The 112,016-nt window shown below is 73.8% G+C and carries 108 protein-coding genes and 1 pseudogene (2 of these 109 cut by a window edge); 60 read left to right on the forward strand and 49 right to left on the reverse strand.

The features are described from left to right. A protein-coding gene (gene leuA, locus Ani05nite_RS04455; RefSeq protein WP_203765374.1) for a 2-isopropylmalate synthase crosses the window boundary here: on the reverse strand, positions 1-1,636 show its 5' portion. Its footprint begins 110 nt before the window's first position; the window shows 1,636 of its 1,746 coding nt (coding positions 1-1,636); its start codon is at positions 1,634-1,636; the stop codon falls past the left edge of the window. A 28-nt stretch (positions 1,637-1,664) separates the two neighbouring features. Next, entirely contained in the window at positions 1,665-2,474 is an 810-nt protein-coding gene (locus Ani05nite_RS04460; RefSeq protein WP_203765376.1) for an AfsR/SARP family transcriptional regulator, read from the reverse strand. Positions 2,475-2,709: 235 nt separating this feature from the next. On the opposite strand from Ani05nite_RS04460, the gene Ani05nite_RS04465 reads away from it, so the two are divergent. The 7 genes from Ani05nite_RS04465 to Ani05nite_RS04495 all read left to right on the forward strand — a co-directional run bounded on the left by Ani05nite_RS04465 (position 2,710) and on the right by Ani05nite_RS04495 (position 8,885). Further along, positions 2,710-3,642 carry a UbiA family prenyltransferase gene (locus tag Ani05nite_RS04465; RefSeq protein WP_203765377.1) on the forward strand — a complete coding sequence of 311 codons (933 nt, stop codon included), beginning with the start codon at positions 2,710-2,712 and terminating at the stop codon, positions 3,640-3,642. 45 nt (positions 3,643-3,687) lie between these two features. Next, the gene (locus Ani05nite_RS04470) at positions 3,688-4,767 is read left to right on the forward strand and encodes a sensor histidine kinase (RefSeq protein WP_203765378.1); all 1,080 of its coding nucleotides are present in this window, start codon (positions 3,688-3,690) and stop codon (positions 4,765-4,767) included. Beyond that, a complete protein-coding gene (locus Ani05nite_RS04475; RefSeq protein WP_203765379.1) occupies positions 4,764-5,429 on the forward strand; it encodes a response regulator transcription factor in 666 nt (221 codons plus the stop codon). The genes Ani05nite_RS04470 and Ani05nite_RS04475 overlap by 4 nt, the downstream gene beginning before the upstream one ends. A gap of 111 nt (positions 5,430-5,540) precedes the next feature. Next, a complete protein-coding gene (locus Ani05nite_RS04480) occupies positions 5,541-6,131 on the forward strand; it encodes a flavin reductase family protein (RefSeq protein ID WP_203765381.1) in 591 nt (196 codons plus the stop codon). Then, complete coding sequence (locus tag Ani05nite_RS04485) at positions 6,128-7,396, forward strand: beta-ketoacyl-[acyl-carrier-protein] synthase family protein (RefSeq protein ID WP_203765383.1); 1,269 nt, start codon at positions 6,128-6,130, stop codon at positions 7,394-7,396. The genes Ani05nite_RS04480 and Ani05nite_RS04485 overlap by 4 nt, the downstream gene beginning before the upstream one ends. Further along, entirely contained in the window at positions 7,393-8,628 is a 1,236-nt protein-coding gene (locus tag Ani05nite_RS04490; RefSeq protein WP_203765384.1) for a ketosynthase chain-length factor, read from the forward strand. Before Ani05nite_RS04485 ends, Ani05nite_RS04490 begins: the two co-directional genes overlap by 4 nt. Then, the gene (locus Ani05nite_RS04495) at positions 8,625-8,885 is read left to right on the forward strand and encodes an acyl carrier protein (protein ID WP_203765386.1); all 261 of its coding nucleotides are present in this window, start codon (positions 8,625-8,627) and stop codon (positions 8,883-8,885) included. Before Ani05nite_RS04490 ends, Ani05nite_RS04495 begins: the two co-directional genes overlap by 4 nt. 69 nt (positions 8,886-8,954) lie before the next feature. Here the strand turns inward: Ani05nite_RS04495 and Ani05nite_RS04500 are convergent, their stop codons facing one another. After that, positions 8,955-9,578, reverse strand: coding sequence for a dTDP-4-dehydrorhamnose 3,5-epimerase family protein (locus tag Ani05nite_RS04500; protein WP_203765388.1), 624 nt, complete (start codon positions 9,576-9,578; stop codon positions 8,955-8,957). A 151-nt stretch (positions 9,579-9,729) separates the two neighbouring features. Between Ani05nite_RS04500 and Ani05nite_RS04505 the strand changes: the two genes are divergently transcribed. From Ani05nite_RS04505 to Ani05nite_RS04540, 8 genes are read left to right on the forward strand one after another with little or no spacing between them, the layout of a single operon-like run. Beyond that, on the forward strand, positions 9,730-10,800 hold the full coding sequence (locus tag Ani05nite_RS04505) for a glucose-1-phosphate thymidylyltransferase (RefSeq protein ID WP_203765390.1): 1,071 nt from the start codon (positions 9,730-9,732) through the stop codon (positions 10,798-10,800). Beyond that, on the forward strand, positions 10,797-11,771 hold the full coding sequence (gene rfbB, locus Ani05nite_RS04510; RefSeq protein WP_203765391.1) for a dTDP-glucose 4,6-dehydratase: 975 nt from the start codon (positions 10,797-10,799) through the stop codon (positions 11,769-11,771). Before Ani05nite_RS04505 ends, rfbB begins: the two co-directional genes overlap by 4 nt. Before the next feature lie 5 nt (positions 11,772-11,776). Further along, entirely contained in the window at positions 11,777-12,949 is a 1,173-nt protein-coding gene (locus tag Ani05nite_RS04515) for a nucleotide disphospho-sugar-binding domain-containing protein (protein ID WP_203765393.1), read from the forward strand. Continuing rightward, positions 12,946-14,394: an NDP-hexose 2,3-dehydratase family protein gene (locus tag Ani05nite_RS04520; protein WP_239129276.1), complete on the forward strand. Its 1,449-nt coding sequence runs from the start codon at positions 12,946-12,948 to the stop codon at positions 14,392-14,394. Before Ani05nite_RS04515 ends, Ani05nite_RS04520 begins: the two co-directional genes overlap by 4 nt. Beyond that, on the forward strand, positions 14,373-15,386 hold the full coding sequence (locus tag Ani05nite_RS04525; RefSeq protein WP_239129278.1) for a Gfo/Idh/MocA family protein: 1,014 nt from the start codon (positions 14,373-14,375) through the stop codon (positions 15,384-15,386). The genes Ani05nite_RS04520 and Ani05nite_RS04525 overlap by 22 nt, the downstream gene beginning before the upstream one ends. Before the next feature lie 23 nt (positions 15,387-15,409). Then, positions 15,410-16,156 carry an NAD-dependent epimerase/dehydratase family protein gene (locus Ani05nite_RS04530; RefSeq protein ID WP_203765395.1) on the forward strand — a complete coding sequence of 249 codons (747 nt, stop codon included), beginning with the start codon at positions 15,410-15,412 and terminating at the stop codon, positions 16,154-16,156. A 33-nt stretch (positions 16,157-16,189) separates the two neighbouring features. Further along, complete coding sequence (locus Ani05nite_RS04535) at positions 16,190-17,290, forward strand: nucleotide disphospho-sugar-binding domain-containing protein (protein ID WP_239129298.1); 1,101 nt, start codon at positions 16,190-16,192, stop codon at positions 17,288-17,290. A 10-nt stretch (positions 17,291-17,300) separates the two neighbouring features. After that, positions 17,301-18,383 (forward strand): MupA/Atu3671 family FMN-dependent luciferase-like monooxygenase, encoded by a 1,083-nt coding sequence (locus tag Ani05nite_RS04540; protein ID WP_203765399.1) that lies wholly within the window; start codon positions 17,301-17,303, stop codon positions 18,381-18,383. 49 nt (positions 18,384-18,432) lie between these two features. Here Ani05nite_RS04540 and Ani05nite_RS04545 read toward each other — a convergent pair whose 3' ends face one another. After that, the gene (locus Ani05nite_RS04545) at positions 18,433-18,705 is read right to left on the reverse strand and encodes a DUF6059 family protein (protein WP_203765401.1); all 273 of its coding nucleotides are present in this window, start codon (positions 18,703-18,705) and stop codon (positions 18,433-18,435) included. A gap of 189 nt (positions 18,706-18,894) precedes the next feature. Here Ani05nite_RS04545 and Ani05nite_RS04550 point away from each other — a divergent pair, with 189 nt between their 5' ends. Next, the gene (locus Ani05nite_RS04550; protein WP_203765403.1) at positions 18,895-20,109 is read left to right on the forward strand and encodes a nucleotide disphospho-sugar-binding domain-containing protein; all 1,215 of its coding nucleotides are present in this window, start codon (positions 18,895-18,897) and stop codon (positions 20,107-20,109) included. A gap of 19 nt (positions 20,110-20,128) precedes the next feature. Here Ani05nite_RS04550 and Ani05nite_RS04555 read toward each other — a convergent pair whose 3' ends face one another. From Ani05nite_RS04555 to Ani05nite_RS04605, 11 genes are all read right to left on the reverse strand, one after another. Beyond that, on the reverse strand, positions 20,129-21,082 hold the full coding sequence (locus Ani05nite_RS04555) for an NAD-dependent epimerase/dehydratase family protein (protein WP_203765405.1): 954 nt from the start codon (positions 21,080-21,082) through the stop codon (positions 20,129-20,131). Positions 21,083-21,101: 19 nt separating this feature from the next. Further along, positions 21,102-22,322, reverse strand: coding sequence for a nucleotide disphospho-sugar-binding domain-containing protein (locus Ani05nite_RS04560; RefSeq protein ID WP_203765407.1), 1,221 nt, complete (start codon positions 22,320-22,322; stop codon positions 21,102-21,104). Beyond that, a complete protein-coding gene (locus Ani05nite_RS04565; RefSeq protein WP_203765409.1) occupies positions 22,322-23,551 on the reverse strand; it encodes a nucleotide disphospho-sugar-binding domain-containing protein in 1,230 nt (409 codons plus the stop codon). Before Ani05nite_RS04565 ends, Ani05nite_RS04560 begins: the two co-directional genes overlap by 1 nt. Positions 23,552-23,584: 33 nt before the next feature. After that, the gene (locus Ani05nite_RS04570; RefSeq protein WP_239129280.1) at positions 23,585-24,019 is read right to left on the reverse strand and encodes a nuclear transport factor 2 family protein; all 435 of its coding nucleotides are present in this window, start codon (positions 24,017-24,019) and stop codon (positions 23,585-23,587) included. Continuing rightward, positions 24,016-24,801, reverse strand: a complete 786-nt coding sequence (locus Ani05nite_RS04575) for a cyclase family protein (RefSeq protein ID WP_203765413.1) — start codon at positions 24,799-24,801, stop codon at positions 24,016-24,018. Before Ani05nite_RS04575 ends, Ani05nite_RS04570 begins: the two co-directional genes overlap by 4 nt. Positions 24,802-24,889: 88 nt before the next feature. Beyond that, positions 24,890-26,104 carry an FAD-dependent monooxygenase gene (locus Ani05nite_RS04580; RefSeq protein WP_203765415.1) on the reverse strand — a complete coding sequence of 405 codons (1,215 nt, stop codon included), beginning with the start codon at positions 26,102-26,104 and terminating at the stop codon, positions 24,890-24,892. 91 nt (positions 26,105-26,195) lie between these two features. After that, positions 26,196-27,212, reverse strand: coding sequence for a methyltransferase (locus Ani05nite_RS04585; RefSeq protein ID WP_203765417.1), 1,017 nt, complete (start codon positions 27,210-27,212; stop codon positions 26,196-26,198). A gap of 31 nt (positions 27,213-27,243) precedes the next feature. Next, positions 27,244-28,833, reverse strand: a complete 1,590-nt coding sequence (locus tag Ani05nite_RS04590) for an FAD-dependent monooxygenase (protein WP_203765418.1) — start codon at positions 28,831-28,833, stop codon at positions 27,244-27,246. Between the two features lie 30 nt (positions 28,834-28,863). After that, positions 28,864-29,160, reverse strand: a complete 297-nt coding sequence (locus tag Ani05nite_RS04595) for an antibiotic biosynthesis monooxygenase family protein (RefSeq protein ID WP_203765419.1) — start codon at positions 29,158-29,160, stop codon at positions 28,864-28,866. Then, complete coding sequence (locus tag Ani05nite_RS04600; RefSeq protein ID WP_203765420.1) at positions 29,154-30,719, reverse strand: class I adenylate-forming enzyme family protein; 1,566 nt, start codon at positions 30,717-30,719, stop codon at positions 29,154-29,156. The genes Ani05nite_RS04595 and Ani05nite_RS04600 overlap by 7 nt, the downstream gene beginning before the upstream one ends. Next, positions 30,712-31,668, reverse strand: coding sequence for an SRPBCC family protein (locus tag Ani05nite_RS04605; protein WP_203765421.1), 957 nt, complete (start codon positions 31,666-31,668; stop codon positions 30,712-30,714). Before Ani05nite_RS04605 ends, Ani05nite_RS04600 begins: the two co-directional genes overlap by 8 nt. Before the next feature lie 198 nt (positions 31,669-31,866). Between Ani05nite_RS04605 and Ani05nite_RS04610 the strand changes: the two genes are divergently transcribed. After that, positions 31,867-32,823, forward strand: coding sequence for an aldo/keto reductase (locus Ani05nite_RS04610; protein ID WP_203765425.1), 957 nt, complete (start codon positions 31,867-31,869; stop codon positions 32,821-32,823). Positions 32,824-32,827: 4 nt separating this feature from the next. On the opposite strand, the gene Ani05nite_RS04615 is transcribed toward Ani05nite_RS04610, so the two are convergent. The 4 genes from Ani05nite_RS04615 to Ani05nite_RS04630 form a co-directional block, all read right to left on the reverse strand. Further along, positions 32,828-33,847 (reverse strand): glycoside hydrolase family 113 protein, encoded by a 1,020-nt coding sequence (locus tag Ani05nite_RS04615; protein ID WP_203765426.1) that lies wholly within the window; start codon positions 33,845-33,847, stop codon positions 32,828-32,830. Positions 33,848-34,098: 251 nt separating this feature from the next. Next, complete coding sequence (locus Ani05nite_RS04620) at positions 34,099-34,500, reverse strand: YccF domain-containing protein (RefSeq protein WP_239129299.1); 402 nt, start codon at positions 34,498-34,500, stop codon at positions 34,099-34,101. A gap of 318 nt (positions 34,501-34,818) precedes the next feature. Further along, complete coding sequence (locus tag Ani05nite_RS04625; RefSeq protein WP_203765427.1) at positions 34,819-35,535, reverse strand: type II CAAX endopeptidase family protein; 717 nt, start codon at positions 35,533-35,535, stop codon at positions 34,819-34,821. Further along, entirely contained in the window at positions 35,532-36,452 is a 921-nt protein-coding gene (locus Ani05nite_RS04630; RefSeq protein WP_203765428.1) for an NAD(P)H-binding protein, read from the reverse strand. Before Ani05nite_RS04630 ends, Ani05nite_RS04625 begins: the two co-directional genes overlap by 4 nt. Positions 36,453-36,519: 67 nt before the next feature. Between Ani05nite_RS04630 and Ani05nite_RS04635 the strand changes: the two genes are divergently transcribed. Further along, positions 36,520-36,942: a DoxX family protein gene (locus Ani05nite_RS04635; RefSeq protein WP_203765430.1), complete on the forward strand. Its 423-nt coding sequence runs from the start codon at positions 36,520-36,522 to the stop codon at positions 36,940-36,942. A gap of 60 nt (positions 36,943-37,002) precedes the next feature. Beyond that, positions 37,003-38,574, forward strand: a complete 1,572-nt coding sequence (locus Ani05nite_RS04640) for a GGDEF domain-containing protein (RefSeq protein WP_203765432.1) — start codon at positions 37,003-37,005, stop codon at positions 38,572-38,574. A 34-nt stretch (positions 38,575-38,608) separates the two neighbouring features. Here the strand turns inward: Ani05nite_RS04640 and Ani05nite_RS04645 are convergent, their stop codons facing one another. Continuing rightward, on the reverse strand, positions 38,609-39,724 hold the full coding sequence (locus tag Ani05nite_RS04645; RefSeq protein WP_203765434.1) for a MerR family transcriptional regulator: 1,116 nt from the start codon (positions 39,722-39,724) through the stop codon (positions 38,609-38,611). A 139-nt stretch (positions 39,725-39,863) separates the two neighbouring features. Here Ani05nite_RS04645 and Ani05nite_RS04650 point away from each other — a divergent pair, with 139 nt between their 5' ends. Genes Ani05nite_RS04650 through Ani05nite_RS04660 form a run of 3 tightly spaced genes read left to right on the forward strand, consistent with a single transcriptional unit; the run spans position 39,864 to position 42,538 of the window. Beyond that, a complete protein-coding gene (locus Ani05nite_RS04650) occupies positions 39,864-40,199 on the forward strand; it encodes an ArsR/SmtB family transcription factor (protein ID WP_203765581.1) in 336 nt (111 codons plus the stop codon). After that, positions 40,196-41,920: a SulP family inorganic anion transporter gene (locus tag Ani05nite_RS04655; protein ID WP_203765435.1), complete on the forward strand. Its 1,725-nt coding sequence runs from the start codon at positions 40,196-40,198 to the stop codon at positions 41,918-41,920. Before Ani05nite_RS04650 ends, Ani05nite_RS04655 begins: the two co-directional genes overlap by 4 nt. Beyond that, positions 41,921-42,538 carry an adenylate kinase gene (locus tag Ani05nite_RS04660; protein WP_203765436.1) on the forward strand — a complete coding sequence of 206 codons (618 nt, stop codon included), beginning with the start codon at positions 41,921-41,923 and terminating at the stop codon, positions 42,536-42,538. A gap of 193 nt (positions 42,539-42,731) precedes the next feature. On the opposite strand, the gene Ani05nite_RS04665 is transcribed toward Ani05nite_RS04660, so the two are convergent. Next, positions 42,732-43,361 (reverse strand): TetR/AcrR family transcriptional regulator, encoded by a 630-nt coding sequence (locus Ani05nite_RS04665; RefSeq protein WP_239129282.1) that lies wholly within the window; start codon positions 43,359-43,361, stop codon positions 42,732-42,734. Between the two features lie 49 nt (positions 43,362-43,410). Here Ani05nite_RS04665 and Ani05nite_RS04670 point away from each other — a divergent pair, with 49 nt between their 5' ends. Beyond that, positions 43,411-44,409 carry a DUF2867 domain-containing protein gene (locus Ani05nite_RS04670; RefSeq protein WP_203765437.1) on the forward strand — a complete coding sequence of 333 codons (999 nt, stop codon included), beginning with the start codon at positions 43,411-43,413 and terminating at the stop codon, positions 44,407-44,409. A 10-nt stretch (positions 44,410-44,419) separates the two neighbouring features. Here Ani05nite_RS04670 and Ani05nite_RS04675 read toward each other — a convergent pair whose 3' ends face one another. Next, the gene (locus Ani05nite_RS04675; RefSeq protein ID WP_203765441.1) at positions 44,420-45,841 is read right to left on the reverse strand and encodes a serine/threonine-protein kinase; all 1,422 of its coding nucleotides are present in this window, start codon (positions 45,839-45,841) and stop codon (positions 44,420-44,422) included. 260 nt (positions 45,842-46,101) lie between these two features. On the opposite strand from Ani05nite_RS04675, the gene Ani05nite_RS04680 reads away from it, so the two are divergent. The 6 genes from Ani05nite_RS04680 (at position 46,102) to Ani05nite_RS04705 (ending at position 54,450) form a co-directional block, all read left to right on the forward strand. Further along, positions 46,102-46,971: a hypothetical protein gene (locus tag Ani05nite_RS04680; RefSeq protein ID WP_203765442.1), complete on the forward strand. Its 870-nt coding sequence runs from the start codon at positions 46,102-46,104 to the stop codon at positions 46,969-46,971. Next, the gene (gene fahA / locus Ani05nite_RS04685) at positions 46,968-48,203 is read left to right on the forward strand and encodes a fumarylacetoacetase (RefSeq protein WP_203765443.1); all 1,236 of its coding nucleotides are present in this window, start codon (positions 46,968-46,970) and stop codon (positions 48,201-48,203) included. The genes Ani05nite_RS04680 and fahA overlap by 4 nt, the downstream gene beginning before the upstream one ends. 145 nt (positions 48,204-48,348) lie before the next feature. Next, entirely contained in the window at positions 48,349-49,263 is a 915-nt protein-coding gene (locus Ani05nite_RS04690) for an esterase/lipase family protein (RefSeq protein WP_203765444.1), read from the forward strand. A 161-nt stretch (positions 49,264-49,424) separates the two neighbouring features. Beyond that, a complete protein-coding gene (locus tag Ani05nite_RS04695) occupies positions 49,425-51,164 on the forward strand; it encodes a sensor histidine kinase (protein WP_203765445.1) in 1,740 nt (579 codons plus the stop codon). Further along, complete coding sequence (locus Ani05nite_RS04700) at positions 51,155-51,799, forward strand: response regulator transcription factor (RefSeq protein WP_203765446.1); 645 nt, start codon at positions 51,155-51,157, stop codon at positions 51,797-51,799. The genes Ani05nite_RS04695 and Ani05nite_RS04700 overlap by 10 nt, the downstream gene beginning before the upstream one ends. Positions 51,800-51,999: 200 nt before the next feature. Then, on the forward strand, positions 52,000-54,450 hold the full coding sequence (locus Ani05nite_RS04705) for a glycoside hydrolase family 94 protein (protein ID WP_203765448.1): 2,451 nt from the start codon (positions 52,000-52,002) through the stop codon (positions 54,448-54,450). Positions 54,451-54,531: 81 nt separating this feature from the next. Here Ani05nite_RS04705 and Ani05nite_RS04710 read toward each other — a convergent pair whose 3' ends face one another. The 3 genes from Ani05nite_RS04710 to Ani05nite_RS04720 form a co-directional block, all read right to left on the reverse strand. Next, a complete protein-coding gene (locus tag Ani05nite_RS04710; protein WP_203765451.1) occupies positions 54,532-56,238 on the reverse strand; it encodes a cellulose binding domain-containing protein in 1,707 nt (568 codons plus the stop codon). Between the two features lie 151 nt (positions 56,239-56,389). Next, positions 56,390-57,616 carry an RNA polymerase sigma factor gene (locus tag Ani05nite_RS04715; RefSeq protein WP_203765452.1) on the reverse strand — a complete coding sequence of 409 codons (1,227 nt, stop codon included), beginning with the start codon at positions 57,614-57,616 and terminating at the stop codon, positions 56,390-56,392. Continuing rightward, positions 57,616-57,996 carry a YciI family protein gene (locus Ani05nite_RS04720; RefSeq protein ID WP_203765453.1) on the reverse strand — a complete coding sequence of 127 codons (381 nt, stop codon included), beginning with the start codon at positions 57,994-57,996 and terminating at the stop codon, positions 57,616-57,618. The genes Ani05nite_RS04715 and Ani05nite_RS04720 overlap by 1 nt, the downstream gene beginning before the upstream one ends. A 320-nt stretch (positions 57,997-58,316) precedes the next feature. On the opposite strand from Ani05nite_RS04720, the gene Ani05nite_RS04725 reads away from it, so the two are divergent. The 9 genes and pseudogenes from Ani05nite_RS04725 to Ani05nite_RS42325 all read left to right on the forward strand — a co-directional run. Beyond that, positions 58,317-60,743: a hypothetical protein gene (locus Ani05nite_RS04725; RefSeq protein WP_203765455.1), complete on the forward strand. Its 2,427-nt coding sequence runs from the start codon at positions 58,317-58,319 to the stop codon at positions 60,741-60,743. A 98-nt stretch (positions 60,744-60,841) separates the two neighbouring features. Next, complete coding sequence (locus tag Ani05nite_RS04730; protein ID WP_203765456.1) at positions 60,842-61,036, forward strand: hypothetical protein; 195 nt, start codon at positions 60,842-60,844, stop codon at positions 61,034-61,036. Positions 61,037-61,144: 108 nt separating this feature from the next. Next, positions 61,145-61,513 (forward strand): YciI family protein, encoded by a 369-nt coding sequence (locus Ani05nite_RS04735; protein ID WP_203765457.1) that lies wholly within the window; start codon positions 61,145-61,147, stop codon positions 61,511-61,513. A gap of 95 nt (positions 61,514-61,608) precedes the next feature. Next, on the forward strand, positions 61,609-61,977 hold the full coding sequence (locus Ani05nite_RS04740) for a YciI family protein (RefSeq protein ID WP_203765458.1): 369 nt from the start codon (positions 61,609-61,611) through the stop codon (positions 61,975-61,977). A gap of 93 nt (positions 61,978-62,070) precedes the next feature. Then, entirely contained in the window at positions 62,071-63,036 is a 966-nt protein-coding gene (locus Ani05nite_RS04745; protein WP_203765459.1) for a metal ABC transporter substrate-binding protein, read from the forward strand. 1 nt (position 63,037) lies between these two features. Continuing rightward, positions 63,038-63,793, forward strand: a complete 756-nt coding sequence (locus tag Ani05nite_RS04750; protein WP_203765460.1) for a metal ABC transporter ATP-binding protein — start codon at positions 63,038-63,040, stop codon at positions 63,791-63,793. Then, positions 63,790-64,671: a metal ABC transporter permease gene (locus Ani05nite_RS04755; RefSeq protein WP_203765461.1), complete on the forward strand. Its 882-nt coding sequence runs from the start codon at positions 63,790-63,792 to the stop codon at positions 64,669-64,671. Before Ani05nite_RS04750 ends, Ani05nite_RS04755 begins: the two co-directional genes overlap by 4 nt. Continuing rightward, the gene (locus tag Ani05nite_RS04760; RefSeq protein ID WP_203765463.1) at positions 64,655-65,494 is read left to right on the forward strand and encodes a metal ABC transporter permease; all 840 of its coding nucleotides are present in this window, start codon (positions 64,655-64,657) and stop codon (positions 65,492-65,494) included. Before Ani05nite_RS04755 ends, Ani05nite_RS04760 begins: the two co-directional genes overlap by 17 nt. Positions 65,495-65,556: 62 nt before the next feature. Next, positions 65,557-65,661 (forward strand): annotated as a pseudogene (locus Ani05nite_RS42325) (transcriptional regulator); the annotation flags it as partial. Here Ani05nite_RS42325 and Ani05nite_RS04770 read toward each other — a convergent pair. The 4 genes from Ani05nite_RS04770 to Ani05nite_RS04785 form a co-directional block, all read right to left on the reverse strand. Beyond that, positions 65,611-67,230 (reverse strand): NF041680 family putative transposase, encoded by a 1,620-nt coding sequence (locus Ani05nite_RS04770; protein WP_377881703.1) that lies wholly within the window; start codon positions 67,228-67,230, stop codon positions 65,611-65,613. The pseudogene Ani05nite_RS42325 and the gene Ani05nite_RS04770 overlap by 51 nt on opposite strands. A 100-nt stretch (positions 67,231-67,330) precedes the next feature. Continuing rightward, positions 67,331-67,795, reverse strand: a complete 465-nt coding sequence (locus Ani05nite_RS04775; RefSeq protein WP_203765466.1) for a VOC family protein — start codon at positions 67,793-67,795, stop codon at positions 67,331-67,333. Positions 67,796-67,844: 49 nt separating this feature from the next. Continuing rightward, positions 67,845-68,327: a transposase gene (locus Ani05nite_RS04780; RefSeq protein ID WP_239129284.1), complete on the reverse strand. Its 483-nt coding sequence runs from the start codon at positions 68,325-68,327 to the stop codon at positions 67,845-67,847. Then, complete coding sequence (locus Ani05nite_RS04785) at positions 68,300-68,893, reverse strand: DUF2716 domain-containing protein (RefSeq protein ID WP_203765468.1); 594 nt, start codon at positions 68,891-68,893, stop codon at positions 68,300-68,302. The genes Ani05nite_RS04780 and Ani05nite_RS04785 overlap by 28 nt, the downstream gene beginning before the upstream one ends. A gap of 284 nt (positions 68,894-69,177) precedes the next feature. Between Ani05nite_RS04785 and Ani05nite_RS04790 the strand changes: the two genes are divergently transcribed. After that, positions 69,178-71,355 carry a hypothetical protein gene (locus tag Ani05nite_RS04790; protein WP_203765471.1) on the forward strand — a complete coding sequence of 726 codons (2,178 nt, stop codon included), beginning with the start codon at positions 69,178-69,180 and terminating at the stop codon, positions 71,353-71,355. Positions 71,356-71,529: 174 nt separating this feature from the next. On the opposite strand, the gene Ani05nite_RS42220 is transcribed toward Ani05nite_RS04790, so the two are convergent. Next, the gene (locus Ani05nite_RS42220) at positions 71,530-71,679 is read right to left on the reverse strand and encodes a DUF6192 family protein (protein ID WP_369076842.1); all 150 of its coding nucleotides are present in this window, start codon (positions 71,677-71,679) and stop codon (positions 71,530-71,532) included. Between the two features lie 196 nt (positions 71,680-71,875). Here Ani05nite_RS42220 and Ani05nite_RS04795 point away from each other — a divergent pair, with 196 nt between their 5' ends. The 3 genes from Ani05nite_RS04795 (at position 71,876) to Ani05nite_RS04805 (ending at position 74,915) form a co-directional block, all read left to right on the forward strand. Next, positions 71,876-73,342 (forward strand): glycoside hydrolase, encoded by a 1,467-nt coding sequence (locus tag Ani05nite_RS04795; protein WP_203765473.1) that lies wholly within the window; start codon positions 71,876-71,878, stop codon positions 73,340-73,342. A gap of 110 nt (positions 73,343-73,452) precedes the next feature. Further along, positions 73,453-74,451, forward strand: coding sequence for an RNA polymerase subunit sigma-70 (locus Ani05nite_RS04800; protein ID WP_203765475.1), 999 nt, complete (start codon positions 73,453-73,455; stop codon positions 74,449-74,451). Beyond that, positions 74,448-74,915, forward strand: coding sequence for a DUF6069 family protein (locus Ani05nite_RS04805; protein WP_203765477.1), 468 nt, complete (start codon positions 74,448-74,450; stop codon positions 74,913-74,915). The genes Ani05nite_RS04800 and Ani05nite_RS04805 overlap by 4 nt, the downstream gene beginning before the upstream one ends. A 14-nt stretch (positions 74,916-74,929) precedes the next feature. On the opposite strand, the gene Ani05nite_RS04810 is transcribed toward Ani05nite_RS04805, so the two are convergent. The 3 genes from Ani05nite_RS04810 to Ani05nite_RS04820 all read right to left on the reverse strand — a co-directional run bounded on the left by Ani05nite_RS04810 (position 74,930) and on the right by Ani05nite_RS04820 (position 78,596). Continuing rightward, a complete protein-coding gene (locus tag Ani05nite_RS04810; protein ID WP_203765479.1) occupies positions 74,930-75,832 on the reverse strand; it encodes a hypothetical protein in 903 nt (300 codons plus the stop codon). A gap of 104 nt (positions 75,833-75,936) precedes the next feature. After that, entirely contained in the window at positions 75,937-77,577 is a 1,641-nt protein-coding gene (gene acpA / locus Ani05nite_RS04815; RefSeq protein WP_203765480.1) for an acid phosphatase, read from the reverse strand. Positions 77,578-77,687: 110 nt separating this feature from the next. Next, complete coding sequence (locus Ani05nite_RS04820) at positions 77,688-78,596, reverse strand: DUF1295 domain-containing protein (protein WP_203765482.1); 909 nt, start codon at positions 78,594-78,596, stop codon at positions 77,688-77,690. Positions 78,597-78,642: 46 nt separating this feature from the next. On the opposite strand from Ani05nite_RS04820, the gene Ani05nite_RS04825 reads away from it, so the two are divergent. The 4 genes from Ani05nite_RS04825 to Ani05nite_RS04840 all read left to right on the forward strand — a co-directional run bounded on the left by Ani05nite_RS04825 (position 78,643) and on the right by Ani05nite_RS04840 (position 83,352). Then, positions 78,643-79,146 (forward strand): hypothetical protein, encoded by a 504-nt coding sequence (locus Ani05nite_RS04825; protein WP_203765483.1) that lies wholly within the window; start codon positions 78,643-78,645, stop codon positions 79,144-79,146. Between the two features lie 126 nt (positions 79,147-79,272). Then, positions 79,273-79,995, forward strand: a complete 723-nt coding sequence (locus Ani05nite_RS04830) for a CPBP family intramembrane glutamic endopeptidase (RefSeq protein WP_239129293.1) — start codon at positions 79,273-79,275, stop codon at positions 79,993-79,995. A 29-nt stretch (positions 79,996-80,024) separates the two neighbouring features. Next, the gene (locus Ani05nite_RS04835; protein WP_203765490.1) at positions 80,025-81,737 is read left to right on the forward strand and encodes an alpha/beta hydrolase; all 1,713 of its coding nucleotides are present in this window, start codon (positions 80,025-80,027) and stop codon (positions 81,735-81,737) included. Between the two features lie 124 nt (positions 81,738-81,861). Further along, positions 81,862-83,352, forward strand: coding sequence for a DHA2 family efflux MFS transporter permease subunit (locus tag Ani05nite_RS04840; protein ID WP_203765494.1), 1,491 nt, complete (start codon positions 81,862-81,864; stop codon positions 83,350-83,352). Between the two features lie 49 nt (positions 83,353-83,401). Here Ani05nite_RS04840 and Ani05nite_RS04845 read toward each other — a convergent pair whose 3' ends face one another. Together Ani05nite_RS04845 and Ani05nite_RS04850 are read right to left on the reverse strand one after the other, a co-directional pair. Next, on the reverse strand, positions 83,402-84,127 hold the full coding sequence (locus tag Ani05nite_RS04845) for a lysophospholipid acyltransferase family protein (protein WP_203765499.1): 726 nt from the start codon (positions 84,125-84,127) through the stop codon (positions 83,402-83,404). Between the two features lie 48 nt (positions 84,128-84,175). Next, positions 84,176-84,547 (reverse strand): hypothetical protein, encoded by a 372-nt coding sequence (locus tag Ani05nite_RS04850; RefSeq protein WP_203765501.1) that lies wholly within the window; start codon positions 84,545-84,547, stop codon positions 84,176-84,178. Between the two features lie 257 nt (positions 84,548-84,804). On the opposite strand from Ani05nite_RS04850, the gene Ani05nite_RS04855 reads away from it, so the two are divergent. Further along, entirely contained in the window at positions 84,805-85,143 is a 339-nt protein-coding gene (locus tag Ani05nite_RS04855; protein WP_203765503.1) for an ArsR/SmtB family transcription factor, read from the forward strand. A 22-nt stretch (positions 85,144-85,165) separates the two neighbouring features. Here Ani05nite_RS04855 and Ani05nite_RS04860 read toward each other — a convergent pair whose 3' ends face one another. Further along, complete coding sequence (locus tag Ani05nite_RS04860; protein ID WP_203765505.1) at positions 85,166-86,182, reverse strand: hypothetical protein; 1,017 nt, start codon at positions 86,180-86,182, stop codon at positions 85,166-85,168. Between the two features lies 1 nt (position 86,183). Next, on the reverse strand, positions 86,184-86,852 hold the full coding sequence (locus tag Ani05nite_RS04865) for a hypothetical protein (protein WP_203765507.1): 669 nt from the start codon (positions 86,850-86,852) through the stop codon (positions 86,184-86,186). A gap of 244 nt (positions 86,853-87,096) precedes the next feature. On the opposite strand from Ani05nite_RS04865, the gene Ani05nite_RS04870 reads away from it, so the two are divergent. Beyond that, a complete protein-coding gene (locus Ani05nite_RS04870) occupies positions 87,097-89,067 on the forward strand; it encodes a right-handed parallel beta-helix repeat-containing protein (protein WP_203765509.1) in 1,971 nt (656 codons plus the stop codon). Between the two features lie 116 nt (positions 89,068-89,183). Here the strand turns inward: Ani05nite_RS04870 and Ani05nite_RS04875 are convergent, their stop codons facing one another. Then, positions 89,184-90,026, reverse strand: a complete 843-nt coding sequence (locus tag Ani05nite_RS04875; protein WP_203765511.1) for a DUF6671 family protein — start codon at positions 90,024-90,026, stop codon at positions 89,184-89,186. 3 nt (positions 90,027-90,029) lie between these two features. After that, positions 90,030-90,323: a helix-turn-helix transcriptional regulator gene (locus tag Ani05nite_RS04880; RefSeq protein WP_203765513.1), complete on the reverse strand. Its 294-nt coding sequence runs from the start codon at positions 90,321-90,323 to the stop codon at positions 90,030-90,032. A gap of 112 nt (positions 90,324-90,435) precedes the next feature. On the opposite strand from Ani05nite_RS04880, the gene Ani05nite_RS04885 reads away from it, so the two are divergent. From Ani05nite_RS04885 to Ani05nite_RS04900, 4 genes are read left to right on the forward strand one after another with little or no spacing between them, the layout of a single operon-like run. After that, a complete protein-coding gene (locus Ani05nite_RS04885; protein ID WP_203765515.1) occupies positions 90,436-91,971 on the forward strand; it encodes a proton-conducting transporter transmembrane domain-containing protein in 1,536 nt (511 codons plus the stop codon). Next, positions 91,968-94,529, forward strand: a complete 2,562-nt coding sequence (locus Ani05nite_RS04890; protein WP_203765518.1) for a DUF2309 domain-containing protein — start codon at positions 91,968-91,970, stop codon at positions 94,527-94,529. Before Ani05nite_RS04885 ends, Ani05nite_RS04890 begins: the two co-directional genes overlap by 4 nt. Positions 94,530-94,531: 2 nt before the next feature. Then, positions 94,532-94,855 carry a DUF190 domain-containing protein gene (locus tag Ani05nite_RS04895; protein WP_203765519.1) on the forward strand — a complete coding sequence of 108 codons (324 nt, stop codon included), beginning with the start codon at positions 94,532-94,534 and terminating at the stop codon, positions 94,853-94,855. A gap of 14 nt (positions 94,856-94,869) precedes the next feature. Then, positions 94,870-95,178, forward strand: a complete 309-nt coding sequence (locus Ani05nite_RS04900) for a hypothetical protein (protein WP_203765520.1) — start codon at positions 94,870-94,872, stop codon at positions 95,176-95,178. A gap of 31 nt (positions 95,179-95,209) precedes the next feature. Here Ani05nite_RS04900 and Ani05nite_RS04905 read toward each other — a convergent pair whose 3' ends face one another. The 4 genes from Ani05nite_RS04905 to Ani05nite_RS04920 form a co-directional block, all read right to left on the reverse strand. Further along, positions 95,210-96,316 (reverse strand): serine hydrolase domain-containing protein, encoded by a 1,107-nt coding sequence (locus Ani05nite_RS04905; protein WP_203765523.1) that lies wholly within the window; start codon positions 96,314-96,316, stop codon positions 95,210-95,212. 97 nt (positions 96,317-96,413) lie between these two features. Then, the gene (locus Ani05nite_RS04910) at positions 96,414-97,094 is read right to left on the reverse strand and encodes a SprT-like domain-containing protein (protein WP_203765525.1); all 681 of its coding nucleotides are present in this window, start codon (positions 97,092-97,094) and stop codon (positions 96,414-96,416) included. Between the two features lie 73 nt (positions 97,095-97,167). Next, entirely contained in the window at positions 97,168-97,845 is a 678-nt protein-coding gene (locus tag Ani05nite_RS04915; protein WP_203765527.1) for a response regulator transcription factor, read from the reverse strand. After that, a complete protein-coding gene (locus Ani05nite_RS04920) occupies positions 97,842-99,005 on the reverse strand; it encodes a sensor histidine kinase (RefSeq protein WP_203765529.1) in 1,164 nt (387 codons plus the stop codon). The genes Ani05nite_RS04915 and Ani05nite_RS04920 overlap by 4 nt, the downstream gene beginning before the upstream one ends. Positions 99,006-99,166: 161 nt before the next feature. On the opposite strand from Ani05nite_RS04920, the gene Ani05nite_RS04925 reads away from it, so the two are divergent. The 3 genes from Ani05nite_RS04925 to Ani05nite_RS04935 all read left to right on the forward strand — a co-directional run bounded on the left by Ani05nite_RS04925 (position 99,167) and on the right by Ani05nite_RS04935 (position 101,422). Further along, positions 99,167-99,892, forward strand: a complete 726-nt coding sequence (locus Ani05nite_RS04925) for an ABC transporter ATP-binding protein (RefSeq protein WP_203765531.1) — start codon at positions 99,167-99,169, stop codon at positions 99,890-99,892. Next, positions 99,889-100,620: an ABC transporter permease gene (locus Ani05nite_RS04930; protein ID WP_203765536.1), complete on the forward strand. Its 732-nt coding sequence runs from the start codon at positions 99,889-99,891 to the stop codon at positions 100,618-100,620. Before Ani05nite_RS04925 ends, Ani05nite_RS04930 begins: the two co-directional genes overlap by 4 nt. A gap of 226 nt (positions 100,621-100,846) precedes the next feature. Further along, on the forward strand, positions 100,847-101,422 hold the full coding sequence (locus tag Ani05nite_RS04935; protein WP_203765538.1) for a DUF1062 domain-containing protein: 576 nt from the start codon (positions 100,847-100,849) through the stop codon (positions 101,420-101,422). A gap of 51 nt (positions 101,423-101,473) precedes the next feature. Here the strand turns inward: Ani05nite_RS04935 and Ani05nite_RS40820 are convergent, their stop codons facing one another. After that, positions 101,474-102,613 carry a glycoside hydrolase family 12 protein gene (locus Ani05nite_RS40820; RefSeq protein WP_239129294.1) on the reverse strand — a complete coding sequence of 380 codons (1,140 nt, stop codon included), beginning with the start codon at positions 102,611-102,613 and terminating at the stop codon, positions 101,474-101,476. 222 nt (positions 102,614-102,835) lie between these two features. Here Ani05nite_RS40820 and Ani05nite_RS04950 point away from each other — a divergent pair, with 222 nt between their 5' ends. The 3 genes from Ani05nite_RS04950 to Ani05nite_RS04960 all read left to right on the forward strand — a co-directional run bounded on the left by Ani05nite_RS04950 (position 102,836) and on the right by Ani05nite_RS04960 (position 104,921). Continuing rightward, positions 102,836-103,855 (forward strand): DUF5937 family protein, encoded by a 1,020-nt coding sequence (locus tag Ani05nite_RS04950; RefSeq protein WP_203765539.1) that lies wholly within the window; start codon positions 102,836-102,838, stop codon positions 103,853-103,855. A 53-nt stretch (positions 103,856-103,908) separates the two neighbouring features. Next, positions 103,909-104,427 carry a hypothetical protein gene (locus Ani05nite_RS04955; RefSeq protein WP_203765540.1) on the forward strand — a complete coding sequence of 173 codons (519 nt, stop codon included), beginning with the start codon at positions 103,909-103,911 and terminating at the stop codon, positions 104,425-104,427. An 83-nt stretch (positions 104,428-104,510) separates the two neighbouring features. Beyond that, a complete protein-coding gene (locus Ani05nite_RS04960; RefSeq protein WP_203765541.1) occupies positions 104,511-104,921 on the forward strand; it encodes a DUF2750 domain-containing protein in 411 nt (136 codons plus the stop codon). Positions 104,922-104,923: 2 nt separating this feature from the next. Here Ani05nite_RS04960 and Ani05nite_RS04965 read toward each other — a convergent pair whose 3' ends face one another. The 3 genes from Ani05nite_RS04965 to Ani05nite_RS04975 all read right to left on the reverse strand — a co-directional run bounded on the left by Ani05nite_RS04965 (position 104,924) and on the right by Ani05nite_RS04975 (position 108,580). Continuing rightward, on the reverse strand, positions 104,924-105,889 hold the full coding sequence (locus tag Ani05nite_RS04965; RefSeq protein ID WP_203765542.1) for an NAD-dependent epimerase/dehydratase family protein: 966 nt from the start codon (positions 105,887-105,889) through the stop codon (positions 104,924-104,926). Positions 105,890-105,929: 40 nt separating this feature from the next. After that, the gene (locus tag Ani05nite_RS04970) at positions 105,930-106,466 is read right to left on the reverse strand and encodes a hypothetical protein (protein ID WP_203765543.1); all 537 of its coding nucleotides are present in this window, start codon (positions 106,464-106,466) and stop codon (positions 105,930-105,932) included. Positions 106,467-106,546: 80 nt separating this feature from the next. Next, positions 106,547-108,580 carry a M4 family metallopeptidase gene (locus Ani05nite_RS04975; RefSeq protein ID WP_203765545.1) on the reverse strand — a complete coding sequence of 678 codons (2,034 nt, stop codon included), beginning with the start codon at positions 108,578-108,580 and terminating at the stop codon, positions 106,547-106,549. Between the two features lie 399 nt (positions 108,581-108,979). Between Ani05nite_RS04975 and Ani05nite_RS04980 the strand changes: the two genes are divergently transcribed. Continuing rightward, positions 108,980-110,332, forward strand: a complete 1,353-nt coding sequence (locus Ani05nite_RS04980) for a sensor histidine kinase (RefSeq protein WP_203765547.1) — start codon at positions 108,980-108,982, stop codon at positions 110,330-110,332. Between the two features lies 1 nt (position 110,333). Here the strand turns inward: Ani05nite_RS04980 and Ani05nite_RS04985 are convergent, their stop codons facing one another. After that, positions 110,334-111,008, reverse strand: coding sequence for a response regulator transcription factor (locus Ani05nite_RS04985; RefSeq protein WP_203765587.1), 675 nt, complete (start codon positions 111,006-111,008; stop codon positions 110,334-110,336). A gap of 47 nt (positions 111,009-111,055) precedes the next feature. On the opposite strand from Ani05nite_RS04985, the gene Ani05nite_RS04990 reads away from it, so the two are divergent. Then, positions 111,056-111,613 (forward strand): hypothetical protein, encoded by a 558-nt coding sequence (locus Ani05nite_RS04990; RefSeq protein WP_203765549.1) that lies wholly within the window; start codon positions 111,056-111,058, stop codon positions 111,611-111,613. Between the two features lie 7 nt (positions 111,614-111,620). Here the strand turns inward: Ani05nite_RS04990 and Ani05nite_RS04995 are convergent, their stop codons facing one another. Further along, a protein-coding gene (locus Ani05nite_RS04995; RefSeq protein WP_203765551.1) for a GGDEF domain-containing protein crosses the window boundary here: on the reverse strand, positions 111,621-112,016 show its 3' end. It continues 699 nt past the right edge of the window; the window shows 396 of its 1,095 coding nt (coding positions 700-1,095); its start codon lies off the right edge, out of view — the gene reads right to left on this strand; the stop codon is at positions 111,621-111,623.

The raw sequence follows: 112,016 nt of genomic DNA on the forward strand, positions 1-112,016 counted from the left end.
CGCCCCAGAGCGTCGTTCCCGACACCGCGCACTCGACGTAGGCGACCACCCCGGCCCGCCCCTGGACGGTCGCCGGGTGTTCGTGGTGGTCGCGGATCGTCACGGACAGGCCCGCCTCGCCGAATGCCCTGGCCAGCGCGTCGAGCGGTCCCTCGCCGGCGGCAGCCAGCCGATGCCGGCGCCCGCCCAGGGTGAGCTCGGCCGTCAGCTCGACGGTCTGGGCGCTCGCGCCGTCCGGCCCGTACAGCGCGTAGTCGAGCAAGGGGGGTCGTGCGCCACCGAGGTACTCCGCGGTGAAGACCTGCCACAGCCGGTCCCCGTCCACCTCGCCGCCGCTGTCGTCCAGGTGCCGCTGCACCACGCCGGAGAACTCGATCTGCAGCCGGCGGGGCAGCTCCAGGTGGTGCTCGGTCTGCATCAGGTAGGCCACCCCGCCCTTGCCGGACTGCGAGTTCACCCGGATCACCGCCTCGTAGGAACGCCCGACGTCACGCGGGTCGATCGGCAGGTACGGCATCCGCCAGGGCAGCCGGGCGGCCGGCACCCCGCTCGCGCCGGACCGGGCGCGCAGCGCCTCGAAACCCTTCTTGATGGCGTCCTGGTGCGACCCGGAGAACGAGGTGTACACCAGGTCCCCGGCGTACGGGTGACGGTCGGGCACCGGCAGTTGGTTGCACTGCTCCACCGTGCGCCGGACCGCGTCGATGTCGGAGAGGTCGAGCTCGGGGTCGACTCCCTGGCTGAACAGGTTGAGGGCGAGCGTGACCAGGTCGACGTTGCCGGTGCGCTCGCCGTTGCCGAACAGGCAGCCCTCCACCCGGTCGGCTCCGGCGAGCACGCCCAGCTCGGCCGCCGCGACGGCCGTCCCGCGGTCGTTGTGCGGGTGCAGCGACAGGCAGACGTGCCGGCGGCGGGTCAGCTGGTCACCGAACCACTCGACGAGATCGGCGTAGCGGTGCGGGCCGTACCGTTCGACGGTGGCCGGCAGGTTGAGCACGATCTCCCGGTCGGGCCCCGGCTGCCAGACGTCCATGACGGCCTCGCACACCTCGACGGCGAAGTCCGGCTCGGTGTCCACGACCAGCTCCGGGGAGTACTCGAAGCCCAGCACGGTGCCGGGCACCAGCTGCTGGGCCCGGCGCACGACGTGCCGGGTCGCCCGGACCGCGAGGTCACGGCAGCCGGCCCGGTCCGTGCCGAACACCACCTCGCGGAACAGCGGCGAGGTCGCGTTGTAGAGGTGGAGCGTGGCGTGCCGGGCGCCGCCGAGGCTGCGCAGCGTCGTGTCGATCAGCTCCTCGCGGGCCGGGGTCAACACGGAGATCTCGACGTCCTCGGGCACCAGGTCGTCCTCGATCAGCCGGCGCACGAATTCGTGGTCGACCCGGCTCGCGGCCGGGAAGCCCACCTCGATCTCCTTGAAGCCGAGTTCGACGGCCAGCCGGAACAGGGCGTGTTTGCGGTCCACCGACATCGGCTCGATGAGCGCCTGGTTGCCGTCGCGCAGGTCCACGGAGCACCACCGGGGCGCAGCCGTGTGCTCGGCGTCCGGCCACCGCCGCCGGCGGTTGACCAGAGCGGGGAACCGCTGGTAGCGGTGCGTCGCCATGGGGCTGGGACGCTGCCGGTTGGGCATGACTCCTCCTGCCGGGGTGGTGATCGGGTCAGGACGCCGCGGCCAGCGTGGGCCGCATTCCCAGGCCGAACCCGGGAGCCTCGGGGGAGTCGTAGGTCAGCACCTCGCGCTGCAACCGCTGCAGCTCCGGCTGCGGGTCGAGGCCGAGCTGGTCGTGCAGCAGCACCCGTAGGTTCTGGTACGCCTGCAGCGCCTCGCTGCGCCGCCCGCACCGGCTCAGCGCCGCGATGAGCTGACCGTGGAACCACTCGTTCAGCGGGTGGGCGGCCACCAGTGAGCGCAGCTCGCCGATCAGCTCGTGGTGCCGGCCCAGCTCGGCGTCGGCGAGGATGCGCAGTTCCAGCGTGCGCAGCCGTTCCTCCTCCAGGTGGACGGCGTGCGACTCCAGCAGCCGGCCGGTGAGGACGTTGGCCAGTGCCGGGCCGCGCCACAGGTCGAGTGCCCGGCGCAGCACGGCGGCGGCTTCCGCGGTGCGGCCGTTGTCCAGCAGCTGGCGGCCCTGCCAGGACATCGTCTGGAAGGAATGCGCGTCGATCTGCTCCGGATCGACGTACATCAGGTAGCCGGGCGCGGTGGTGACGAGCCACTCCGGGCGCTGCGGGGCCACCTGGTGCCGGTTGAAGCTGCGCCGCAGCTGGTAGATGTAGGTCTGGGCGGTGGTGACCGCGCTCATCGGCGGGTGCTCGCCCCACAGCTCCTCGATCAGCGCGTCGACGGAGACGACCTGGTTGGCGCGCAGCAGGAGCAGGGCCAGGACCCGGCGGACCTTGGGCGGGGTGGGGGTGCGGTCCGTGCCCTCGCTGGTGACTTCCAGGGGACCCAGCACATTGAATTTCATCACGGTATTCTCCGATTTCGTCGTTCCCGGGCGGACGCCACAGGGGAGGGACGGTGCACGGCCGAGCTCTGGATCGAAAGCTAGGGAGCGGCCGGACCGGGTCGCAAGGAGTCCTATCCCGGCGGCGGCGCGAGAGTGGACCATCCACGCGCTCGGCGGACGAAGGTGGTAGCCGGCACTACAACCTTCGGCTACCACCATTGACGCTGCGGTCGCGGTTGCCGACGGTTGATTCATGTCAATCACTGTGCTCAGCGGTGCCGAGGTGCCGGTGCAGAGGACGCTGTCCTTCCCCGCCAAAATCGCCGCCTGCTTCGCGGAGGCACGGCTGCAGGTACAGGTGATCTTCCTGCTGCGGCTGCTGGCCGGTTTCGGGCTGGGCCGTCCGGCCGGTGTGGCGTTTCCCTGGCTCCGGCTGTTCGGGTCGATCGCGGTCTGGGAGCTCGCGGTGCTGAGCGTCTACCTGGCCGACGGCGTGATGGACATCGTGGAGGACCGTCTCAACGGATCCACCCGGCCGATCGCCCGTGGCGATCTGCCCCGCGGGTTCGCCGCGGTGGTCGCGGTCGCTGCCGGGGTGTTGTCGGTGCTGGGCGCGGCACGCCTGGGGGCGCCGTACATCTTTCTGGTGCCGGTGATGGTGCTGCTGGGGTACGCGTACTGCAGCCCGCCGGCGCGGCTCAAGCGTTGGTCCGGCGCGGCCGGCGCGATCGTCGTGGTGGCGGGCCTGCTGACCTTCGCCGCCGGGTCGGCGGTGTGGGGGCCGCTGCGGCCGACCGCGCCCCTGATCATCTTCGCGCTCGTCATGTCGGTGTGGATGGGACTGGTCGGCGCGTTGGCCAAGGACTTCTCCGACGTCGACGGCGACGCCGTGGCGGGCTGCCGCACCACCGCGTCGACCCGGCACGGGCGGGCGGTGCGCCTGGTCGTCGGCAACGCGCTCGTGGTGGCCGGCGGCTTCGGCCTGGCCGCGTTCACCATTGCGCCGGTTCTTCGCCCTTCTAGCCTGATTATGATGGCTGGTGCCTGGTGTGTCGTATTTACCACTATCGCCTTCGCGGCGGCGCCGGAACGGCACCGGCGGCGGCGCCCGTATAAAGCTTTCATGCTTACCCAGTACGCGGTTCACGCGGCGATTCTGATCGATGTCTTTCTGTTGCTCACATGATCTCGCGCGAGATAGCCTCGTCCCACGTATGGGGCGGGGGAACGCGTGGCCGAACCAGAGGAAATGACGGCGATTTCCGGCGTGGTCGCCCGGCTGGAGGCGTCCACGTCGTCCATCCTGGCCGGGTACGAACGAGCGCTGCAGCAGCAGGGCAGCCCGCTGCTGTCCACTGCGGCGACGCGCTCGCAGATCCTGTCCCACGCCCGGCAGCTGCTCGACGACCTGGTCGACGAACTGTACGGCCGGCACGCCGAGACCGCGCGGCGCACACTGGCCACCGAGCTCGGCAGCAGCCGGGCCGAGGCGGGCATCTACCCCGGGGTCTCGTTGCGGGCGGCGGGCATGCTCTTCGACGTGGTGATGTGCAGTGTGGACCGGCAGGCCGGACCGCAGGGCGCTTCCGCGCAAGCCATGCTCGCTGTCGCGCTCGGCATGAACAGGGTGCTGATTCGGGCGCTGGGCGCCGCCGCCGATTCGTATGCCGCGTTACTGCTCGATCGCATTCATGGCGCGCACGTCGAGGAACGCAAGAGGATCAGCCGAGAACTGCATGACCGGGTTGGTCACGGGGTCAGCCTGGCCTACCGCAACTTGGAGCTCTACGAGATATATCAGGCGAAGCGTCCCATTCAGGCGCGAAGCTGCGTCGCCACCGCTCAGGAATCCCTCCGGGAGACCCTCGACGCCGTTCGGGACCTCATCTCGGATCTGCGGGTGGCCGAGCCGCCGGACGGGCTGGAAAAGGCTCTGCGGAGCTTCCTGGAAACCGAACCCCGATCGCGGACCGACGTCCGGCTGCACGTCACCGGCGACGAACACTGGGCGTCCCCGGAGGTCCGCGACGAGGTCTTCCTGATCGTGCGGGAGGCGCTGCGCAACGTCCTCGCCCACGCCGGCGCCGACGTCGCGCTGGTCCGGGTGCAGATCAGTCCGGGCGAGCTGCGCGCCACCGTACGCGACGACGGCCAGGGGTTCCAACCGTCCGCAGTGGACTCCTCCCACGCCGGGATCGTCTCCATGCGGGAGCGCGCCGGTCTCCTCGGCGGAGCGCTGTCCGTGGCCAGCAGTCCCGGCCAGGGCACCACGATCGAGCTGCTGCTCCCGCTCGCCCGGCCGACGGCATGAACGACATCCGGATCGTCCTCGTCGACGATCACGCGCTGGTGCGCCAGGGGGTCCGCGAGCTGCTCGAGACCGAGCCGGACCTGAAGGTGATCGGCGAGGCCGGCGACAGCGAGACCGCCGTCGGCCTGGTGAGCGACCTGCGCCCGGACGTCGTGCTGCTCGACGTGGAGATCATCGGCGACGACGTGACCACCACCGTCGAACGCATGCGTACCCTCGCCCCGCAGAGCCAGATCCTCATCCTGAGCATGTACGACGGCCCGCAGCTGCTGCGCCGGTTGCTGGCGCTGAACATCCGCGGGTACCTGCTCAAGAGCGCCGGCCGCGCCGAGCTGGTCGCGGCGGTACGCGCCGCGTGCTCCGGCGACGACCGGATCATCCTCGGCGTCTCCCGCCGCAGCCTCGCCGCCGTGCACGCCCCGCGCGAGACGGCCAGCCTGTCGGCCCGCGAACGCGAAGTTCTCGAGCTGACCGCCATGGCGCTGACCAACGCCCAGATCGCCGCCCGCCTCTACGTCACCGAGGCCACCGTCAAACGCCACCTCAGCAACGTGTTCGCCAAGCTCGGCGCCCTGTCGCGGATCGACGCGGTCAAGAAGGCGATCGAGATGCGGATCATCCAGCCGCCCCGCGGCCCGGGTGGCCGCCCGGACCACCGTTGAGCGGCCTCTAGCTCGCGCCTGTACCGGTTCTCCAGCGGCGCGGCCGACCCTCTTGCACAGGACGGGACGACGGCAGACGAGCCGCCGCTCCCGCCGGAGGGGAGGCGAGTCGTGCGCACGGAAGTGTCCGTACCGGACTCCGGTTCCCGCACCCGGCAGGCGCCCGCACCACCGCCCGGCGGGGTGGGGGCCGAGGTGTTCCGGCGCGCGCTGGCCCACTGCGCCGCCGGAGTGGTCGTGGTGACCACCGGCGCCCGGCCGGCCGGCTTCACCGCCAGCTCCTTCACCTCGGTCAGCATGAGCCCGCCGCTGGTCTCCTTCTGCGTCGACAAGTACGCCGGCTGCTGGGGGCGGCTGCGCACCGCGGAGACGTTCACCGTCAACGTGCTGACCGACACGCAGCAGGCCCTGGCCGCCCGGTTCGCCGCGCGAGGGGTGGACCGTTTCGCGCCACCCACCCGCTGGCGCCACGGGCCGGACGGCGCGGTGCTGCTCGACGCGGCGGCGGCCCACCTGCAGTGCCGGCGGCACGCGGTGCTCCCCCTCGGCGATCACTTCCTGGTGGTCGGACTGCTGGTCGCCGTGCACGCCGGCACGTCCGCCCCGCCGCTGCTGTACCACGGCGGCCGGTACGGCCGGTTCACCACGCTGGAGTCCGCCGTGCCCCCCGTCCCAGAAGCCGACGAGCGGAGGAGCAGATGAGCCGCCGAGTTGTGATCACCGGAATCGGTGTGGTGGCGCCGGGTGGCGTCGGCACCCCGGCGTACTGGCAACGCCTGTTGTCCGGCCGGAGCGCCACCCGCACCATCACCGCGTTCGACCCGTCCGGATTCCGCTCCCGGATGGCCGCCGAGTGCGACTTCGACCCGACCGCGTACGGCCTCACCCCGCAGGAGATCCGGCGGATGGACCGCACGGCCCAGTTCGCCGTCGTGTGCACCGCCGAGTGCGTCGCCGACGCCGGGCTCGCCGGCGGGGAGGTGCCGGCCACCCGGGTGGGCGTCACCGTCGGCAGCGCGGTCGGCGCCACCATCAAGCTGGAGTCCGAGTACGTCGTGCTCAGCGACGGCGGACGGCGGTGGGAGGTGGATCCCGGCTACGCCGTTCCGCACCTGTACGACTATCTGGTGCCCAGCTCGCTGGCCGCCGAGGTGGCGTGGAAGGTGGGCGCCGAGGGACCGGTGTCGGTGGTCTCCGACGGCTGCACCGCGGGCATCGACGCGCTCGGCTACGCCGCCCAGGTCATCCGCTGCGGCGACGCCGACGTGATGATCGCCGGCGGGACCGAGGCCCCGATCGCCCCGATCACCGTGGCCTGCTTCGACGCCATCAAGGCGACCTCGGTGCACAACGACGACCCGGAGCACGCGCACCGGCCGTACGACGTCAGCCGCAACGGGTTCGTGCTCGGCGAGGGCGCCGCCATGCTGGTGCTCGAGGAGTACGAGCACGCCCGGCGCCGCGGTGCCCGGGTCTACGCCGAGATCGCCGGCGTCGCCACCCGGGCCAACGCCTTCCACATGACCGGCCTGCAGGCCGAGGGCCGGGAGATGGCCGAGGCCATCCGGGTGGCCCTGGACCAGGCGCGGATCGGCGCGGACCGGGTCGACTGGGTCAGCATGCACGGCACCGGCACCAAGCAGAACGACCGGCACGAGACCTCGGCCATCAAGCGAAGCCTGGGCCCGCACGCGTACCGGACCCCGGCCAGCTCGATCAAGTCGATGATCGGCCACTCGCTCGGCGCGGTCGGCGCCCTGGAGACGGCGGCCTGCGCCCTGGCCATCACGCACGGGGCCGTGCCGCCGACCGCGAACCTGCACCGGCAGGACCCGGAACTCGACCTGGATTACGTACCCCTGCAGGCGAGGGAGCACCGAGTGGACGTGGCGCTGAACGTGGGCAGCGGCTTCGGCGGATTCCAGAGCGCGATGGTGCTCTGCCGGCCCGAGGCGGTGAGCCGGTGAGCGCCGCCGTCACCGGTCTCGGCGTGCTCGCCCCCAACGGGGTCGGTACCGGCGACTACTGGCGGCACACCCGGGCCGGGACGAGTGGCATCCGCCCGATCACCCGGTTCGACGCCAGCCGGTACCCGATCCGGCTCGCCGGCGAGGTGCGCGACTTCGACCCCGCCGCGCACCTGCCGGGGCGGCTCGTCCCGCAGACCGACCGGATGACCCAGCTCGCCCTGGTCGCCACCGAGTGGGCGCTGGCCGACGCGGGGCTGGCTCCCGACGCCGCGCACGACTTCGACTTCGGCGTGGTCACCTCGGCGTCCGCCGGCGGACTGGAGTTCGGGCAGCGGGAGCTGCAGAAACTGTGGACCCAGGGACCGTCGACGGTGAGCGCCTACATGTCGTTCTCGTGGTTCTACGCGGTCAACACGGGCCAGATCTCCATCCGGCACAAGTTGCGCGGCCCGGCCGCCGCGCTCGTCACCGAGCAGGCCGGCGGGCTGGACGCGGTGGGGCTGTCACGGCGGCTGGTCGCCGACGGCACCCCGGTGGTGATCACCGCCGGGGTGGACGGGGCGCTGTGCCCGATGGGGGTGGCCGGCCAGGTGCCGGCCGGGCAGTGGAGCACGTGCGACGACCCGGCGAGGGCGTACCGGCCGTTCGACGCGGGCGCCAGCGGCGGTGTCGCCGGGGAGGGCGGCGCCGTCCTGGTGATCGAGGACGGTGCGGCCGCGCGGCGGCGCGGTGCCCGGGTGTACGGCGAGATCGCCGGATACGCGGCCACCTTCGACCCGCCGCCGGGCTCGGACCGCGAGCCGGGTCTCGGCCGGGCCGCCGCCACGGCGCTGCGGCAGGCCGATCTCGTGCCGGACGAGATCGACGTGGTGCTGGCCGACGCGGCGGGGACGCTCGCCGGGGACCGCGCCGAGGCCGACGCGCTGGAGAAGCTCTTCGGCCCGCGGGGCGTACCGGTCACCGCGCCGAAGACCATGACGGGCCGGCTCAGCGCCGGCGCCGGCACCCTGGACGTCGCCACCGCCCTGCTGGCGATGCGCGACGGGATCATCCCGCCGACCGTCAACACCGGCGGCGACGGGTACGGCCACCAGATCGACCTGGTGACCTCGCTCCGCCACGTGCCCGTGCGCACCGCCCTGGTGCTCGCCCGCGGCATCGGCGGTTTCAACGCGGCGGTCGTGCTGCGGGCGGCCGATCGACGATCGGAAGGGATGGAAGAGGCATGAGTCAGTTCACGATCGAGGACCTCAAGCGGATCATGCGCGCGTGCGCCGGCGAGGACGAGTCGGTGGACCTCGACGGCGACATCGGCGAGCTCACCTTCGACCAGCTGGGCTACGACTCCCTCGCGCTGCTGGAGACGGCGAGCCGGGTGCAACGGGAGCTGCGGGTGGCGCTGCCGGACGAGGCGCTGGGCGACGTCGAGACCCCGGCGCAGTTCGTCGCGTTCGTCAACGGGCGGCTGCTCGAGACGGCCGCGTAGCGGGACGCGCAGCTCGGCCCGGCACCCCGAGGTGCCGGGCCGATCGTCGTACGGGCCGGCGCGGCCGGTTCAGCCGCGGGCCGGCTCCGGGCGGCGCCGGCGGTTGGCGGCATAGTGCCGCAGGCACTCGTCGTAGCCGGCCAGCAGGCCACGGTCGGCCGCCTCGGCCAGCGTCGGCGCCCCGGCGTCCTTGGCGGACATCAACGGTGGCCCGGCCAGCGGCCAGGGCAGGTCCAGCGCCGGGTCCATCGGATCGATCTCCAGCGGAGTGCCCGGCACGAAGGTGGTCGAGCACAGGTACTGCACGCAGGCCTCGTCGGTCAGCGCCACGAACCCGTGACCCAGCCCCTCGGCGACGTAGACGGACACGCCGTTCTCGGCGCTCAGCCGGTTCACGTGGTGGCGGCCGAACGTCGGTGAGCCGGGCCGGATGTCGACGACGATGTCGGCCACCGCGCCGCGCACGCAGGAGACGAACTTCGCCTGACCGGCGGGCAGGCGCACACCGTGGATGCCGCGCACCGTGTTCGCCCGCGACACCGAGTGGTTGACCTGCCGCGGGGTGAAATCGTGCCCCGTCTGCTCCAGCAGCGTGTCGTAGCGCAGCGTCTCGTAGAAGCAGCCGCGCTCGTCGACGATCTTGTCCGGGGTGACCCGATAGGCATCGAGCACGGTCAGCGGACGGATCTGCATGCCGGTGACGGTATCGGCGCCGGTTCGAGTCTCGGTCGAAGACGACGTTGGACGGCGCCTCGAAGGCTCCTCGTGGCCCGGACCGTACCCATGAAGGTGCCTTGCTGCGGCAAATCGCTCGCGGCGTCTGGAGAGAGTAGGTGTCTCCGCCATGAAAGCCCTGGTCCTTGCCGGCGGAACCGGCAGCAGGCTCCGCCCCCTGAGTCACAGCATGCCCAAGCAACTGGTGCCTGTCGCCAACAAGCCCGTGTTGATGCACTGCCTCGACCGGTTGTCGGAGGCCGGCATCCGGGAGGTCGGCATCATCATCAGCCCCGAGCGCGGCGCCGCGATCCGCGAGGCGATCGGCGACGGCGCCGCCCTCGGCCTGGATATCACGTACATCATGCAGGACGCGCCGCTGGGTCTGGCTCACTGCGTCCGTCTCGCCCGGCCCTACCTCGGCGACGACGACTTCGTGATGTATCTCGGCGACAACATCCTGGCCGGCGGTGTGCTCGCGTTGGCCGACCGGTTCCGGGCCCGGCGCCCGGCCGCGCAGGTGGTCGTCACCAAGGTGCCCGACCCCCGCGACTACGGGGTGGCCGAGGTGGACGCCGCCGGCCGGGTCACCCGGCTGGTGGAGAAGCCGGCCACGCCGGTCAGCGACCTGGCCCTGATCGGCGTGTACTTCTTCACCCCGGCGATCCACGAGGCGGTGGCGGCCGTCCAGCCCAGCGCGCGCGGCGAGCTGGAGATCACCGACGCGATCCAGTGGCTGGTCAGCGCCGGCAGCCCGGTCACCGCGACCGAGTTCACCGGGTACTGGAAGGACACCGGCCGCATCGACGACCTGCTGGAATGCAACCGGGTGCTGCTGGAGGCCACCGAGCGCCGGCTGCGGGGCGAGATCGACGAAGCCAGCGAGGTCATCGGGGCGGTGGCCGTGGAGCCCGGCGCCCGGATCATCCGGTCGCGCATCGTCGGTCCCGCCGTGATCGGCAAGGACAGCCTCGTCGTGGACAGCTACGTGGGCCAGTACACGTCGATCGGCGGCTCCTGTGTGCTGGTCGGCGCCGGCATCGAGCACTCCATCGTGCTGGACCACGTCTCCGTCCGCGACGTGCGCGGTATCCACGGTTCGCTGATCGGCCGGTCCGCCGAGGTGTGCGTGTCCATCGGCGACGTCGCCCGCAACCGGCTCGTGATCGGCGACGACACCCGGGTGGAGGTGCTCTCGTGAGGATCCTGGTCACCGGCGGCGCCGGCTTCATCGGCTCCCGCTACGTGCGCGGCCTGCTGGCCGACGAGTACGACGGGTTCGCCGGCGTCGACGTCACCGTGCTGGACAAGTTCACCTACGCCGGCAACCCGGACAACCTGCCGGCGCACGCCGACCGGCTGACCGTGGTCCGCGGCGACATCTGTGACGCGGGTCTGCTCGCCGAGCTGCTGCCCGGCCACGACGCCGTGGTGCACTTCGCCGCCGAGACGCACGTCGACCGCTCCGTCGACGACGGTTCGGCGTTCGTGCGGACGAACGTCACCGGGACCCAGACCCTGATGGCCGGCTGTCTGCGTGCGGCGGTGCCGCGGATCGTGCACGTGTCCACCGACGAGGTGTACGGCTCCATCGCCGAGGGGTCGTGGACCGAGCAGTGGCCGCTGGAGCCGAGCTCGCCGTACGCGGCGTCCAAGGCCGGCAGCGACCTGGTCGCCCGCGCCTACGCCCGGACGCACGGGCTGGACGTGTCCATCACCCGGTGCAGCAACAACTACGGGCCGTACCAGTATCCGGAGAAGGTCATCCCGCGCTTCGTCACCTGTCTGCTCAACGGCGAGCCGGTGCCGCTGTACGGCGACGGGCGCCACGTGCGGGAGTGGCTGCACGTAGACGACCACTGCCGGGCCGTGCACGCCGTGCTCGCCGGCGGCCGGGCCGGTGAGATCTACAACGTCGGCGGCGGGATCGAGCTGACCAACCGCGACCTCACCGAGCGCGTCCTGGCGCTGTGCGGCGCGGACGCGTCGATGGTCCGCCGGGTGGCCGACCGCAAGGGCCACGACCTGCGCTACTCGCTCTGTGACGACAAGATCCGCGACGAGCTCGGCTACGTCCCGCGCATCGACTTCGACGACGGACTGGCCCAGGTGGTGCGCTGGTACGCGGACAACTCGTGGTGGTGGAAGCCCCTGCTGCGGGGCGGGGAGTAGGGATCATGCGAGTTCTGGTGACGACCGCGCCCCTGCACGGTCACTTCTTCCCGATGGTGCCGCTGGCCTGGGCGCTGCGGTCGGCCGGGCACGACGTGCTGGTGGCCGCGCCGGCCAACTTCGTCGACGACATCGCCGGGGCCGGGCTGCCCGCGGTGCCCTCCGCCGGCCCGATCGGCTTCGCCGACTTCATGTTCCACGACCGGGACGGCACCCCGCTGACGCCCCCGGCCGACCCGGCCGCCCGCCGGGCCGGCAGCGGCCGGGCCTGGGGCCGGCTGGCCGCCCGCACGCTGGACGGCGTCCGGGAGATCGTCGGGAACTGGCGGCCGGACCTGCTCGTCTGCGAGCCCACCGAGTACGCCGGCCAGCTCGCCGCCGCCACCGCGGGGATCGCCTGGGTGGAGCACTGGTGGGGGCTGGCTGTGCAGCCGGAGTACCGGCCCTTCGCCCAGCGGGAGCTGGAGCCGGAGTTGCAGCGGCTCGGCCTGCGGGACCTGCCGGAGCCGGCGCTGCGCATCGACGTGTCGCCGCCCTCGGTGCAGCGTCCGGGGGTACCGGACGCCCAGCGGATGCGCTACGTGCCGTTCAACGGCCCGGCACTGCTGCCGCCGTGGGCCTCGCAGCCGCGCCACCGGCCCCGGATCTGCGTCACCCTGGGCAGCATGCTGCCCAAGCACGGGCTGCTGGACTTCGGCGGCATGTTGCGCGACTTCGCGGCCGGGCTGACCGGTCTCGGCGCCGACGTGGTGATCGCCGTGGACGACCAGGTCGCCGCCGGCTGGACGGACCTGCCGGACGGCGTACGGGCCGCCGGCTGGCTGCCGCTGAACCTGGTGTTGCCGGCCTGCGACCTCGTCGTGCACCACGGCGGTCCCGGGTCGGTCTTCACCGCCCTGGCCCTGGGAGTCCCCCAGCTTGCCCTGCCGCAGACCGCCGACCAGTTCGAGAACGCGGACCGGATGGTGGCCACCGGCGCGGGCCTGCGGCTGCTGCCCGCCGAGCGCGGCACAACGACGGTCGTGGCGGCCTGCGAGCAACTGCTGGCCGACCCGCTGTTCGGCAAGAACGCCGCGGTGGTGGCGGAGGAGATCGCGACGGCGCCCACCCCGGCCGAGGTCGTCGGCGTGCTGGAGCGGCTGGCCGTACCGCTGCGACCGGACGAGGAGCGACTGTGAGCATCACGACGAATTTCCGGTTGCTGGTGCCGGAGACGGCGCGGGTGACCGCGCGACGGCTGACCGAGTCCGCGCTGGCCACCGACGGCCGGCTTCCCGGAACCGGCCGGTTCGAGGACTGGCTGCGCGAGCGCGCCGCGGTGAACCGGTTCGACGTGCAGCGGGTCCCGTTCGCGGACCTCAGCGGCTGGCGGTTCGCGCCGGACACCGGCAACCTCGTGCACGACAGCGGCCGGTTCTTCTCCGTCGAGGGCCTCGAGGTGCGCACCGACTTCGGGTTCACCCCGCGCTGGACCCAGCCGATCATCAATCAGCCCGAGGTCGGCATCGTCGGCATCCTCGTCAAGGAGTTCGACGGCGTGCTGCACTGCCTCATGCAGGCCAAGATGGAGCCGGGCAACGTCAACACCCTGCAGCTGTCCCCGACGGTGCAGGCCACCCGCAGCAACTACACCGGGGTCCACCGGGGAGCGGCGATCCCGTACCTGGAGTTCTTCACCGGCCGGGGGCGCGGCACGGTGCTGGTAGACGTGCTGCAGTCCGAGCAGGGTGCCTGGTTCCTGCACAAGCGCAACCGCAACATGCTGGTCGAGACGACCGAGGACGTCGCGGCCCGCGACGACTTCGTATGGCTCACCGTCGGGCAGGTGCACGAGTTGATGCGGGTGGACAACCTGATCAACATGGACGCCCGGACGGTGCTGTCGTGCATGCCGTTCGCGGCGCCGGACCGCTCCACCCGCGGGGTCGACACGGGTGACGGCTTCCGCGAGGCCCTGCTGGCGTCCATGGCGGGCGCACACGGCGCCCTGCACACCACCGCCGAGGTGCTCAGCTGGTTCGTCGAGGCCAGGACGCGGTTCGTCCTCGGCCAGCGGCGCATCCCGCTGAAGGACCTGGAGGGCTGGCGCCGCACCCCGGACACGATCGAACACGTCGACGAGAAGTTCTTCCGGATCGTCGGGGTCCGGGTGCAGGCCAGCAACCGTGAGGTGACCAACTGGACCCAGCCGCTGGTGCACCCGGTCGGGCGGGGAATCTCGACCTTCCTCACCCGGCGCGTCGGCGGGGTGCTGCACCTGCTGGTGCAGGCCCGGGTGGAGGCCGGCACGCTCGACGTGGTGGAGGCGGCGCCGACCATCCACTGCCTGCCCAGCAACTACCGTGACGTGCCACCGCAGCACCGGCCGCCCTTCCTGGACTACGTGCTGGGCGTGGACCGGTCCCGGATACGGTACGAGGTGGTGCAGTCGGAGGAGGGCGGCCGCTTCTACCACGCGCAGAATCTCTACCAGATCATCGAGACGGCGGAGGACTTCCCGCTCGAGGTCCCCGACGGCTACCGCTGGGTGACGGTCGCGCAGCTGATGACGCTGCTCGCCCGGTCGAACCACCTCAACGTGGAGGCGCGCAGCCTGGTCGCGTGCCTGCAGACGCTGTGGTGAGCGGGGCGCGACCGCTGCGCCTCGGGGTGCTCGGCGCGGCCGACATCGCCCGCCGCCGCACGCTGCCCGCCGTGGCCGCCGAACCGGACGTCGAGCTGGTGGCCGTGGCGAGCCGTGACCCACACCGCGCGCGGCGGTGCACCGAGGTGTTCGGCGGTGAGCCGATGGCCGGCTATGCGGCGCTGCTCGGCCGCGCCGACATCGACGCGGTGTACCTCCCGTTGCCGGCCGCCCTGCACGCCCGGTGGATCGAGGCCGCCCTGGACGCGGGCAAGCACGTGCTGGCCGAGAAGCCGCTGACCATCCGCGCCGCCGACGCGCACCGTCTCGTGGCGTCGGCCGCCGCCCGTGGCCTCGTGCTGGCCGAGAACTACATGTTCGCCCTGCACCCGCAGCACGCCTGCGTCGCCGAACTGATCGCCGCCGGGATGATCGGCGAGGTCCGTGGCATGCGCGCCGCGTTCACCATCCCGCCGTTGCCGGCCGGCGACATCCGGTACCGGCCGGAGGTCGGTGGCGGAGCGCTGGCGGACGTGGGCGGGTATCCGCTGCGCGCCTCGGCGCTGCTGCTGGGTGAGCCGCTGGAGGTGATCGGCGCGACCCTGCGGGTGGACGCCGCCCGGGGGGTGGACCTGTCCGGGGCGGCCTTGCTCAGCACGCCGGCCGGGGTGATCTCCGAGGTCACCTTCGGCATGGAGCACGCGTACCGGGCCGGCTACGAGGTGTGGGGGACCGGGGGCACCATCCGGCTGGAGCGGGCCTACGCCACGCCCCCCGACCACGTCCCGGTGCTGCACCTGAGGACCCGCGACGACGTGCGGACCCGCCGCCTCGAGCCGGACGACCAGTTCCGCCGGGCGGTGCGCGCGTTCGCCGCCGCCGTCCGCGACGGAGCGGACAGCGGGCTCCAGGGCGACGACATCCTGCGGCAGGCCGACCTGGTGGACCGGGTCCGGGCCGTGGCCCGCCGCGCCGAGATCACCGGCCCGTGAGCCGGCCACCGGAGGAGACGCGGATGGAGATCGTCGGACGGGGCTTCCTGGCGCAGCACCTCGCCGGGATCGCCGGCAGGCACGACGGGGTGGTGGTGCTCGCGGCCGGGGTCTCCGCGGCCAGCGGCACCTCGAACGCCCAGTTCTGCCGCGAGGCCGACCTGGTCGCCCGCTCCCTGCGCCGGTGCGCCGCCACCGGTGAGCGACTGCTGTTCTTCTCCACCGCCTCCACCGGCATGTACGGCGCGCTCGGCCGCGGCCGGGAGGACGAGCCGGTCGCCCCGGGCACCCCGTACGGGCAGCACAAGAGGCGCCTCGAACAGGTCATCGCCGATTCGCCGGTGGAGCACCTGGTGGTCCGGCTGGCGCACGTGGCCGGTCCGCACCAGCCGCCGCACCAGCTGCTGCCGTCGCTGCTGAGCCAGGTGATGGCCGGCCGGGTCCGGCTGCACGAGGCGGCCCGCCGCGACATCATCGACGTCGCCGACGTGGTGGCGCTGGTGGACCGGCTGCTGGCGACCCGGGCGTCGCGCGAGGTGGTGAACATCGCCACCGGCTTCGCCGTACCGGTGGAGGCGCTCGTCGACCGGATCGAGACAGTGCTGGGCCGGCGCGCCGAGCGGGTCCGGGTCACCGCGCCTGCCGTCAACCATCTCGTCTGCACCCGCAAGCTGCACCGGCTGGTGCCCGAGGCCGCCGGGATGGGGTTCGGCGAGCGTTACTTCGAAGCGGTGCTCGACCGCTACGTGTCCACCGCCGCGCTGGTCTAGCCACCGGCCAGAGAGGAGTCGTCCGCCGTGCGGATGCTGTTCGTCGCGTCGGCGCTGCCGTCGCACTTCTTCGCCATGGCCCCGTTCGCCTGGGCCGCGCACGCCGCCGGCCACGACGTGCGGGTCGCCACCCAGCCCCAGCTGTGCCCGGCGGTCGCCGCGTGCGGCCTGGCCACCGTCGGAGTGGGCCGGCCGATGGACTTCGCCGGCGACTACCGCCGGGGCCGGGCCGCCGATCCGAAGGACCTGTTCGTGCGGATCGCCGCCGACATGGCGGACGACCTGGTCGCGATGGCCCGCCACTGGCGCCCGGACGTCGTGGTCTGGGAGCCCACCTCCTTCGCCGGCCCGGTCGCCGCCGCCGCGGCCGGGGCGCCCTGCTGGCGCTTCCTCTGGGGACCGGACATCGTGGGCCGCGGCGGCAGCGGCCGGGAGCGGATGCCGGACGGTGTGCGGGAGCTGTTCACCCGGCACGGCTGCAGCGCCGACCAGGTGCCGGCCTGGCTGACGATAGATCCCTGCCCACCGTCGGTGCAGGTGCCGACCAGCGCGCCCTGGCGGCACGTGCGATACGTGCCGCACAGCACGGCCGCCCGGGTGCCGCGCGCGGTGCTGGCGCCGCCACGACGGCCGCGGGTGGTGGTCACCCTCGGCATGTCCGTCTCCGGGCTGGTCGGCGAGCAGGCGTTTCCGGCCTCGCGGGTGGCCCGCGCCCTGGCCGGCGACGGTGGTGAGGTGGTGGTGGCGCTGGGCGCCCGGCAGGCTGCCGCGTTCGGCGAGGTGCCCCCGGGCGTACGGCTGGTCGCCGACTGCCCGGTCACCACGCTGCTGGCCGGAGCGAGCGCCGTCGTGCACCACGGCGGCGCCGGCACCATGATGTCGGCCGTGCTGGCCGGCGTGCCGCAACTCGTCCTGTCGAGCATGCCCGACCTCGGTTTCTACGGCGACCGGCTGGCGGCCACCGGTGCCGGGCTGCGGCTCGGCGCCGACGACGCGGACGACACGGCCGTGCGCGACGCCGTGAACCGACTGCGGGCCGACGCGACGCCCGCCCTCCGGCTGCGCGCCGAAGCCCTGCGCCAGCCCACCCCGGCCCGGCTCCTGGCCGAGCTGACCGCCGTACCGACGATGTGAGGAGTCCACGATGTCCAATCGGGAGATGGGTTTCGGCCTGTTCTTCTTCGCTGCCCTCGGCGACGACGCGGCAGCGACGTACCGGATGATGCTCGACGCCGCGCGCCGCGCCGACGAGCTCGGGCTGCATTTCGTCTCCACGCCCGAGCGCCACTTCCACCGCTTCGGCGGGGCGTTCCCCAACCCGGCGCTGACCGGCGCCGCGATCGCGGCGGTGACCAGCCGGGTGCAGATCCGCGCCGGCAGTGTCGTCACGCCGCTGCACCCCACGCTGCGCATCGTGGAGGACTTCGCCGTCATCGACTGTCTGTCCGGCGGCCGGGCGGCGGTCTCCGTCGGTTCCGGCTGGAACGTCAACGACTTCGTGCTGAATCCGGAGATGTTCGACGGTCGCCGGCAACGGCTGCTGTCCGACGTCGAGGAGATCCGGCGGATCTGGGCCGGTGGGCAGTGGACCGGCCGGAACCCGCGCGGCGCGGAGGTCACCCTGCCGGTCTTTCCCCGGCCCGTCCAGACCGAGCTGCCACTCTGGGTGACGGTCTCGCGCAACCCGGAGACCTTCCGGCAGGCCGGGGTGCTCGGCGCGCACGTGCTGACCCACCTGGAGAACCAGGACGTGGCGGTGCTCCGTGACAACATCGCCGCCTACCGCGAATCGCTGGCCGCCCACCACCCCGGACGCGACGGCACGGTGACGCTGATGATGCACACCTACGTCGCCGAGACGACCGAGCAGGCCCGGAAGGTGGCCGTGCCGTGGCTGCGCAGCTATCTGCGTACCGCCATCGACCTGGAGGCCCGGGCGGTGGGCGCCGGTGGCGGCATGAGCGGGGGCCGCACGGGGCGGGAGTTCTTGAGCGAGGATCGGGCGCGGGACCGGCTGGCCGAGGTGGGCGTCAACCGCTACCTGGCCGGGGCGTCGCTCATCGGCTCGGTGGCCGACTGCCGGCGGACCGTCGAGGCGGTACGGGCCGCCGGGGTGGACGAGATCGCGTGCCTGGTCGACTTCGTCGGTGACGCGGACGCGCTGCTGGGCGGGCTCGGGCCCCTGGCGGCGCTGCGGCACAGCGAGCCCGCCCTCTCGGCACGGTGAGCGGGCGGCCCTGGCGGATCATGCCGCCGGGGCCGCCGCCCGCGGGCACTCATCCGCTGCGCCGCCGGGCGGCGGGCACCCAGCCCAGGTCCCGCCACAGGGCCAGCTCGGCGGGTGACGGCGGGACGTGGCCCGCCGCCCGCTCGGGGTGACCCGGCCGGCCGGCGGGCGGTCCCGGCGGGTTCGCCCCGGCCGCAGGGTCATCGAGGCCCCGGTACAGCATGTTCGTGGGCGCGCTCAGCGCCAGCGCGGCCACGGCCCGCCACAGCGCCCTGCGCCACCACGGATCCCGCGCCGGTCCCGACCCCTGTGCTGTCTCCATCGCCGCCTCCCGACCGGTCGCGCGGTGCGCGGACCGCACCGCTGCAACCCGGACCGTGCCCGCCGAGGGTCGAGGCGGCGTCGACGCGTGGTCGACCTCCCGGCGACCGGTCCTGGACCGGGACTCCAGCGCGGCGGCGCAGGCTGGCCGGGTACGCGGAGACAACCGGGAGGCGGCACCATGCGAGTGATGTGCACCGTGTCGGCATGGCCGACCCACTGGTACCCCATGGTGGCCGTGCTGTGGGGTCTGCAGGCGGCGGGTCACCAGGTGGCGGTGGTGTGCCCGCCCAGCCAGGCCGCCCCCGTCACCCGGGCCGGGCTCACGCCGGCGCCGGTGCTGGCCGAGCTCGACATCGCGTTCCTGGCCCGGCTGCGCAACGTCTTCGACGCCCAGGCCGGCGCGTGGCCGTACGACTGGCCGCCACCGCACCCGGTCACCGGAGCGCCGATGAAGGCGGTCGCGGAGTTCGGTTACGCCGAGTTCACCCGGGCCGGCGCCGAGAAGATCGCCCGGCCGGTCGCCCGCAACGGCCGCGCCGCGATCGCCTTCGCCCGCGAGTACCGCCCCGACCTCGTCCTGCACGAGCCGCTCGCGATGGAAGGGCTGCTGGCGGCCCGGGTGGTCGGCGTCGCGTCGGCCGTACACCTGTGGGGCCCGATCGGCACGCACGAGCGGGACCCGGCGGCCGCCTCCGTCGTGGAGTACCCGGTCGGTTCGTTCGCGCCGCACGGGGCCGGGGCGGTGGCGCTGGACACCGTCGGGCACGTCATCGACCCCTGTCCCGAGCCACTCGGGCCGGTGGTGGACGCGGAGCGGCTGGCGGTGCGCTATACGCCGTACAACGGGCCTGAGGAGGTGCCGGCGTGGCTGCTGGACCCGCCCACGCGGCCGCGGGTGGCCGTGGTCTGGGGCACGTCGCTCACCGCGATGTACGGGCCGGGTTCGTTCGCCGTGCCGCTGATCCTGGACGCCCTCGCCGGTCTCGACGTCGAGGTGGTCGTCTGCACCAGCGCCCGGGACGCGGCCGGTGTCCGGTACACCCGGCCCGGTGTGCGGGTCGTGGCCGAGCTTCCGTTGCACCTGCTGCTGCCGACGTGCGCGGCGGTGGTGCACCATGGCGGCGCGGGTTGCCTGATGACCGCTGTCGCGACCGGGGTGCCCCAGGTGGTGCTGCCGACCGGCATGGACCAGCCGGTGAACGCCGCCCGGCTCGCCGCGACCGGCGCCGCGATCTCCGTGCCGCGGGCCGGGGCCGACCCCGAAGCGGTGCGCGCGGCGGTGGCCGCGGTCGTGGGTGAGCCGTCGTACCGGGCTGCGGCGGCGGCCTTGCGCAGGTCCAACGACGACCGCGGTACGCCGGCGGAGCTGGTGGGCGGACTGGAGAAGCTGGCCGCTCGGTGAGGCCGGGAGCCGGGACCGCTCAGGCGCGGTCCCGCACGTGCGCCCACAGGGCCGCCAGCGACTCGCCGAGTGCGTGCCGCGCCTGCCAGCCCAGCTGCTCCCGGGCCCGGGTGGTGTCGATCTCCTGCGAGTCGATGCCCCGGCCGCGTTCCTCGCCGGTGGCCCGGTCCTCGTGCTCCACGATCTCCGCCGGCACCCCACTCGCGGTGATCAGCTCGCGGACCAGCCAGCGCACGCTGACCGCCTGACCGCGGCCGATGTTGATGACCGGCCCGGCGCCGGGGGTCAGCGCCGTCGCCCGTACGGCCGCCGCTATGTCCCGCACGTCGACGAAGTCCCGCCTGGCGTGCAGCGGGGCCAGCCGCAGCAGCGCCGTGCGGCGTTCCCGGCGGGCGGCCGCGAGCTGGTCCGCCACCTGGCCGAGCAGGCTGGCCCGGGGCGTGCCCGGGCCGCTGACGTTGACCACGCGCAGCACCGTCGCGTCGCACGCGCCGGCGCCGACGGCCGCCAGGACCGCGCCGGCGCCGGCCAGCTTGCTGTGCCCGTAGGGGCTGATCGGGCGGGGTTGCGCGTCCTCGCGGATGGGGCAGCCCACGGCGCCGTACTCGTGCACGGAACCCAGGTGCACCAGGCGGGGCCGCCACGGCAGGGCGGTCACCGCCTCCACCAGGTTGTGCACCAGCGTCACGTTCGAGGCCTTCAGTTCCTCCTCGGTGACGCCCCAGACCGCGCCGGCCGCGTTGACCACCGCGAACGGGCGCATCGCGGTGAGCATGCCGATCAGCCGGGGCACGTCGCCCGCGGCGAGGTCGAGCGCCACCGAACGGGCGCCGGGCAGCCGGGCCGGGCGGCGGGACACCGCGACCACGGGCGCGCCGGTGGCGGCGAACGCGGCGCAGGTGTGCCGGCCGACGAAGCCGTTGCCGCCCAGCACCACCACGGGCCGGGCCGGGTCGGGGCGGTGAGGGGACACGCTGACCTCCGTGGCGTCGTCAGGTCGCCGTCGTCAGCGTCGCCAGCACGCGGACCACGTCGGCGGGGGTGGGCCGGCTGCGGCTGGCCGCCGCCAGCTCGGCCGCCGCGGCGGAGTGCCGCGGCGTGCTCAGCAGCGCCTGCACGGCGTCGCGGATCTGCGCCCGGGTGGCCTCGTGCCCGGCGATGCCGAGTCCCGCGCCGGCAGCCGCCAGCCGGGCGCCGATGGCCCGCTGCTCCGGGCCGAAGGGGAGGGCCAACTGCGGCGTCCCGGCGTCGACGGCGGTCATCGCGCAGCCGGCGCCGCCATGGTGCACGACCGCCGCGCAGCCCGGCAGCAGCAGGTGCAACGGGGCCTGGTCGAGCAGGCGGACGCGCGGGGGCAGCTCACCCAGCGCGGCACGGTCGTCCGGGTGCACCGGAAGCAGCACCTCAACGTCCAGCTCGGCCAGCGCCGCGACGATGCGGGGCACCAGGTACGCGCCGCGGCCGTACATCCGGCTCATCGAGTTGCTCCACACCACGCACACCCGGGGACGCCGGCCCGCCGGGGGCAGCTCCGGCGCCGCACCGGGACCGTTGTACGGCAGGTAGCGCATGTCGATCCGGATGCCGCGCACCGGTGGGGTGAGCCCGCTCGGGCAGGGGTCGACGACGTGGGTGATCGCGTCGGCGTCGAGCATGCCGGCGCCGTGGCGCGGGAACGCCCGGGTGTAGTCCACCGGCAGCGGGTACAGCTCCGCGGCCCTCTCGTCGGTGCCGACCGGCCCCCACAGGTGCGCGACCGCCGGAATGCCGGCGACCTTCGCGGCCAGCAGCCCCTCGGCGCTGAGCCGGTCGTGCAGGATCAGGTCGGGCCGCCATCGCCGGGTGTAGCCGATGGCCGCGTCGAAACTCGTCTCGGTCTGCCGGGCGATGTGCCGCTTCGCCGTCTCGGCGTAGCCGTCCAGGTCGAAGGTGGACGGATCGACCGGCTCGCCGGTCTCCGGGTGCAACGGCGCCCAGGGATACGGCCACGCGCCCGCGCGGGCCAGCCAGAGATTGGCGAAGCGGGCCATGTACACCATGTCGAGTTCGCCCAGTACCGGCACGGCGGCCAGGCCCGCGGTCCGCACGGCGGCGGCCTGACCGGGCGCGCACGCCACCCGCAGTTCATGTCCGGCCGCGCGCAGCGCCCAGCCCAGCGGCACCATCGGGAAGTAGTGGGCGGGCCAGCCGGAGACCGTGGCCAGGATCCGCATCACGGCCGTCCCGCGAGGCCGGCCAGGGTGGACACCAGGTCGGCCGGCGTGGGCCGGGCCCGCGCGTCCTCCCGCAGGGCCCGGGCGGCGGCCGCGTACGCGGGCTTGTCCAGCAGGTCCGTCACAGCGGCCCGGACGGTGTCCACGCCGGCCAGGTGCCCGGGCAGATGGGCGCCGGCCCCGGCGGCGGCGACCCGTTCGGCGTTCAGGGCCTGCTCGATGGCGAAGCTGACGCCGAGTTGAGGCACCCCGGCATCGACGGCCGTCATGGTGCATCCGGCGCCACCGTGGTGCACCACCGCCGAGCAACCCGGCAGCACCAGTCGCAGCGGGCACCGCTCGACGCCGCGTACGCCCCGCGGCAGCGGGCCGAGCCGGTCCAGGTCCTCGGCGGTGGCAGTGACGACCACCTCGACGTCGAGGCCCGCGAGCGCCGTCACGATGTCGGGCAGGGCGAACGACCGCGGCCCGGACATCGCCGTGGTGGACGTGCCCCAGACGACGCACACCCGCGGCCGGCCGGCCGGGCGGTCGTCCCCGGGCGGCCCCGCGCCCGGGCCGTTGTACGGCACGAACCGCACCGGCAGCCGGGTCGCCGTGGTGGGCGGGGCCAGCGCGGGCGGGCAGACGTCGACGACGTGGGTGACGGCGTCCGGGCCCAGCGACCCGACCTTCCACCGGGCGAACGTGCCCGCCGGGTACTCCGGCACGATCTGCAGGCCGGTCGCCGCCGGCTCATGGGTGCCGACCGGCCCCCACAGGTGGGTCACGGCCGGCACCTTGACGGCGGCCGCCGCCAGCGCCCCCTCGACGGCGAGCGGGTCGTGGACGACCAGGTCGGGCCGCCAGTCCCGGGCGAGGCGAACGGCCGCGTCGAAGCTGCGGATCATCGCCCCGAAGGTGGTGGCGGTGTGCGCGGCGACGTAGGAGTCGAAGTCGAAGTCGCGCAGGCCGGCGACCTCCTGCCCGGTCACGGGGTGCAGCGGCTGCCACGGGTAGGGCCAGTGGCCCGCCTGGGCGTCCCACAGATAGCGCAGCCGGGTCAGGAACACCATGTCCATGCCGTCCAGCACCGGCACCGGGGTGAGCCCGGCGGCGCTGACCGCCGCGTGCTGACCGGGCGTACAGGCGACGCGGACGTCGTGCCCGGCGGCCTGCAGGGCCCAGCCCAGCGGCACCATCGGATAGTAGTGGCCGGGCCACGAAGACACGGCGAACAGCACTCGCATCGATCCGTACTCCCTCGTCCTGGCGGTGGTCGCTCAGCGCAGGTCGTCGCGCTGGACCCGGCGCTGCCGGACCTGCCATCCGTGCCCGGCCCGCACCAGCACGTCCTCGCAGACGCAGTGCATCTGCAGCCGGGCCGGGCCGCCGGCCGGGATCGCGAAGATCTGCGCGTAGCAGCGCACCGCCACGGTGTCCTCGTCGACGGGCTCGATGTGCACCATGCCGTGCCAGTGCCGGTGCTGTTCGCCGGCGGCGGCGAGCCGGGCGTGCGTCTCCCGCACCCCGGCGATCAGGGCCTCCCGGCCGCGTACCGGCTCCGGCAGCACCGCCGGCCAGAACCAGCCGTCCGGGGTGAACGTCTCGGCCCACGCCCGCGCGTCGCCCTCGTCGAGCAGGTGGAAGTGCCGGGCGTAGAACTGGTGGACCTGGGCGTACAGCTCGGCGAGGCCGGTGGTCACGGCGGCGGTCACGCGGCACCGTCCTCGACGATCGCGACGGCGCGCGACCATCCGGCGCCGGCTCCGGCGATCTTCACGGGGAAGCAGGCCACCGTGAAACCGAACGGCTCCGGCAGGTCGTCGAGGTTGCTGAGCCGCTCGATCTGGCAGTACTCGCGGTCGCGGCCGACGAAGTGGGCCGGGAACAGCACGTCGCGGTCGCCGCTGTCGTGGAACCGGGTGATCATGTCGCCGAACGGGGCGTCCAGGCTGAACGCGTCGGTGCCGATCACCCGGACCCCCTGGTCGAGCAGGAAGTTGGTGCCCGAGGCGTCCAGCCCGACGAAGTTGGTGAAGTAGAGCATCGAGCCGGCGTACACCGAGGCGCCCGTGTTGAGCAGCACGATGTCGCCGGGGGAGAGGGTGTAGTCGATCCGCTTGAGTTCCCGCTCCAGGTAGGCGGCGTCGGCGACGTGCTCCGCCTCGCTGATGTCGAGCACCACGCCGGGGCCGTAGAACCAGTCCAGCGGCATCTCGTCGATGTTGCGCGGCACGCCGTTGCCGTAGGTGGTACGGGTGCCGTAGTGCGACGGCGCGTCGATGTGCGTGCCGGTGTGCGTGGTCAGCGTAAGCGTGTCGATCGACAGCAGCTCCCCGTCCCGCAGGTCGGCCGGGCTGATCTCGAGCCCGAAGTTGGCGGCCATCTCCTCGGCCATGTGGGTGGCCCCGTCGGCCGGCGAGGTGACCTCGTGCACGACCGTCTCGGGCTCCCACTTGGAAGCGTCGATGGAGGTGGACAGATCGATGATGCGCATGGGTTCCTCCCGGGGCAGGGCGCCGGTCCGTGGCCGGCACTGTGCGGCGTGGCTGCGGGGTACGTGGTGGGTGGGGATGGGGAAAGGCTCAGCCGGCGGCCACCCGGATGCGGGGATTGCCGAGGGTGACGTGCCGGGTGATCCGGGTGCCGACCGGCGTGTGCATGAGCACGCGGGCGACCCTTGGCCGCAGGAAGCCGGCCAGGCCGCCACCGGAGAACATTCCCTTGCTCTGCAGCGTCTGGAAACGCATGACGCCGTTGATGTCACGGCGGCGGGTCCGCTCGAACTCGCCGAGGCGCGCGGCGCTGACGTCGCCGTCGCTCAGGGCGGCGAGCAGCATCGGGTGCAGCAGTGCGGCGTCCTGGACGGCGAGGTTGATGCCCTGCGCGCCGAGCGGGCTGTGGGTGTGCGCGGCGTCGCCGATGAGCACCAGCCCGGCGTCGGACCACCGGCTCGCCCGGGCGCCGAAGACGTCGAGCAGCGTCAGGTCCGACAGCGCGTGGATGTGCCGGCCGACCAGGTCCGCGTACTCGGGGATGCTGGCCTGGATCTGGGCCTTGACATGCCGGATGCCGCGCGCGGCGACGGCCCGGTAGCCGCCGTGCGGCACGGTCCAGCCGATCTGCAGGCAGCCGGGGAAGGAATCGTAGGCCAGGGCCGGGTTGCTCGGCGCTCGGAAGATGCGCACCCGCCCGGTCGGCGCGCCGTCCCACGGCAGCTTGAACCAGCAGATGTCCAGGTCGAAGACGTCGTGGCGGCGGTTGGCGATGCCGGCGAGCGCCCGGGTCTTGGAATAGCGGCCGTCCGCGCCGACCACGACCGCGGCCCGGACGGCGACCCGCTCGCGGCCGTCGTCGGCGACCACGCCCCGCACCGGACCGGAGTCGCCCGCGCGCAACAGCGCGCTCAACCGGTGCCCGGCGAGCATCCGGAAGGTGTCGTGTTCGGCGCAGCGGTCGCCGAGCTCGCTGAGCACGTGCCGCTGGGGGATGCTGAGCAGATAGTTGTGCGGCGCCGGTAGGCGCCGGTAGTCCATGTCCAGCACCGGCCGGTCGCCGTCGATCAGCTGGAAGCGGGTCAGCTCGTAGCCGCCGCGGGACCTCGCGCCGGCCAGCACGCCGGCCTGGTCCAGGATGCGCAGGCCGCCCGGCTGCAGGATCTCGCCGCGGTATTCGCGGTCGAGCGACCGGGCCTTCTCGACCACGGTGACGGCGACGCCGGAACGCACCAGCAACAGCGCCAGCGTCAGCCCGGCGGGACCGCCCCCGACGACACAGACGTCCGTCCGGATCTCGCGCACCGCTTTCCCCTTTCCCTGGGACTTCAGGCTCCCGCCGGCCGGTCGAGGACGGCACGACGCACGTTCGAGGCGCCACCCGCGGGAGGAACGGTCAGACCGTCGCCTCGATCAGCCGCAGCGACGTCGACGTGCGGGTCACACCGGCGAAGGCGAGGCCGGCGCGGGTGAACAGCGTCTTGAACTCGTCCAGCGAGTGCTCGCGGCCGCCGACGTTGAGCAGCAGCAGGAGGTCCATCGCCGCCGCGTAGCGGGGCTCCGGGGTGTCGTCGACGAGGTTCTGCACGACCACCACCCGGGCACCCGGGCGGGCCGCCGCGCGGATGTTCGCCAGGACCCGCACGGACCGGTCGAAGTCCCACTTGAGCACCTGCTTGATCAGATAGATGTCGGCGTCCACGGGAACGGCCTCCAGGCAGTCGCCGGGCACCACGGTGGCGCGGCCGGCGAGGACGCCGCCGTCACGCAGCTCCGGTACGGCGCCGTCGACCACCCCGGGCTGGTCGAACAGCACGCCGTGCAGGTACGGACGGGTCTCGAGCAGGGTGCGCAACAGGTGCCCCTGACCGCCGCCGACGTCCACCAGGGTCTTCGCGCCGGAGGTGTCCAGCGCCGCGGCCACCGACTCCGACGTGCGGGCGCTGGACTGGGTCATCGCGCGGTCGAACACCTCGGCGTCGGCCCCGCCGTCCTCGCGCAGGTAGGTGAAGAAGTCCTTGCCGTACAGGCCGGGCACGACCGGTTCGCCGGTGCGCACGGCGTCGGCCAGTTTCGGCCAGGCCTGCCACGTCCAGGCGGCTCCGGCCCACAACACCATGTCCGCCATGCTCGCCGGGCTGCCGGTCCGCAACAGCCGGGACATCTCGGTGTGGGTGAACCGGCCGTCCGGGGTCTCGGCGAACACCCCGTCCAGGGCGAGCGCGCGCAGCAACCGGCGCAGGGTCGGGCCGTCGGCGCCGACCGTCTCGGCCAGTTCCGGCACGGTGGCCGGTTCCTCCCCGAGGGCGTCGGCGATCCCGAGCCGGGTCGCGGCGTGCAGCATCGCGGCGTACGCGTTGCCCAGGGCGAGTTCCTTGAGCCGGGTCGGCGCGGACGGCTGCGGTGGGTTCATGGTCTGTTCCCTTCGGGGTGGGCGAACGGGGTCACACCGGTGCCGCGACCGGTCCGCCGGACAACAGGTGGGCCGGGGCCAGCGCGGCGCGCACGGCGGCCGGATCGGGGGTGTCGCCCCGGGCGGCGACGTAGCCGTCGGGTCGGATCAGGATCCAGCCGCCGGCGGCCGCGCCGAGCGCCTCGGTGAGCACGCCGCCGGGGTCGATGAGCGCCCCCTCGACGTCCGCCGCGTCCTCGGCGACGGTGCGTACGGACAGCGCCGGTCCCCACGGACCGGCCAGCGCTGCCGCCTCGGCGCCGAAGGCCAGCAGCGTCCACCGGACGTCCCGCAGCTCGGCGCGCAGCGCCTGCCAGCCCGGGTTGTCGGCGGCCACGGTGATGCGCCGGACGCGGTCGCCGGGTGCGGGCCGGCGGCCGCCGGTGGTGGTGGTCGTCAGCGGTCCGCGCGGATAGCCGATGTCGAGCCCGGAGACGCGGCCCAGGGCGGTGCGCTGGGCCCGGACCCGCATCGGCGGTACCCGGCGCATGATGGCGAAGACCACGGGCAGCGCGACACCGGCCAGCCGGTTCTTCAGCGCCACCAGGGCACTGGCCGTCCGGGTCGACTCCAGCAGGCCGGCGCCGACCGGCACCCGCTCCTGGCTGTACGTGTCGAGCAGGTCCGCCCCGGCCCACCCGCGGATCACCATCGCCAGCTTCCAGGCCAGGTTGTACGCCTCCTGGATGCCGGTGTTCATGCCCTGTCCGCTGGCCGGACTGTGGACGTGCGCGGCGTCGCCGGCCACGAACACCCGTCCCGACTGCATCGCCGGGACCATCCGTTGCTGGGCGGTGAACACCGATACCCAGGCCGGCGCCTCGACGACCACCGGCACGCCCGTACCGACCGACAACTTGCCGGTGAACCGGGCGGCGATCGCGCCGGCATCGCCGTCGTAGTCGACGTCGACGGTGTCGAGCATCCGCCAGCGCCGCGCGCCGGGCAGCGGCGCCATCATCAGGGTGCCGCCGGAAGTGTGGATCCAGTAGATGCTGTTGCGGGGCAGGTCCGTGTCGACCAGGGCGTCGGCGATCAGCCAGGTCTCGTTGACCTCACCGGTCAGCGGGAGGCCGAGCTGCTTGCGGACGGTGCTGTGGCCGCCGTCGCAGCCGATCAGCCAGGCCGAGGGGATCGACGCGCCGCTCGCGGTGTGGCTCAGGACCCCGTCCGGCGTCTCGTCGAAGCCGGTCAGTGCCGTGTCCCACTCCACCTCGACACCGTGCCGGGCCAGGGCCTCGCGCAGCACCTCCTCGGTGCGTACCTGGTCGATCGCGACCGTGAACGGGAACTGGGTGGGACTGGCGGTGTAGTCGGCGTCGAGACGGATCAGCCGGCTGCCGTTGGAGTACATCGTGAACGCCCGCACGATCAGGCCGCGGGCGATCATCTCGTCGGCGATGCCCATCTGGTCGTACGTCTCCAGCGTGCGCGGGTGGGTGGCGATGGCCCGGCTGGTGGTCGCCGGGCCGGAGGCGGCGTCGACGATCCGGGCCCGGACTCCGCGGCGGGTCAGTTCCAGGGCGGCAGTGAGTCCCACCGGCCCGGCGCCGGCCACGAGGACTTCTGTCTGGTCGGGCATGAGGTGCTCCTCGGCAGTCTCGCGGACGGGTCAGGCCGCGGCCGGCGCGTGCAGCGTCTCGTAGAGGTCCGGCACGGACTTCTCCACCAGCGGGCGCAGCCGGGTCACCAGCGGCAGGAATCCTTCGCTGCGGACGGCCGCCTGGTGCGCCTCGGCGCTCTCCCACTCGGCCAGCTCCACGAACACCCGGGGCCGGCGCGTGGAGCGCAGCAACTGGTAGGAGCCGGCCCCGGGCCGGGCGGACATGTAGGCGTTGAAGTCGGCCAGCACGCCGAGGAACTCGTCGACGTCGCCGGTCACGGTGAACTCGTTCATCAGGGTCAGCACGGTGCGGTCCTTTCCGGTCGGTCCGCGGCGAGACGGCGCAGGTCGCGCCGGGCGATCTTGCCGACGGGGGTACGGGGCAGCGCGTCGACGACCAGGCCGGTCGTGATCTGCTGAAAGCTCGCCAGCCGGGTGTTGGCGTCGGCGATGATCGCGGCCGGGGCCGCCAGGGGATCGGCGAGCACCAGCAGAGCGACCGGGACGGCGCCGCGAACCGGGTCGGGCCGGTCCACGACGGCGCACTCGCGGACGGCGGGATGTCCGCCCAGCACCTCCTCCAGCTCCGACGGCGAGACCAGCTCGTTGTCGCACTTGAAGACGTCCTTGAGCCGGTCGACGAGCCAGAGGTAGCCGTCGTCGTCCAGCCGGCCCACGTCGCCGGTGGCCAGCCAGCCGTCCGCGTGGGTGCCGGTGGCGCCGTCCGCGTAGCCCGCCATGATCTGCGGCCCCCGGACCTCGATCTCTCCGGCGCGGCCGGTCGGCACGACGAGCCGGCTGTCCACGTCGACGATGCGGCACTCGGTGTCGGCCGCGACCATCCCCACGGAGCCGGGCCGGGGCCGGTCCGGCCGGTCCAGGTGGGTCATCGAGCTGGCCTCGGCCAGGCCGTACCCCTGGACGACCGGGATGCCGAAGCGTGCGCTCAGCGCCCGGGCCACCGCGGCGGCCAGGGCCGAGCCGCCGCAGAACATGCCGCGCAGCCTTCCCGCGTCCGGCCTGTGCGGACCGGGGTCGCGGGCGAGCATGGCCAGCAGCATGGGCAGCGTGTAGTAGTGGGTCGCGCCGGCGCGCGCCGCCGCCACCAGGGAGTCGGCGACGGTGCCCCGCCCCGCCAGCGCCGGCGCCCCGTGCAGCACCTGGGTCGCGCCGGCCAGCACAGCGGCGCCGAGGTGCATCAGGTGGTATGCCGGCAGGGCGTTGAAACTCACCGCGTCAGCGTCCAGGCCGTGGGCCTGAGCGGTCTGGGCCGCGTTGGCGATCAGGTTGCGGTGGCTGAGCAGCACGCCCTTGGGTTCGCCGGTGGTGCCGCTGGTGAAGTGCACGCAGGCGATGTCGTCGCCGGTCACCTCGGGCAGCGCCACCGGTCCCGCCGTCGCGGCGAGGTGCCCCAGCGATCCGGGGCCGGCGTCGCCGAGGATCAGCAACGGCGGCAGCGCCGCCCCCACCTCGGACAGCTGATCCCGCAGGGCGTCCGGGACGAGGGCCAGCGTCGCGCCCGAGGCTGTCAGGGTCCCGGCGATGCGCTCCGGACGGTGCATCGGGTTCAGGGTGACCACGACGTTGCCGCTGCGCAGCACCGCGTAGAAACCCACCGCGAACGCGACGGAAAGCTCGGTGGCCACCCCGATCCGCTGTCCCGGGCCACCGATGAAAGCCGTCAGCGCGGCTGCCGCCCGGTCCACCGCCTCGTCGAGTTGCGCGAACGTCAGGTGGCCGGTGCGGGCGGAGATCGCCACCTGGTCCGGGCGCCGGGCCGCCGCCCGGCGCAGGAGCCGGTCCGCCGGTCCGGCCGGGTAGTCGATGGCGGGCCGGGCGGCCGCGGCGAGCGTCAGCTCAGTCACCGGCGCGCTCCTCGGCGTACGCCTTGGCGATCTGCAGGTTCTTCATGCTGTTGGTGCCGAGCACCTTGCGGGCGTAGCGCCGGGCGGCCGGGACGGTGGTGCCGGGGCCGAGCATGTCCAGCGCCGACTTCTTCAGCGTCACGGTGTGGCGGGCGCCCAGCAGCACGCCCTCGGGGGTCTGCTCGAACCGCCAGTGTCCGGTGTGTGCCTCCAGCATCGGCGGCAGGGTGATCTGCTTGTAGACGATCAGGTCGTGCGGGAAACCGATCCGGACGGACCGGGTGGTGTGCGCACGCCCGTCCGGGGTGGCGGTGTCCATGTCGAAGAACTGCACGCCCGGCTCGGGTTCGGACAGGGCCAGCCGGGAGACGTGCGGAATGCGCTCCGGCCACCGGCCGGCCTCCCAGAGGACCACCCAGGCGTCCGCCGCGTCGCCGGAGACGAACAAGGTGTCCTCCCAGCCGATGATCAGCTGGTCGAGTTCAACGCCCCGCTCGGCGGCCTGCTTGAGCTCGGCGAGCTGGCCGGCGCTGTGCCGGGCGAACTCCGCCGCGGTGCGGTCGGCCAGGTGGCCCGGCACGTCGTCGCCGCAGTCGAAGGCGTGCGACAGCGTCACCCGGCAGGACCCGGGGCCGCTGGGCTCGACCGTCCACCGGCCGTGCTGAGCGCGGACGCCCGGCGGCGGCGGCTCGTTGTCGAAGTCGACGGTCAGCGCCTCGGCGTCGATCCATCGGCGTGCCGTCCATGCCCGTACCGCATCCGGCCCGCGGACGCCCCAGCAGTGCACCACGTCCGTGGCGCCGCCGTCGCCCGGCCCGATCCGGGTGTGCACCAGCGAGCGGAACAACTGCGGCCAGCGCCGGACGTCGGTGATGAGGCCGAAGACCGCATCCGCCGGCGCCGCCACGGCCACCGTCTCGAGAGCCTCACGGCTCAGGGTTCGCGACACCGCGCACCTTCCCTCTCCCGGGCTGTCGTCGCCTCGGACTCGTCGGGCTGCCTGCTTCACCGCTGAGACTCGGCGGCCGGCTTCGAGCGGCGTTCAAGCCGGACTGAAGCCGCGATCCTTGATCCGGCTTCGATCCGCTGCGGGCATGCTGCGCGCACAGGGCCCCGGGTCGGTGCCCACTCGGCTCTGGGAGGTGCGATGCAGACGCGACGGTTGGGCGCGCTCACCACGACCGCCATCGGCTTCGGCACGCTCGGTCTGACCGGCGGCTACGGTGCGGTGGGCCGCGACGAGTCGGTGGCGGCGATCCGGCACGCCCTGGACAGCGGCATGCGGCTCGTCGACACCGCCGACTTCTACGGCGGGGGTCGCGTCGAATCGGTCGTCGCCGCCGCGGTCGCCGGCCGCGACGACGTCACGATCGCGACCCGGGGTGGCGCGCTGTTCACCCCCGAGGGGCGCCCGGCCGGCGTGGACGGCTCGCCGGAACACCTGCGGCGGGCCTGCGACGCGTCACTGCGGCGGCTCGGGGTGCCCCGGATCGGCCTGTACTACCTGGCCCGGGTGGATCCCCGGGTGCCCGTGGAGGACAGCGTGGGCGCGCTCGCCGAGCTGGTGGCCGAGGGCAAGATCGCCCACATCGGCCTGTCCGAGGCCACCGCCCAGGAGCTGGCCCGGGCCGTCGCGGTGCATCCCGTCGCCGCGCTGGCCAGCGAATACTCCCTCTTCGAACGGGGCGTGGAGGCCGAGGTGCTCCCGGCGGCGCGGGCCCTCGGGGTCGGCCTGGTGGCCTGCAGCCCGCTCGGCCGCGGCCTGCTGACCGGGCGGATCATCGCATCCGACTCGCTCGGCGAGGGGGACTTCCGGCGCAATCACCCCCGGTTCTCCGCCGCCCACCTCGGTGACAACCTGGCCCTGGTGGCCGGGGCCCAGGAAATCGCCACCCGGCGCAACGTCAGCCTGGTCCGGCTCGCGCTGGCCTGGCTGCTGGCCCAGGGGCCGGACATCGTGGCGATCCCCAGCAGCCGTACCGCCATGCACGCCGAGATGAACGCGGCCGCGGCCGACGTCGAGCTGACCGAGGAGGACCTGCGGCAACTGTCGGAGGCCATGCCGCCCGGGGCCGCCAGCGGCGACCGCCGGCCGCGGCGCTGAGCCGCTACGGCGACCCGGTGCGGTAGGCGGCGGCCAGGGCGTGGAAGACCTCCTTGGGCTCCCACGCCAGGCCGGGGTAGGTGCTGCCGGGCCGGTCGTCGAGGACCTTGACCACCCCGTACGCGGCCAGATCGAGATCCCGGGCCGGATCGGCGCGATGCGGCAGCTGGTACGACGCGAACGTGAACCAGAACGCCGCGTCGACGCCGACCGCGGCGAAGTCCTTGAGCAGCCGGTGCAGGTAGCTCACCTGTTCGGACTCGCTGCGGGTGTGCCGCCCGCGGATGCTTGGCGGCTCGGTCCCGTGGTCCACGATGGTCCATCCGGTACCGCCGCGCAGCCCGGCTCCCCGGTAGGTGCAGCAGCCGAACTCGGTGACCGCGACCGGCTTGCCGTGCCGGAGGTGCCGGCGCAGCGACCGGCGGAACCCGATCAGGTTGCTCAGGTCCCGGTACGCGTCCACGCCGACGATGTCGAACGGCGTCCAGTCGACCGCCTCCCAGGTCCCGGACGCGTACGTGAGCGGGCCGCCGAAGCGCTGCCGCACGTCCCCGGCGACGTCCGCGAGGAACGTGTTGAGTTGCCGGTTCAGGCCCTCGCGGGTCGGTCCGCCGTGCCGCCGGGGCGAGGTGAGGGAGCGGATCCGGGCGTACACGTCGTCGCCGGGCAGCAGGCCGGCGGCGAACAGGGTCAGCTCGCAGCCGGCCACGAACACCACGTCGGCGCCGCCGGCCCGCAGCTGCTCGGCGCGCTCGGCGCACTCGGCGAGGAACGGCCGCATCCGCGTGGTGGTCAGCTCGGTCGGGAAGGGCGAGAACCACACCCGCAGCCCGGCCTGCGCCGCGTGCCCAGCGGCGACCGCGAGGCGTTCGGGATCACCGCCGGAGACCCGGACGTCGGTGCAGTGCAGGTCCGCCGCGATGATCCGCATCTCCCGGCGCACCACGTCCGGATCGAAGGAGTCGCGGGACGGGCGGCCGCCCGGGAAGAAACCGGTGTCGTAGTTGATGCCTTTGCCGCGCATGTCCGGGGCGTCCCCTCCGGTCCGGGTGTCCGACGGCCTCAGGATGCCGAGCGCGCGGCGCCGTGGTCAACCGGCGCCTCGACGCTTCGCCACCGGGCGGAGCGAGCAGATCGCCCCGTCGCTGCCCCGCTCGCTGGGCGGGCAGCGACGGGGCGACATGAGCTCCGGCCCGGTGGCCGGCGAAGGGATCAGCGGGTGCGCCGCCGCCGGGGATCGCCTAACCCGATCACGCCGTCGATGTCATATCGCGGTCACGTGTCGCGGCTGTCTCGCGGCCGGTCGAGGTCGACGATGTCGCGGCCGAGCGGCCAGAAAGCCGCGGGCACCAGCTTGAAGTTCGCGATCCCGAAGGGAATCCCGATGATCGTCACGCACTGGGCGACACCGGCGACGACGTGTCCCAGCGCCAGCCACCAGCCGGCGATGATCACCCACAGGATGTTGGCCAGCCCGGACGCGGCGCCGGCGTCCGGGCGGCTGACCAGCGTGCGGCCGAACGGCCACAGCGAGTACGAGGCCAGCCGTAGGGACGCGATCCCGAACGGGATGGTGACGATGAAGACGAAGCACAGCAGGGCGGCGAGACCGTAGCCCAGCGCCAGGACGAAGCCGCTGCCGAAGATGAACCACAGGACGTTCAGGATGAAGCGCACCTGTTCAGCATGACGCGCCGGTGCCAGGGGCAGCGAGGGGGCGACCCCACGGGCCTGGTGACCCGCGTCGAGGTGGAGGGTGGCGACGGCGAGTACGGCGTGGTCGGGAAGTTCCACCGGGTGACCATGACCGGGCCGATGCGCCTGGCCGAGGGGCAGCAGGTCGATGCCTGGGTATGCCAGTCGGTCGGGCACCGTCAGAGCATGCGCCCCGCGTACGGCCAGCCGGCCGGCTATGGCGTGCCCGCCCACGGCGGACCTCACGGGCACCGTGGACCGGGTATGGGCGGTGTCGGCTCCGGTGTGACGCACGGGCCGCTACTGGCCGATCAGGGCGGGCAACGCGAACACCATCGTGGTCGACCAGGTGATGTGCGTCAGGATCGGGGCCAGGATGCCGCCGGACGCGCGCCGCTGCAGCGCCAGCACCAGGCCGAGCAGGACCGCCGCGAAGACCAGCATCGGGTTGCCGGTCGCGACCGTCGCCGCGGCGTAGATCGCGGTGGAGATGAGCACGGCGTGGCTGCGGCCGATCGCGGCGAACAGCGCGCCCCGGAAGAACACCTCCTCGGCCACCCCGTTGAGCACGGTGACGGCCACGATCGGCACGATGGCGCCGTACCGGGCGTGGGCCAGGACGCTGTTGACCAGCTCGCGCAGCGGCGGCAGCTCCCGGACGACCAGCGCGCCGGCCACGAAGACGGCGCCCAGCACCAGGCCGGTGACGATCGGCGTGACGATCGGGCGCCGCAGCCGGTCCCGGAACGGGATCCGGCCCAGGTGCAGCGGCCCGGACAGCAGCGCCCCGCCGACCCAGGTGAGCGCGACCAGCACGGTCAGCAGGTAGAAGACGTCGTCGCCCGGGCGGACGGACAGCGAGACGCCGAGCAGGGCGGCGCCGGCCACCAGGGTGATCGCGACGATCAGGCGGCGCCGGCGGAACTCGGAGTCGGACTGATGGTGGTCGCGTTCGACCTGGTCGATCAGCGAGGGTCCGACGACCCGTCTGGCGCGTTCCAGCCAGGCGGGGGTCACCGGGGCGCCCGGGCCCGGTCGGACCGGGCGGCGCGCTCGCGGTCGGCCAGGGCGAGCCGCACCGCGTCGTCGTAGCCGATGGGCGTGCCGGGCACGAGCCGGGTGATGGCGTCGTCGCGCACGACGACCTCGGTGGTCATCGAGTCGACCAGGTTGCGGGCGGTGGCCGAGTCGACGTCGGTGACGAACTTCAGCCACGCCGACGACAACCGCGGCGTCAGCAGCGGCACGGTGAGGTTGGGCAGCCGGTGGCCCCGGATCTCGGCCACGCGTTGCAGCATGTCGATGTACCGCAGCACCTCCGGGCCGCCGATCTCGTAGGTGCGGCCGCGGGCCTCGGCCGGCTCCAGCACGCCGGTCAGGTAGCGGACGGCGTCCGGCAGGGCGATCGGCTGGGTCCGGGTGCGCACCCAGCGCGGGGTCACCATGGCCGGGAGCCGGTGGGCCAGTTGCCGGGTCATCTCCCAGGAGATGCCGCCGTGGCCGATGACCACCGCGGCGCGCAGCACGGTCACCGGCACGGGGCCGGCCCGGAGGATCTTCTCGACCTCGCGGCGGGAGCGCAGATGCGCCGACAGCGTGCCGTCGTTCGCGCCGAGACCGCCGAGGTAGATGATCCGTTCCACGCCGGCCGCGGCGGCGGCCTCGGCGAAGGCCCGGGCGGCGTCGGCATCACGCTGCTCGAAGTCGTCCGAACCCAGGGAGTGGATCAGGTAGTAGGCCACATCGACGCCGGCGAACACCGCCGCCAGGCTGCCGGGATCGGACACGTCCGCGGCGACCGGTTCCCCGGCGCCGTGGTATTCCGCGGGCCGCCGGGTCATCGCGCGCACCCGGTAGCCCTCCTCGACCAGGCGTGTCGCCACGTGGGAGCCGATGAAGCCGGACGCGCCGCTTACCAGAACCGTTTTGGTCACCGCCTCCTACTACCCTGATTGCCCGCCGCGATCCCGTACCTTGGCGATCGGAATGAAAGGGGCGGCCATGCGGCGCGCGGTCGGCACGACGGGTCAGCTCGTCCTCGGTGCGGTGCTGCTGTTCACCGGCGCCGCTCACCTGAGCTTCGCCCGCGCGGAGTTCCGGGCCCAGGTGCCGTCCTGGCTGCCGATCGACGCCGACGCGGTGGTCGTCGCGTCCGGCCTGGTCGAGCTGGGCCTCGCGGTGGCGCTGCTGACGGCCTGGCGGCAGCCCGCGCGCGGCATCGTGGGCGCCGTCACGGCCGCGTTCTTCGTCGCGATCCTGCCGGGCAACATCGCCCAGTTCACCGAGCACCGCGACGGCTTCGGTCTCGACACCGACGCGGCCCGCGCGATCCGGTTGCTCTTCCAGCCGCTGCTGGTGCTGTGGGCCCTGGCCGTGACGAGCGCCGTGCCCACCCTGCGTTCCCTGCGCCGGCGACGCGCCTGATCGAGGTGCCGGGGCGCCATGAGCCGTAAGGTCGGGGTGCGGCCGGTCGATAGTGACGTCGTGACCCGACCGCGCACCGAGGCATGGCTCGTCTACCTTGCGCTCGGCGGCGTCGCGGCGGTTGTCATCGCGTTCGGTGACCATCGCTGGTCGGTCTGGGCCGCCACGGCGTTGCAGGTGTCGACTGGGCTGGTCGTCGTCGCCGGCATCCTGCGGCACCGTCCGGCCCGACCGGCATTCTGGGTAGTGACGGCGGCCGCCCTGATCGCGTACGCCGTGGCGCAATGCTCCTGGCGCACCGGTGACGACGGGTGGGAAACGGTCATTCCGTTCGGCGGCATCGACGACTGGCTCCTCTACCTGGCGTTCGGGCTGTTCACGGCGGCCCTCGCGATCTGTGCGCTCCGGGGACAGCCGGCCGGCAACCGCCGGACCGACGCGATCGACGGCCTCGTGGTCGTCCTGGGTGTGTCGGCCGCCAGCTGGCACTTCATCGCCGAGCCGTTCCTGGCCATCGGCGGGCTCGACCCGTGGCACAGCGCGCTGTTCTGGTTCTACGAGCTCTTCGAGCTGGCCAGGATCGCCTTGATCGCCCTGATCCTCATGGCGGCGACGGCGCGCGGCAGCGCCCAGCGTCTGGTGCTGACGGGCATGTCCCTGCCGATCGCCGGGGACATCCTCTTCACCTATGCGGCCACGACGGAGGCGCCGATCCCGGTCCAGTGGTTCGACCTGCTCTGGCTGTGGGGACCGGTCACGATCGCGGCGACGGCGCTACACCCCGCGATGGCGGCGCCCGTCCGTCCGGGCCGGCCGACCGACACCGTCTCGGGGGCCCGCCTGGTCATCTTCGTGCTGCTGACCGCCGTGATCCCGATCGTGACCGGGCTCGACGACATCACCGGAGCCGCGGCCCCGGCGGGCCGCACGGTCGAGGGCGCCTGGATCCAGATGACTCTCGGGGTCAGCGTCGCCATCCTGCTGGTCCTGCGGCTGGGCATGCTGAGCGCGGTCGCGCAACGCCGGTCCCGGGCCCTCGAGGAGGCGCTGCGCCTGCAGCAGGCGCTGCGCGAGCAGCTCGAGTACCGGGCCACCCACGACCCGCTCACCGGTCTCGGCAACCGCGCGGCGCTGCTGGATGCCCTGGACTGCACGCTGAGCCGGCCGGTCGGCAGCCGGGGCTGGCTGATCCTGCTCGACCTGGACGGCTTCAAGAACGTCAACGACACCTTCGGTCATCCGGTCGGCGACGCCCTGCTGGTGGCGCTCGCCCGCGAGTTCACCGTCGCGGTGCCGGGGGCCGGGAGCGTGGCCCGGCTCGGCGGTGACGAGTTCGCGATCGTGCTGCCCGAGCACGACGCTCCGGCCGTGACCCGGCTGGCGGACAGGATCCTGGCGGTCGCCGCTCGGCGGCGGCGGATCGAGGGCGCGGTGATCAAGGTTTCGGCCAGCCTGGGGCTGCTGCCGCTCGACGTGGTCGCCGACACGGCGTCGGCGCTGCGGGAGGCCGACATCGCGCTCTACGCCGCCAAGGACGCCGGCCGCGACCGGTACCGGGTCGGCGCCACGGGGACAGCCGGGGCCGGCGTGCCGGTGGACTCCCGCCCGGCCGCCGGCACTCGGATCAGCTGAGGCCGCCGGCGCGACGGCCCGGGGGAGCGGCGGTTCAGGCGATGAGCAGGCGCAGGCCGAGGTCGGCCGCGTCCAGGGCGACCAGGTCGCGGTTGCGCTCGGCCCACCGGCCCGAGGCGAGGTCCGCGCGGAGGGCGCCGACCGCCCGCTGCTCGGCCGGGCGACCGACCCGGGTCCACACCGACACCGCGCGGCGCACGTGGTCCTCCAGGTAGGCCTCGGGCCGGCGCCAGTACGCCTCGAAGAAGCCGTCCGCGCAGTCCCACGGGATGAGGACCGGCTCCGCGCGGCCGCCGATCGCGTGGGTCAGGTCGGCCAGGGACGGCCAGCCGACCAGGAGGCCGGCGAACTCGGGCAGGTAGTCGCGGGTGAGCCAGAACTCCTGGCGGCCGCCGGTGTCCGCGGCGTCGTACGTGAACACCACCACCCGGCGGGCCACCCGCCGCATCTCCCGCAGCCCGGCGACCGGGTCGCGCCAGTGATGGACGGTGCTGACCGCCATCGCGGCGTCGAAGGACTGGTCCTCGAACGGCAGGCGCTCGGCGGTGGCGGCCACGCACGGCGCCGCGCCCTGGGGACGCTGGGCCCGCATGACCGCCGACGGTTCCACCGCGGTGACGTCGCGGTCGGGGGGTTCGTAGGAGCCGGTCCCCGCCCCGACGTTCAGCACCGTGCGCGCGTCTCCCAGCGCCGCCCAGATGCGCCCGGCGATCCGGGGCTCGGTGCGCCGCGTCGCCGGGTAGGCGGATCCGATGGCGTCGTACAACTGGCCGCCGAACGCCTTCAGCTGCTCCTCCGGCGTCATCCTGATCCCCATCGCTCGGGCCTCCAGCTCTCGGTCGAGGGCCGCCACCATGGCGGCGGCGCGGTCGCGCTGTTCCAGGAGCAGTCCGCGCAGCCGGCGCAGGTGCTCGGCCGCGTCGGTGGCCGGGTCGTCGACCAGATCCGCGATCTCGCGCAGCCCGAAGCCCAGCCGCCGGTACGCGAGCACCTCCCGCAGCCGCTCCACGTCGTCGGCGGAGTAGGCCCGGTACCCGGCCGGGGTCCGCATCGACGGGCGCAGGAGCCCGATGTCGTCGTAGTGGTGCAGCGTGCGAACGGTGACACCGGTGAGCTCGGCGGCCCGCCCCACGGTCAAGTGCTCATCCACGGCACGACTATGGGGCCTGACGCCGCGTGAGGGGCAAGCCCACGGGGTGACGCATCGCACGGACCCGCCTACGCCGTGACGCCTTGCTGAATTGCTAATCTTTGCAAGTCGTAAAGTCGAGGGTGGGGGTGAGGTGACCGTGTCGGTCCCGCTCTATCAGGCCAAGGCCGAGCTCTTCCGCACCCTCGGCCACCCGGTGCGGATCCGGGTGCTGGAGCTGCTGCGGGACGGCCCCCAACCGGTACGCGACCTGCTCACCGCGATCGACGTGGAGCCGTCGAGCCTGTCGCAGCAGCTCGCGGTGTTGCGCCGGGCCGGACTGGTGCGGTCGGCGCGGGAGGGATCGCTGGTGCGGTACGAGCTGAGCACCCCGGACGTGGTGGACCTGCTGGCCGCCGGCCGGCGCATCCTCGGCGCCGTGCTGACCGACCGCGACGACCTCCTGGCCGAGCTGCGCACCCAGGCCGAGCAGTGAGCCTCGCGGGGGCGACCAGGTCGCTGGCCGCCCGGTTCGCCGGACTGCTGCCGCAGCGCAGCGACCTCGCGGCGGCCCGCCGGGCGCCGCGCAACGACCTGCTCGCCGGGTTGACCGTGGCCGTGGTGGCGTTGCCGCTGGCGCTGGCCTTCGGGGTCACCTCCGGCATGGGCGCGCAGGCCGGGCTGGTCACCGCGGTCGTCGCCGGCGCGGTCGCCGCGGTGTTCGGCGGCTCCAATCTGCAGGTGTCCGGGCCCACCGGGGCCATGACGGTGGTGCTGGTGCCGGTCATCGCCCGGTTCGGCGCGACCGGGGTGCTGATGGTCGGCGTGCTGGCCGGGCTGATCCTCATCGGACTGGCCCTGGCCCGCCTCGGCCGCTACGTGCGGTACCTGCCCACTCCGGTGCTCGAGGGCTTCACCGCCGGCATCGCCGTGGTCATCGCGCTGCAGCAGCTGCCGGCCGCGCTCGGCGTGGCCGGCGCGCACGGTGACAAGGTGTGGGCGGTGGCCGCCGACGCGGTGGTCCGCTTCGCCCGCGACCCGCACCCGGCGTCCATCGCGGTGGCCGTGGGCGTCGCGGCGCTGATGCTGCTCGGCGCCCGGTGGCGCCCCGGCCTGCCGTTCTCCCTGCTCGGAGTGGCCGCCGCCACGGTGCTGGCCGAGGCCGCCCCGGTCTCGCTGGCCCGGATCGGGGCCCTGCCCGCCGGCGTGCCGGCCCCGTCGTTGAGCTTCCTCGACGTCCACGCCGTGCGCACGCTGCTGCCCGCCGCGCTGGCGGTGGCCGCGCTGGCCGCCCTGGAGAGCCTGCTGTCGGCCACCGTCGCCGACGCGATGAGCGTCAACGAACGCCACGACCCGGACCGGGAACTGTTCGGTCAGGGCCTGGCCAACCTCGCCGCGCCCGTGTTCGGCGGCATCCCGGCCACGGCGGCGATCGCCCGCACCGCCGTGAACGTGCGCGCCGGCGCCCGCTCGAAGCTGGCGTCGCTGACCCACGCCGTCGCCCTGGCCGTCATCGTGCTGGCCGCCGGGCCGCTGGTCGGGCGGATCCCGCTCGCCGCGCTGGCCGGCGTCCTGCTGGCCACCACCGTGCGCATGGTCGAGGCCGGCTCCCTGCTCGCCCTGGCCCGCTCCACCCGCGGCGACGCGCTGGTGCTCGTCCTGACCTTCACCGTGACCGTCGCCCTGGACCTGGTCACCGCCGTGGCCGTCGGCATCGCCGTCGCGATCGTGCTGGCCCTGCGCGCGGTCGCCCGCACCGCCCGCATCGAGCAGGTGCCGCTGGAGGCCGGCGACCACAGCGCGGAGGAGCACGCGCTGCTCGCCGAGCACATCGTCGCGTACCGGCTCGACGGCCCGCTGTTCTTCGCCGCCGCGCACCGCTTCCTGCTGCAGCTGTCCGAGATCGCCGACGTGCGCGTGGTGATCCTGCGGATGTCCCGGGTCACGACCGTCGACGCGACCGGCGCCCACGTGCTCGGCGACGCCATCAACCGGCTGCACCGCCGGGGCATCACCGTGCTGCTGTCCGGCATCGCCCCCGGCCACGAGGAGATCCTGCACACCCTCGGCGTCGCCGACCAGCTGCGCCGCGACGGGCGGGTCTTCTCCGACACGCCCACCGCCATCGCGTACGCCCGCACCCACGTCCTGCACCACCCGGCCGGCGGGCCACCGCGGGCCGTCCCCCCACCGACCCCCCATACCCGGAGCGTCTAAATGCGACTACTGCTGATCGGCCCGCCGGGCAGCGGCAAGGGCACCCAGGCCGTGCGGATCGCGCGGCACTACGGCATCGCGCACATCTCCAGCGGTGACCTGCTGCGCCGCCACGTCGCCGAGGGCACCGGCATCGGCCGGGCCGTCGCGGCGTGCATCGAGCGCGGCGACCTGGTGCCCGACGCCATCGTCATGGACATCCTGCGCAAGCCCGTGGAGGCGGCCGCCGCGCGCGGCGGGTACATCCTGGACGGCTTCCCCCGCACCGTCGCCCAGGCGCAGGCCGCGTACGAGGTGGCCGGTCGGCTCGGCGCCGAGGTCCGCATCGCCGTGCACCTCACCGCCGGGCGCACCGAGCTGATGAAGCGGCTCCTGGCCCGCGGCGCGGCCAGCGGCCGGACCGACGACACCGAGCACGTCATCAACCACCGCCTGGACGTCTTCGAGGCCGCCGCCGCGCCGCTGCTGACCTACTACGCCAACCGGGAAACCCTGATCACCGTGGCCGGCGAGCGACCGGTCGACGACGTCACCCGCACCCTGGTCGACCGGCTCGACGAGGCCCGCCGTCACCTCGGCCTGCCCCCGCAGCCGGCGCCGGCCCGGACGGTCGCCTGACCGGGGCGCGCTCCGGCACAACCACGCGACCGGGGCGCGCCATCGCGCATCACCCCGCAGCCGGGCGCAGGGTTTCTCCCATCCGACGAGCCCGCCATCCGGCGGGCCGAACCGTGGAAGAAACCTGGATCATGACGAGCGACAACCTCTCCGGGCGGCCCGGCTCTCCCGGGCGCCGCGCCGCCGGAGGTCCTCAGCGGCTTCCGCCTGCCGCCTCGCCGGCGGTGAGCAGCCGGATGGCCTGGTCGATGTAGCGGTGGCGGTCCGCCTCGCTGGCGGGTAGGGCTGCGGGGGCGACGTGCGCCATCTGGGCATAGCCCAGGTACGCGGTGACCGCCAGCAGCCCACGCCGCCGCGCCTCCTCGGCCGGCCAGCCCAGCGCGGCGAACAGCCCCGCGGTGTACGCCACCCGCCGCTCGGTGACCCGGGCGAGCACCGGGGCGACGTGCGGATGATCGGCGGTGGCCAGCATCGCCAGCTCGATGGAGCCGGCCTCGCGGGGCACCGTGGAGTTCAGCACGAGGCCGATGAGCAGCCGGAGCCGGGCCAGCGGGTCGGGCTCGGCGTCGACCAGGCCGATGACCGCCTCGGTGTGGTCGCGTTCCCAGCGCAGCAGGGCCGCCTCGATCAGGGCGTCCCGGTTGGCGAAGTGCCAGTAGAAGCTGCCCTTGGTGGCGCCCAGCCGGGCCGCGAGGGGTTCGACCGCGACCGCCGCGAGGCCGCCGCCGGCCATCGCCTCCAGGGCGGCCGAGGTCCAGTCGTCGGCCGTCAGCCGGGGGGTCGTCCGCTTGCCCGCGGGGCGCTTGACCGGTCGCTCATTCACCACTGTACGGTAGCGTATGGAAAACATACGGAACCGTATGGAGGCGACGATGACAGCCACGGTGCTCAATGTCCATGAACGGGCTCTCCCGGTTCCCGCGGCCGAGGTGGGCCGGCTGCTCGACCGGATCGGCGCCGCCGACGACCCGGTGTGGCCGGCGCCCGCCTGGCCGCCGGTGCGGTTCGACCGGCCGCTCGCCGTCGGCGCCGACGGCGGGCACGGACCCGTCCGCTACCACGTCACCGGGTACGAGCCGGGCCGCCGGGTCGAGCTGACCTTCCACCCGCGCATCGGCCTGATCGGCACCCACGTCCTGGAGGTCGAGGAGCGCGGCCCGCACGCCTGCGTGCTGCGGCACCGGCTGAGCGCCCGGCCGGTGGGCCGCATGCGCCTGCTCTGGCCGGCCCTGGTACGGACCTGCCACGACACCCTCATCGAGCACCTGCTGGACAACGCCGAACGCACGGTGACCGGGACCGTGGCCCACCCCGTCCGGTATCCGTGGCGGGCCCGGCTGGCCGTCGACCTGGGCAGCGGCCGGGTTCGCGCCGTGCCGGTCCCGGCCGCCGCGACGCTGCTGCACGGCTCCCTCGGCCGGCCCGAGCTGGCCGACGCCTTCGCGCTGCGGGTGCCGCCCGGCACCACCACCGACCCGCAGGCCTGGGCGGACGCGGTGTTCCGGCGCCCGCCCCGGGTCGTGGTCGCACTGCTGCGCCTGCGGAACCGGCTGGTCGTACCGCTCGGGATCGAGCGCGGCGACGCCTCGGCCTTCGACACGATCGGCCGGGACGACCGCCAGGTGCTGCTCGGCACGGACGCCGGGCACCTGGACTTCCGGGCCGGCGTGCTGGTCCAGCCGGACGCCGCCGGCACCACGGTGACCGTGGCCACCCTGGCGGCGACCCGGTCCCGCGCCGGGCGCGCCTACCTCGCCGTCGTGCGCCTCGTGCATCCCCTGGTGGTACGGGCGATGCTGCGCCACGCCGGCCGGGTCACCGTCGCGCCGTGGCGGTCCACCGGGCCGCGCGCCGATCAGCCGGTCGGCTGACCGTCGCGGGTCAGGACGACCCGGCCAGCACGAGGTTCTGCGCCGATCCCCCGTCGGCCGGCGGCGGGTCCTCCGGATCCGGATCACTCGGCGGCTGCGTCGGCTCGGTGGGCGGCGCGGTGGTGACCGGCGGCTCCGTCGGCTCCGGGTCCGGTTCGGTGGTGGTGGTGGTCGGCGTCGGGTCGGTCGGCGTGGGATCGGGCGGCGTCGGCGGGGTCGTCGGGCCCGCGGTCGGCGCCGCGCTCGACGGCTTCGGCCCCGGCCTCGCGGTCCGCGGCGGCGTCGTGGCGTCGCGGGTCCAGGTGTCGGTGGCCCGGCGGGCGGGGCGCTCGTCGTCCACCGGCAGGATGCGGACCGGCTGCGTGGAGGTCGGGGACGGGGTGCCGGCGGGCTGCGGCGCCCGGGTCTCGGGGGCGGGAACGGGCGCGCCGTCGACCGCCGCCTCCGCCTCGCGGCCGCCCGGCGTCGAATACCCGTTGGCCACCTGCAGCCCGATGACGCTGACGAAGGCCGCGGCCACGGCTATCGACGCGGTGATGGCCGCGCGGCTGCGCGATCGCTGGGGGCGTACCGGCGCGATGGTGCGGGTGATGACGGCCGCCGGCCGTACGGTCGGCGGCCGGCCGGAGGCCCGCCGCAGGACCTCAGCGACCTCGGCGGCCGGCGGGCGCCGGGCCGGGTCGTCGGCCACGCAGGCCTCGTACAGCCGGACGACCTCGCGGGGGAGCCCGGCGATGCCGGGCAGGCGCGGCGGCCGCTGCTGGTAGCGGGCGGCGAGAATCTCGTTGACGGTGGTGCCGGGCCAGGCCCGGGCGCCGGTGAGGCATTCGAACAGCAGCAGGCCGAGCTGGTAGACGTCGGCCGCCGGGTACGTCGGCTCGCCGCGCAGCTGCTCGGGCGCCAGATGGGCCGGGGTGCCCCAGAGCCGGCCGTGGGTGTCGAGGCTGTTCTGGCCGGAGAGGGCGGCGATGCCGAAGTCGAGAACCTTCACGCCGGCCGGGGTGAGCATGACGTTGCGGGGCTTCACGTCGCGGTGCACCAGGTCGCGCGCATGCGCGGCGGCCAGGGCCGCGGCGACGTCCGCGCAGACCCCGGCGGCGTGGGACCACTCCAGCGCGCCGTCCGCGGCGAGCCGGTCGGCCAGGGTGTCGCCCTCGAGGAACTCCATCACCAGGTACGGGTACCGCTGGCCCTCGTCGGTGGCCTCGCCGTAGTCGTAGACGCGGGCGACGTTGGGGTGCGTGAGCGCCGCCGCGGCCCGCGCCTCGCGCAGCACATCGAGGGAAGGCGCGCCGCTCTCCGACCGGTGCGCCGCGAACAGCTTGATGGCGACGCGGCGTTTGAGCGTACGGTCGTAGCCACTGTGCACGACGGCGCTGCCGCCGTGACCGACCGCCTGCTCGACCCGGTAACGGCCCGCCAGAGATCGCATGATGCCCCCTCCTGGCCGTCCACGCACCGATCTTGCTGAGAGTGTTGCATGTTCGGTCCCGGAACGCAGGGGGGCAGGGTCGGCCCGGGCCGGCCCGCCGCGCCGGGCGCACTGGACAGATTGCCCAGCGAAGGCCGGCTGTGGCCCGCCGATCAGCGCAAGATGACCGGTCCGGGATGGGCTGGTTGTGCACCGCGGGCCCATTGGCCAAGCTGGGCCCGCGGCCGGCTGCGGCCCACCCGGAATCAGCGGAGGTACGGATGGCGCACGATCAGCGGGCCGGCATCGCGCCCCCCGGCGGCCCGGGGACCGGCCGCGTGACCGGCACGCCCCGGCTGTTCGCGGGCCTGCTCGACGACGCGGCCGTCTTCCCGCCCGGCAACGTGCCCATGCCGGACGCCGTCCGGGCGTACCGCGAGCGCCGGGCGCTGCCGCTGCTGGGCGCGTTCATCTGCGCCCTGCCGCGCTGGGGCGAGCTGCGGGAGCAGCTGACCGCCGGGCCGCCGCTGCGGGTCGCGCTCACCGTGCCCGGCGGAGCGGCGGATCTGCCCGCCGCGATCGCCCTGGCGCGCGCGGAGCCCCGGGTGGAACTGGCGGCGCTCGAGGTCCCGGCGACCGCGGCGGGACTGGCCGTCCTCGCGAACACCGCCGACCGGCCGGTGCCCGTCTATGTCGAGCTGCCCTGGGCCGACGTCGACGCGACCACGGTCGCCGCGCTCGTCGACGCCGGCCTGCGCCTCAAGATCCGCACCGGGGGGCTGGCCGCCGCGGCCTTCCCCGCCGAGCAGCAACTGGCCGAAGTCCTGCGCACAGCCGTACGCGGCGGCGTCGCCTTCAAGCTCACCGCCGGCCTGCACGACCCGATCCGGCACCGCGACCCCGCCACCGGCTTCGAGCACCACGGCTACCTCAACGTGCTGCTGGCCACCGCCCGCGCCCTCGCCGGGGGTGACGTCCTGGCGGCGCTGGCCGACCAGGACGGCGCCCGGGTGGCCGGCGCCGTGGCCGCCATCGGCGACGCGCCGGCCGAGCGGATCCGCCGGCACTTCATCAGCTTCGGCACCTGCAGCGTCACCGAGCCGGTCGACGGCCTGCTGCGCCACGGACTACTCCCGGAGGACCCGCGTTGACCACCGTCTCCGCCGCACCTTGGCTCGACGTCCCGGCGGACCATCCGTTCGGCGTCGCCACCCTGCCCTACGGCGTGTTCAGCACGGCGGCGGACCCGGTCGCCCGGGTGGGGGTCGCGATCGGCGAGCTGATCCTGGACCTGGCGCCGGTCGTCCGGCTGCTGGCCCCGCGGCTCGCCCCCGCCGTGGCCGGGCCGTCGCTGGACGCCCTGCTGGCCGCCGGCCCGCGAACCTGGGCCGAGGTGCGCGCGGCGGTGACCACCTGGCTCACCGACCCCTCCTTCAGCGATCAGCTCGGCGCGCATCTCGTACCCGCGCGGGACGCCGTCCTGCACCTGCCGTTCACGGTCGCCGACTACGTCGACTTCTACGCCTCCGAGCAGCACGCGACCAACCTCGGCCGGATGTTCCGGCCCGGGCAGGACCCGCTGACGCCGAACTGGAAGCACCTGCCGATCGGCTACCACGGCCGCGCGGGCACCGTCGTCGGCTCCGGCACCGGCGTCGTCCGGCCCAGCGGCCAGCGCCGCGAGCCCGACGGCGGGATCACCTTCGGGCCGTCCCGGCGCCTGGACATCGAGGCCGAACTGGGCTTCGTGGTCGGCGCCCCGTCGCGGCTGGGCCGGCCCGTCGAGCTGACCCGGTTCGCCGAGCACGTCTTCGGGGTGTGCCTGGTCAACGACTGGTCGGCCCGCGACATCCAGGCCTGGGAGTACGTGCCCCTCGGCCCGTTCCTCGGCAAGTCCTTCGCCACCTCGGTCTCGCCGTGGGTGGTGCCGCTGGCCGCGCTCGACGCCGCCCGGGTGGCGCCGCCCGAGCGGACCGTGCCGCTGCTGCCGTACCTCGACGACTCGCGCACCCCGCCGTGGGGCCTGGACGTACGGCTCGAGGTGCGCCTCAACGGCCACGTCGTCTCCCGCCCGGTCTTCGACGGCATGTACTGGACCGGCGCGCAGATGCTGGCCCACCTGACCGCCAACGGCGCGTCCCTGCGCACCGGTGACCTCTACGCCTCGGGCACGATCAGCGGCGCCCGTCCCGACCAGCGCGGCTCGCTCATCGAGCTGTCGTGGGGCGGCGCGGAACCCCTGCGGCTGGCCGACGGGACGACCCGAACCTTCCTCGAGGACGGCGACGAGGTCGTGATCAGCGCGGTCGCGCCCGGCGCGGGCGGCACGGTCATCGGGCTGGGCGAGGTGCGCGGCCGGATCCTGCCCGCGGGCCGCGACTGACCGGTCCGGCCGGCTCAGGGCCAGCCCTGATGTGCGCCCGGCGGCGCGTTCATAGCATCGGATCCGCAGGTCAGCGGCTTACCTGCACCCGACGGACGGCGGTCGCCGTCCGTCGGGCAGTAGCCACTCACGGAGGGATCCATCAATGCGACAAGCACTCCTGGCGATCGTCGCGATCGCCGCGGCCGGCGCCGCGACGCTCGGCGTCCCCTCGCCCGCCGCCCAGGCGGCCACGCCCACCGCCGCCCGGGCGGCCACGCCCGCCGCCGAGCTCCGGGCGGCGGCCGGCCCGCGGCGCAACGACAGCGCCACCGAGGCCGTCTACTTCATCCACGGCTTCGACTCCAGCCGCCGGGGCGGCGGGTACAACTGCGGCTCCTACTGGAAGGGCGCCCTGAACGGCTTCCGCAAGGGCGGCTGGAAGGGCAAGTTGGTCACCTTCGGCTACTACCGGACCGACCGTGGCTGCACAGTGGAGCATCCCGGCACGCGCAGCACGCCCATCCGGACTGTCGGCCAGAAGCTGGCCTGGGACATCTACAACCGGTACTCCCGGCACGGCAAGTCGGTGGACGTGGTCGCCCACTCGATGGGCGGCCTGGTGATCCGCTCCGCGCTGACCCAGGTGCAGAAGCGGGCCAAGGGCTGGCCGCCCTACCTGTACGTCGAGGACGTCACCACCATCTCCACCCCGCACACGGGCACCAACTGGGCCCGGCGCTGCACCCCGGTGCAGTGCCGCGACATGCGTCCCCGCAGCGGCTTCCTCAAGGGCCTCTACCAGAGCCCGCAGTCCCGGCAGGGCACCGACTGGACGCTGATCGGCGCCTCGGACGACGACGTGGTGACCACCGGGTCGGCGCTCGGGATGAAGGCCGGGCACAAGGTGATCTACGCCGGTAAGCAGGGCCTGGAGCACGGCACCCTGCACAACCGGGCCACCGGCTCGTTCAAGATGCGGTACTGGAACTACTACGCCAAGAAGTGGTCGGGTTGGGTGCGGGGCGCCGCTCCCGTGGTGGTCGCCAAGAACGCGTCGTACTTCTGGTGGAAGTGGTGACGTCTCGACGTTAGCGGCGCGGAGAGGGAGCCGGTGGCCGGCTGACCGGGGCATCCGCCCGGCGGCCGGCCACCGGTGTCGCGTTCACGATCGAAACCACCGGCCGCCATCGGCGATTGCCTATATTCGGGCGTGTGACGGAGGGGACCGGCGCAGGCCGAATGGCAGCCGCGGCCGTGGCCGCCGTCGCCGTGGGCCTCTGCGGCGCCTGGGCGTACGCCCGCACCGGCGCCACCGCCGGCGACCTGGGCCGCGACCTGACGGTCGGCTGGTCCTTCGCCGGCGCCGGGCTGATCGCCTGGTGGCGGCGGCCGGCCAACGGCACCGGCCGGCTCATGGTCCTGGAGGGGATCACCTGGTTCCTGGGCAACTTCCAGGCCGGCGGGCCGGCCCTGCTGGTCGGCCTGAGCGCCTGGTTCGAGGCGCTCAACCTGGCGGTTCTGGCCCATCTGGTCCTGGCGTTCCCGGAGGGCCGGTTGACCGACCGGTCCAGCCGGCTCGTGGCCCGGGCCGGCTACGGCCTGGTGCTCGCCGGCGGGCTGCTGCGGGCGATCACCTACGATCCGCGGGCCGACGCCGGCGCGACCTATCTGACCTGTCCCGACTGCGGCGTCAACGCCCTGCTCGTCGCGCCCGCCGCGCGGCTGTTCACGACGGTCGACCTGACCTACCGGGCGCTGGGTGGCGCGCTCGCCGTGGCGTGCGCCGTGCTCGTCGTGCGCCGCTGGCGGGCCGGCACCCAGCCGCGGCGGCGGGCCCTGCTGCCGGCCGTGCTGTCGTTGTTCTTCGTGGTGGTGTTCGTGGTCTGGGACATCGTGTTGCGGCTGCTGTTCCCGGCGCGCGCCGCGACGGTGCCCGGTGCGCTGCTGATCGCCTCCGACCTGGGTCAGGCCGCGGTCCCCGTGGCGTTCCTGGTGGGGCTGCTGCGGTTGCGGCTGCGCCGCGCCGCGGTGGGTCACCTCGTCCTGGAGATCGGGCCGGACCCCAGCCTTGCGCGCCTGCGGGACGCCCTCGCCCGGGTGCTGGACGATCCGTCCGTCCAGCTCGGGCTGTGGCGGCCGGAGCTCGCCCGCTACGTGGAGCCCGACGGCGGGCCGCTCCCGCTGACCCCGGCTCCGGGCCGCAGCGTCACCCCGGTGGCCCACCGCGGGCAGCGGTCCGCCGTGCTGGTGCACGACCCGGCGCTCGACGACGACGAGGCGCTGCTGCCCGCGGTCAGCGCCGCGCTGCGGCTGATGCTGGACAACGCCTGGCTGCACTCCGAGGTCACCGAACGCCTGGCCGAGGCGCGGGCCGCCAGCTCGCGCCTGGTGCAGGCGGCCGACTCGGAACGGCGCCGGCTGGAGCGGGATCTGCACGACGGGGCCCAGGTCCGGCTGCTCACCGCGCTGATGGCCCTGCAGCGGGTGGACGTCCGGCTCCGGCAGAGCGACGACACGATGCTGCGCGACACCGTCGCCGAGGCCGGCCGGGAGCTGCGCCAGGCCCTGACCGAGCTGCGCGAGCTGGCCCACGGCATCCATCCCGGCGTGCTGGCCCGCGACGGTCTGGGGCCGGCCGTGGTCGCCGTGGCCGAGCGCTCCGCGCTGCCGGTGGTGGTCGCCGTCGAGGCGGTGCGTTGCCCGCCGGTGATCGAGGCGACCGCCTACTACACGATCTGCGAGGCGCTGGCCAACGCCACCAAGCACGCGCGGGCCCGGGCGGTCACGATCACCGTCCGGCACGACGCGGGCGTGCTCGTCGTCGAGGTGGCCGATGACGGGGTCGGCGGCGCCGACCTCTCGCGCGGCACCGGCCTGCGCGGACTGACCGACCGCCTGGCGGCCGTGGGCGGGGCGCTGGGCGTGGTCAGCCCGGCCGGCGCGGGCACCCGGATCCGGGCGGAGCTGCCGTGCGGGTGATCGTGGCCGAGGACTCGGTCATCATGCGGGAGGGCCTGTGCCGGTTGCTGGAGGACGCCGGGATCACGGTGGCCGGCCGGGCCGGTGACGCGCCGACCCTGCTCGCGCAGGTCGAGCGGGGCGAGCCGGACGTGGTGCTGACCGACATCCGCATGCCGCCCACACACACCGACGAGGGTCTGCGGGCGGCCCGGGAGATCCGTGACCGGCATCCGGGCGTCGGCGTGCTCATCCTGTCCCAGTACCTGGAGACGACCACCGCGCTGCGGGCCTTGTCCCGGCACCCGCGCGGCCTGGGCTACCTGCTGAAGGAGCGGATAGCCGACGTCGGGCAGCTCATCGAGGCGATCGGCCGGGTCGCCGCCGGTGGCTCGGTCATCGACCCGCAGGTCGTCGCCACGCTCCTCGGCCGGCGACGGACGGCCGGCGCCCTGGACGAGCTCACCGCCCGCGAGCGCACGGTCCTGGGGCTCATGGCCGAGGGCCGGTCCAACGACGCGATCGCGCAGCGGCTCGGCGTGGGCGGCAAGACCGTGGAGACGTACGTGCGGAACATCTTCATGAAGCTGTGCCTGGAGCAGAACCTGGTCGACCACCGGCGGGTGCTGGCCGTGCTCGCCTACCTCGGACAGTGACGGCGGGCCTGCGCGCCGGCGCCCGGCGGGGGGACGGATACGTCCCGGCCGGATATTGGGGGTCGCGGCTGCGTGGGCGTCGCACATAACATGGCGTACCGAGTGGAGCGACAGGCAGGCATCCGTCTGCCATATGGGAGCGCTCCCATGCCCTGGCCGACGGGCGCCGGACCGGCCCGTCGCGGTGGAGGAGGAACCTGGTGCGCTACGGACACTTCGACGACGAGCGGCGTGAGTACGTCATCGACCGGCCCGACACGCCGCTGCCCTGGATCAACTATCTGGGCACCGAGGAATACTTCGGCCTCGTCTCCAACACCGCGGGAGGGTATTCCTTCTACCGCGACGCCCGGCTGCGCCGCCTCACCCGGTACCGCTACAACAACGCCCCGTTCGACCTGGGCGGCCGCTACCTGTACGTGCGCGACGACGCCACCGGCGACTTCTGGTCGCCGACGTGGCAGCCGACGCGCAGCCCGCTGGACTCCTACGAGTGCCGGCACGGCCTGTCGTACACCCGGATCGCCTCCGCCCGCGGCGGGATCCGGGCCGAGACGCTGTACTTCGTGCCGCTCGGCGAGACCCTCGAGGTGTGGCGGGTCCGGGTCACCAACGACCGCGACACCGCGGCCGAGCTCTCGCTGTTCTCCTCGGTCGAGTTCTGCCTCTGGGACGCCCAGGACGACGCCACGAACTTCCAGCGCAACTTCTCCACCGGCCAGGTCGAGGTGGCCGACGGCGTGATCTACCACAAGACCGAGTACCGCGAGCGGCGCGACCACTTCGCGTACTTCGCCTGCTCGGAGCCGCTCGCCGGGTTCGACACCCAGCGGGACACGTTCCTCGGCCCGTACCGCGGCTGGGACCAGCCGGCGGCGGTCGAGCGCGGGGCGGCCTTCGACTCCGAGGCGCACGGCTGGGCGCCGATCGGCAGCCACCACGTGCGGCTCGCGCTGGCGCCGGGGGAGACCCGCGAGGTCGTCTTCGTGCTGGGCTACGCGGAGAACCCGCGGACCGAGAAGTTCGACCCGCCCGGCTCCCAGACGCTCAACAAGCGGCACGTCCGCCCGGTCATCGAGCGCTGGCTGCGGCCGGAGACGGTCGCGGAGGGCTTCGCGGCGCTCGGCGCCTACTGGGACAGGCTGCTCGGCACGCTCCGGGTGACCACCCCGGACGCGGACACCGACCGGATGGTCAACATCTGGAACGCCTACCAGTGCGTGGTGACCTTCAACATGAGCCGGTCGGCGTCCTTCTACGAGTCCGGGATCGGCCGCGGCATGGGTTTCCGCGACTCCAACCAGGACCTGCTCGGCTTCGTCCACATGATTCCGGACCGCGCCCGGCAGCGGATCCTGGACATCGCGGCCACCCAGATGGCCACCGGCGGGGCGTACCACCAGTACCAGCCGCTGACCAAGCGGGGGAACAACGACATCGGCGAGGGCTTCAACGACGACCCGCTGTGGCTGGTGCTCGGCGTCTCCGCGTACGTCAAGGAGACCGGCGACCAGACGATCCTGGACGAGCCGGTGCCCTTCGACAACGTGCCCGGCAGCGAGGTGTCGCTGTACGAGCACCTGCGCCGGAGCGTGACCTACACCCAGGAGCGGCTCGGCCCGCACGGCCTGCCGCTCATCGGGCGGGCCGACTGGAACGACTGCCTCAACCTCAACTGCTTCTCCGACACGCCGGGCGAACCGTTCCAGACCACCGAGAACGCCAGCGGCGGCGGGGCCGAGTCGGTCTTCATCGCCGGGCAGTTCGTGCTGGCCGCCAAGGAGCTGGCCGCGATCGCCGAGCTGCGCGGCCGCGACGAGGAGGCGGCCGGGTACCGCGCCGCCGCGGAGAAGATGACCGCCGTCATCATCGAGCACGGCTGGGACGGCGCCTGGTTCCGCCGGGCGTACGACTTCCACGGCCACCCGGTCGGCTCCAGCGAGAACGACGAGGGGCAGATCTTCATCGAGCCCCAGGGCATGTGCGTGCTCGGCGGCGTCGGCCTGGACGACGGGCTGGCCGTGCGGGCCCTGGGCAGCGTGGCGGAACGGCTGGCCACCCCGCACGGCATCATCCTGCAGCAGCCGGCGTACTCCGACTACCGGATCGAGCTGGGCGAGATCTCGTCCTACCCGCCCGGCTACAAGGAGAACGCCGGCATCTTCTGCCACACCAACCCGTGGATCATGATCGCCGAGGCCATGGTCGGCCACGGCGACCGCGCCTTCGACTACTACCGGAGCATCAACCCGTCGGCCCGGGAGGCGATCAGCGAGGTGCACCGCTGCGAGCCCTACGTGTACGCCCAGATGATCGCCGGCCGGGACGCGCCGACCCATGGCGAGGCGAAGAACTCGTGGCTCACCGGGACCGCGGCGTGGAACTTCGTGGCCATCACGCAGTGGATCCTGGGCATCCGGCCCGAGCTGGCCGGGCTGCGCGTGGACCCGGTGCTGCCCGCGGCCTGGTCCGGCTTCCGGGCCACCCGGGAGTTCCGGTCCGCCACCTACGAGATCACGGTCCGCAAGGCGGCCGGGGTCAGCGGGCGGGTCGCGTACCTGGTGGTGGACGGTGAGCGGATCGACGGCACGGTGGTGCCGCCGGCGCCGGCCGGCGCGGTGGTCGCGGTGGAAGCCGTCATCGAGCAGTGAGGGCCGCCGCCGAGCCGGGCGCGCAGCCCGGCTCGGCGGCGGTGATCCGCCCCGGTTGACCAACCTGGCCGGACATCACACCTAGAGGGTGAACACCACGGTGGAGATGCTGCGGGCGGGCAGGGTGACGGTGACCTGCCCGCCGTTGACGCTGGTGGGCTGGCCGGCCGCGTTGGCGTTCTGCGAGGTGACGTAGTGCTCGGCCCGGGTGACGTTCTGCGGGGCCTGGAGCACGGCGTTGGCCACCGCGGCGGCCGAACGGTTGAGGATCACCAGCGTGATCTTCCCGCCGCCCTGGTAGGCGGTGACTTCCAGCGGCGCGGCCTTGGCGCTCTTGGTCAGGGCGACCCGCTGATAGCCGGGGCGGACGTACTTGGCGTACTGCGAGAACGCGTACCCGCGCTTCAGCGGCGCTCCCGCGGTGGTGCCGTAGGCGGCCTCGCCGTCACCGATGAACGAGTAGTAGCGCTTGCCGTACCACCAGATGTAGGCGCTCCAGTTCGATTCCATCGACTTGTGCACGGTGCGCATGATGTCGTCGAGGGTCTCGTCCCAGACCGCCTGGTTGGCGGGGTTGCCCCAGATGGTGGAGCCGCTGCCGTCGGCCTCGTGGAAGTTCCACTCGGTCATCCACACCGGCTTGCCGTTCTGGGCGGCCAGCGGGTACGGCTTGAGCCGGCCCGCGTCCTCGGTGCCGTAGAGGTGACCGCCGATGTAGCCGACGTTGGTGCGGGCGCCGGCGTCGGTGAGGGTGGGATCGGTGTAGCTGTAGTTCAGGTTGACCGCCTCGGCGACCATCAGCCTGGTGTTCTGCACCTTCGCGCCCTGATCGCGGACGAAGTCGCGCAGCTCGCCGCCGCTCCAGTCCATCGAGTCGTAGTTCGGGTGCCAGTCCGGCTCGTTCTGCACCGAGGTGACGTCGATGGCCACGCCCTGATTCCTCATGTACTGGACGTAGCTGTTCAGGTGGTTCGCATAGTCGTCGTAGTAGTCGGTCTTCAGCTTTCCGCCGTTGACCCGGCTGTTGTTGGTCTTCCAGGCCGCCGGCGCGGTCCACGGTGAGGCGAGGATCTTCACGTTCGAGCCGTACGACTTGGCCGTCCTGAGGGCGTTCACCTGGGTGGGCCATTCGCCGGAGACCGGCGAGATGCCGGTCCGCACGATCGACAGTCCGAGCTGACCGGCGCCCGTGCCGACCAGCGTCTGCGTCTCGGCCGTCGACCAGGCGCCGCCCCAGATAGACACGGCGGCGCCGAACCCGTCGACGGTCTGGTACTTGGTGGCGGTGTCGACCGTGACGTCCGGCGTGGCGCCGGGCTGGCTGGTCGGGGGCGTGGTGGCCGGGGTGGCCGGCCCGGTGGTCGGCGCCGTGCCGCCGGTGCAGGCGACCCCGTTGAGCGCGAAGGCGGTCGGCGCGGGGTTGCTGCCGGGCGACGAGCCGTTGAAGCCGAAGGACGCCGTGCCGTTGGTGGCGACGGTCCCGTTGTAGCTGACGTTCCGGGCGGTGACGGCGGCCCCGCTCTGGGTCAGCGTCGTGTTCCAGGCCTGCGTGACGGTCTGGCCGGCGCTGTACGACCAGGTCAGCGTCCAGCTCGTCAGCGGGTCGCCGAGATTGGTGACGACCACGTCGGCGCCGAAGCCGCCCTGCCATTGCGACGACACCGTGTAGGTCACCGCGCAGCCGGCGGTCGCGGCGCCGGCCGGCAGGGCCACCGCCACCGCGGCCGAGGCCAGCAGCATCGCGCCGGCCGAGACCAGGGCGGCATGAGCCGTGCGGAGTTTTCTCATGAATTCGCTCCTGACAGGAGGGGACGACGGCCGCTCTGGGAGCGCTCCCATCGATATCCGACAATGGTGTCAGAGCAATTCCGAATACTCAAGAAGGGGCTGGTCAGCGTTCTTGCGACCCGTTCCGGGCGGCCAGCATAACGTTTTCGGGCTAGGAAAGCGCCGCCGCTTTGCGCAGCAGCACCGACCGTTCGCGCTCATTGGCGCACAACCGGGCGGCCAGCTCCAGCTCGGCGCGCGCCTCCGTGCGCCGGCCCAGGCGGGCCAACAGCTCACCGCGTACGGTCGGGACCAGGTGCGAGCCGGGGAGCCGGTCCGAGGCGACCAGCTCGTCCACGATGGCCAGGGCCGGCGCGGGGCCCGCGGCCATGGCCACGGCGACGGCCCGGTTGAGCGTGACCACCGGCGAGGGGGCGACCCGGCCGAGCGCCTCGTAGAGCACCACGATGCGGTCCCAGTCGGTCGCCCCGACCGTGGGCGCCGCCGCGTGGGTGGCCGCGATCGCGGCCTGCAGGCCGTACGGGCCGAGGCCGCGCGGCGACGCCCGGGCCAGCGCGGCCAGCCCCCGGTGGATCGCCGCGACGTCCCACCGCCGCCGGTCCTGGTCCTCCAGCAGGATCGGCGAGCCGTCCGGGCCGGTCCGGGCCGGGAAGCGCGCGGCCGTCAGCTCGCACAACGCGAGCAGGCCGTGCACCTCCGGCTCGTCCGGTTGCAGCGCGGCCAGCGTGCGGGCCAGCCGGATCGCCTCGTACGCCAGGTCGGGGCGCAGCAGCCGGTCGCCCGACGTGGCCGTGGAGCCCTCGGTGAAGATCACGTAGAGGACGCTGAGCACGCCGCCCAGCCGCTCCCGGCGCTCCCCGGCCGGTGGCAGCTCGAAGGGCACCCCGGCCGCGGCGATCGTCTTCTTGCCCCGGGTGATGCGGGCCTGCACGGTCGGCACCGGCACCAGGAACGCGCGGGCGATCTCCTCGCTGGACAGGCCGCCGACCACGCGCAGGGTCAGCGCCACCCGGGCCTCGCGGGACAGCACCGGGTGGCAGCTGATGAACATCAGCGCCAGCACGTCGTCGTCGATCCGGTCGGGGTCGATCTGCTCGTCGACCGCCGGGACGGCCGCCGGGTCGGTCGCCAGCCGGGCGTACCGGTCCCGCAGTGTGGCCCGGCGGCGGATCGCGTCGATCGCCCGCCGCCGGGCCGTGGCCATCAGCCAGCCGGCCGGGTTGGCCGGGGCGGCGCGCGGCCACGCCACCAGCGCCTCGGCCACGGCCTCCTGGGCCGCGTCCTCGGCCAGCCCGAAATCGCCGGTGAACCGGGTCAGCGCGGCGACGATCCGCGCCGACTCGATCCGCCAGACGGCCTCGACCTCGGCCGGGCCCATCAGCGCGCGACGGTGCTGTCCTGCGGGACCTCGTCCTCGCCGGGCACCCGCCGGACCTCGATCCTGGCGCCGCGGGCCGCCGGGATCCGCTTGGCCCACTCGACCGCCTCCGGTTGCGAGGCCACGTCGAGCAGGAAGAAGCCGCCGAACAGCTCCTTGGTCTCGCCGTACGGCCCGTCCGTGACCACCGGGGTCTCGCCGCTGAAGTCGACCACGACGCCCCGGGCCGGGTCGTCCAGCCCCTCCGCCGCGAGCAGCACGCCCGCCTTGACCATCTCCTCGATGACCTGACGGGTCGCGGCCATCATCGGCTCGATGTCGGCCATCATGGCCGCGTTCGACTCGTCGGTGCCCCGCATGATCAGCAAGTACTTGGCCATCGCGTCTCTCCTCGTCCGGCGGGGCCGCCTCTCGGCCCTCGCACCCCCACGTCGTACGGGCGGCGCGCGGATCGACACGGCCATCCGGAAATCTCCCGCCGGGCCGCGGCGGCCGGAGCAGGATCAGGATCAGGATCAGGGTAGGCCGGGTGGCGGCGCGCCGGCGAGGTGCCTCCACGCCCCGCGCGGGGACGAGAAGCCCCAGCCGCCCAGCGCCTGTCGGATCTCCCGAGGGTGGTTGTCCGCGAACGGACAGCCGGCGGACCGCGGACCGGGTAGACCGGGGGATGAGGGCAACGCTGGGACGGACGGTGGATGCTGTGTCCGGATGCGTCGATCAGGGCCGCACGGGCTGGACCGAGCTGCGCGTGCACGGGGTGTCCGGAACCCCGCCGGAGCGGATGCTGCAGCACGCGCACGTGGAGCTGGTCGCGGGCGACGACAACGCCGCGTTCTACCGGCGCGGGTACGACTCGCCGCTGGTCTCGGCCGACGACGACCGGCAGCGCGTCGAGGCGTACTGCTGGGGCGGGCTCACCGCCGGCGCCGGCGCCCGCGCGCTGTGGCTGCTGCTCACCCCCTTCATGCTGGCCAACCTGGCCTTCTTCGCCCTGCCCGCGCAGGGCCGGACGGGCGGGCGCACCCGGGCGGTGGCCGAGGGCCTGGTCCGGCTGTTCGCCCTGTCGGTGACGGTGAGCTTCATGCTGGTGCCGGTGCAGCTGGCCATGGATCTGGTCGGCTGGCAGTGCGTGCGCCCGGCCGGGCGCGACTGCACGGCCGGGACGACCTGGCTGGGCTTCCTCGCCTGGGGCTGGCTCGACGCCCCGGGCCGCAGGCTCGCGGTGACGGCGCTGGCGCCGCTGCTCGTGGTCGCCCTGCTGTGGTGGCTGGGCCGCTCGACCTGGCAGCGGCTGGAGCGGGCCACGGTGCCCGGCGCGGCCCCGGCGGAGGCGAGCCTGACGCCGCTGGAGGACCGGCGGATGTGGAACGGCGCGGAACCGGTCCGCAAGCTGCGGGCGGTGCACCTGGCCGCCGCGCTCGCGGTGGTCGGGGTGTTCCTGGCCGCGCCGCGCGACGACCTCGCCGGGGCGGTCGTGGTGGTGATCCTGCTGGCGGCGCTCGGGCTGGCCGCCGTGCTGGCCTGCCGGCCCGCGACGAGCCGGCGGGCCCGGCCCGGGCCGAGGCACGACGGGACCTCCCCGGCGATCCGGTTCGACGCGTTCACGGCCTTCGCGCTCGTGGTCGGCGTCGTGGTGGCGGCGGCGGTGGTCCTGGACGTCTTCGTCGGCCCCGGCGCGATGCGCCGGGCGCCCTCGTTGCCGGGCCTGGCCGGCGCCGTCCAGGGGCTGGCCACCGCGCAGCTCGCGGCGCTGCTGGTGACGGCCGTCGTCCTGATCCGGCTCAACCGGCAGGCGCCGCACGAGGGCGGGGTCGAGCCGGTGCCGGACCGGGCCGGGCAGGCGTACGAGGACCGGCCGGCGTGGCGCGGCCTGGCGGCCGCCGCGTTGATGATGGTGGCGGTGGCGCTGGTCGGGGAGCTGGCCGCCGGGGCCGGCATCCGGGTCGCGGACCTGCTCGGCACGCCGACCACCGCGTCCGTGAACTCCTCGGCCTTTTTGGTGCCCGGCGGCTACTTCTCGGTGGCCGCGGTGACCGCCGTCCTGGCGCTCGTGCTGCTGCCCGCGATCGGCGTCGGGTGGTGGCAGCTGTCCCGCAGGGCGAAGCGGTTCGACAACGACGTGAGCGAGGTCTACGAGGACGGGGGCGCGAGGCCCGAGCGCCGGCGGCAGATCGCCAAGGTGTGGGCCCGGGCCGAGATCGGCGACGTGGCGCAGCGGGTCGCCGGCTGGCTGCTCGCGATCACCGCCGCGGTGCTGACGGCCGGCCAGGTCATGTTCTGGCTCGACCCGGGCTGGCTGCTGGGGCACGCCCGGTGGCTGGTCAACCTGGGCACGTTCCTGGTCGTCGGCTTCGTGCTGCTGACGCTGTACGCGGGCCACCGCGCCTACCGGGACGCCACCTTCCGGCGCACCGTCGGGGTGCTGTGGGACGTCGGGACGTTCTGGCCCCGCGCCGCGCACCCGCTCGCCCCGCCCTGCTACACCGAGCGGACCGTGCCGGACCTGATGACCCGCATCGGCTATCTCGGCGACCGGGCCCGGGGCGGCAAGGTGCTGCTGTCCTGCCACTCCCAGGGCACGGTCATCGGCGCGGCGGTCATCATGCAGCTGACGTACGACGAGAGCGCCTCGGTGGCGTTCCTGACCTACGGCAGCCCGCTGCGGCGCCTCTACTGCCGCTTCTTCCCGCACTACTTCAACGTCGGGGCGCTCAACCGGACCGGGGCGTTCCTGCTGGGCTGCGCGCACGAGGACACCCCACGCGACCAGCGGCCGTGGCGCAACCTGCACCGGCGCAGCGACCCGATCGGCGGGCCGCTGCTGGTCTCGTACCCGCCGACCGTGCCCGGCGCGGGCGAGCCGGCCCGGCCCGTGCCGGCCGGCGACAACGGCGACATCGACCGTCAGCTGATCGACCCGCGCTTCGACCGGCCGGACGGCGACACCTGCGACCCCGCGCCCTGCGGGCACTCGAACTACTTCGCCGACCCGGCCTTCGCGGACGCCGCCCGGAAGGTGAGGGAACTGCGCGACGCGCACCCCCGCGATCCGGGCGGCTGCGCCCACGGATCGGGCCGGCCGGACGCCCGGCCGCTGGCCGGCAACGCCCCGCCGGGCCGCCGGTGAGCCTTCCTTTCGGCTCGCCGTTCCGGCAAGCTGGCCGGCATGGGCGAGGTGCTTCCGATGCCGGCCGTCGGCGCTCCTTCCGCCTGGCCGGCGCCGACGTGGGCCGGCTGGCGGCATTCCTCTCCGGCGTCGTGGCGTCGGCGCCGGCGGCGGGGGAGCCGGAGGGCGCCGGGACCCCGGCGGCCGCCGAGACGGCTGCGGCGGCCCCGCCCCGATCGGCGCCTTCTCCCGAGCAGACCGGTGACGTGAGCATGGGCGCCCTGCGCCCGGCGCCGGTGCCCCGGGTCGCCTGACCGGGGCTCCGCCGGGCGCTCCGGAAAATCTTCTCGACGGGTGTCGGATCAGGGCGCGGCCGTTCGTGGCATCAGTACCCGCTCACCCCGCACCAGGAGGAGACGATCATGACGGAGTACCTCATCACCTTCAACGACGAATGGGTGCCCGAGCACACCGCGGAGCAGCTGCGCGAGAAGGCCGCGGCCTCCCGGGTCGTGCTCACGGAGATGGTGGCCCAGGGCGTCCTGATCTTCACCAACGGCGGGCTCGACCGGTCCACCGCGGTGTGCAGCGTCGAGCCGGTCGACGGCGAGCCCGTCTTCAGCGACGGCCCGTACGTGGAGACCAAGGAGCACCTCGGCGGCTTCGCCGTCGTGGACGTGCCCGACGACCAGGCGGCGCGCTACTGGGCCGGCCGGCTCGCGACCGCGCTCGACTGGCCGCAGGAGGTGCACCGGTTCCGGGCTCCCGGGCCGGCCCACGGGCTGCGCTGAAGCGGATCCCGTGACGGTGTCGGATCCGGCGCGAGCCGTTCGTAGCACGGGTGGAAGGCGGCCGGAGGTGGCCGCCCGGACAAGGGAGCCAGGGAATGACCCGGTACTTGATCTCGTTCGATGACGGCGCGATGGACCACATCCCCGCCGAGGACTGGGCCGACGTGGGCAAGGCCGCGCACGCGGTGATCCAGGAGGCCGTGGACGCCGGCGTGTGGGTCTTCAGCGCCGGGCTCGAGCGCCAGCGGGCGAGCGTCGTGGCCGCCGACGGCACGGTCACCGACGGTCCCTACCCGGAGACCAAGGAGGTCATCGGCGGGTTCGCGGTCGTCGACGTGCCGTCCCGGGAGGACGCGCTGGGGTGGGCGGCCAAGATCGCCGCCGGTTGCCGTTGCCCGCAGGAGGTCCGGGAGCTCATGCCCGACCCCGAGACCGACGCGCTGCTCCGCCGGGCCGGCGCCTGACTCCGTCCAGCCACGCGTGCATGGTCAGGTCACTATTAGACGATAGTTAATGAAAACGATTACCGTTCCGCATCTCAGGAACGGAGTGTCTTCATGAACCAGCACCGTGCTTTCCCCGCCGTGGTCACCGCCGCGGCGCTCGTTCTGCTCGGCGGATGCGGCTCCGGTGGCGATGCCGCCGGAGCCGCCTCCGACGGCCGGCTCGCCGTGGTCGCCACGACCCCCGAGGTCGCCGACTTCGTCCGCGCCATCGGGGGCGCCGACGTCACCGTGACCCAGATCATCAAGCCCAACGTCGACCCGCACGACTACGAGCCCACGCCGGCCGACATCAAGGCGATCGGCGAGGCCCGGCTCGTCGTCAAGAACGGGGTCGGCCTGGAGGAATGGCTCGACCAGACCATCGAGTCGGCCGGCTTCCGGGGCGCCGTCGTCGACTCCAGCCAGGGCGTGACCCTGCGCGCGGGCGGCCACGAGGAGGGCGAGGAGGCGGGCGGGGCCGAGCACGAGGGCGAGGAGCACGACCCGCACATCTGGCACAACCCGCGCAACGCCAAGATCATGGTGACCACCATCGAGCGGGGCCTGGCCGCCGCGGACCCGGCCCACGCCACCGCCTTCGGGAAGAACCTCGCCGGCTACGCGGCCGAGCTGGACGAGCTGGACGCGGCCAACGAGGCCGCCTTCGCCGAGATCCCCGCAGCCCGGCGCAAGCTGGTGACCAACCACGACGCGTTCGGCTACTACGTCGACCGGTACGGGCTGCAGTTCGTCGGCTCGGTCATCCCCAGCCTCGACACTTCCGCCGAGCTGTCCGCCCGGCAGCTGACCGACCTGGTCACGAAGATCCGGGCCACCGGGGCCCGGGCCGTCTTCACCGAGAGCTCGTTGCCGCCCAAGAGCGCCGAGGCCATCGCGAAACAGGCCGGCGTCAAGGTCATCGGGGGCGAGGACGCGCTCTACGGCGACAGCCTCGGCGCCGAGGGCACCCCCCAGGGCACCTACCTCGGCGCCGAGCGGCACAACACCCGGGTCATCGCCGCGGCCCTGGCCGGCTGACATGGGCGACGCCGCGCTGCGCTACGCCGGGGTCAGCCTCGGCTACCACGGCACACCGGTGCTGACCGACGTCGAGCTGACCCTGGCCGGCGGGCAGCGGCTGGCCCTCGTCGGCCCGAACGGCGCCGGCAAGTCGACGCTGATCAAGTCCGTCCTCGGCCTGGTCCCCGTGCTCGGCGGTACGGCGACCGTGCTGGGTGGCGCCCCGGCGGGTGCCCGGCACCGCACCGGGTACGTGCCGCAGACCGGCTCTCTCGACGCCGACTTCCCGGTGACCGCCGCCCAGGTGGTCATGATGGGCCGCTACCGGCGCATCGGCTGGTGGCGGCCCACCCGGGCCGTCGACCGCCGGGCGGTCCGCGAGGCGCTCGACCGGGTCGGCCTGGCGGACCGCGCCGGGACCCACTTCGGGATCCTCTCCGGCGGCCAGCGCCAGCGGGTGCTGCTGGCCCGGGCCCTGGCCGCCGAGCCGGAGCTGCTGCTGCTCGACGAGCCCTTCAACGGCGTCGACGCGGTGAGCCAGGAAGCCGTGGTCCGCGTCCTGCGCGAGCTCGGCGCGGCCGGGACCGCGCTGGTGCTGAGCACCCACGACCTGACCGTCGCGCGTGAGCTGGCCGACCAGGTCTGCCTGCTCAACGGCCGGCAGTGGGCGATCGGCCCGCCGGCCGCCGCGCTGACCGGCGACATCCTGCGCCGCGCGTACGGCGGACACGCCGTCGACGTGGGCGACGGCCGGACCGTGCTGGTCGAACCGTGATCGAGCCCTTCACCGTCCCGTTCCTGGGCCGGGCCCTGGCCGAGCTGGCGCTGCTCGCCCTGGTCTGCGGGCCGGTCAGCGTCTTCGTCTTCGTCCGCCGGCTGTCGTTCGTCTCCGACGCCCTGACCCACACCGTGTTCCCCGGCGTCGTCATCGGCTTCCTCGCCGGGGGAGTGGAGGGCATCGTCGCCGGCGCGCTGGTCGCCGGCGTCGTCACCGCGGTCGTGCTGACCCTGCTGACCCGGGGCGGCGCGCTGTCCGACGACGCGTCCACCGCCGTGGTCCTCACCGCCATGTTCTCCGTCGGCGTGGTGCTGGTGTCGCGCCGTTCGTCGTACACCGCGGACCTGACCTCGTTCCTGTTCGGCCGGATCCTGACCGTGACGCCGCGGCAGCTGGCCGAGACCGCCGTGCTGGCCGCGGTCATCCTGGGGTTGCTGCTCCTCGGCGCGCGGGCCCTGATCTTCCGGGCGTTCGACCCGGCCGGGGCGGCCGCGGCCGGCTACCGGATCGCCGGGCTGGACCTGTGGCTCAACCTCGTCGTCGCGCTCGTGGTCGTCGCCGCCGTCCGCGCCGTCGGCACCATCCTGGTCGTGGCGCTGCTGATCGTGCCGGCCGCGGCCGCCCGCATGCTGACCGTACGGCTGACCGTGATGGCGGCCCTGGGCACCGGCCTCATCCTGCTCGCCGGCTACGGCGGCCTGCTGGCCAGCTGGACCGCCTCGGTCGAGCACGGCATCTCGCTGACCTCGGCGTCCGCCGTCGTGCTGCTGCTCGTGCTCGCCTATCTGCTGCTGCTCCCGCTCGGCGCGCTGCGGCGACGCCGCCGGCGGCCGGCCCCGGCCCGAAGGGGATCACCACATGAACTGGTGGGATGACGCGCTGCACCGGGCCACGGCCGAGGTGGTCCTGGTCGGCGCGCTCGCCGGGCTCATCGGGGTGCAGGTCGTGCTGCGCCGGCTGTCGTTCTTCACCATGGCGCTGACCCACGCCACGTTCCCCGGGGTGGTCGCCGCGGCCATCATCGGCGTCAACATCTACCTCGGCGGCGTGGCGGCGGGCGCGATCATCGCGCTCGGCGTGGCCGCGCTCGGCCGCCGCGCGGGCCAGAACGCGGCCGCGGCGACGGGCGTCATGATCGCCGGGGGGTTCGCCCTCGGCGCCGGGCTGGTGGCCACCCAGAGCGGCTTCAGCCGGGACCTGTCGTCGTTCCTGGTCGGCTCGATCCTCACGGTCAGCCCCCGGGACCTGCTCGTCACCGCGGTCGCGCTGGTCGTCGTCGCGGCGATCCTGCTGGCCGGCGCCCGCCCGCTGCTCCACACCGGCTTCGACCCGGCCGGCGCGCGGGCGGCCGGCTTCGCCGCCGGCCGGTGGGACATCGTCCTGCTGCTCACCATCGAGGTGGTGGTGGTGACCGTCGTCCCGGCCGTCGGCACGATCCTCGCCCTGGCCCTGGTGGTGGCCCCCGCCGCGGCGGCCCGCCTGTGGTCCGCCCGGCTGAGCGTCATCACCGCGCTGGCGGTCACGTTCGGCGTCCTCAGCGGCCTCGGCGGGCTGTACGCGTCGAGCCGCTGGAACGTCGCGGCCGGCGCGAGCATCACCCTGACCGCCACCGCCATCCTGGCCCTGTCCACGGTGCTGTCCCGAGTGGTCCGAGGCCGGGGCCCGGCGTCGCTCGGCTCGCCCGCGGCGCCGGCGTGAACGGCGACCCGGGGCCGCGGACCGGGCCGGCCCTGGACCGTGCGGTGGTCGTGCTGCGCAGCATGGGCTACCAGCACCGGCTGCACGTCCTGCTGATGCTGCGGGACGGCGAGAAGTCACCCACCGACCTGGCCGAGGTGATCCCGGCGGACGCCACGTCCATCGCGCACCATCTGCGGTTCCTCCGGGACGCCGGGCTGATCCGGCGGGAGCGCCGCACCGTGCGCTACGCCCTGAGCTTGTCGTTTAACCAGATCGGCGGGGCTTGGTGCCCTTCTTGGGTGGGTCGGTCGCTGGTGGGCCTGGCCGGTTACCAGGATGAGTCCCACGTCGTGGCGGGCCGCGGTCTGCCGGTTGCGGGAGCCGGGCGGCCGTCCGGGGCCGGGCCGACCGGGTTTAGGCGCATGCGCTGGCGAGGGGTTGGCTGCGCGGAGGTTCCGAAACCCCCGCCGTACCCGGGCCGGGGTAAGCCGTTCCGGCGCCATGGGACGTTCCCAGGCCCGGCGCAGGTCCTGGGCGAGCGGCCGGGCCAGACGCAGCTGAGTATGCGCGGCCAGGACGAGCCAAGTCCACCGGTCGGCGGCGGCGGGTTCGCGTAGATGCGGTGTGGTCCAGCCGAGGGTCTGTTTGAGTAGCCGGAAGGTGTGCTCGATGTCGAAGCGGCGCAGGAAGGCCTGCCAGCAGCGATCCACGTCCGCGGCGGTGGCGTCGACCTTGGACCACCACAGCCAGAGCGGCTTCGGCTCGCCTCGGCTGGGCAGGTGGTCGACGTTGAGCCGAATGACCGGGCCCTCGATGATCAGCAGCGGCTGGTCGTGGTCGACCCAGGCCGCGCGGCGGGTCAGCCGAGGGTGCAGTCGATCCCAGGCCTGCGCCCGGACCTGCCCGTAAAGGCGGGTGTTGGTGTGCGTGACGGCGTGCTCAATGTCCCATGTAGCGGGGTCACCGAAGACGAACTCGCCGCCGTGCTTGGCTGGCCGGCCACCCAGTGGCTGATAGACGCGTGGCGGCGTCGGGCGGCGCAGCACCCGGTCGGAGCGCATCCGGCCGAGGATCTCGATCGGTAGGTCCCGTAGCATCCAGGCGATGCGCGGTGCTTCGTAGCCGGCGTCGAGCACGATGAGGACGTCTCGGTCCCCGGGCTTCCACTGCCCGGCAGCGGTCGTCCCGTCAACGAGCTGGCGGACCTGCGCGCACGTGATCGTGGTGACGTCCGCGCCGGGCGGCAGTCGGACCGCGTCCAGCAGCGCCGTCCAGGAGGTCCCGCCGGTCTCCAGGGCGGCGATGATCGAGTACGGCCAGCCCGGGATCATCCGGTGTTCGTCCTCGCCCCGGCCGTAGGTGTGGCAGAACGAGCGCTGCGGACTGCAGTCACCGTCCGGGCGCAGCCACGGCGAGACATCCACCGCCAGGACCAGGCGGCCGTCCGCCGCCCGCGGCAACGGCAACCCGGCCAAGCGCCGCCGCAGCGACTCGACGTCGATACGGCCGTGGTTGAGCGCGTCGTACATGGCGCCGTGGCCCCGCCGATGCTCCGGTGCCAGCGACAAGCCGACCAGCGTCTTGACCGGCCCGTCAGTGCACAACAGGGCGTCCGCCAGTTCGAACAAGGCATCCGCCCGCCTGGTCATGCACTGGTAGAGCTGCTCACGGAACCCCGCCGACACATCGATCGCTTCCGCCCTGTCCGTCACGACCGCCACAACGATGTTCGATAGGTGCCAGATGCGGCCCACCGTCACCGGCACCGCCGGTCAGAACGAAGGCCGACCCTACGAATGCGCGGATTCACCGAAGAACGGATTGTCTGCGCTGGTTACTCATGACCCCAACACTTCATGAACGCGTCTCCGTGAACCACGCGTCATGGGCAGCTTGCATGCCGTCGTCTGACGGCCCGGTCAACTGAAAGAGCTTCCACGCGTACCCGTACGGGTCCTCAAGCTCGGCGTATCTCTCGCCCCACGGTGCGTCCGTCGGAGCGGAAGTGATGATGCACCCGGCGACCCGGCACTGACGCGCCGTCTCGTCAACATTGTCGACCTCGAGTCCGATGACAACGCCAAGCCCCCGTGGGCCGGCCTTCGTTTGCCGTTCCCGTGGGCTGTCCGGGAACGGCATTCCTACCAGTGCGTCGACCAGCAACTGCAGCGGTCCCCGGCGCAGGATCGCCATCACGACACCGCCATCGGCACCCGGAACGGTCCCCACCGGGACGAAACCGAGGGTTTCATACAACATCGCGGCGGCGGTCACGTCATTGACTCGTAGCCCCACACGCACCGGCGGCTCACTGCTCACAGTCGCGACGGTACACGGCGTACAAGAGCGCATTTGGCACCCCTCTATGTCAGGAGGCCGCCGGCAGTGGTGTTCTGGGCTGGGGTTCGGCGGGTCCGGGAAGTGACTTCTCCGAAGTGCCGATCTTGGGGTTCGGGTCGGCCGCGCTGGATTGCAGAGTCGCCCCCACGTGTCCTCCCGGGCTCGTCCTGACGGCTTTGGCGTCGGCGGTCATGCGCCGGTAGACGATGTCGGACAGGCGTCGTTTCAGAGCGCGTATGGCTTCCATCGGGGTCTTGCCGGCGGCGAGTTTGCGCCGGTAGTAGCGGCGGCCTTCGGTGTCGCGGCGCAGCTGGACGACGGCCATGATGTGCAGGACTCGGTTGATGCGCCGGTTCCCGGCCCGCGACAGCCGGTGGCGGTTCTGATCACCCGAAGACGCGTCGATGGGTGCGGTGCCGTTCCAGGAGGCGAAGTGTGCGCGGCTGGTGAAGCGGGTGATGTCACCGACGTCGCGGGCACGGATCAGTTCTTGCGCTTCACAGGCAGCCACAGGGCGAACTCCGGAACGAGCACCTCGGTCAGGTCGCGGCCGAACACACAGATCGTCTGCTCCCAAGGATGGCCGAACGTTCCCTGTTCAAGATCCTGCGTGATGAAGGCGTGGTAGTCGCCGTTGGGAAAGGCCGAGACCCGCCACGACTGACCTTCGACGGCTTGCCGATGAGGCCAGAACCAGTACGACGTGTGCTGCCAATCGAGAGCGACCAGAGGAAGGTCAGCCGAGAAGACGGCAGTCATGGCGGAAAGAACCTGTTCGTTCAGCGCGTCCTCATCGGCGGAGAAGCTGCCGGCACGCTCGAAGACAGAACTGAGATCAAACGTCACCGAACCAGCCGGCTCCTTGATCGCAGGCCATTTGGAGGGGTCCATCCCCGGACGAAAGTGGAAGCGGTCATCGAACGGAGTCCAGAACTGCTCGTAGTTCCGGATCTGCTGCCACGCATCGTTGTCCCACCCCGGCCCGTTCACGAGACAGATCTTCGCACCCTGGTCCGCTTCGATCAGCTGCGATACCCCGGCTACTGCAACCGGCTCGCCGCTCGCACCCGAACTCACGACATCTCAATACGCGATGCCGTCAGTATCTCCGCAGTTGATGCGACTGGTCGCCTGTGGAGTGTGTCCCTGGCGTTCGGATCGCTGTCACGGTGACGGCGATCCGAACGCTCACGGCGTGGTTGTGCCCGCGCGCCCCTCGGCGTGACCGGGTGCAACCTCTAAGTCGGATCTTGACAATTTTGGACATGTTTGGCGCTTTCTCGGGTGTTCAATACAGAAAAGTCGTTCCTTTGTTTTGAAGCGGGGCTGCTGTGAGGCGTTCACCAGGGAGTCCGGATCGTGTGGTGCTGGCAGGGGCGGTAGCGGTAGCGCTGCTGCTGGCCAGTTTCGTGCAGCCGGTGCGGGCTGATCGCGACCACGGCGGATACGGTGACGCTGCCTTGTTGCCCCAGCCTGGGCCGATGCCTGCCGCTCCGGCGTTGTTCGCCGAGGCGCATGAGCGCGCCGCCGGCATTCTGCGCGCGGTGCATGACCCGTCCACGGCGTTGCCGGCGCTGGTCGAGGTGCTGCGAGAGGCCGGGGTGACGGTGGTGTCCGGGCCTCGGGGCCAGGCGGTCATTGTGGGCAGGGCCGACCCGCGGCGGATGTACCTGCAAGCCGGCCAGGTGCTGGCCTTGAGCCGTGCCGTGTCCGCCGATCAGCGGGTTCCGCTGTCGTGGCTGACGACGATGTTCGCCAAGGGCACTACCCCGCACGCCCAGGCAGTGGTCAGCGAATTCGATCTCCGTTCCTACCTGGCCAAGGCCCTGGAAATGCCGACCGGCGGGGCGGAGATGATGTGGAAGGCGCTGATCCTGGGCGAAGAGCCGCTCGGATCGGACCTGCAGGCCACGCTGCGCGGGGCGCTACCCGATACGCACCTCTCCAGCCTGCAGCTGCTCCTGCTCACGCTGCGGCTGCGGGCCGACGCCATGCAGACCGCTGTCGCACTGCAGCGCGAGAACACCCGAACCGCCCCAGCCCCTACGGCCTCGGCACGGGCTGGGATCCCTTGCGCGTTGGACAGCATTCCGGACTTCGTCATGGATGCCATCGCCACCGCGACCGGCGCGTTCGCCGAACACGTACTCGAGAAACTGAAGCTGGGAAAGCTGGCCAAGATCTCGGCTGCGCTCGGTTGGGTCGGCACCGCATCCACACTGATCAACTACGCGCTGCTGTTCGTCGCCCTGGAGATCCAAACCCGGATCACCCCAGATCCGTTGGTTCGTACCAAGTCCACGACCGAGGCCGGCGGCCGCTCCGACATCGTCACCATGGTGCGGACCCGCGACGTGTCGGGCACACCCTGGCTGCGCTGCGCGCTGCGCTGGCTCGCCGTCCTCGGGGTCAGCGCCGACGCACCCGCCGAGGGCGGCCCGCTACCGCACGCCCCGGTCGACTGGAAACTGCTCGACACCCGCCACGCCCAGGTGAAGCCCGGGTTCAACCGCGACATCACCGACGAGTCCGGAACCGCCAAGGGGATCATCATCGGCCGGGTGCAGGAACGCGACATGTCCCGCGCCAAGTTCAAGGTCGAACGACACATGATTCTCCAGACGACGGTCGACGCCGTCGCCGCGCGAGAAATCTGGGAGACCGTCGGGCACTACTCGGTCGTCCTGATCCAGAGCGCCCTCGCCGCGTTCGGCAGCATCCCCGACGCTGTCGAAGCATCCATCAAAGTCCTCGCCGAACTGGCGTCGAAGAACGGCCAGTTCGCCAACTTCACCGGCATCCAGATGACCGACTGGGAAGACCACGCCGTCGTCCACGTCGACTACGAAGCCCGCGTCGTCCATACCTGGGCGTGCAACCCGTGCTCGGAGATCCAGGGAACGAGCACCAGAACTGAGCGCGCGGACATCACAGCCCGGGCTCGTATCGACATCCGCTATCCCATGCCCGGCATGACCGAGTCCGGGGCGGACAACCTACGAGGCGTCGACTACACCTATTCCCTTGACGACCGATACACCAAGACGTGGATTGATAGCGACTGTGACTGGGAGACTGGCTGGGCCGAGGGCCACCAGATCGGCACGGAGCCCGGACCGATCCACGCCGACCTCCGGTTCCCGGTCGACGTGCCCGGCAAGCCGGTCGGCGCTGATCTCACGATCGACACCGGGCTGAATACCTGGAACAACAACCACTTCCAGGAGGTGACGTCCACTTCCTACCACACCACGGCGTGGTCACCCTCCGACTGTCAGCATCGTAACGTCCAAACCGTCAAGAACTGGCCGGCGAACCTGGTCGTGGGCATCAGGGACATTCACGATGAGCTGGGCCAGCACGTCCCCGGCGCCCGCTTTCGCGTCCGGACGTGGAAAATGAACCCCAACTGGAAGGTCGGCGAAGAAGGAGTCATCGCCACCTCGACCATCGACCATCAGATTGACTACGCCCAGACGTCTCGCAGCGGAAGCGACCGCCTTGTAGAGACAATCACGCTGTCCACCGACGCCCGATGACCGTGACAACCCAACGGCGTAAGTAGCCGCCTCCCCGTTGCAGAAGGGGCGGGAACGGGCGCTGACGGGGACGGTCATCGCCCATACCTGAGCGAGAAGCTCCGGCATGGACGGTTCGACAAGGGCAGGCCCTTTACGGTCCCGCTGCCGGCGTCTGACGGCCGCAATCGGCCTTCAGGCTGCCATCAGTGATGGCTCCTCCTGCACCGACTCCGGACGCCCGACCTGGCGCCCCATCAGCCTCCTCGCCGCGTCCGGCAACCAGCGCCGCTGCCCGGTACGCGGATCGAGGGGCGCTGCGCCGGCCACCGCGACGCCACCCACCGGCCTCCGCGTCCCCGAGCTGACCGATTCAATTTCGGACGTGCTGCGCTACACCGAGAGATCACCGTGACAACGCATCGATGACCGTCTCTTGACAGTCCCGCGCGCAGGGAAGAGACTCGTGCGAAACCGGATGTTAACGCAAACATGCCCGCCGGCGTGCTGCCGTCCGCGTTCCGACCCCCTGGAGGACTCGATGGTGACCCGGAGAACCGTTCTCGGCGCGACCGCGGCCGGCGCGCTCGGCAGCACCCTGATCGGCGGCGCGGCCCGAGCGGATGCCACCGTCACCATCGACCCGGCCGCCGATCACGGCGCGTGGCAGGGATGGGGGACGTCCCTGGCCTGGTGGGCCAACGTCTTCGGCGACCGCGACGACTTCGCGGACCTCTTCTTCACCACGAGGCAGGTCGCCTACAACGGCGCCACCCTGCCCGGGCTGGGCCTGACCATCGCCCGCTACAACCTGGGCGCCAGCAGCTTCAACGACGTGGCCGGCGAACGGATGGTCGCCTCGCCGAACATCCCCCGGTTCAAGCAGATCGAGGGCTACTGGCAGGACTGGCGCAACACCGACCCGAACTCCTCGGCGTGGAACTGGAACGCCGATGCCAAGCAGCGCGCGGCGCTGGTCAAGGCCACCCAGCGGGGGGCGATCAGCGAGCTGTTCGCCAATTCGCCGATGTGGTGGATGTGCCTCAACCACAACCCGTCCGGGGCGGCCGGCGGCGGCCCGAACCTGCAGTCGTGGAACCACTCGCAGCACGCCGCCCACCTGGCGATCGTCGCCCGCCGGGCCCGCGACAACTGGGGCGTGAGCTTCCGGACGGTGGACCCCTTCAACGAGCCGTCGTCCAACTGGTGGCGCGCCGACGGCACCCAGGAGGGCTGCTACATCGACGCCGCCACCCAGCGCAGCGTCCTGGCGCAGCTGCGGGCCGAGCTGAACCGCCAGGGACTGTCCGGCGTGACGGTCTCGGCGTCCGACGAGACGAGCTACGACCTGGCCCGCACGACGTTCGGCAGCTTCGACGCCGCCACCCGGTCCCTGATCGGCCAGGTCAACGTGCACGGCTATCAGGGCGGCGGCGGCCGGCGCGACCTGCTCTTCAACGACGTGCGCGCGGCGGGCAAGGTGCTCTGGAACTCCGAGACCGGCGACGGCGACGGCACCGGGCTCACCCTGGCCGCGAACCTGTGCCTGGACTGGCGCTGGCTGCACCCGACCGCCTGGTGCTACTGGCAGGTGATGGACCCCAGCGCCGGGTGGGGCACGATCCGGTACGACGCCGGCACCCTGACCGCCCGGGCCGTCGAGACGAAGTACTACGTGCTCGCCCAGTTCACCCGGCACATCCGCCCCGGCATGCGGATCATCGACACCGGGGCCGGCAACGCCGCGGCGGCCTACGACCCCGCCGCCCGCCGGCTGGTCGTCGTCGCCGTGAACACCGGCGCGGCGCAGAACCTGACCTTCGACCTGTCCCGCTTCGCGCAGGTCACCGGCGGCAGCAACGGCGTGGTCACCCGCTGGTCCACCGTGCCGGCCGGGACCGACCGTTACGCGGCCCGCTCCGACCTGGGGCTGAGTGGCAAGTCGCTGCGGGTGCCGTTCGCCGCCGCCTCGGTGCAGACGCTCCAGATCGACGGCGTCACCGTGTGACGTCGCGGCCGGCGCCGCCCGCGCCGGCCCCCCGCACCCCTCATGATGAGTTGTCCCGCCCGCACCCGTCATATCTGCGACGGGACACGAACAGGCGGAGGGATGACGTGATGAGTGCGGAAACGCGGCTGGAGGAACGGGACGTGAGCGGTCCGGGCGAGGTCGACGAGCCGGCGTTCACGGGCCTGGCGGAGCGGCACCGGCGCGAGCTCCACGTGCACTGCTACCGGATGCTCGGCTCGTTCGAGGACGCCGAGGACACCGTGCAGGAGACGTTCCTGCGCGCCTGGCGGCGGCGGGAGACCTTCGCGGGCCGGTCGACGTTCCGGGCCTGGCTGTACCGGATCGCCACCAACGCCTGCCTGGACCTGCTGGCCAAGCGCCGCCCGGAGCCCGCCACCGGCGGCGAGGTGCGGTGGCTGCAGCCCTACCCGGACCGGCTGCTCGACGAGCTGCCCGCGGGCGACGCGGACGAGCCGGAGGCCGTCGCCGTTGCCCGCGAGACGATCGAGCTGGCGTACCTGGTCGCGGTCCAGCACCTCGCGCCGCGCCCGCGGGCGGTGCTGATTCTGCGGGACGTGCTGGGCTGGCCGGCCAAGGACGTCGCGGAGCTGCTCGGGGACTCCGTCAACTCGGTGAACAGCGCGCTGCAGCGGGCCCGCGCCGGCCTGCGGGAGCACCTGCCCGCCGAGCGGCAGGACTGGACCGGCGGCGAGGAGGACACCGGCACGCGGGAGCTGGTCCGCCGCTTCACCGACGCCAGCGTGGCCACCGACATCCCCCGGCTCGCCGCGATGCTGCGGGACGACGTCCGCTGCTCGATGCCGCCCACCCCGGGGCTGTACGTCGGCCGGGACGCGGTGGTGCAGGACTGGATGGAGAGCGGCTTCGCGGGCATGACGGGCCTGCGCGCCGTCCCCACCTCGGTGAACCGCCAGCCCGCCGTCGCCTTCTACCACTGGCGGGAGGCGGAGGGCGCGTACCTGCCGCTGACGATCGACGTCCTGCGCATCACCGGCGGGGCGATCGCCGAGATCGTCACCTTCCACCACGACCAGTTCCCGCGGCTCGGTCTGCCCGCGCGCCTGCCGGCGGACGGCACGCCGTGACCAGCGGGAACGAGACCGGGGTGGCCGCCGGGCCGGCACCGGGCCGGGCCGGCCGCACCCGCCGGCTCGCCGGCGCCGGGGTGCTCGCCGCCCTCGCGGCGACGGCGGCCACCACCGTCGCCGCCGCGTTCGCCAAGGCCGTGGGCGTCGACTTCGCGATCCCCGACGGCGGCGAGACGATCCCGCTGCCGGGGTTCGCCGTGGTGACCTGTTTCTTCTCGATGGTGGGCCTGGCCCTCGCCGTCGCCCTGCTCCGGTGGAGCGCCCGCCCGGCCGAGCGGTTCGTGGCGACGGCGGTGTCGCTGACCGCGATCTCGTTGATCCCGCCCCTGGTCTCCGGGGCCGACGCCGCCACCGTCACCGCCCTGATCGGACTGCACCTCGTCCCGGCGGCGGTGATGATCCCGGTCCTGGCGCGGAGCCTGCGCGCCCGGACCGAGGGACGGTCCGGGCGCCGCCGGTGACCCGGCCGGGCCGGTCAGGAGATGGTGCGGGGCAGGTGGCGGGCCTGGGCGACACGCTGCTTCCAGGCCGCGCGGACCGCGTCGATCTCCTTGCGGTGGCGTCGCTCCCACGCGGGCAGCCGCGCCGCGATCAGCCGCAGGGCGATCCGGTACGCCGGGAGCCGGCAGGCCACGTCGGCGTCGAACGCGGCGTGGATCCGCCGGACGCCACGGGTCCACGCCGCGGCCGGTGGGCGGCCGTCGCGCGGCGCGTCCCGGTAGGAGATGCGGGGCTGGAACAGGAAGTCGGTGCGCTCGGCGACGTCGTAGCCGTACCGGTTCTTCATGCACGCGCGGTAGGGGCGCATCGCCGCGATCACGGCGGGGTCGCGTTCCGCGGCGTCGAGCAGCCCGGGGAAACCGGAGAGCGGGTACACCCCGGCCGGCGGATCGACCCCGAGATAGAGCTGGTGCTGGTACGGCGCGGTGCACCGGTTGAGGGTCGCCACGTCGGCGGGCCGGGTCGGGCCCCACGAATCCAGCACTCCGGTCGGCGCGAGCCGGGCGGCGGCCACCTGGTGGAGGATGATCGACCGGCCCCGGTCGGTGATCGAGTCGGCGACGGAACCGCGGCCGGAGCCGAAGCCGAGGTCGGCGTCGGTGAACTCGTCGTAACCGCTGGCGAAGGGCCGGGCGCGGAACGGCCGGCCGGCGGCCCACATGCACCTGGCCACGCCGCCCTCGACCCGGTGATAGTTGATCAGTTCCGCGGCCTGCCGCTCCGCCCGGTGGCCGGCGATGCGGACGTACAGGGTGTCCAGCCGCTGGGCGGTGGCCGCGAGGTCGACCCGTTCGGGCGAGCCGCGGCCCGGGGCCGGCGAGACCAGCAGCAACGCGATCGCCGACCAGGCCGGCACCATGAACCACTTCGTCCTCATGGACGGCAGAACGATCTGGTTCGCGCCTGATGACGGGTGCTGCCGGCCGGTGGCGGGCTGCGTGCTGAGCTACCGGGGCGGCGGCAGCCCGCCGCCCCGGTAGCTCAGTGGTGCCGGATCCCGCCGACCCGCAGGGCCGGACTCAGGTCGTTGACGCGGGCGTCCCGGCCGAAGCGGGTGTCGAGGGGCGCCAGGCCGTACTGCTGCTCGATGGTGCGCAGGATGGAGGTCGTGTCGTAGGACGTGTGGTCGACGCCGGACCGGCGCAGCGACCGGGAGATCAGCACGGCGGGGATGCGGGTGCCGGGCCCGTACTCGTCGGCCGGGCCGGGTGTGGCGTGCCGGCCCTGGCCGGGCGGCACGACGTGATCCCACTGGCCGCCGAACTCGTCGTAGGTCACCACGATCAGGGTGCGGTCGGCCTGCGGCCCGGTCATGACCGCGTCGAGCAGGTCCACCAGGTGCCGCTCGCCGTTGTCGGTGCTGGCGTACCCGGGATGCTCGTTCTCCGCCCCGTACGGCTTGACGAAGCTGACCGCCGGGAGCGTCCCCTCGCGGGCGGCGGCGAAGAACGCGGTCTCGTCCCGCAGGTGGTCGCGGGGGTGCTCGCCGGTGCGCGGGTCGACGTAGCCGGGCGCGTACCGGGCGAAGTAGTTGAAGGGCTGGTGGTGGTACTGGAACAGCGGACCGGGATGCCCGGCCGCCGCGTCGTTCCAGCCGCCGGCGTACCAGGCCCAGCCGATGTTCCGCTCGGACAGCTCGTCGCCGATCGTACGGCGGTAGCCCGGCGCGGCCGGGTCGACGTTGTTGACCAGCGGCAGCGTGTTGGCGCCGCCCGCGGACGGCGGGCTGGCCGGCTGGACGGTGTTGACCGCGTAGTCGCCGCAGGCGTAACCGGGCCGCCCGGGGCAGGCCTGGGTGAGCGGCCCGTCGTTGAGCGCCGGGTCGCTGGTGCGCAGGGGGTACGCCCGCACGCCGGTGCCCGCGGCCGGCGGATTGGGGTTCGGGAAGCCCTGCGCGTCGATGACCGAGTGGGCGGTGGCGGGCGCGCCGGGCCACGGCGGCGCCTGGGCGGCGACGAGATACTGGTGGTTGAGGAACGATCCGCCGAACGCGGCCTGGAAGAACCGGTCCGCGATCACGTAGTGCGGCGCCCCGGCGGCGTGCAGGTACTGGTAGATGGGCAGCTGGCGGGTCTCGTAGTAGCCCTGGGTGAGGCCGGTGGCGTCGCTGCCGGTGCTGTAGCGGTCCATCCGGCCGCCGTCCAGCTGGTACTGCTCCTGGTAGAACCGGTGCACCAGGTCGCGGGTGCAGCCGCCGGGAGTGCCGCCCGGGCAGGTCGGACTCTCCGGCGTGACGTAGTCGTTGATCGAGAACGGCCGGTTCCGGAAGTGGCTGGCGAAGGAGAAGCCGTTGCTCGCCGTGTCGGTGCCGCAGGTGGGGGCGAGCGGCGGCGTCGCCAGGCTCGGGTCGTTCTGATAGAGGCACCGGTAGGGCGTGCCGTCCTGCCGGACCTGGGTGCTGCGGCGCGCGTAGCCCGGCGAGCCGCGCCCGTCGACCCGCTGGGCGCCGACCCGTCCCCAGCCGGCGTACATGTTGTCGAAGCTGTGGTTCTCCTGGTAGATGACCACGAGCCGGGTGAACGGGCCGAGCGGGCCGGCCCGGCGATGGGCCGCTTCGGCCGGGGCGACCGCCGCCGCCAGAACGAGAACGATCGCACCGAGCGCCGCGCTGATCCGCCTCATGTCCACTCCAGACGTCCGACTCACCGCAACTTATCGCGCTCGCCCCCCGCGGTCGAGGCTGTCTCTCGTGGCACCCATCGTCGATTGCCGCGAGCCGGGCAGGCGCCGGTTCACCAGGGGCGGGGCCGGCGGGGGAGCAGCGCCGGGACACGGCGCATGTAGTCGGCATAGGCGGGCCGGCGCCGCAGGGACCGGCGGTCCATCAGCGGCACGCTGACGAAGGTGAACAGCAGGACCATGACGACCGGGCCGAGCACGGTCCACCACCAGGACGGGTCGGCGGCCAGCCCGAACAGCCACAGGCCCCACCAGAAACCGATCTCGCCGAGGTAGTTCGGGTGCCGCGCATAGCGCCACAGCCCGTGCTCGAGCGTGCGTCCCCGGTTGCCGGGATCGCGCGCGAAACGGCGCACCTGCCGGTCGGCGACGGCCTCGACGACGATGGCGCCGCCGGTCACCACGGTCGCGGCGAGGTCCAGGAGACCGAAGGGCCGCCCGGTCGCCGTCACGGCCGGCCAGGCCGCCAGCAGGCCGGCGAAGACGACCAGCGTGGGCATGAGCTGGATGCCGGTGAGGTTGACCAGCCACCAGGGCAGCGCGCGCGGGCGTTGCTCGCGCAGCTGCACGTACCGCCAGTCCTCGTGGCCCAGGCCGCGCCACGACGATGCCCAGTTGGCCGTCAGGCGGACGGCCCAGGCCAGGACCAGCAGCACCACGGCCGCCGGCCGGCCGGCGAGCGCGCCGGGGTCGGCGCCGGTCCGCCAGACCACCCACGCGACGACGATCACCGCCGGGGCGACGCTCCAGTACGGATCGTAGAGGCTCGCGTTGGCCACCAGCGTGCTCGCGGCGAAGACCACGACGGTGGCGGCCAGGTCGGCGCCCAGGGTGACCAGCAGCGGGTGCCGGCCCGGGAGCGCGGCGACCACGATCCCCGCGGCGACCGCGGCCACCACGTAGCTCGCGGCCACGACGGTGAAGCCCGCGACCGGGTTGCGGCCGACCCGGTCCGCTGCCATGCGGGCAGCCTAGTTCGCCGGCGCCGCGGTGTGATCGACTGGAGCCGTGGATGCCGAGGCCGAACGCGAAGCGCAACTGGCGGCACGGGTCCGGGAGCACCTGCAGCCCGGCGAGACCCTCCGGGCCGCCGTCTGGGTCAGCCGGCCGGACGGGCCGGCGTCGGCCGGGCCGACCCGGGCCGAGATGTCACCGTTCCGGTTCCGCCGGCCCGTGCCCGCCGGCCCCGGCGCCCGCCCGGGCGTCCACGGCGCGCCGCGCAGCCGGGCGGTCGACCTGGACGGGCACATCCGCATCGTCACCGACCCCCGGATCCTGGCCCGCACCGACCGCCGGCTCCTGGTCCTGGCCAAGCGGCTCGGCTCCTGGCGCGATCTGTTCCGCCCGGCCTCCGGTGCGCTGCCGCCGTTGCGCCTGTGCTGGGAATGCCCCCGTGCGGACCTCGCCTCGGCCACCGGGCCGGGCGGGCGGCTGCGCCTCACCTTCACCGACGGCTCCGCCGTCACCCTGCTCACCCCGGCCGCCGGCCTGCCGCCCTTCCTCGCCGCCTGAACGGGATCGGGCCATCCACCAGCGGTATCGGGCCATCCACCAGCGGTATCGGGCCATCCACCAGGGGTATCGGGCCATCCACCAGGGGTGAGGCGGGGGCCGGCCCGCGGCGGCGATGCTCGACCGGTGACAGCCGCGCCGTCGAACCGCTGGGTGTCACCGGCGTGGGCCGTGGCCGCGACGGTGACGGTCATGGCCACGGTCCTCGCCGCCGGGCGCCTCGGGCCGCCCGGCACCATGCTGGTCGCCGGTCCGCTCGGCGCCCTGGTGGTGCTGCTCGTGGCCCGCGGGTCCGGGCTCGGCGCCGATGACGTCGGCCTGGGGCGCGGGTCGCTGCGGCGGGGCGCGGCGTACGGGCTGGGCTGCGTCGCCGCGGTGGCCGTGGTGTACCTGGTGGCCGCCCGGCTGCCGGTCACCCGGTCCGCGTTCCTCGACGAGCGGTACCGCCTCGATCCGGGCGCGGCTGTGCGCACGGCGTTCCTGGTGATCCCGCTCGGCACGGTCCTGTTCGAGGAGGTCTCGTTCCGGGGTGTGCTGTGGGGGCTGGTGCGCCGGGAGCGGGGCGCCGCCCCGGCCACGCTGGTGTCGTCAGCGCTGTTCGGGCTCTGGCACGTACTGCCGTCCCTGCGTCTCCACCGGGTCAACCCGGCGGTGGCCGGCCTGGTCGGTCCCGGCCCGGCCGGGCCGTTCCTGGCTGTCGGCGGGGCGGTGCTGGTCACCGCCGTGGCCGGGGTGCTGTTCGGCGAGCTGCGCCGGCGCAGCGGCAGCCTGCTCGCCCCGCTCGGCCTGCACTGGGCGGTCAACGGCCTGGGCGTCCTGGTCACCGCCGGGACCGCGAGGTGGAGCTGAGGACCGATGACGGAGAGGGTGGCGCGCAGATGACGACCACGACGACGCGGAGGCCGACGCCCGCCGAGCCCGAACGGCCTCCGCAACCGCGGCACGGCTGGTGGTGGCGGCTGCTGCACCGGTGGCACTACGGCTTCGTCGGGCTGATCGGCGCGGTGACCTGCTTCTGCCTGTCGCTCACGCCGTCGCTGCTGCCGCGGGGTCCGGGTCTGCAGGCGGTGGTCGGCGGCGTCTCGGCGGCGATCGGCTACGGGCTCGGCGTGCTGGTGGTGTGGCTGGCCGGCCGGCTGTGGGCCGGTCCGGTGCGCCGGCCCGGGCGGACGGCCTGGCGGGTCCTGGCGGCCACCGCCGCGGTCGCCGTGCTGATCTTCCTCTATCTGGGCGCCGGCTGGCAGCGCGAGATCCACGAGATGATGGGCCTGGAGGCGCCCGGACGGCCCCGGTACCTGCTCGTCCTGCCCCTCGCCGCGCTGCTCGCGGCCGGCCTGGTCGGCCTGGTCCGGCTGCTGCGCCACGCGGCCCGCGGCCTCGGCCGGCTGTTCGGGCGGGTGATCCCGGCGCCGGCCGCCCGGGTGCTGGCCGGTCTGGCGGTGGTGCTGCTGGCCCTGGGCGTGCTCAACGGCGTGGTCCTCGACGGGTTCTTCGCCGTCACCGACCGCAGCTTCAAGGCGATCAACGGCGAGACCGAGCCCGACGTGTCGCCGCCGGAGGACCCGCTGCGCTCGGGCGGACCGGGCTCGCTGGTGTCCTGGGCGTCGCTGGGCAAGCAGGGCCGCAACTTCGTCGCCGGCGGGCCGAGCGTCGAGCAGCTGACCCGCTTCGGCGGCGCCGGCGCCCAGCGGTCCATCCGGGTGTACGCCGGGCTGGACTCGGCGCCGACCTCCCGCGACCGGGCCGCCCTGGCCGTGGCGGAGCTGCGGCGCACCGGCGCGTTCGATCGCAAGGTGCTCGTCGTGATCACCACGACCGGCACGGGCTGGGTCGACCAGGACGCCGTCGACCCGCTGGAGTACATGTACCGGGGCGACTCGGCCATGGTCGGCCTGCAGTACTCGTACCTGCCGAGCTGGCTGTCCTTCCTGGTCGACAAGGAACGCGCCCGGCAGGCCGGCCGCGACCTGTTCAACGCCGTGTACGGGGCCTGGTCGAAACTGCCGCCGGGCGGCCGGCCCCGGCTGCTGCTGTTCGGCGAGAGCCTGGGCTCGTTCGGGGCGGAGTCGGCGTTCAGCGGCGCCGACGACATCCGCAACCGGGTCGACGGCATGCTGCTGGTCGGCCCGCCCAACCGGAACGAGCTGTGGCGGGAGTTCGTGGCCGACCGCGACCCGGGCAGCTCCGAGATCCTGCCCCGGTACGGCAACGGCGTCACCATCCGGTTCGCCCGGGACCCGGCCACCGACCTGGACGTGCCCACCCCGGCGTGGCCGGCGCCGCGGGTGGCGTACCTGCAGCACCCGTCGGATCCGATCGTCTGGTGGAGCCCGCGGCTGGTGCTCAGCCGCCCGGACTGGCTGGGTGAGCCCCGCGGCGCCGACGTGTCGCCCGCCGTCCACTGGTACCCGTTCGTCACGTTCTGGCTGGTCACCGCCGACATGGCGTTCTCCACCGGGGTGCCGGCCGGGCACGGGCACAGTTACGGCGCGGAGCCGGTCGCCGCGTGGGCGGACATCGCACCGCCGGCCGGCTGGACCCCGCGGCGGACCGCCGAGCTGACCGAGCTGATCGCGACCCGGCCCGGCTGACCCGGCGCGCGCCCGCGCCGGGCGCAGTGACGTGGCGAACAAAGCGGAGCCTTTCCCTCAACTTCGGCGCTAGCCTTCCGATGCGGAGGGGACACCTCCACTTGGGCCGCGGCGAAGGACGACGATGACGACGACGATTGAGCCGGCGACTCCGCCGGGACACGCTGCTCTCGAGCGGCACGCCGGCCGGTGGTGGGCCCTGGGCGTGCTGGCGCTGGCCCAGCTCATGGTGGTGCTGGACGCCACGATCGTGAACATCGCGCTGCCCACCGCCCAGCGCGACCTCGGGTTCACCGACTCGGGCCGGCAGTGGGTGGTCACCGGTTACGCCCTCGCGTTCGGCAGCCTGCTGCTGCTCGGCGGCCGCCTGTCGGACTCCTTCGGCCGCAAGAAGCTGTTCCTCATCGGCCTGATCGGCTTCGCCCTGGCCTCCGCGCTCGGCGGCGCCGCCAACGGCATCGAGATGCTCATCGTCGCCCGCATCCTGCAGGGCGCGTTCGGCGCCGCGCTGGCCCCGGCCGCGCTGTCGCTGCTGTCGATCACGTTCACCGACCCGGCCGAGCGGGGCAAGGCCTTCGCCATCTTCGGCGCCATCTCCGGCGCGGGCGGCGCCGTCGGCCTGCTGCTCGGCGGCGTGCTGACCGAGTACGCCTCCTGGCGCTGGTGCCTCTACGTCAACCTCGTCTTCGCCGTCCTGGCCGTGCTCGGCGCGATCTTCCGGCTGGGCGACGAGCCCCCGCAGAACCGCGACCGGATGGACTGGCCCGGCGTGATCACCGCCGTCGCCGGCCTGGTCGCCCTGGTCTACGGCCTCGGCAACGCGGAGACCGACGGGTGGCGCGACCCCGTGACGTACGGGTTCATCATCGCCGGTGTCATCATCCTGGTCGCGTTCGTGACCATCGAGCGCCGCGTCGCGCACCCGCTGCTGCCGCTGCGGGTCGTGCTGGACCGCAACCGCGGCGGCTCGTACCTGTCGATCGCCATCGCCGGCGCCGGCCTGTTCGGCGTCTTCCTGTTCCTCACCTACTACCTGACCAGCGTGCTCGGCTTCACGCCGATCCAGTCCGGGCTGGCCTTCCTGCCGATGCTGGCCGCCGTCATGCTCACGGCCACCACCATCGGCTCGATCCTCACCCCGCGCATCGGCCCGCGCCCGCTGGTCACCATCGGCGCGCTCCTGGCCGCCGGCGGCATGTTCTTCTTCACCCGGCTCGCCCTGGACTCCAGCTACGTCACCGGCGTCCTGCCCGGCCTGATCATCACCGGGCTCGGCATGGGCCTGATCTTCGCCCCGACCCAGAACGCGGCCACCTCCGGCGTGCAGCACCACGACGCCGGCGTCGCCTCGGCGATGATCAATACCGCGCAGCAGATCGGCGGCTCGATCGGCACCGCCCTGCTGAGCTCCTTCGCCGCCTCCGCCGCCACGAACTACCTGGCCGGCAAGGCGCCCGGGCCGCAGACGGCCGCGCTGGCCGCCCTCGACAGCTACCACACCGTCTTCTGGTGGTCCGCCGGCTTCTTCGTCCTCTGCGGGATCGTCTCCGCGGTGACGTTCCGCACCGGTCCGCTCGAGGTCGACCCCGACGCCGCCCCCGTCATCGCCCACTGAGCCGAGCTGTCCCCGCGCTCCGCCCCGGCCTCCGGCCGGGGCGGAGCTGTCAGTTGCCGGGCCCGGCGAGCGCGCCCGCGATCGCCGCGCGGGCCGCGTCGCGCAGGGCGTACGCGTCGGGGAAGTCCGCCGGCGCGAGCGGCGGCAGCACCTCGACCCGCGCCCTGATCTGCTCGCGCAGGATGAAACCGTGCCGGGGCAGCGCCCGCCGGGTGCCGTGCACCGCGATCGGGAAGACCGGCACGCCGTGCCGCACCGCGAGCTCGAAGGCGCCGTCCTTGAACGGCTGCAGCGTGCCGTCCGAGGTGCGCCGCCCCTCCGGGAACATCATCAGCGGCGAGCCGGCCCCGAGCAGCCGGTGACACAGCTCCATCATCCGCCGCACCGAGGGCCCGCTGCCGCGGACCACCGGCACGTACCCGTTGAGGCGCATGTTCCAGCCGATCACCGGCACCCGGAAGATCTCCTGCTTGGAAACCCACTTGAACGGCCGGAACAGCGCGTACAGCACCAGGATGTCGATCAGCGAGGCGTGGTTGGCGACCAGCACCGCGGCGCCGTGCCAGGGCAGCCGGTCCCGGCGGGCGATCCGCAGCCGCCACAACGGGTTGACGTAGACGTAGAACGCCGCCCAGGCCGACGAGTACAGGTGCAACGCGACCCGGCGCCGGTCGAACGGCAGCGCGACCAGCCACACCAGCACCGCGCCGGCGAAGAACACCGGGCAGGTGATCGCGATGAACGCCCAGTACGCCACCGAGAACACCCGCAACATGCGGACATCCTGTCACGGGCCGTCGGCCGCGCCGCCGTGCCGGCGGGGTCAGAGCTCGAGAGCGCCCTCGATCATCCGCAGCCGGTGCCGGGCCAGGGCGAGGTTCGCGCGATCCCGGCTCAGCACCAGGTACACGAAGAGGCCCCGCCCGGACGCCCCGGTGACGGGACGGATGAGGTGGTACTGCGAGCCGAGGGTCACCAGGATGTCGTCGATGGTCTCGCGCAGGCCCAGCAGCTCGATCGTCCGGAGCTTCGCGCGCAGCACCTCCGTGTTGACCGCCGCGGCCGTGGTCACATCGAAGTCCCGGTTGCCGCCGGCCGTGCCCAGCGCCATCCCGCTGGTGCTGTCCACGACAGCCGCCGCGATCGCGCCGTCGACCTGCAGCGCGTCCTTGAGCGCTACGTCCATCTCTGCCATCCGAGTCCCTCCACCGTGGTCCGCCGTCTGAGCCCGACAATGGGGGACCCGGGCGGCAGCCGATCGGACGCGCTGTCCGGTTCCCCGCCGAACTCCCGGCGCACACTGGGTTTGTCCGGATTTCCAGTTGCGCGTCTTCGCAACTCAACAGGTCGGCAACTGAAGACGCGCGCGGTTGCGTGGGCTCCGGGTCCCGGGAGAAGCTACGAGCCCAGCACCGCGCAACGGCGCGGTTGCGCAGCATGTGAGGGCCGCCGGTGTCGGTACCGCTCTATCAGGCGAAGGCGGAGATGTTCCGCGTCCTCGGCCACCCCGTCCGGATCCGCGTGCTGGAGCTGCTCCAGGCCGGCCCGCTGCCGGTCCGCGACCTGCTCTCCGAGATCGAGGTGGAGCCCTCCAACATGTCGCAGCAGCTGGCCGTGCTGCGCCGCGCCGGGGTCGTGGTCTCCTTCCGCGACGCCGGCCTGGTCATGTACGCGCTGAGCACCCCGGCCGTCGCGGACCTGCTGGCCGCCGGCCGGCGCATCCTCGGCGAGGTCCTCACCGACCGGGACAGCCTGCTGGCCGAGCTGAAGGCCCAGGGCAACCCCCGCTGAGCGGACGGTGGGCCCGGAGCGGCTAACGGCGCCGCACCGGGACGTAGACCGCCGCACCGATCAGCAACTCGCCGCGATTGTTGAGGTCCCGCACCGCGGACGCCGCCTCGGCCGGCACGCCGGCCGGGGTGAGGTCCCGCATCGTGCCGTGCCGGTACAGGAACGCGTGCTCCTCGAGCGAGTACGGCGCGATGTTGCCGCTGCCGAGGATCACCCCGTGCTCGTTGATCGCGGCCGCCCCGCCGGCGTTGCCGCCCGGCAGCGAACCGAGGTAGCTCATCGTGCCGTGGTGCCAGCGCACGGCGCGGCTGATCGGCTCGCTGGTCCAGTCGGTGACGCTGCCGGCGACCTCACCGCGGTCGTTGATGGCCGTCGCCCGGCTCGGGGTCCCGGCCGCCAGCCACGTCACCTTGCCGCGCTGCCAGAGGAAGGCGTGTTGCGGGCCGTCGGCGCCGCGGCCGGACCAACCGACCACCTGTCCCCGGTTGTTGATGTCGAGGGGCTGGGTGTATCCGCCGACGCCGAGGTCACGCATCCGCCCGTGCTGCCAGATGAACCCGCGCGGCTCGCCCCGGGCGGTCCAGCTGGTGCCGACGACCTGTCCGCGGTCGTTGACGGCGGAGGCGTAGCTGGAACCGCTGCCGAGGTCGCCGAGGTCGATGAGGTGGCCCCGGCGCCACAGCACGGCCCGCTGACGGCCGCCGCGGTCGCTGCTGCCGACCACGTCGCCGCGGGCGTTGACGTCTCGGGCCATGGCCCGTTCGTCCGGGCCGGCTTCCAGGACCCCGAGGTCGGTCATCCGCCCGTGCTGCCACCGGAAGGCGTGCAGCACCTGGTCCGCGGTCTCGAACTGGCCGACGACCTGCCCGCTGTCGTTCATCGCGTACGCACCGGCCCGTTCACCCGTGACGCCGGTGAGCGGAACCGCCCGGTACCGCCCGGGCAGCGTCGCCGGGCCGGCGGCCGCGGGTCCGGCCGAGGCCACCGTGGCGACCAGCGCGCACGTCGCGGCCATCAGGATGCGCGTCAGCCGGGTCATCTCAGGCCCCCGATCCGCGCAGCGTCGCCGCCCGGCGCAGCGCCGGGCAGATCAACCGCTGGACGGTGGCCCGGTCGCCCGGGGCGTACTCCCAGCCGAGGTCGGCCAGCACGACGACGGCGTGCCCGGCGCGGGCGACGACGACGTACGTGGTGTGGGTGATCGGCTGCCCGTCCGGGTCGGTCCAGGGCTCCTGGAGCCGGATGAGCAGCGAGTCCCGGCCGGCCGGCCCGGCCCGTACGACCGTCCACCGTCCCACCTGGTCGGTGCGGCCGCCCGGGAGCAGCGCCCGGCGCAGCTCGCGCAGATACCGCGCGGCCCCGGCGCCCCGGTAGGTGGTGACGTGCTCGACGAGCGCGGTGTGGAAGTCGGCCGTCCGGTAGTCGATCGCGATGGCGCCCTGCGCGCGGCGGGACGCCTGACTGGCGTACCGTTCGGCGCCGCCCGGCAGCGGCGGGCGCAGGTGGGCGGCGTAGTCGTCGGTCAGTGGCCGGCCGGCCACCCCGCCGAGGTCTTCCGGTTGCAGGAAGGCCGATTCCGGCACGACCCCGGCCTCGGACCGGCGGCCGGCCTGGACGGGCTCGGCGAGCGCGACGGTGCCTCCGGCGACGACCAGCGCCACCACGAGTAGCCGAACCAGATTTCTGACGGATGTGAGCAACGTGGACATGACTGCCTCCGTGAGCCCCCTCCGATCTCGCAATGTAGCGCCGGGCCCGCGGCGCGCATCAGGGCCGTTGGTCCCCGGCGCACGGGTGGCCGGCCCGCGTCCCCGGCCCCGCGCGGGCCGAAAATGCGCCGAGAATTATCGGAATCTTGCGGCGTTGACACCGAATGTTTCAGGCTATTACGTTGGCGGGGTCTCGTCCGTCGGCCGCTCCCGGCGCCGGCAGCCTGAAAGGGTTCCCCCCAAGATGACCTCTGTCCTGCACGTGGCGACCACCGGCGCCGACATCGACGCCGACGGCTCCGAGAAGCAGCCGTTCCGCACCATCAACCGGGCGGCGGCCGTGGCCCGGCCGGGCGACACGGTGGTCGTGCACGCCGGGGAGTACCGCGAGTGGGTGGCGCCACCGCGCGGCGGTCTGAGCGACACCCGCCGGATCACCTACACCGCCGCCGACGGCGAGCACGTGGTCATCAAGGGGTCCGAGCGGGTCACCGGCTGGGTCCCCGAGGACGGCACGGTCTGGCGGGTGAGCGTGCCGAACGCGCTGTTCGGCGACTTCAACCCGTTCGCCGAGGAGGTGGCCGGCGACTGGATCGTCTACCCCGAGGGCGCGCCGCCCCGGCACCTCGGCGACGTGTACCTCAACGGGCGCAGCTTCTACGAGGCCGCCGGGCGCGCCGAGCTGGACGATCCGCCGTTGCGCACCGAGGTGCGGGACCACTGGACCGGCGTGGCCGACCGGGTCCGGGACCCGGAGGGCACCCGGCTGGTCTGGTACGCCCGGGTGGGCGCCGACGAGACCACGATCTGGGCGAACTTCCAGGGCGCCGACCCGAACGCCGAACTCGTCGAGATCAACGTGCGCCGTTCGGTGTTCTACCCCCTCGTCCCGCACCTGGACTACATCACCGTGCGCGGTTTCGAGCTGGCCCAGGCCGCCTGCCCGTGGACCCCGCCGACGGCCGACCAGCCCGGCCTGATCGGCCCCAACTGGGCCAAGGGCTGGATCATCGAGGACAACGTCATCCACGACGCGAAGTGCTCGGCGATCTCGCTCGGCAAGGAGGCGTCCACCGGGCACAACCACGCCACCGAGCGCGGCGACAAGCCCGGCTACCAGTACCAGCTCGAGTCGGTGTTCGCCGCCCGGCAGATCGGCTGGGACCGCGAGCACATCGGCTCGCACATCGTGCGCCGCAACACGATCCACGACTGCGGGCAGAACGGGATCGTCGGGCACCTGGGCTGCGTGTTCTCCACCATCGAGGACAACCACATCTACAACATCGCGCTCAAGCGCGAGTTCTACGGCTACGAGATCGGCGGCATCAAGCTGCACGCGGCGGTCGACGTGGTGATCCGGCACAACCGCATCCACGACTGCTCGCTGGGCACCTGGCTGGACTGGCAGACGCAGGGCACCCGGGTCTCCCGCAACGTCTACTACCGCAACAACCGGGACCTGTTCATCGAGGTCAGCCACGGCCCCTACCTGGTCGACCACAACCTGCTGGGCTCCCGCGCCTCGTTCGAGTCGTTCAGCCAGGGCGGCGCGTTCGTCGGCAACCTGTTCGCCGGCACGGTCCGCCTGGAGCCGGTGCTGGACCGGGCCACCCCGTACCACCGGCCGCACAGCACCCAGGTGGCCGGCTACGCGGTGATCCGCGGCGGCGACGACCGCTACGTCGGCAACGTCTTCCTCGGCGGCGACCTCGCCGCGGCGTACGGTCCGGGCGGCGACGGCGAAGGCATTCCCGGGTACGGCCTGGCCGGCTACGACGGCCACCCGGCGTCCTTCGAGGAGTACCTGGACCGCCTGGCCGCCCAGCCGCCCGGCGACCACCAGCGCTTCCGCGACGTGCTCCAGCCGGTGTACGCCCGCGACAACGTGTACGCCGCGGGGGCCCGGCCGTTCGCCGCCGAGACCGGCCCGCGGGTGCTGGGGGACGCGACGGTGTCGGTGGCCGAGGAGGGCGACGAGGTCTACCTGGAGACGGACCTGCCGGCCGAATTCGACCGGGTCCGCGTCGGCGTGGTCGGCGGCCGTGACCTGCCGCGGGTCCGCTTCGCCGACGCCGACTTCGAGGAGCCCGACGGCAGCCCGGCGGTCATCGACGTCGACCTGACGGGGGAGCGGCGCCGGCCCGGCGAGCCCGCGGCGGCCGGCCCGATCGCCGCGCTGACCTCAGGTACGACGCGGGTGCGCGTCTGGTGAGCTGACGCGGCTGTCGTGGCCCTCGAGGAGCGCACTCGCGAGGGCCCGCACCGCGTCCCGGACGGGTCGGCGCGACGGCGATCGGGGCCCGCCCGGCCGGGGTGGCCGGAAGCCGTTCAGGGATTGCAGCGCGGGCACCGTTGCGGGTCGGCGCCGGGCTCGGACCGGGGCACGAGGACGTGGTGCGGGCAGCCCGCACAGCCGTGCCGGTCGGCCGCGATCGCGTCGGTCGGCGTGCCGCAGGCCCGGCACGGCAGGCCCGGCCGGCTGTCGACGCGGCCGAAGCCGGGGCAGCCGCAGGCCGGGCACCCGGTGGCCAGGCGGTCGGCGAGGCGTCGACCCAGGCGGCGCAGCACGGCGCGGCGGGTGGGGTTGTGGCAGGCGCGCAGGTCGGGCTCGACGAGGGCGTGCCCGTCGGCGGAGCGTTCGGTGGCGTGGCGGACGGCCGCGGCCAGCGGCTCGGCGGCGGTGACGCCCTTGCGGATGTCGGCGGGTGAGCCGCCGGCGGACGGGCGGACGATCAGGGCCTGCCGGCCGAAGCCGGCCCGTTCGAGGAAGTCGCCGGCCGCGGCGACCGAGCGGATGCGGACGGCGGCGGGCAGGGTGAGCGGTACGCGTTCGCCCTCGATGACCTCGATGTCGCGGGCCGCGTCGTGGAACAGCAGGAGCTCCTCGTGCACGGCGACCGGGCTGCCGTGCAGGTGGCCGTAGCTGGCCTCGCTGGCCAGGGCCAGGCCGGCGCCGGTGAGCCGCCGGGCGAGGTCCGCCTTGGCGCGGGCGGCGGCCAGGGGGCTGCCGGTGCGAGGGGTCTCGCCGGTGAAGGTGCCGTACTGGTCGGTGTCGATGTCGTCGGGTGCGGTCACCCGGGCCCCCAGGACGTCGGCGAAGGCGCCGGCGACCTGGTGGTGCTTGCCGTGGCGGGTGCCGAAGGCGACGAGCGCGCCGCGGTAGGGCGGCACCGGTCAGGGCGCGGGGGTGGTGGCCGGCTCCTGCAGCACCGCGAGGATCTCGCCGATGCGGTGGTCGCGTTCGAGGGGGTGCCGCAGCGGCAGCTCGGGGTGCAGCTGGTAGCGGTTGCGGCGGCCCTCGCGGACGCTGTCGAGGTAGCCGGCCTCGGTGAGGTCGGCGACGATGCGCTGCACGGCGCGTTCGGTGATGCCCACGCGCTCGGCCAGGTCGCGGTGGCGGATGCCGGGATCGCGGGCGACGCACAGCAGCACGTGCGCGTGGTTGGTCAGGAAGGTCCAGTCGGCCATGACGGTCAACCCTACCGTCGGCGACACCCGAGACGTGACCGCTGATACACGACACTTGTCATACGAAATCTAAGTCGCATATTGTGCGTCGCATGAACTTGGGTGTGGCGAAGTGGTGACCGCCGCGGGGCCGGCGGTGGCGGTGGCGGTGGTGCTCGGCGGCGTCCTCGTGGCTCTGGTCCTCGGGGCCTCCCGGCCGCGCCCGGCGGCCCGGGCCGGATGGCTCGCGGCCGCGGTCGCGTTCGGGGTGGCCGCGGCGTCGGCCGTCGCGGTGTGGCAGCACGGGCCGGCGCCCACCGGCGGCCCCCTGGTGGCCGACCGCATCTCGGTCAGCCTGCTGATGCTGGTCTGCGGGGTCAGCGCCGTCGTGCAGGCGTTCGCGGTCCGGTACCTGACCGGGGATCCGCGGCAGCGGTGGTTCGTCGCCTGGGCCGGCGTGCTGACGGCCGGCTCGGCGGTCCTGGTGACCGCCTCGACCCTGCTGGTGCTCGCGGCGGCGTGGACGGTGGCGGGCGTGGCGCTCGTGCAGCTGCTGAACACGTATCCGGCGATGCCGGCCGCCCGCGACGGCGTTCGGCGGGCGGCGCGGGCCTTCGCCGTGGGTGACCTGGCCCTGTGGGCGGCCGTGGCGATCGCCGTGGTCCGCTGGGGCGAGCTCGACCTCCGCCTTCTGGCCGCGGGCCCGGCCGCCGGCGATCCCGCGCTGCCGGTGGTGGCCGTCCTGATCGTCGTGGCGGCCCTGTCGCGTTCGGCCCAGGTGCCGCTGCACCGCTGGCTGCCGGCCTCGCTGGCGGCGCCGACGCCCGTGTCGGCGCTGCTGCACGCCGGCGTGGTCAACGCCGGCGGGGTCCTGCTGGTCCGCCTCAACCCCGTGGTCGGGCTGTCCGCGGCGGCGATGTGGCTGGCCGTGGCGGCCGGCGCGGTCACCGCCGTGTACGGCACGACCGTGATGCTGACCAAGCCGGACGTCAAGGGCGCCCTGGCCTGGTCCACGACCGGCCAGATGGGATTCATGATCATGACCTGTGGGCTGGGGCTGCCGGCCGTGGCGATGCTGCACCTGGTCGGGCACGGCCTGTACAAGGCGACGCTGTTCCTCGGCTCCGGCTCGGTCGTGCGCCGCGGGTTGCGTCATGCCGCTGCTCCGCCAGCGCCGCCGCTGAGTGTCGCCCGGCGGGCCGGCGCGGTCGTCGTCGCGGCGGCTCTCCCCGCGGTGATCCTGGCCGCGGCCTCCGCGGTACGGCCCGTCGCGGCGTCGCTGGTGGTGTTCGTCTGGGCCACCGCCGCCGCAGCCACGTACGGCCTGCTGCGGCGCGGGCCGACCCCGCGTGCGGTCGCGGCCGCCTCGGTGGCAGTCGCGGTGGCGTTGCCGGCGTACCTGGTGGGCGCCGCCGCCGCCCACACGGCCTGGACACCAGCCGGCGCGATCGGCGGACCCGCGGGGTCGGCGTGGGCGGTGGTCGCGGTCCTCGGTGCCCTGCTGGGGGTGGCGGCGGTGCGCTCCGGGCGGTGGCCGGACGCCGCCCGCACCCTCTACGCCTGGGCCATGAGCGCCTCGCACGTCGGGCCGCAGGCCCGGCGGCGCGGCCGCGGCCCGGTCCCCGCGGCTGACCTGTCCGGCTCCTTCGCCTGGGGAGTGCAGTCATGACCGCGACGACGTCCCGAACCGCCTTCCGGAGCATGGCCACGCTCGCCGGCCGGATCCTGCCGGTCCACCACCCGGTGTCGGCCTTCATCGCGGTCAACCCGCTGGGCGGCTTCGAGGACCGGCCCTTCGCGCGGGCCGTGGCCGACGCCGGGTCCTGGTACGGCACCGCCGGCACCCTGCCCGAATCGCGGTTCCGCGCCGCCCACGCGGCCGGGCGCATCACCGCCGACGACGTGCGGGAGGCGCTGAACACGGTGCTGCCCGACCTGCCCGTGCGGGACGCGCTGCTCCTCGGCGGACGGTCCGTACCGGTCATCGCGGTCCTCGCGGCGGACCTCACGCACGCCCCGGCGCCGGCCGGGCGGTCGCGCCGGGCGACGACCCGGTCCGAGGTACGGGCGCCGGCCGTCGCCGAGACGATCGACGCGGCCATGAGCAAGTGGTGTGCGGCCTTCACCGGCGATCAGCCCGGCTGGCCCATGCCCGGCCGCGACCGCGGCTTCTACGCGGCCTGGCGGGAGCTGGCCGTCCGCGACACCTCCCTGCCCCGGGCGGCCCGGGCCGGTCTGCGGTCGCTGCCGGAGACCGCCGACGCGGCCGCGTGGAGCTCGCTGAGCCGGCTCGACGTCGCCGCCGACGATCACCTCGACTACCTGCGCGCGCATCTGACCCGCCAGCCCGGCTGGGCGGCCTACGCCCGCTGGTGTGGCGAGCGTCCGGTCGGGGCGCGCACCGGCTTCGACCTGGTCGAGCTGCTGGCCGTACGGCTCAGCTACGAAGCGGTCCTGCTCGACGCGGCCGGAACGCGCGGGCCGCAACCACCGCAACCACCACCGGCGCCCCCCGCACCGTCGGCCCGGCAGCGGGCGGCCCTGGTCGCCGCCGCGCTCGGTGTCACCGCGGCGGACCACGAACTGGACGCCGTGGCGACGGTGCTGGCGGCGGTGCCCGCCGAACGCCGCCTGCTGATCTGGCAGGAGGCCTACGAACTGCACTATCGGCGGGCCCTGCTGCGGGACCTGACCACCAACGACCCGGCCACCAAGGACCCGGCCGACCCGCCGCCGGACGCCCAGGTGGTGTGCTGCATCGACGTGCGCTCCGAGGGACTACGCCGCCATCTCGAGTCCCTGGGCGCCTACGAGACGTACGGCTTCGCCGGCTTCTTCGCCGTCGCGATGCGTTTCCGGGATCTCGCCGGCGGCGCGCCGTCCGACCTGTGCCCGGCGCTGGTCGAGCCGGGCCTGCGGGTCGCCGAGGTGCCGGCCGCCGGCGCCGCCGGTCCGGCCGGCCGGCACGTGCGCGGCCTGGGCGGGCTGGCCCGGGGCGAGGACGCCTTCCACGCCGCCAAGGACGCCACGGTGAGCCCGTTCGTGCTGGCCGAGTCGGCCGGCTGGGCGGCCGGGCCGCTGGCCGTGATCAAGACCGCGCTGCCGGGGACCGCGGCCGCGCTGCGCCGCCGGCTGCGCCGGGCGATCGCGCCCGACGCGCCGACCGAGCTGGACGTCAACCGCGTGGTCCCGCCGGCCGAGCGGCTGCTGTACGCCCACGCCGCGCTGACCACGATGGGCCTCACCCGCTTCGCCCGGCTGGTGGTGCTGTGCGCGCACGGCAGCAGCACCGAGAACAACCCCTACCAGGCGTCGCTCGACTGCGGCGCCTGCGGCGGGCACCGCGGTGGCCCCAACGCGCGGGCCCTGGCCGCCGTCCTCAACGATCCGGCGGTCCGCGACCAGCTCGCCGGCCGGGGGATCCGGATCCCGGCGGAGACCTGGTTCGCCGCCGCCGAACACGACACCAGCACCGACCGGGTCCGCGTCCTCGACCGGCACCAGGTGCCCGCCTCGCACCGCGGCGTCGTGGCCCGCCTGCACGCCGACCTGGACCGGGCCGGCGCGGCCCTGACGGCGCAGCGCTGCGCCGACCTGCCGGCCGCGCCGCGCCGGCCGGCGGCCCGCCGCGCGCGCACCCACGTCGCCCGCCGCGCGGCGGACTGGGCGCAGGTCTACCCCGAGTGGGGGCTGGCCGGCAACGCCGCGTTCATCGTCGGGCCGCGCCGGCTCACCGCCGGGCTCGACCTCGGCCGGCGCGCGTTCCTGCACAGCTACGACGCGACCGTCGACCCCGACGGCGCGGCGCTGGAGACCATCCTGACGGCCCCGCTCGTGGTCGCCCAGTGGATCAACTGCCAGTACTACTTCTCCGCCGTCGCGCCGCAGGTGTTCGGGGCCGGGACGAAGACCGTGCACAACGCGGTCGGCGGCCTCGGGGTCCTCTCCGGGCACACCGGCGACCTGCGGCTGGGCCTGCCCTGGCAGTCCGTCGCCGTGGGGAACCGGCTCGTGCACGAGCCCATGCGGCTGCTGGCCGTCGTCGAGGCCCCGCTCGCGCGCATCGACGCCGTGGTGGACCGCAACCCGGTGCTGCAGCGGTTGTTCGGCCACGACTGGGTGGCGCTCACCGCCCGGGAGCACCCGGGACAACCCTGGCAGCGCTGGACCCGTGAGAGCTGGAAGGCCGGGGACCCGGCGCCCGTACCCGCCGCTGTGAAGGAGTGATGGTGGACCGATCGGATCTGACCCGGATGACCAAGGTGGAGGTCGTCGTCACCGGCGCCGACGCCCCGGCGGTGCGGGACCTGTTCCGCGACGCCGGCGCGACCGGCTGGACCAGCGTCTCCGGCGTCTCCGGCCTGGGCCATCACGGCGAGCATCAGGGGCGCCTGCTGTTCAACCAGCAGGCCACCCTCGAAATGATCATCACCGTGGTGCCCGACGACCGGGTCGACGCCCTGCTGGCCGGCCTGCGACCGCTGCTGGCCGCCACCTCGGGCGTGATGTTCGTGTCCGACACGTGGGTCAGCCGGCCCGGCTACTTCACCTGAGCGGGGTGGACGCCGTGTCACCCCATCCGGTCCTCGCGCAGTACCGGCTCGTCCGCCACGCCGACGGCGGCTGGAGCCTGATCCGGGCCGGCGTGCCCCGCTGCGCCTGGACCGGCCCGTGGCCGCCCGCCGCGATCCTGCGCATCGCGTCGCAGGCCGTACGCTCCGAGACCGGCTGCCGGACGGGGTGGCGCCGCGTCGGCTTCGGCGGGGAAGCGGTGCACTACCGGCCGTTCACCCCGTCCGCCGACGGCCACCCCGAACGCCGGGCCCGGCGACCGGCCCGGCGTCCGGGCCCGCGGCGATCCCGGCCCCCGGGCTGACCCCTTGCCCGCAGGCACGCACGCCGGGCGGCTACCGTCGACCGGCCAGGGCGTCGCGGACGTGGCCGGCGATGCGGGCGGCGAGGTCGTGAGGCGGTGCAGCCATCCGGTTGTGCGTGAAGGCGATCGCGAGGTCGCCGGCCGGATCCGCGCAGGCGAAGCTCCCGCCGCTGCCCTTGCTGCCGAAGGCGCCGGGGCGTCCGCCGAACTCGGCGAGCCCGCGGAAATAGCCCAGGCACTTCGGGATCGCGGCGCCCAGGACGAGGTCGACCTCGGCGGTGGCGACGGCGGTGAGCGCCGCGAGACGCTCCGCCGGGACCAACCGGACGCCGTCGACGTCCCGCGTCAGCGCCGCGTACAGCCGGGCTGCGGCATGGGCCGTCATCGTGGCGGCGCACGGCACATCGGCGGAGAGGTAGTCGGGTCGGTTGCCGAGGGCCGCGCCCGCCTGCAGAGCGGGGGGAGCGGCCCGGAAGAACAACGAGTCCGGGTGCCGTGCCGCCAGGGCGTCCGGCCAGGTGCCGTCCTCCAGCCGGGCCAGCCGGTCGTGGTACGCCGCGGGAACCCCGAAGAACAGCTCGTCCGCGATACCCAGCGGCTCCGCGACGTCCTCGCGCAGCACCTCGGCGATGGACCGGCCGGTGGTTCGCCGCACCACCTCGCCGAGGATGTACCCGAAGGTCAGGGCGTGGTATCCGGTCGCGGTGCCGGGCTCCCACAGCAGGGGCAGCGCCGCGACCCGGGCGCACATGCCGTCCCAGTCGGCCAGGTCGGCGACGGTGAGCCCGTCCGGCGCCTGGGGCACGCCGGCGCTGTGGGTCAGGACGTGCGCGACGGTGACCCGATGCTTGCCCTCGGCGGCGAACTCGGGCCAGTAGTCGGCGACCGGCGCGCCGTAGTCCAGCAATTTCCGTTCGGCCAGCACGTGGATCACTGTGGCGGACAGGCCCTTGCCCGTCGACCAGCTGTGGAACAAGGTGCGGTGGTCAACCGGACGGCCGGTGGACGGGTCGGCCGTCCCCGCGGCCGCGTCCACCACCGGCCGGCCCCGTACGTACGCGGCGACCTGCAGACCCGTCTCCTGTCCGCTGTCCACGAGGTCGTCGAGATACCGCTGCACCCGCTCCTGCGCGCCCACTGGACGTCCCTTCCCGCCGCTGTCGTGGCCGAGATCGGCCCGGGGCGAGTCTCGCGAGTCCCGGCTGTGGCCGCGCTGAGGGCAACTCAGGCCGCTGTCAGTCGCGCGTCAGGGGCTGCACCGTCGTGAAGGCGGCGCTGAGCATGCCGGCCGTCGTCTGCACCTGGTAACGGCTGCGCCCGCGCTTGACGATCGTGCCGGCCAGCCCGGCGTACCGTCCGCCGCCGGTCAGCCGTACCCGGTCACCCACCCCCAGCCGGACCGGCGCCGCGGTCTCGGGTGTGCGGATGCGGGCCAGTTCGGCCTCGTAGCGGGGGTGCATCGGGGCCGGGCGCCCCCGGAAGGTCCAGCTGTACAGCGCGTCGGGATCGAAGGTCGCGGAGCAGCCGGGACACGACCGCACCCGGATCGGGCGGCGATGGGCCGTGGTCCGGTGGCCCGCCGCGCAGACCCCCTCCCAGGCCCCGTCGACCCTGGGCGCGTCGGCCGGCATGCACCGCTGCCCGGAGCAGCCGATGCGCCGCGCGATCGTCCGCCACACCCGGTCGTGGCCGTGCCGGGGACCGGCCATAGCGTGCGCGATCTCGTGCAGCACCGTCTCCGTGACCTGCTCGGCGGAGTACAGGCTCATCAGGTGCCGCGACAGGCCGATCTCCCTGCGGTCCGAGCGGCACACCCCGGCCCGGGTCCGGGCGTTGTCGAACACCAGCCGCCAGCCGGCGAGTCCGTGCCGGTCCAGCAGCTCCGTGGCGAGCTTCCGCACCTCCGCGTGGTTCAACCCCGATGCTCCTCGTCGTGCGGGCCGTCGCGCCGAGCGGGCGCCGATGTGCCACCCATGGTGCCGGACCGCCTCACGGGCGTCCCGGCCGGACCAGGCCGGTCTCGTACGCGATGACGACCAGCTGGGCCCGCTCGTGGGCGCCGAGTTTGGTCATGGTGCGGTTGACGTGGGTCTTGACGGTGTGCGGGCTGACGGTGAGGTGCCGGGCGATGTCGTCGTTGCCGAGTCCGGCGCCGACCAGGGTGAGGATCTCGCGCTCCCGTTCGGTGAGCACCTCGAGCCGGCCCGGGCTGGTGTCGAGGCCGTGGTCCGGGCGGGCCAGGTAGCGGCTGATCAGGCTGCGGGTGGCCGCCGGGCTGAGCAGCGCGTCGCCGCGGTGCACGATGCGGATCGCGTCGATCAGGTCGCCCGGTTCGGCGCTCTTGCCCAGGAAGCCGCTCGCGCCGCTGCGGAGCGCCTCGAAGACGTACTCGTCGATCTCGAACGTGGTGAGGATGAGGACCTTCACGGCCGCCAGGTCCGCGTCGGCGGTGATCCGGCGGGTGGCGGCCAGGCCGTCGAGCCCGGGCATGCGGATGTCCATCAGCACGACGTCGGCCCCCGTGGCCCGGGTCCGCTCGATCGCCTCGTGGCCGGTGCCGGCCCGGCCGACGACGTGCAGGTCCGGCGCGGAGTCGATGAGCGTGGCGAAGCTGGCGCACAGCAGCGGCTGGTCGTCGGCGATGACCACGCGGATGGGCGCGGTCACGGCGCGGCCGGGATGACCGCGGTGACGCGGAAGCCGCCGGTGGGGCGGGGACCGGCGAGCAGGGTGCCGCCCAGGGCGGTGACCCGCTCCCGCATGCCCGCGATGCCGTGCCCGGGCCGGTACGCGTCGCCGGCCGGCCCGGCCGGTGGGCCGTCGTTGTCGACGATGACGGTCAGCGCGTCGCCGTCGTGGTGCAGCGTCACGGCGACCCGGGCCGATCCGGCGTGCTTGCGGGCATTCGTCAGCGCCTCCTGGATGACGCGGTAGGCGGTGTGGTCGGCCGCCCAGGACAGGGCCGCCGGCCGGTCGACGTGGGCGGTGATCCGCAGACCGGCCCGCCGGAAGGTGTCGAGCAGGTCGTCCAGGGTGGTCAGGCCGGCGCCCGGCTGCAGGGGCGCCGCGTCGCCGGGCCGGCGGAGCAGGCCGACGGAGTCGCGGAGCTCGTCGAGGGCGGCCCGGCTGCTCTGCCGGATCTGCGCGAGGGTCTCGCGGACCGGCTCCGGTGCGCCGGTCAGGAGGTGACCGGTGACGCCGGCCTGGACGTTGATCAGGGCGAGATGGTGGCCGACGCTGTCGTGCAGCTCGCGCGCGATCCGCAGGCGCTCCTCGGTGAGGCGGCGACGGCTGTCGGCGTCGCGGTCGCGTTCGGCGTCCTCGGCCCGGCGTACCACCTCGGCGAGGTAGGCGCGGCGGTGCCGGGACGCGGTGCCGGCGGCGACGGCCAGGCCGCCCAGCGCGGCGAGGGCGAGGTTCTCCGGGCCCAGCCGCCGGGCCGGTATCCCCACGGTGTGCAGCGCGCCGACCGCGGCCACGACCAGGCCGCTGACCAGCAGGGCCCGGCGGCGGTCGGAGAGGTCGGCCACGGTGTAGAGGGCGAACAGCGGGGCGGCCAGGATCAGGGTGCCGCCCCGGCCGTGGTTGCCGGCCAGGTGCGCCTCGGCGGCGATCGTCGACACGACGAGCACCGCGTACGGCCACCGGCGCCGCAGCAGCAGGATCCCGCAGGCGAGCGCCGCCCAGGCCGACGGGACGCCGTCGGGCAGCTGATCCGGCGCCGCCGTGGTGAGCAGGGTGACCAGCAGGATCACGAGCGCGACGGCGAGGTCGGCGAGGTGGGGACGGTGCTGGACCGCCTGTTGCAGATGGCCGATGACGCGCACGTTGCTCACCGTACGGGCCGCGGCGGGCCGGCCGCGTCGTCCGCGCGGCGCATCCGTGCCGTACCGCGGTCGCGGTACGCGCAGGATCACGCGCCGGGGCGACGCCGTCCCGGCCGGGCCGGGGCCACAGTGAGGCCCTGATCCGAACGAAGGGGAAGACGATGGTTGACGTGTCCGTCACCGGACTGACGAAACGATTCGGGGCGGTGACCGCGGTGCGCGACGCGGGGTTCACCGTGGCGCCGGGGGTGACCGGCTTCCTCGGCCCGAACGGCGCGGGGAAGACGACGACGCTGCGCATGCTGCTCGGCCTGGTCCGCCCGACCGCCGGCGCCGCGCTCATCGACGGCCGCCCGTACGCCCGGCTGAGCGAGCCGCGGCGGGTCGTCGGCGCGCTGCTGGAGGCGACCGGCTTCCACCCCGGCCGCACCGCCCGGGATCACCTGGCGATCACCGCGCGGCTGGCCGGGCTCCCGGCGTACCGGGTCGGCCAGGTCCTCGACGAGGTGGGCCTGGCCGGCGACGCGCGCCGCCGGGTGGGTGGCTTCTCCCTCGGCATGCGGCAGCGCCTGGGCCTGGCCGGGGCCCTGCTCGGCGACCCGCCGGTGCTGATCCTCGACGAGCCCGGCAACGGCCTGGACCCGGCCGGGATGGCCTGGCTGCGCGGGCTGCTGCGGGACCTGGCGGCCCAGGGCCGCACGGTGATCGTGTCCAGCCATGTCCTGTCCGAGGTGGCGCAGACCGTGGACCGGGTGATCGTGATGCACGAGGGCACGGTCCGCTTCGCCGGCACGCTCGACGAGCTGGCCGAGCCCGGCCCGGCCGGGCTGGAGGCCGCGTTCCTGCGGCTGACCTCCGGCCTCCAGCCGGAAAGGAGCCGGTCGTGACCGCGCTGATCTCCGCCGAGCTGCTGCGGCTGCGCACCACGCGCAGCGTGTGGCTGCTGCTGGGCGCCGCGCAGGTGCTGATCGTCGTGGGCATCAGCGGGGTGATGCTCGACCGGGACGACGCCGGCTCCCCGGCCGTGCAGCAGGCCGCGGTCGCGCACATCGGCCTGGTCTCGCTGTTCACCCTCGTGCTGGGGATCATGGCCGTGGCGGGGGAGTACCGGCACCGCACCATCACGGACACCTACCTGACGGTGCCGCGCCGGGGCCGCGTGGTGGCCGCGAAGCTCGTCGTCTCCACCGGGGCGGGGCTGGTGTTCGGCCTCGTGACGGCGCTGTTCGCGCTGGTCGTCAGCGCGGTGTGGCTGGCCGGCCGCGGCTTCTCGCTGGATGCCGGCGCCGGCGGGCTGTGGCTGACCATCGCCGGCGGGGTGGCCTGGAACGCGGCGTTCGCGGCGCTCGGCGTCGGGGTCGGCGCGCTGATCACCAACCAGATCGGCGCGATCGCCGCCGCGCTGGCGTGGCTGGCCCTGGTCGAGGGCCTGGTCGCGCGGCTGGTCGGCGACGCCGGGCAGTGGCTGCCGTTCGCGCTCGGCTCGGCCCTGGACCGGCTGCCGACCGCGGTCGACGGGCCGCCGCAGTGGCTGGCGGGCCTGGCCCTGACCGGCTACGCCGCCGTGTTCGTGCTCGCCGGCGCGGCCACCACCCTGCGCCGCGACGTCACCTGAGCCGGCGCGAAAACCTGTTGCCCGGCGTCGGCCGGGTGCCCAGGATGACGGCCATGGATCGGTAGGCGACGCACGCGTGAGATGAGGACGGGTTCGAGTCACTCCCCGTCCGTCTCCGGCGTGCCCCGGAAGCCCGCACCGCGTGAGCGGTGCGGGCTTCCTGCACGCGGCGCCGGTGTGGCGTCGCGCCGTTCGCCACCGGATCCAGGAGACGACCTCACCAGCCATGAATACCGACCGGAAAGCACTGTGGGTGGTCCGGGAGCTCGCGCTGCCCACCATCGTCAAGGACTGCCCCTCCTGCCGTGCCCCGCGGCACCACCCCACCGGCAAGTTCCGGGTGAACGCGAACGGCAAGCTCCTCGACGTCTGGATGCTGATCGGCTGCGAGCGGTGCGACCGCACGTCGAAGATCGCTGTCCACGAGCGCGTCCAGGTGCGGGCGATCGCGGGAGACCTGCTGCGGGGATTCGAGAACAACGATCCGGCCCTGGTACGGCGACTGGCCATGGACGCGGGGCTGGCGCGCCGGGCCGCGTACCGGCTCGACTGGGGCGGCGCCTGGGAGCTGGAGACCGACCTGCCGTTCCACGACCTGCGGGGCGGCGAACCGGCATCCCTGGAGGTCGTCGTCCGCTTCGAGCTGCCCGCCCCCATCCGGGTCGAGAAGCTGCTCACGGCCGGGTTCGGCCTGAGCCGTCCGGCCGTCCGGGGCATGGTCGACTCCGGGCGGATCCGCCTGCCCCGGCCCCTCGGGGCGAGGGTCCGCGAGGACTTCACCCTGTTCGTCACCGGGCCGTGAGGGACGGGCCCGCGGCGCCTTCGCGTCGCGGGCCCGCCGCGGGCGGGGCGGTCAGCCGAAGCTGAGGCTGTAGCTGTTCGTGGTGAAGGCGGACTGGCCGGCGGTGCCGGAGATCTCGTAGCCGAACTGGAACTGGCCCAGGGTCACGTCGCCCCACCAGCCGTTGGTGCGCAGCCAGTTCAGCATCGCGAGCACGTTGAGCGTGCCGGCGTTGCTGTTGCCGGTGCGGACGAACGAGTAGACCGCGTTGGCGCCGTTCGAACCGCGGTAGATGTTCCAGGTGGCGCCGCCGACGCTGACGTTCGCGGCGGTCGGGACGGCGCCGTTCGCGTCGTACTTCTCCGCGATCGGGCCCACCGCGCCCTGCTTGTTGGTCCAGATCATGATCTCGTACGCGTTGTTGTTGGCCCAGATGTCGTACGTGGTCTCGTAGTCACCGCCGGCCGGCACCGTCACGTTGTACGAGCTGCTGAGCGAGCTGAGCGAGCTGAGCGTGCGGTTGAGGGTGTAGCTCACGTTCGGGTACGACTTGATGCCGCTGGTGCGCGGGTGGTTGGCCAGCACGCCCCAGTTGCCGGGGGACCTCGCCCAGGTCGTCTGGGTGCCGGCGCCCGAGCCCCAGACGTTGTTGTAGATCGTGTAGCCGTTGCTGGTCCAGTTGTCCCACTGGCCGGAGCCGACCCAGACCGCGTCCGACGGCACGCCGCCGGTCGGCGGGGCGGTCGTCGGCGGCGTGGTCGGCGGCGTGGTCGGGGGTGTCGTCGGGCCGGTGGTCGGGACCACCCCGCCGGTGCACGCGGTTCCGTTCAGGGTGAACGCGGTGGGCGCCGGGTTGCTGCCGGTCCACGAGCCGTTGAAGCCGAACGACACGGTCCCGTTGGTGGCGACCGGGCCGTTGTAGCCGGCGTTCTTGGCGGTGACTGTGGAGCCGCTCTGGGTGAGGGCGGTGTTCCAGGCCTGGGTGACCCGCTGGCCGGCGGAGTAGGACCAGACCAGCGACCAGGCGGTGAGCGGGTCGCCCAGGTTGGTGATCGTGACGTTGGCGCCGAAGCCGCCCGACCACGAGCTGCTCACCGTGTAGGCGACGCGGCAGCCGGCGGCGGCGGATGCGGATGGGGCGGCGAGGACGCCGGCTCCCGCTGTGACGGCCGCGGCGGCGGCCATCGAGAGCGCGATCGTACGCTTTCTCATGTGCTTCCAATCTCCGGGGGAGGGCACCGCACGGGTCATCGAAGCGCTTCGACGGTGGGCTCAGGACGTCGATGGGTATCTATGCGGTATGGGCCGATGCTAGGGCCCGCCGGCCGATTGGGCAACGGCCGTTCCCCGGCCGGCCGCAGTCCCGGCCGGCCACCCCGGACCATCGGCGGATCGGCGGCGCCGGCACCACCGGACATGAGTTACCGTCAATGGGTGATCGAGCTGCTGTGCGAGGCCGGTGACCTGGCCCGGATACGGTTCGCCCGCTCGCCCGTGCAGGAGCTCGTGACCAGCCTGCTCGTCGCGCGGCGACCCGACCGGGCGCGGATGCACCGGCCGTGGGCGCGCTCGGTCCGCCCCGCGGTCGCCGGCCTGCGGCTCGACCTGCTCCGGGCGCTGCTCGACGACCCGCGGTACGTCCCCGACTTCCTGACCCCCTCGCCGGAGCGGATGGACACCCGGTTCACTGACGAGCTGGACCGGCTGCGCGCCACGCCCGAGGCGGTCGTGCGCTCCCACCTGGACCTGCTCGGCGGTGCGGCGCCGCTGCCCGAGGCGCTCCGCCCGCTGTACGAGGACCCGGAGCGTCAGCTGGGCCGGCTGGCCGCCGAGGTGCAGGCCTACTGGACCGCCGCCGTCGCGCCGATCTGGCCCCGGCTGGCCGCGCTGCTCGACGCCGAGGTGGGCCACCGGGCCGACCAGCTGACATCCGGCGGAATCGTACGGCTGCTGGGCAACCTGCATCCGGAGCTGGAGTACGCGCAGGACGCGCTGCGGATCCGGTGGCCCACGTGGCAGTCCCGGGGCCGGCTCGACGGCGCCGGGATGCTGCTGGTGCCCTGCGTGTTCGTCTGGCCCTCGCTGCTGGTCGACACCGACCCGGGCGCGCCGAAGCTGATCTACAGCCCGCGGGGCGTCGGGCAGGTCTGGGACGGCGCCGCCCGCCGCCCGGCGCCACCCCTCGCGGAGCTGCTGGGGCGCAGTCGCGCGACCCTGCTGGCGAAGCTGGACCTGCCGCTGTCCACCACCGAGGTCGCCCGGGAGCTCGGGCAGAGCGCGGCGTCGGTCAGCGAGCACCTGTCGGTCCTGCGCCGCTCCGGCCTGGTGACGGCCCGCCGGGCCGGCCGTTCGGTGCTGTACCAGCGCACGCTGCTCGGCACCGACCTGCTGGGTGGCGCCGGGCCCGCCGACCATTCGGCGAGGACCGAATCGTGGAGCCACAGCCTCGGCTGACCGACCATCTCCTCCACAGGTGTCACGGATTCGTGGAGGTCGAGATGCGAGTGGTGAAGACGATGCTTCTGGCGGCGGCGCTGGTGGCGGTGGCCGCGGTGCCGGCGGCCGCCGCGCCCGGGAGCGGCGGCGGTGGCGGCGGCGGTGGCTGGGAGCCGACCAGCACGCCGCCCTTCGTGATCCCGGCCGGGCAGGTCTGCGCGTTCGAGGTGAAGGGCGACATCGTCGCCGACCGCGAGTGGATGCGCACGCCGGCGACCTTCCCGGACGGCAAGCCGCAGGTGCAGGACTTCCGCGGGGTGCTGGTCATCCGGTACACCAACACCGGCAACGGCCGCTCGGTGGTCCGGGACGCGACCGGCAGCATCCGCGTGTACTCCCTGCCGGACGGCTCGAGGATCCAGCAGCTGCACGGCCACAACGCCCTGCCGGTGCGGGCGGCCAACACCGGCTTCCCCGGCGGCGACTACATCACCAGCGGCGACTTCGTGGTGATCGACCGTCCCGGCGGGGTCCGGGAGATCCCGGTCCAGCTCGGCACGATGGAGAACCTCTGCAAGACGCTGGCCTGACCGCGCCACGGGGCCTCCGGCGGGCGCTCGGGGGACCGATAGCATCGTCCCGGAAAGCAGACGATCGCCCAGTCGGAGGTCCCGTGGCACCGGATGACATCTCGCGTCGCGAGGCGGAACGACTTCGCGGGCTGGACGACGCGGCCCGGGTGGCCGGGACGTTCGAGGTCATCGCCGCCCGGGGCGCGCTGTGGGTCTGGGGCGACGAGGACGAGATCCTGTTCACCGAGGACGCCCGGCGCCGCACCCTGCTGCCGATCTGGCCGCACGCGACCGTGGCCCGGCTGGAGAACGAGGGCGAGGTCGATGGCGAGCACGCCATCCGGATCCCGGCCGAGGTGTTCCTGGCCGAGTGGCTGCCGCAGCTGCGGGAGGACGACGCCGACATCGCGATCTTCCCGGTCGAGGAGCGCAGCGCGGCCGTCCTGCCGCTCGCCGAGTTCGGCTCCCGGCTGACGGCCGCCCTGCGGCGCAACGGCGACCGGCCGAGGTGATCTCAGGGCACCAGGTGCTGGGCGCGTAGCCACCGCTCGGTGCCGGCCATGCCCTCGGCGAGGCCGACGGCGGGCCGGTAGCCGAGCAGGCGCCCGGCCTTGTCGATCGAGTAGGTGCCGGTGCGGGTGAAGTACCGCATCGAGGTGGCGTTGATCTCGGTCGTCGCGCCGGCGAGCGCGGCGGCCCCGGCCGCCGCGGCGGCGAGCGCCACCGCGACTCCGGTGGGGGCGCACAGCGGTCCGCGTTTGCCCAGCATGCGGTAGTAGTGGCCGAAGAACTCCCGGCACGGCACGCCGACGCCGCCGGCCAGCGTGAACACCTGGCCGGCGGCCTCGGGGCGCTCGGCCGCCAGCACCAGGCCGTCGACGAGGTCGTCGACGTGGACCGGGCTGAAGATCCCGGCGCCGCGGGCCGGCAGCAGGAACAGGTTCCTCCTGATCAGCTGGACGGGCAGCACCGTCCAGGGCCGCGAGCCCGGCCCGTAGACGTCGCCGGGCCGCACGACGGTGACCTCGACCTGCCCGGCGGCGTGGGCCTGCAGCACCACCTGCTCGCCTGCGATCTTGGTGTCGACGTACGGGTTGCCGTCCGGGCGCACCGGCCGCTCCTCGGTCACCCCGTCGGGGAAGCCGAGGTCGGAGAACGCCCGGATCGAGGACAGGTGCACCAGCCGGGAGACCTTGCCGCGGGCGGCGGCGTCGACCACCCGGCGGGTGCCGGCGACGTTGATCCGCCACTGCTCGCGCAGGCCGACGGCGTTGGAGACCACCGCCGCGGCGTGCACGACCAGGTCGGCCCCGGCGACGGTGTCCTGCCAGGCGCCGTCCTGGCCGATGTCGCCGGCGACCACCCCGGCCGCGGGGTCGGCGTGCAGGTCCACCCCGGTGACCGTGTGGCCGCGCTCGCGCAGCCGCCCGGCCAGGGCCCGTCCGATGAATCCGGCGGCGCCGGTGATGGTGACCCGCATTGTCGCTCCTCGGCTCGGGCTGCTCCGGCCACGCGCCGCCTCATCCCTGGAACAACCGTGCGGCGACGGCCAGCATCGCGTCCATTGTGGCCCCGTGCGAGGCCCCGCAGTCCTGCACCTTCGCGTTCACCGAAGGGCCGACGAACTCATACTCGAAGCCGTCGTTGCATACCGCCGGCGACGCCGGGCCGGTGAGGTCGGGCGCGGTCAGCAGCCGGCGGAGCTCGGCCATGGTGGCGGCCGGCAGCGAGGACCGGACCGGCGGCCGGCCCTGCATCGTCACGACCACCGAGCCGTCGGCCGTGATCGAGGCGCGGTCGTCGACGCCGGCGAAGCCCCCGCGGCGGGTGACGATGAGCGGGAAGACCTTCGCCGCGGCGGCCGTGGTGGTCCCGGTCCCGGAGGGGACGGGCGCGGGGGAGGAGGGTACGGAGGTGGCGGGCGCGGAGCCGGCGGGCGCGGAGCCCGGCGCCGAGACCGGGGGAGGGCTGGACGGCTCAGCGGTGTCGCTGCAACCGGTGGCGCCGCAGACGAGCAGGGCGGCGGCCAGGACTACGAACGTGGGGGGCTGTCGCACCGTGGGTTCCTCATTGTCGTCACTCTGCCATCAGGGGGATCCGGGGTGGCGCGCACGCCACCCCGGATCCGGCGCAATGATCAGCTTCCCGCGGGCGTGTTCCAGCCGAGGACGGCGGTGCCCGAGCCGGCGTAGGACACGACGCGGTACCGGTAGGTGCCCGCCGTGCCGGTGTAGGCGATGGCCTCCCGGGACGTCTCGCCGGTGGAGCGGGCCACGCTGGTCCACCGCCCGCCGACGTTCTTGTCGAGGTACAGGTCGAAGTCGGTGCCGGTGGGTCCGGCCAGGCAGGCGCTGTGGCGGCCGCCGCCGGCGGTGAACGAGTCGGTGACGACGGTCCGGCCGGCGGCCACCGCGCCGCTGTCGTGCGAGGAGAAGCCGGCCTGGCAGTCGCCGGCGGGGGACCCGGTCGGGGTCGCCGTGGGCGTGCCGGACGGGGTGGCCGTCGGGGTGGCGGTCGGCGTCCTGGTGGGCGTCGGGCTGGTGGTCGCCGTGGGCGCGGTGGTCGGGGTGCCCCCGCCGGTGCAGGCGGGCTCGCCGGCGCCGGCCGGGACGCTGACGGCGTTCCAGGCGGCCTTGACGGTGGCGCACTCGGCGCCGTTGCCGAACAGCTGCGCGGCGGCGGCGACCGAGGCCGCCCGGGCCTTGACGTGGGTCCAGCCGCTGGTCTTGCGCATCAGCGTAGCCATGTAGATCTTGCCGGCCTTCTCGATGCCGACGCCCGTCACCGAGCTGTTGTTGCAGGTCGGGCTGGTCGGCTGGCCGTTGGTGGGCCGGGAACCCTCGGCCAGCAGGTAGAACCAGTGGTTCTGCGGGCCGGCGGCGGCGTGCACCTCGGTGGAGGGGATGCTGCTGGAGAAGCAGTTCGGGTCGCCCAGCCGCGACGGGTCGGCCATGTTGCGGATCGGCCCGTTGCCGGTGAGGTTGGCCAGCTCGCCGGTGGTGTAGTCGCCCGGGTCGTTGGGGTTGCGGGCGTAGAACTCGGTCAGCGCGCCGAAGATGTCGCCGGTGGACTCGTTCAGGCCGCCGGCCTCGTTGCCGCCGCTGGAGCCGCCGGGGGTGAACTGGTTGATCGCGTGGCCGAACTCGTGGCCGAGCACGTCGATGCTGTTGAGCAGCCGCCGGTTGTCGGAGGAGTGGCCGATCTCGACGCGCGAGCCGTTCCAGAAGGCGTTGACGTCGGCCAGGCCCTGCCGGATCGGGAAGGCGCGGCCGTTGCCGTCGATGCCGTTGCGGCCCAGCCAGTCCCGCAGCATGTTCCATTCCTGCGCGACCACGTACATGGCGTCCACGCAGCCCGTGACCAGGTCGGTCGAGACGCCGGTGCCCCAGGTGTCGGTCGTGTTGGTGAACGCGGCGCCGTTCTGGCCGCCGCACTGCAGGCCGGGGCGGGCCGGGTCGCTCATGGTGAAGCTGCTGCCCGAGCCCTGCGTGCCGATGGTGACGGTGCCGTAGTACGCGCCCCGGCCGGTGGCGTCGACCACGTCGTCGCGGGTCAGGTCGTCGAGCACCTTGCCGGTGGCGGCGTCCACGAACACGTGCAGGTTGCTGGGCGCCGTACCCTGCTTGGTCCGCTTGGCGCCGCCGACCACGACCTCGTAGGCCAGCACGCCGGCGCCCTGGGCGACCACCTTCAGCGTGGGCTTGCTGGTCGAGCGCACCGTGGTCAGCTGCTTGCGGGCCACCTTCGCCGCGGCGCCGGCCGAGATCTTCGCCGCCGTGCCGACCGTCAGGGCCTGGTCCTGCGCCACGTAGTTGCCGAGCACCGTGCCGGAGGTGTCGGTGACCACCACCGCGTCGCCGCCCTGCACGGGCAGGCCCCGGTAGGTGCGCTCGTACGCCACGTACTGCAGGCCGTTCTGGCTCACGACCTGACGCTTGACCAGCTCGTCGTGGGCGCTCTTGAAGAAGAGCTTCGGCTTCTTGGCCACCAGCGCCGACGCCGAGGTCGTGGCCCGCGAGGCGGCGACGGTCGTCGGCACCGGGGCGGCGGGCCGGGCGCCCGCCGCGGTCCGCGAAGTGGTGGCCGCGTTGCCCTGCGGCATGGTGAGGGCGATGGACCCCGCTACGGTGACGGCCGCTATGCCGGTCGCCAGCGCGACTTTGTGCTTCAAGGGTGCTCCTTGCACGATGACTCGCGGCGCCGATGCCCGGGTCGTGCCCGGTCGTCCCGCCGTCGCGAAGTGAGGGAATCCGCTCGTCTGCCGAGCGCCGCCAGTCTTGGGCGGATAAAAACCGCCGTCAATGTGCTTAAGAAATGCTTAACCCTGGATAAGGCTGCGGCTGAGTGTCTTACGGAGCCCTTTCGGCAAGCTTTATCGCGCCGTCGTTTTCTGTCGACGATGAGTGCCCGCGTCGTCACCAGGACGCATTTTGCGCCGTTATCGCTTCGAGAGCTGTTCTTCCGGCGCCCTTAAGGTTCCGGGGCCGACAATCACAGGTCCGTGGTGGGCGCGCGCCGTCCCCGGCCGCTATGGTCGGCACTTGATCATTCGACCGGCGGTGCTCCTGGCATGAGACGCAGTTACGTTCGCGTCGCCCTCGCGGTGACGACGCTGGTGGCGCTGGCCTTCGTCATCCCGCTGGCGCTGCTCGTGCACACCGCGGCCCAGGACCGGGCGCTGCGCGAGGCGGAGCGGCAGGCCCTCGGCCTGTCGGCCGTGGTGGTGGTCGCCACCGACCGTGACCTCGTGCTGGCCTCGATCATGAGCACGGAGGCCGGCCAGCAGCAACGGCTCGCCGCCCACCTGCCGACCCTGGGCACGGTGGGCACCTCGCGCGTCGACAGCGCCGCCGTCATCCACGTACGCCAGCAGCAGAGCGCCGGCACGGTGGAGGTGGCCGGCGGCCGGGCCTACCTGCGCCCGGTGGCCCTGCCCCAGGGGCTCATCGCGGTCATCGAGGTGTACGTGCCGGCGACCTCGCTGCGGGCGGGCGTCGGCCTCGCCTGGCTGGTGCTGATCGGCGAGGCGATCGTCCTGGTCGGGGTCTCGACGTTGCTGGCCGACCGGCTCGCCGCCCGGGTGGTGCGGGCCAGCCGGGACCTCGCCCGGACCGCCGCCGACCTGGGCGCGGGCCGCCTGCACGCCCGGGTCCGGCCGAGCGGTCCCCGGGAGATCGAGGACGTCGGCGGCGCGCTCAACCTGCTCGCCGACCGCTTCGCCGAGCTGCTGGCCACCGAGCGCGCCCTGGCGGCGAACCTGTCGCACCGGCTCCGCGCCCCGCTGACGGCGCTGCGGCTGAACACCGAGGCGCTGCCGGCCGGCACCGACCGCGAGCGCCAGCTGCGGGTGGTCGACCGGCTGGAGAACGAGATCAACGCCGTGATCGTGGAGGCCGCCCGGCCCCTGGCGGCGCGGCCGCGGCTGCGCTGCGACCTGGGCGCCGTCGTGGCCGACCGGACGACGTTCTGGGGCGCGCTCGCCGAGGACCAGGGCCGGCCGTGGCAGGCCGAGCCCCCGCCCACCGGCATCACCGTCCCGGCCGCCTTCTCGGTGGTCGCCGAGGCGCTGGACGTGCTGCTCGGCAACGTCTTCCACCACACCCCGGAGACGGCCGGCTGCCGGGTGACGGTCGAGCGGGGCGAGGGCTGGGCGGCGGTGGTGGTCGACGACGCCGGCCCCGGCATCGACGACCCCGAGGCGGCCGTGTCCCGCGGCGCCACCGGCGCCGAGTCCACCGGGCTGGGCCTGGACATCGCCCGCCGCCTCGCCGCCGACACCGGTGGCCGGCTCACCCTGGGCCGCGGGGAGCTGGGCGGCGCGCGCGTGATGCTGACCCTGGGGCTGGCCGGCGACGACGCGCCGCCGGCGTCGGCGCGCCCCCGGCTCTGGCAACGGCTGGGCGGTGCCCATGCCCGGCCCTAGCTCAGCCGGCGTCCCCCGGCGCGGACAGCCGGATGCCCACTCCCCGTACGGTGTGCAGGTAGCGCGGCGCCGCGGCCCGCTCGCCCAGCTTGCGGCGCAGCCACGTCACGTGGACGTCGACGGTCTCCAGCGAGCGCGCCTCCGCGCCCCAGACGTCGTCGAGCACCTGCCGCCGGGCGACCACCTTGCCCGGCCGCTGCATCAGGTACGCCAGCAGGTCGAACTCCAGCCGGGCGAGCTGCAGGGGCACGCCGTCGAGCGAGGCGACCCGCGCCTGGGGATCGAGCTCGAGGCCGCCCAGGGTCAGCGTGGCGGCGACGGAGCCGGCCCCGCGGCGCAGCACCGCGGCGATCCGCGCCTCCAGCTGCTCGGCGGAGTACGGCTTCACCACGTAGTCGTCCGCCCCCGCGCGCAGCAGCCGGATCATCTCGCTCTCGGCGCCCCGGGCGGTGGCCACGACGACCGGCACCGCGGATGCGGCCCGGATGCGGCGCAGCACCGTCGCCCCGTCCAGGTCGGGCAGGTTGAGGTCCAGGACCACCACGTCGGGCGGCCAGCTCGCCAGCACCCGGAGCCCGTCGAGCGCGGCCGCGCACAGCCGCACGACGTGCCCGCTCATCGACAGCAACACCTCGACGGCGTCGCGGATGTCCGGGTCGTCCTCGATCACCAGCACGCGGGCCATGGTCACAATCTATCGAGCACCGGAGGCGGGCTGTAGTCATGGGCCAGAGCTGGAGATTCGTCGTCGCGTGGCTGACCGCGGCGGTGGCCGCCGTGACCGTCTCGTGGCTGGGCGTACGGATCGGCATCGCGCCCGCGATCACCGACGAGGCCCCGGTGGCGATCGACGTCAACCGCCGCTACACCGAGGTCCGGTTCGGCCTGGCCGACGTCACGCCCGCGCCCGCGCCGTCCCGCCCGGCGCCCAGCCGCACGTCGGCGCGGCCCACCCGGACGCCGTCCACCCCGGCGACCCGCCGTCCGGCGCCGTCGCGGCCGGCGACGGCCACCCCCTCGCCCAGCCCGTCGCCGTCACCGCCCGACCGCCGCCCGCGGTACCGGGTCAACGCCGAGGGCGGCGACGTGATCGTCGCCTACTCGCCGACCCGGGTCGACGTGATCGACACCGACCCCGTGCCGGGCTACGTGGCCAGCGCGACCCGGCGCAGCAACACGCTGGTCGTCGTGCGGCTCGCCGGTCCCTCGCACGCCTCGGTCGTCACGGTGTACTGGAACGCCGGCCCGGGGGCGCAGATCGTCGAGGAGTTCGGCGGCTGAGCCCGGCTCAGGGCGGCGCGGACGACGACGTCACGGGGGAGCGGCGGCCGGCGGTGATCGCGTGGCCGGCCTTGTGCTCGTACATGGCCGCGTCCGCTTCGGCGATCAACGCGGGAAAGGCCCGGTCGCTGTCCGCCGGTCGCGCCGACGCGCCGATGCTCGCGCCCACCTGCACCGTTCGATCGCCGATCCGGACCGGCCGGGAGACGGCGTCGGCGAGCCGGGCGGCGACGTCCCCGGCCTCGCGGGCGCCGGTGCCGGCGAGCACGACGACGAACTCGTCACCGCCCAGGCGCCCGGCGACGTCACCCGGGCGCAGCTCCGCGGAGAGCCGCCCGGCCACCTCCTGCAGGACCTGGTCCCCGGCGGCGTGTCCCAGGGTGTCGTTGACCGACTTGAAGCC

The sequence above is a fragment of the Actinoplanes nipponensis genome (assembly GCF_016862275.1).
In the GTDB taxonomy this organism is placed as follows: domain Bacteria; phylum Actinomycetota; class Actinomycetes; order Mycobacteriales; family Micromonosporaceae; genus Actinoplanes; species Actinoplanes nipponensis.

What these genes read in the sequence shown, in the direction of transcription:
- Ani05nite_RS04460 (WP_203765376.1), bottom strand. Translation starts at nt 2,474, where the DNA reads ATGAAATTCAATGTGCTGGGTCCCCTGGAAGTCACCAGCGAGGGCACG.
- Ani05nite_RS04465 (WP_203765377.1), top strand. Translation starts at nt 2,710, where the DNA reads ATGTCAATCACTGTGCTCAGCGGTGCCGAGGTGCCGGTGCAGAGGACG.
- Ani05nite_RS04475 (WP_203765379.1), top strand. Translation starts at nt 4,764, where the DNA reads ATGAACGACATCCGGATCGTCCTCGTCGACGATCACGCGCTGGTGCGC.
- Ani05nite_RS04485 (WP_203765383.1), top strand. Translation starts at nt 6,128, where the DNA reads ATGAGCCGCCGAGTTGTGATCACCGGAATCGGTGTGGTGGCGCCGGGT.
- Ani05nite_RS04495 (WP_203765386.1), top strand. Translation starts at nt 8,625, where the DNA reads ATGAGTCAGTTCACGATCGAGGACCTCAAGCGGATCATGCGCGCGTGC.
- Ani05nite_RS04500 (WP_203765388.1), bottom strand. Translation starts at nt 9,578, where the DNA reads ATGCAGATCCGTCCGCTGACCGTGCTCGATGCCTATCGGGTCACCCCG.
- Ani05nite_RS04505 (WP_203765390.1), top strand. Translation starts at nt 9,730, where the DNA reads ATGAAAGCCCTGGTCCTTGCCGGCGGAACCGGCAGCAGGCTCCGCCCC.
- Ani05nite_RS04515 (WP_203765393.1), top strand. Translation starts at nt 11,777, where the DNA reads ATGCGAGTTCTGGTGACGACCGCGCCCCTGCACGGTCACTTCTTCCCG.
- Ani05nite_RS04530 (WP_203765395.1), top strand. Translation starts at nt 15,410, where the DNA reads ATGGAGATCGTCGGACGGGGCTTCCTGGCGCAGCACCTCGCCGGGATC.
- Ani05nite_RS04535 (WP_239129298.1), top strand. Translation starts at nt 16,190, where the DNA reads ATGCTGTTCGTCGCGTCGGCGCTGCCGTCGCACTTCTTCGCCATGGCC.
- Ani05nite_RS04540 (WP_203765399.1), top strand. Translation starts at nt 17,301, where the DNA reads ATGTCCAATCGGGAGATGGGTTTCGGCCTGTTCTTCTTCGCTGCCCTC.
- Ani05nite_RS04545 (WP_203765401.1), bottom strand. Translation starts at nt 18,705, where the DNA reads ATGGAGACAGCACAGGGGTCGGGACCGGCGCGGGATCCGTGGTGGCGC.
- Ani05nite_RS04550 (WP_203765403.1), top strand. Translation starts at nt 18,895, where the DNA reads ATGTGCACCGTGTCGGCATGGCCGACCCACTGGTACCCCATGGTGGCC.
- Ani05nite_RS04560 (WP_203765407.1), bottom strand. Translation starts at nt 22,322, where the DNA reads ATGCGGATCCTGGCCACGGTCTCCGGCTGGCCCGCCCACTACTTCCCG.
- Ani05nite_RS04565 (WP_203765409.1), bottom strand. Translation starts at nt 23,551, where the DNA reads ATGCGAGTGCTGTTCGCCGTGTCTTCGTGGCCCGGCCACTACTATCCG.
- Ani05nite_RS04575 (WP_203765413.1), bottom strand. Translation starts at nt 24,801, where the DNA reads ATGCGCATCATCGATCTGTCCACCTCCATCGACGCTTCCAAGTGGGAG.
- Ani05nite_RS04585 (WP_203765417.1), bottom strand. Translation starts at nt 27,212, where the DNA reads ATGAACCCACCGCAGCCGTCCGCGCCGACCCGGCTCAAGGAACTCGCC.
- Ani05nite_RS04590 (WP_203765418.1), bottom strand. Translation starts at nt 28,833, where the DNA reads ATGCCCGACCAGACAGAAGTCCTCGTGGCCGGCGCCGGGCCGGTGGGA.
- Ani05nite_RS04610 (WP_203765425.1), top strand. Translation starts at nt 31,867, where the DNA reads ATGCAGACGCGACGGTTGGGCGCGCTCACCACGACCGCCATCGGCTTC.
- Ani05nite_RS04615 (WP_203765426.1), bottom strand. Translation starts at nt 33,847, where the DNA reads ATGCGCGGCAAAGGCATCAACTACGACACCGGTTTCTTCCCGGGCGGC.
- Ani05nite_RS04635 (WP_203765430.1), top strand. Translation starts at nt 36,520, where the DNA reads ATGCGGCGCGCGGTCGGCACGACGGGTCAGCTCGTCCTCGGTGCGGTG.
- Ani05nite_RS04660 (WP_203765436.1), top strand. Translation starts at nt 41,921, where the DNA reads ATGCGACTACTGCTGATCGGCCCGCCGGGCAGCGGCAAGGGCACCCAG.
- Ani05nite_RS04670 (WP_203765437.1), top strand. Translation starts at nt 43,411, where the DNA reads ATGACAGCCACGGTGCTCAATGTCCATGAACGGGCTCTCCCGGTTCCC.
- Ani05nite_RS04675 (WP_203765441.1), bottom strand. Translation starts at nt 45,841, where the DNA reads ATGCGATCTCTGGCGGGCCGTTACCGGGTCGAGCAGGCGGTCGGTCAC.
- Ani05nite_RS04680 (WP_203765442.1), top strand. Translation starts at nt 46,102, where the DNA reads ATGGCGCACGATCAGCGGGCCGGCATCGCGCCCCCCGGCGGCCCGGGG.
- Ani05nite_RS04690 (WP_203765444.1), top strand. Translation starts at nt 48,349, where the DNA reads ATGCGACAAGCACTCCTGGCGATCGTCGCGATCGCCGCGGCCGGCGCC.
- Ani05nite_RS04695 (WP_203765445.1), top strand. Translation starts at nt 49,425, where the DNA reads ATGGCAGCCGCGGCCGTGGCCGCCGTCGCCGTGGGCCTCTGCGGCGCC.
- Ani05nite_RS04710 (WP_203765451.1), bottom strand. Translation starts at nt 56,238, where the DNA reads ATGAGAAAACTCCGCACGGCTCATGCCGCCCTGGTCTCGGCCGGCGCG.
- Ani05nite_RS04715 (WP_203765452.1), bottom strand. Translation starts at nt 57,616, where the DNA reads ATGGGCCCGGCCGAGGTCGAGGCCGTCTGGCGGATCGAGTCGGCGCGG.
- Ani05nite_RS04720 (WP_203765453.1), bottom strand. Translation starts at nt 57,996, where the DNA reads ATGGCCAAGTACTTGCTGATCATGCGGGGCACCGACGAGTCGAACGCG.
- Ani05nite_RS04735 (WP_203765457.1), top strand. Translation starts at nt 61,145, where the DNA reads ATGACGGAGTACCTCATCACCTTCAACGACGAATGGGTGCCCGAGCAC.
- Ani05nite_RS04740 (WP_203765458.1), top strand. Translation starts at nt 61,609, where the DNA reads ATGACCCGGTACTTGATCTCGTTCGATGACGGCGCGATGGACCACATC.
- Ani05nite_RS04745 (WP_203765459.1), top strand. Translation starts at nt 62,071, where the DNA reads ATGAACCAGCACCGTGCTTTCCCCGCCGTGGTCACCGCCGCGGCGCTC.
- Ani05nite_RS04750 (WP_203765460.1), top strand. Translation starts at nt 63,038, where the DNA reads ATGGGCGACGCCGCGCTGCGCTACGCCGGGGTCAGCCTCGGCTACCAC.
- Ani05nite_RS04760 (WP_203765463.1), top strand. Translation starts at nt 64,655, where the DNA reads ATGAACTGGTGGGATGACGCGCTGCACCGGGCCACGGCCGAGGTGGTC.
- Ani05nite_RS04795 (WP_203765473.1), top strand. Translation starts at nt 71,876, where the DNA reads ATGGTGACCCGGAGAACCGTTCTCGGCGCGACCGCGGCCGGCGCGCTC.
- Ani05nite_RS04800 (WP_203765475.1), top strand. Translation starts at nt 73,453, where the DNA reads ATGAGTGCGGAAACGCGGCTGGAGGAACGGGACGTGAGCGGTCCGGGC.
- Ani05nite_RS04810 (WP_203765479.1), bottom strand. Translation starts at nt 75,832, where the DNA reads ATGAGGACGAAGTGGTTCATGGTGCCGGCCTGGTCGGCGATCGCGTTG.
- acpA (WP_203765480.1), bottom strand. Translation starts at nt 77,577, where the DNA reads ATGAGGCGGATCAGCGCGGCGCTCGGTGCGATCGTTCTCGTTCTGGCG.
- Ani05nite_RS04820 (WP_203765482.1), bottom strand. Translation starts at nt 78,596, where the DNA reads ATGGCAGCGGACCGGGTCGGCCGCAACCCGGTCGCGGGCTTCACCGTC.
- Ani05nite_RS04835 (WP_203765490.1), top strand. Translation starts at nt 80,025, where the DNA reads ATGACGACCACGACGACGCGGAGGCCGACGCCCGCCGAGCCCGAACGG.
- Ani05nite_RS04840 (WP_203765494.1), top strand. Translation starts at nt 81,862, where the DNA reads ATGACGACGACGATTGAGCCGGCGACTCCGCCGGGACACGCTGCTCTC.
- Ani05nite_RS04845 (WP_203765499.1), bottom strand. Translation starts at nt 84,127, where the DNA reads ATGTTGCGGGTGTTCTCGGTGGCGTACTGGGCGTTCATCGCGATCACC.
- Ani05nite_RS04850 (WP_203765501.1), bottom strand. Translation starts at nt 84,547, where the DNA reads ATGGCAGAGATGGACGTAGCGCTCAAGGACGCGCTGCAGGTCGACGGC.
- Ani05nite_RS04860 (WP_203765505.1), bottom strand. Translation starts at nt 86,182, where the DNA reads ATGACCCGGCTGACGCGCATCCTGATGGCCGCGACGTGCGCGCTGGTC.
- Ani05nite_RS04865 (WP_203765507.1), bottom strand. Translation starts at nt 86,852, where the DNA reads ATGTCCACGTTGCTCACATCCGTCAGAAATCTGGTTCGGCTACTCGTG.
- Ani05nite_RS04870 (WP_203765509.1), top strand. Translation starts at nt 87,097, where the DNA reads ATGACCTCTGTCCTGCACGTGGCGACCACCGGCGCCGACATCGACGCC.
- Ani05nite_RS04880 (WP_203765513.1), bottom strand. Translation starts at nt 90,323, where the DNA reads ATGGCCGACTGGACCTTCCTGACCAACCACGCGCACGTGCTGCTGTGC.
- Ani05nite_RS04890 (WP_203765518.1), top strand. Translation starts at nt 91,968, where the DNA reads ATGACCGCGACGACGTCCCGAACCGCCTTCCGGAGCATGGCCACGCTC.
- Ani05nite_RS04925 (WP_203765531.1), top strand. Translation starts at nt 99,167, where the DNA reads ATGGTTGACGTGTCCGTCACCGGACTGACGAAACGATTCGGGGCGGTG.
- Ani05nite_RS04935 (WP_203765538.1), top strand. Translation starts at nt 100,847, where the DNA reads ATGAATACCGACCGGAAAGCACTGTGGGTGGTCCGGGAGCTCGCGCTG.
- Ani05nite_RS40820 (WP_239129294.1), bottom strand. Translation starts at nt 102,613, where the DNA reads ATGAGAAAGCGTACGATCGCGCTCTCGATGGCCGCCGCCGCGGCCGTC.
- Ani05nite_RS04965 (WP_203765542.1), bottom strand. Translation starts at nt 105,889, where the DNA reads ATGCGGGTCACCATCACCGGCGCCGCCGGATTCATCGGACGGGCCCTG.
- Ani05nite_RS04980 (WP_203765547.1), top strand. Translation starts at nt 108,980, where the DNA reads ATGAGACGCAGTTACGTTCGCGTCGCCCTCGCGGTGACGACGCTGGTG.
- Ani05nite_RS04990 (WP_203765549.1), top strand. Translation starts at nt 111,056, where the DNA reads ATGGGCCAGAGCTGGAGATTCGTCGTCGCGTGGCTGACCGCGGCGGTG.